This window comes from Psychroserpens sp., assembly GCF_034670085.1.
Classification (GTDB): Bacteria; Bacteroidota; Bacteroidia; order Flavobacteriales; family Flavobacteriaceae; genus Psychroserpens.
In genome coordinates, this window is sequence record NZ_JAXMOD010000007.1 from 115343 (window position 1) to 230685 (window position 115343).

At 32.4% G+C, this 115343-nt stretch carries 115 protein-coding genes, 5 tRNA genes and 1 other RNA gene (2 of these 121 running past the window's edge); 76 read left to right on the forward strand and 45 right to left on the reverse strand.

The genetic code is table 11. The annotated features are described in order from the left end of the window. The 10 genes from VOI25_RS12390 to rimO form a co-directional block, all read left to right on the forward strand. A protein-coding gene (locus VOI25_RS12390; protein WP_323789399.1) for an exonuclease domain-containing protein crosses the window boundary here: on the forward strand, positions 1 to 81 show its 3' end. It extends 696 nt beyond the left edge of the window; only the last 81 of its 777 coding nucleotides appear in the window; its start codon lies beyond the left edge, outside the window; the stop codon is at positions 79 to 81. Positions 82 to 119: 38 nt separating this feature from the next. Beyond that, on the forward strand, positions 120 to 731 hold the full coding sequence (locus VOI25_RS12395) for a fumarylacetoacetate hydrolase family protein (protein WP_323789400.1): 612 nt from the start codon (positions 120 to 122) through the stop codon (positions 729 to 731). After that, on the forward strand, positions 732 to 1073 hold the full coding sequence (locus VOI25_RS12400) for an Hpt domain-containing protein (RefSeq protein WP_323789401.1): 342 nt from the start codon (positions 732 to 734) through the stop codon (positions 1071 to 1073). Then, positions 1073 to 2320 (forward strand): competence/damage-inducible protein A, encoded by a 1248-nt coding sequence (locus VOI25_RS12405; RefSeq protein WP_323789402.1) that lies wholly within the window; start codon positions 1073 to 1075, stop codon positions 2318 to 2320. The genes VOI25_RS12400 and VOI25_RS12405 overlap by 1 nt, the downstream gene beginning before the upstream one ends. 80 nt (positions 2321 to 2400) lie before the next feature. Further along, positions 2401 to 2637 carry a 50S ribosomal protein L28 gene (rpmB, locus tag VOI25_RS12410; RefSeq protein WP_323789403.1) on the forward strand — a complete coding sequence of 79 codons (237 nt, stop codon included), beginning with the start codon at positions 2401 to 2403 and terminating at the stop codon, positions 2635 to 2637. Between the two features lie 27 nt (positions 2638 to 2664). Beyond that, entirely contained in the window at positions 2665 to 2847 is a 183-nt protein-coding gene (rpmG, locus tag VOI25_RS12415; RefSeq protein WP_007648529.1) for a 50S ribosomal protein L33, read from the forward strand. 7 nt (positions 2848 to 2854) lie between these two features. Further along, complete coding sequence (locus tag VOI25_RS12420) at positions 2855 to 3007, forward strand: DUF4295 domain-containing protein (RefSeq protein WP_008271041.1); 153 nt, start codon at positions 2855 to 2857, stop codon at positions 3005 to 3007. 144 nt (positions 3008 to 3151) lie between these two features. Next, positions 3152 to 4126 (forward strand): signal recognition particle-docking protein FtsY, encoded by a 975-nt coding sequence (ftsY, locus tag VOI25_RS12425; protein ID WP_323789404.1) that lies wholly within the window; start codon positions 3152 to 3154, stop codon positions 4124 to 4126. Between the two features lie 68 nt (positions 4127 to 4194). Continuing rightward, the gene (locus VOI25_RS12430) at positions 4195 to 5835 is read left to right on the forward strand and encodes an amidase family protein (protein ID WP_323789405.1); all 1641 of its coding nucleotides are present in this window, start codon (positions 4195 to 4197) and stop codon (positions 5833 to 5835) included. 40 nt (positions 5836 to 5875) lie between these two features. Then, positions 5876 to 7180, forward strand: a complete 1305-nt coding sequence (rimO, locus tag VOI25_RS12435; RefSeq protein ID WP_323789406.1) for a 30S ribosomal protein S12 methylthiotransferase RimO — start codon at positions 5876 to 5878, stop codon at positions 7178 to 7180. 16 nt (positions 7181 to 7196) lie between these two features. Here the strand turns inward: rimO and VOI25_RS12440 are convergent, their stop codons facing one another. Together VOI25_RS12440 and VOI25_RS12445 are read right to left on the reverse strand one after the other, a co-directional pair. Beyond that, a complete protein-coding gene (locus VOI25_RS12440; protein WP_323789407.1) occupies positions 7197 to 8006 on the reverse strand; it encodes a hypothetical protein in 810 nt (269 codons plus the stop codon). 148 nt (positions 8007 to 8154) lie between these two features. Further along, positions 8155 to 10935 (reverse strand): putative LPS assembly protein LptD, encoded by a 2781-nt coding sequence (locus tag VOI25_RS12445; RefSeq protein ID WP_323789408.1) that lies wholly within the window; start codon positions 10933 to 10935, stop codon positions 8155 to 8157. Between the two features lie 127 nt (positions 10936 to 11062). Here VOI25_RS12445 and VOI25_RS12450 point away from each other — a divergent pair, with 127 nt between their 5' ends. The 13 genes from VOI25_RS12450 to VOI25_RS12510 all read left to right on the forward strand — a co-directional run bounded on the left by VOI25_RS12450 (position 11063) and on the right by VOI25_RS12510 (position 23663). Next, positions 11063 to 12181, forward strand: a complete 1119-nt coding sequence (locus tag VOI25_RS12450; RefSeq protein WP_323789409.1) for an N-acetylmuramoyl-L-alanine amidase — start codon at positions 11063 to 11065, stop codon at positions 12179 to 12181. Between the two features lie 54 nt (positions 12182 to 12235). Continuing rightward, positions 12236 to 13189, forward strand: coding sequence for an MlaD family protein (locus VOI25_RS12455; protein ID WP_323789410.1), 954 nt, complete (start codon positions 12236 to 12238; stop codon positions 13187 to 13189). A gap of 6 nt (positions 13190 to 13195) precedes the next feature. After that, on the forward strand, positions 13196 to 14509 hold the full coding sequence (locus tag VOI25_RS12460) for a (Fe-S)-binding protein (protein ID WP_323789411.1): 1314 nt from the start codon (positions 13196 to 13198) through the stop codon (positions 14507 to 14509). 4 nt (positions 14510 to 14513) lie between these two features. Next, a complete protein-coding gene (locus VOI25_RS12465) occupies positions 14514 to 15305 on the forward strand; it encodes a (Fe-S)-binding protein (protein ID WP_323789412.1) in 792 nt (263 codons plus the stop codon). 3 nt (positions 15306 to 15308) lie between these two features. After that, positions 15309 to 15509 carry a hypothetical protein gene (locus VOI25_RS12470; protein WP_323789413.1) on the forward strand — a complete coding sequence of 67 codons (201 nt, stop codon included), beginning with the start codon at positions 15309 to 15311 and terminating at the stop codon, positions 15507 to 15509. Next, positions 15510 to 15704, forward strand: a complete 195-nt coding sequence (locus VOI25_RS12475) for a hypothetical protein (protein ID WP_323789414.1) — start codon at positions 15510 to 15512, stop codon at positions 15702 to 15704. A gap of 9 nt (positions 15705 to 15713) precedes the next feature. After that, on the forward strand, positions 15714 to 16199 hold the full coding sequence (locus VOI25_RS12480; protein WP_323789415.1) for an ABC transporter ATPase: 486 nt from the start codon (positions 15714 to 15716) through the stop codon (positions 16197 to 16199). An 18-nt stretch (positions 16200 to 16217) separates the two neighbouring features. Continuing rightward, positions 16218 to 17441: a phosphoserine phosphatase SerB gene (serB, locus tag VOI25_RS12485; protein WP_323789416.1), complete on the forward strand. Its 1224-nt coding sequence runs from the start codon at positions 16218 to 16220 to the stop codon at positions 17439 to 17441. 129 nt (positions 17442 to 17570) lie between these two features. Then, entirely contained in the window at positions 17571 to 20489 is a 2919-nt protein-coding gene (locus VOI25_RS12490; RefSeq protein WP_323789417.1) for a glycoside hydrolase family 3 N-terminal domain-containing protein, read from the forward strand. Between the two features lie 138 nt (positions 20490 to 20627). Continuing rightward, positions 20628 to 21764 (forward strand): N-acetyl-alpha-D-glucosaminyl L-malate synthase BshA, encoded by a 1137-nt coding sequence (bshA, locus tag VOI25_RS12495; RefSeq protein WP_323789418.1) that lies wholly within the window; start codon positions 20628 to 20630, stop codon positions 21762 to 21764. A 107-nt stretch (positions 21765 to 21871) separates the two neighbouring features. Beyond that, positions 21872 to 23155, forward strand: coding sequence for a DEAD/DEAH box helicase (locus VOI25_RS12500; RefSeq protein WP_323789419.1), 1284 nt, complete (start codon positions 21872 to 21874; stop codon positions 23153 to 23155). 59 nt (positions 23156 to 23214) lie between these two features. Then, entirely contained in the window at positions 23215 to 23430 is a 216-nt protein-coding gene (locus VOI25_RS12505) for a DUF6500 family protein (RefSeq protein WP_323789420.1), read from the forward strand. Continuing rightward, entirely contained in the window at positions 23430 to 23663 is a 234-nt protein-coding gene (locus VOI25_RS12510; protein WP_323789421.1) for a VF530 family protein, read from the forward strand. Before VOI25_RS12505 ends, VOI25_RS12510 begins: the two co-directional genes overlap by 1 nt. Here the strand turns inward: VOI25_RS12510 and VOI25_RS12515 are convergent. The 16 genes from VOI25_RS12515 to VOI25_RS12590 all read right to left on the reverse strand — a co-directional run bounded on the left by VOI25_RS12515 (position 23653) and on the right by VOI25_RS12590 (position 35405). Further along, on the reverse strand, positions 23653 to 23829 hold the full coding sequence (locus tag VOI25_RS12515) for a hypothetical protein (protein ID WP_323789422.1): 177 nt from the start codon (positions 23827 to 23829) through the stop codon (positions 23653 to 23655). The genes VOI25_RS12510 and VOI25_RS12515 overlap by 11 nt on opposite strands. A gap of 82 nt (positions 23830 to 23911) precedes the next feature. Next, on the reverse strand, positions 23912 to 24277 hold the full coding sequence (locus VOI25_RS12520) for a hypothetical protein (RefSeq protein ID WP_323789423.1): 366 nt from the start codon (positions 24275 to 24277) through the stop codon (positions 23912 to 23914). A 31-nt stretch (positions 24278 to 24308) separates the two neighbouring features. Then, the gene (locus VOI25_RS12525) at positions 24309 to 25223 is read right to left on the reverse strand and encodes a YitT family protein (protein ID WP_323789424.1); all 915 of its coding nucleotides are present in this window, start codon (positions 25221 to 25223) and stop codon (positions 24309 to 24311) included. Between the two features lie 35 nt (positions 25224 to 25258). Further along, complete coding sequence (locus VOI25_RS12530; protein WP_323789425.1) at positions 25259 to 26116, reverse strand: class I SAM-dependent methyltransferase; 858 nt, start codon at positions 26114 to 26116, stop codon at positions 25259 to 25261. 7 nt (positions 26117 to 26123) lie between these two features. Continuing rightward, positions 26124 to 26579: a tRNA (cytidine(34)-2'-O)-methyltransferase gene (locus VOI25_RS12535; RefSeq protein WP_323789426.1), complete on the reverse strand. Its 456-nt coding sequence runs from the start codon at positions 26577 to 26579 to the stop codon at positions 26124 to 26126. Further along, entirely contained in the window at positions 26569 to 26793 is a 225-nt protein-coding gene (locus VOI25_RS12540; RefSeq protein WP_323789427.1) for a hypothetical protein, read from the reverse strand. The genes VOI25_RS12535 and VOI25_RS12540 overlap by 11 nt, the downstream gene beginning before the upstream one ends. Then, positions 26790 to 27557 (reverse strand): tryptophan synthase subunit alpha, encoded by a 768-nt coding sequence (gene trpA, locus VOI25_RS12545; protein WP_323789428.1) that lies wholly within the window; start codon positions 27555 to 27557, stop codon positions 26790 to 26792. Before trpA ends, VOI25_RS12540 begins: the two co-directional genes overlap by 4 nt. Before the next feature lie 95 nt (positions 27558 to 27652). Next, the gene (locus tag VOI25_RS12550; protein ID WP_323789429.1) at positions 27653 to 27931 is read right to left on the reverse strand and encodes a GIY-YIG nuclease family protein; all 279 of its coding nucleotides are present in this window, start codon (positions 27929 to 27931) and stop codon (positions 27653 to 27655) included. Positions 27932 to 28073: 142 nt separating this feature from the next. Continuing rightward, positions 28074 to 29255, reverse strand: a complete 1182-nt coding sequence (gene trpB / locus VOI25_RS12555) for a tryptophan synthase subunit beta (protein WP_323789430.1) — start codon at positions 29253 to 29255, stop codon at positions 28074 to 28076. A gap of 114 nt (positions 29256 to 29369) precedes the next feature. Further along, entirely contained in the window at positions 29370 to 29996 is a 627-nt protein-coding gene (locus VOI25_RS12560) for a phosphoribosylanthranilate isomerase (protein ID WP_323789431.1), read from the reverse strand. After that, positions 29993 to 30778 (reverse strand): indole-3-glycerol phosphate synthase TrpC, encoded by a 786-nt coding sequence (gene trpC / locus VOI25_RS12565; RefSeq protein ID WP_323789432.1) that lies wholly within the window; start codon positions 30776 to 30778, stop codon positions 29993 to 29995. The genes VOI25_RS12560 and trpC overlap by 4 nt, the downstream gene beginning before the upstream one ends. After that, positions 30778 to 31770 carry an anthranilate phosphoribosyltransferase gene (trpD, locus tag VOI25_RS12570; protein WP_323789433.1) on the reverse strand — a complete coding sequence of 331 codons (993 nt, stop codon included), beginning with the start codon at positions 31768 to 31770 and terminating at the stop codon, positions 30778 to 30780. The genes trpC and trpD overlap by 1 nt, the downstream gene beginning before the upstream one ends. A gap of 77 nt (positions 31771 to 31847) precedes the next feature. Next, complete coding sequence (locus VOI25_RS12575; RefSeq protein ID WP_323789519.1) at positions 31848 to 32414, reverse strand: aminodeoxychorismate/anthranilate synthase component II; 567 nt, start codon at positions 32412 to 32414, stop codon at positions 31848 to 31850. A 218-nt stretch (positions 32415 to 32632) separates the two neighbouring features. Further along, positions 32633 to 34033, reverse strand: a complete 1401-nt coding sequence (locus VOI25_RS12580) for an anthranilate synthase component I family protein (protein ID WP_323789434.1) — start codon at positions 34031 to 34033, stop codon at positions 32633 to 32635. Between the two features lie 335 nt (positions 34034 to 34368). After that, positions 34369 to 34944 (reverse strand): YceI family protein, encoded by a 576-nt coding sequence (locus tag VOI25_RS12585; protein WP_323789435.1) that lies wholly within the window; start codon positions 34942 to 34944, stop codon positions 34369 to 34371. Then, positions 34941 to 35405, reverse strand: coding sequence for a MarR family transcriptional regulator (locus tag VOI25_RS12590; protein WP_323789436.1), 465 nt, complete (start codon positions 35403 to 35405; stop codon positions 34941 to 34943). Before VOI25_RS12590 ends, VOI25_RS12585 begins: the two co-directional genes overlap by 4 nt. Positions 35406 to 35507: 102 nt before the next feature. Between VOI25_RS12590 and VOI25_RS12595 the strand changes: the two genes are divergently transcribed. The 5 genes from VOI25_RS12595 to VOI25_RS12615 all read left to right on the forward strand — a co-directional run bounded on the left by VOI25_RS12595 (position 35508) and on the right by VOI25_RS12615 (position 40050). Next, positions 35508 to 36026 (forward strand): TlpA disulfide reductase family protein, encoded by a 519-nt coding sequence (locus VOI25_RS12595; RefSeq protein ID WP_323789437.1) that lies wholly within the window; start codon positions 35508 to 35510, stop codon positions 36024 to 36026. A 9-nt stretch (positions 36027 to 36035) separates the two neighbouring features. Further along, the gene (locus tag VOI25_RS12600) at positions 36036 to 36650 is read left to right on the forward strand and encodes a thioredoxin family protein (protein WP_323789438.1); all 615 of its coding nucleotides are present in this window, start codon (positions 36036 to 36038) and stop codon (positions 36648 to 36650) included. A gap of 122 nt (positions 36651 to 36772) precedes the next feature. Further along, a complete protein-coding gene (locus tag VOI25_RS12605; protein WP_323789439.1) occupies positions 36773 to 37087 on the forward strand; it encodes a rhodanese-like domain-containing protein in 315 nt (104 codons plus the stop codon). Positions 37088 to 37097: 10 nt separating this feature from the next. Beyond that, positions 37098 to 37496, forward strand: coding sequence for a rhodanese-like domain-containing protein (locus tag VOI25_RS12610; RefSeq protein ID WP_323789440.1), 399 nt, complete (start codon positions 37098 to 37100; stop codon positions 37494 to 37496). Between the two features lie 145 nt (positions 37497 to 37641). Next, a complete protein-coding gene (locus VOI25_RS12615) occupies positions 37642 to 40050 on the forward strand; it encodes a protein-disulfide reductase DsbD family protein (protein ID WP_323789441.1) in 2409 nt (802 codons plus the stop codon). On the opposite strand, the gene VOI25_RS12620 is transcribed toward VOI25_RS12615, so the two are convergent. Continuing rightward, positions 40051 to 40779 carry a nitroreductase family protein gene (locus VOI25_RS12620; protein ID WP_323789442.1) on the reverse strand — a complete coding sequence of 243 codons (729 nt, stop codon included), beginning with the start codon at positions 40777 to 40779 and terminating at the stop codon, positions 40051 to 40053. Between the two features lie 142 nt (positions 40780 to 40921). On the opposite strand from VOI25_RS12620, the gene VOI25_RS12625 reads away from it, so the two are divergent. Beyond that, positions 40922 to 43228, forward strand: coding sequence for a transglycosylase domain-containing protein (locus tag VOI25_RS12625; protein ID WP_323789443.1), 2307 nt, complete (start codon positions 40922 to 40924; stop codon positions 43226 to 43228). A gap of 5 nt (positions 43229 to 43233) precedes the next feature. Here the strand turns inward: VOI25_RS12625 and VOI25_RS12630 are convergent, their stop codons facing one another. Then, a complete protein-coding gene (locus VOI25_RS12630; protein WP_323789444.1) occupies positions 43234 to 44394 on the reverse strand; it encodes a glycosyltransferase family 9 protein in 1161 nt (386 codons plus the stop codon). A 344-nt stretch (positions 44395 to 44738) separates the two neighbouring features. On the opposite strand from VOI25_RS12630, the gene VOI25_RS12635 reads away from it, so the two are divergent. Next, positions 44739 to 45506, forward strand: a complete 768-nt coding sequence (locus tag VOI25_RS12635) for a hypothetical protein (RefSeq protein ID WP_323789445.1) — start codon at positions 44739 to 44741, stop codon at positions 45504 to 45506. A 183-nt stretch (positions 45507 to 45689) separates the two neighbouring features. Next, entirely contained in the window at positions 45690 to 46088 is a 399-nt protein-coding gene (locus VOI25_RS12640; RefSeq protein ID WP_323789446.1) for a cyclic nucleotide-binding/CBS domain-containing protein, read from the forward strand. A gap of 240 nt (positions 46089 to 46328) precedes the next feature. On the opposite strand, the gene VOI25_RS12645 is transcribed toward VOI25_RS12640, so the two are convergent. Beyond that, positions 46329 to 51602, reverse strand: coding sequence for a PKD domain-containing protein (locus VOI25_RS12645; protein WP_323789447.1), 5274 nt, complete (start codon positions 51600 to 51602; stop codon positions 46329 to 46331). Between the two features lie 370 nt (positions 51603 to 51972). Between VOI25_RS12645 and VOI25_RS12650 the strand changes: the two genes are divergently transcribed. Then, a complete protein-coding gene (locus tag VOI25_RS12650) occupies positions 51973 to 52575 on the forward strand; it encodes a hypothetical protein (protein ID WP_323789448.1) in 603 nt (200 codons plus the stop codon). An 83-nt stretch (positions 52576 to 52658) separates the two neighbouring features. On the opposite strand, the gene VOI25_RS12655 is transcribed toward VOI25_RS12650, so the two are convergent. After that, positions 52659 to 54362, reverse strand: coding sequence for an ABC1 kinase family protein (locus tag VOI25_RS12655; RefSeq protein WP_323789449.1), 1704 nt, complete (start codon positions 54360 to 54362; stop codon positions 52659 to 52661). Between the two features lie 3 nt (positions 54363 to 54365). Beyond that, a complete protein-coding gene (locus VOI25_RS12660) occupies positions 54366 to 54734 on the reverse strand; it encodes a hypothetical protein (protein WP_323789450.1) in 369 nt (122 codons plus the stop codon). A 139-nt stretch (positions 54735 to 54873) separates the two neighbouring features. Here VOI25_RS12660 and VOI25_RS12665 point away from each other — a divergent pair, with 139 nt between their 5' ends. Beyond that, positions 54874 to 55278: an HPP family protein gene (locus VOI25_RS12665; protein WP_323789451.1), complete on the forward strand. Its 405-nt coding sequence runs from the start codon at positions 54874 to 54876 to the stop codon at positions 55276 to 55278. 284 nt (positions 55279 to 55562) lie between these two features. Here the strand turns inward: VOI25_RS12665 and ssrA are convergent. Beyond that, positions 55563 to 55958: a transfer-messenger RNA gene (ssrA, locus tag VOI25_RS12670) on the reverse strand. A 218-nt stretch (positions 55959 to 56176) separates the two neighbouring features. Between ssrA and VOI25_RS12675 the strand changes: the two genes are divergently transcribed. Both VOI25_RS12675 and VOI25_RS12680 read left to right on the forward strand, forming a co-directional pair. Next, on the forward strand, positions 56177 to 57385 hold the full coding sequence (locus VOI25_RS12675; protein ID WP_323789452.1) for an NAD(P)-dependent oxidoreductase: 1209 nt from the start codon (positions 56177 to 56179) through the stop codon (positions 57383 to 57385). Next, positions 57372 to 58166, forward strand: a complete 795-nt coding sequence (locus VOI25_RS12680; RefSeq protein ID WP_323789453.1) for an SDR family oxidoreductase — start codon at positions 57372 to 57374, stop codon at positions 58164 to 58166. The genes VOI25_RS12675 and VOI25_RS12680 overlap by 14 nt, the downstream gene beginning before the upstream one ends. Positions 58167 to 58177: 11 nt before the next feature. Here VOI25_RS12680 and VOI25_RS12685 read toward each other — a convergent pair whose 3' ends face one another. The 6 genes from VOI25_RS12685 to VOI25_RS12710 form a co-directional block, all read right to left on the reverse strand. Further along, positions 58178 to 58831: a DUF1361 domain-containing protein gene (locus VOI25_RS12685; RefSeq protein WP_323789454.1), complete on the reverse strand. Its 654-nt coding sequence runs from the start codon at positions 58829 to 58831 to the stop codon at positions 58178 to 58180. Continuing rightward, positions 58819 to 59202, reverse strand: coding sequence for a DUF2809 domain-containing protein (locus tag VOI25_RS12690; RefSeq protein WP_323789455.1), 384 nt, complete (start codon positions 59200 to 59202; stop codon positions 58819 to 58821). The genes VOI25_RS12685 and VOI25_RS12690 overlap by 13 nt, the downstream gene beginning before the upstream one ends. Beyond that, entirely contained in the window at positions 59199 to 59507 is a 309-nt protein-coding gene (locus VOI25_RS12695) for a hypothetical protein (RefSeq protein ID WP_323789456.1), read from the reverse strand. Before VOI25_RS12695 ends, VOI25_RS12690 begins: the two co-directional genes overlap by 4 nt. A gap of 73 nt (positions 59508 to 59580) precedes the next feature. Then, positions 59581 to 60972, reverse strand: a complete 1392-nt coding sequence (gene creD / locus VOI25_RS12700; protein WP_323789457.1) for a cell envelope integrity protein CreD — start codon at positions 60970 to 60972, stop codon at positions 59581 to 59583. Positions 60973 to 61027: 55 nt separating this feature from the next. Further along, a complete protein-coding gene (locus VOI25_RS12705) occupies positions 61028 to 61321 on the reverse strand; it encodes a transcriptional regulator (RefSeq protein ID WP_323789458.1) in 294 nt (97 codons plus the stop codon). Between the two features lie 50 nt (positions 61322 to 61371). Next, complete coding sequence (locus VOI25_RS12710) at positions 61372 to 61980, reverse strand: hypothetical protein (RefSeq protein ID WP_323789459.1); 609 nt, start codon at positions 61978 to 61980, stop codon at positions 61372 to 61374. A gap of 96 nt (positions 61981 to 62076) precedes the next feature. Here VOI25_RS12710 and VOI25_RS12715 point away from each other — a divergent pair, with 96 nt between their 5' ends. Continuing rightward, entirely contained in the window at positions 62077 to 62436 is a 360-nt protein-coding gene (locus tag VOI25_RS12715) for a DUF1801 domain-containing protein (protein WP_323789460.1), read from the forward strand. Between the two features lie 6 nt (positions 62437 to 62442). Here the strand turns inward: VOI25_RS12715 and VOI25_RS12720 are convergent, their stop codons facing one another. The 4 genes from VOI25_RS12720 to VOI25_RS12735 all read right to left on the reverse strand — a co-directional run bounded on the left by VOI25_RS12720 (position 62443) and on the right by VOI25_RS12735 (position 64793). After that, a complete protein-coding gene (locus VOI25_RS12720; RefSeq protein WP_323789461.1) occupies positions 62443 to 62988 on the reverse strand; it encodes an NUMOD4 domain-containing protein in 546 nt (181 codons plus the stop codon). A gap of 61 nt (positions 62989 to 63049) precedes the next feature. After that, entirely contained in the window at positions 63050 to 63523 is a 474-nt protein-coding gene (locus VOI25_RS12725; RefSeq protein ID WP_323789462.1) for a GNAT family N-acetyltransferase, read from the reverse strand. A gap of 2 nt (positions 63524 to 63525) precedes the next feature. Next, on the reverse strand, positions 63526 to 64344 hold the full coding sequence (gene kdsA / locus VOI25_RS12730) for a 3-deoxy-8-phosphooctulonate synthase (RefSeq protein WP_323789463.1): 819 nt from the start codon (positions 64342 to 64344) through the stop codon (positions 63526 to 63528). Positions 64345 to 64433: 89 nt separating this feature from the next. Further along, entirely contained in the window at positions 64434 to 64793 is a 360-nt protein-coding gene (locus VOI25_RS12735; protein ID WP_323789464.1) for a hypothetical protein, read from the reverse strand. 306 nt (positions 64794 to 65099) lie between these two features. Between VOI25_RS12735 and typA the strand changes: the two genes are divergently transcribed. Together typA and VOI25_RS12745 are read left to right on the forward strand one after the other, a co-directional pair. Beyond that, positions 65100 to 66899: a translational GTPase TypA gene (typA, locus tag VOI25_RS12740; protein WP_323789465.1), complete on the forward strand. Its 1800-nt coding sequence runs from the start codon at positions 65100 to 65102 to the stop codon at positions 66897 to 66899. An 83-nt stretch (positions 66900 to 66982) separates the two neighbouring features. Next, entirely contained in the window at positions 66983 to 67537 is a 555-nt protein-coding gene (locus tag VOI25_RS12745; protein ID WP_323789466.1) for a class I SAM-dependent methyltransferase, read from the forward strand. 10 nt (positions 67538 to 67547) lie between these two features. On the opposite strand, the gene VOI25_RS12750 is transcribed toward VOI25_RS12745, so the two are convergent. Beyond that, positions 67548 to 68711, reverse strand: a complete 1164-nt coding sequence (locus tag VOI25_RS12750; protein WP_323789467.1) for a glycosyltransferase family 2 protein — start codon at positions 68709 to 68711, stop codon at positions 67548 to 67550. Beyond that, positions 68695 to 70002, reverse strand: coding sequence for a hypothetical protein (locus tag VOI25_RS12755; RefSeq protein WP_323789468.1), 1308 nt, complete (start codon positions 70000 to 70002; stop codon positions 68695 to 68697). Before VOI25_RS12755 ends, VOI25_RS12750 begins: the two co-directional genes overlap by 17 nt. Before the next feature lie 121 nt (positions 70003 to 70123). On the opposite strand from VOI25_RS12755, the gene VOI25_RS12760 reads away from it, so the two are divergent. From VOI25_RS12760 to VOI25_RS12770, 3 genes are read left to right on the forward strand one after another with little or no spacing between them, the layout of a single operon-like run. Continuing rightward, positions 70124 to 71104 (forward strand): GNAT family N-acetyltransferase, encoded by a 981-nt coding sequence (locus tag VOI25_RS12760; RefSeq protein WP_323789469.1) that lies wholly within the window; start codon positions 70124 to 70126, stop codon positions 71102 to 71104. Then, on the forward strand, positions 71101 to 72204 hold the full coding sequence (locus VOI25_RS12765) for a DegT/DnrJ/EryC1/StrS family aminotransferase (protein WP_323789470.1): 1104 nt from the start codon (positions 71101 to 71103) through the stop codon (positions 72202 to 72204). The genes VOI25_RS12760 and VOI25_RS12765 overlap by 4 nt, the downstream gene beginning before the upstream one ends. After that, entirely contained in the window at positions 72205 to 73506 is a 1302-nt protein-coding gene (locus tag VOI25_RS12770) for an O-antigen translocase (RefSeq protein WP_323789471.1), read from the forward strand. Here the strand turns inward: VOI25_RS12770 and VOI25_RS12775 are convergent. The 3 genes from VOI25_RS12775 to VOI25_RS12785 are packed head-to-tail and all read right to left on the reverse strand — an operon-like array spanning position 73503 to position 76837. Next, complete coding sequence (locus VOI25_RS12775; RefSeq protein ID WP_323789472.1) at positions 73503 to 74753, reverse strand: O-antigen translocase; 1251 nt, start codon at positions 74751 to 74753, stop codon at positions 73503 to 73505. The two genes, VOI25_RS12770 and VOI25_RS12775, sit on opposite strands and share 4 nt — an antisense overlap. A 2-nt stretch (positions 74754 to 74755) precedes the next feature. Continuing rightward, complete coding sequence (locus VOI25_RS12780; RefSeq protein ID WP_323789473.1) at positions 74756 to 75691, reverse strand: sulfotransferase; 936 nt, start codon at positions 75689 to 75691, stop codon at positions 74756 to 74758. Then, entirely contained in the window at positions 75692 to 76837 is a 1146-nt protein-coding gene (locus VOI25_RS12785) for a glycosyltransferase (RefSeq protein WP_323789474.1), read from the reverse strand. It abuts the gene before it with no gap. Positions 76838 to 76894: 57 nt separating this feature from the next. Between VOI25_RS12785 and VOI25_RS12790 the strand changes: the two genes are divergently transcribed. Beyond that, positions 76895 to 77728: a glycosyltransferase family A protein gene (locus VOI25_RS12790; protein WP_323789475.1), complete on the forward strand. Its 834-nt coding sequence runs from the start codon at positions 76895 to 76897 to the stop codon at positions 77726 to 77728. Continuing rightward, entirely contained in the window at positions 77718 to 78113 is a 396-nt protein-coding gene (locus VOI25_RS12795; protein WP_323789476.1) for an FdtA/QdtA family cupin domain-containing protein, read from the forward strand. The genes VOI25_RS12790 and VOI25_RS12795 overlap by 11 nt, the downstream gene beginning before the upstream one ends. Here VOI25_RS12795 and VOI25_RS12800 read toward each other — a convergent pair. Together VOI25_RS12800 and VOI25_RS12805 are read right to left on the reverse strand one after the other, a co-directional pair. Further along, entirely contained in the window at positions 78096 to 79037 is a 942-nt protein-coding gene (locus VOI25_RS12800; RefSeq protein WP_323789477.1) for a glycosyltransferase family A protein, read from the reverse strand. The genes VOI25_RS12795 and VOI25_RS12800 overlap by 18 nt on opposite strands. After that, complete coding sequence (locus tag VOI25_RS12805; protein ID WP_323789478.1) at positions 79037 to 80008, reverse strand: glycosyltransferase family 2 protein; 972 nt, start codon at positions 80006 to 80008, stop codon at positions 79037 to 79039. Before VOI25_RS12805 ends, VOI25_RS12800 begins: the two co-directional genes overlap by 1 nt. Here VOI25_RS12805 and VOI25_RS12810 point away from each other — a divergent pair. Beyond that, positions 79983 to 80810, forward strand: coding sequence for a 2OG-Fe(II) oxygenase (locus VOI25_RS12810; protein ID WP_323789479.1), 828 nt, complete (start codon positions 79983 to 79985; stop codon positions 80808 to 80810). The two genes, VOI25_RS12805 and VOI25_RS12810, sit on opposite strands and share 26 nt — an antisense overlap. Here VOI25_RS12810 and VOI25_RS12815 read toward each other — a convergent pair. Then, the gene (locus tag VOI25_RS12815; RefSeq protein ID WP_323789480.1) at positions 80807 to 81700 is read right to left on the reverse strand and encodes a hypothetical protein; all 894 of its coding nucleotides are present in this window, start codon (positions 81698 to 81700) and stop codon (positions 80807 to 80809) included. The two genes, VOI25_RS12810 and VOI25_RS12815, sit on opposite strands and share 4 nt — an antisense overlap. Positions 81701 to 81806: 106 nt before the next feature. Here VOI25_RS12815 and VOI25_RS12820 point away from each other — a divergent pair, with 106 nt between their 5' ends. Further along, positions 81807 to 83429: a hypothetical protein gene (locus VOI25_RS12820; RefSeq protein ID WP_323789481.1), complete on the forward strand. Its 1623-nt coding sequence runs from the start codon at positions 81807 to 81809 to the stop codon at positions 83427 to 83429. On the opposite strand, the gene VOI25_RS12825 is transcribed toward VOI25_RS12820, so the two are convergent. Beyond that, positions 83426 to 84109, reverse strand: a complete 684-nt coding sequence (locus tag VOI25_RS12825; protein WP_323789482.1) for a cell division ATP-binding protein FtsE — start codon at positions 84107 to 84109, stop codon at positions 83426 to 83428. The two genes, VOI25_RS12820 and VOI25_RS12825, sit on opposite strands and share 4 nt — an antisense overlap. A 218-nt stretch (positions 84110 to 84327) precedes the next feature. On the opposite strand from VOI25_RS12825, the gene VOI25_RS12830 reads away from it, so the two are divergent. The 3 genes from VOI25_RS12830 (at position 84328) to VOI25_RS12840 (ending at position 90997) form a co-directional block, all read left to right on the forward strand. Beyond that, positions 84328 to 87351: a tetratricopeptide repeat protein gene (locus VOI25_RS12830; RefSeq protein WP_323789483.1), complete on the forward strand. Its 3024-nt coding sequence runs from the start codon at positions 84328 to 84330 to the stop codon at positions 87349 to 87351. Positions 87352 to 87358: 7 nt separating this feature from the next. Further along, on the forward strand, positions 87359 to 89113 hold the full coding sequence (locus VOI25_RS12835; protein WP_323789484.1) for a TonB-dependent receptor domain-containing protein: 1755 nt from the start codon (positions 87359 to 87361) through the stop codon (positions 89111 to 89113). A gap of 264 nt (positions 89114 to 89377) precedes the next feature. Further along, positions 89378 to 90997 carry an amidohydrolase gene (locus VOI25_RS12840; RefSeq protein ID WP_323789485.1) on the forward strand — a complete coding sequence of 540 codons (1620 nt, stop codon included), beginning with the start codon at positions 89378 to 89380 and terminating at the stop codon, positions 90995 to 90997. On the opposite strand, the gene VOI25_RS12845 is transcribed toward VOI25_RS12840, so the two are convergent. Next, entirely contained in the window at positions 90978 to 91685 is a 708-nt protein-coding gene (locus VOI25_RS12845; RefSeq protein ID WP_323789486.1) for a class I SAM-dependent methyltransferase, read from the reverse strand. The genes VOI25_RS12840 and VOI25_RS12845 overlap by 20 nt on opposite strands. A 98-nt stretch (positions 91686 to 91783) precedes the next feature. On the opposite strand from VOI25_RS12845, the gene VOI25_RS12850 reads away from it, so the two are divergent. The 5 genes from VOI25_RS12850 (at position 91784) to VOI25_RS12870 (ending at position 95524) form a co-directional block, all read left to right on the forward strand. Continuing rightward, entirely contained in the window at positions 91784 to 92278 is a 495-nt protein-coding gene (locus VOI25_RS12850; RefSeq protein ID WP_323789487.1) for a YkgJ family cysteine cluster protein, read from the forward strand. A 10-nt stretch (positions 92279 to 92288) separates the two neighbouring features. Next, positions 92289 to 93176 carry a hypothetical protein gene (locus tag VOI25_RS12855; protein ID WP_323789488.1) on the forward strand — a complete coding sequence of 296 codons (888 nt, stop codon included), beginning with the start codon at positions 92289 to 92291 and terminating at the stop codon, positions 93174 to 93176. 4 nt (positions 93177 to 93180) lie between these two features. Next, positions 93181 to 94020 (forward strand): sterol desaturase family protein, encoded by an 840-nt coding sequence (locus VOI25_RS12860; protein WP_323789489.1) that lies wholly within the window; start codon positions 93181 to 93183, stop codon positions 94018 to 94020. A 277-nt stretch (positions 94021 to 94297) separates the two neighbouring features. Next, the gene (locus VOI25_RS12865; RefSeq protein WP_323789490.1) at positions 94298 to 94975 is read left to right on the forward strand and encodes a hypothetical protein; all 678 of its coding nucleotides are present in this window, start codon (positions 94298 to 94300) and stop codon (positions 94973 to 94975) included. A 156-nt stretch (positions 94976 to 95131) separates the two neighbouring features. Further along, entirely contained in the window at positions 95132 to 95524 is a 393-nt protein-coding gene (locus VOI25_RS12870) for a hypothetical protein (RefSeq protein ID WP_323789491.1), read from the forward strand. 1 nt (position 95525) lies between these two features. On the opposite strand, the gene VOI25_RS12875 is transcribed toward VOI25_RS12870, so the two are convergent. After that, entirely contained in the window at positions 95526 to 96785 is a 1260-nt protein-coding gene (locus VOI25_RS12875; protein WP_323789492.1) for a DUF1343 domain-containing protein, read from the reverse strand. A 9-nt stretch (positions 96786 to 96794) separates the two neighbouring features. Between VOI25_RS12875 and VOI25_RS12880 the strand changes: the two genes are divergently transcribed. The 23 genes from VOI25_RS12880 to nusG form a co-directional block, all read left to right on the forward strand. After that, positions 96795 to 98033 (forward strand): ABC transporter permease, encoded by a 1239-nt coding sequence (locus VOI25_RS12880; protein WP_323789493.1) that lies wholly within the window; start codon positions 96795 to 96797, stop codon positions 98031 to 98033. A gap of 66 nt (positions 98034 to 98099) precedes the next feature. Next, positions 98100 to 99080 (forward strand): cysteine synthase family protein, encoded by a 981-nt coding sequence (locus VOI25_RS12885; protein WP_323789494.1) that lies wholly within the window; start codon positions 98100 to 98102, stop codon positions 99078 to 99080. 125 nt (positions 99081 to 99205) lie between these two features. Further along, positions 99206 to 100015: a helix-turn-helix domain-containing protein gene (locus VOI25_RS12890; RefSeq protein WP_323789495.1), complete on the forward strand. Its 810-nt coding sequence runs from the start codon at positions 99206 to 99208 to the stop codon at positions 100013 to 100015. A 68-nt stretch (positions 100016 to 100083) separates the two neighbouring features. Continuing rightward, positions 100084 to 101391, forward strand: a complete 1308-nt coding sequence (locus VOI25_RS12895; RefSeq protein ID WP_323789496.1) for a YCF48-related protein — start codon at positions 100084 to 100086, stop codon at positions 101389 to 101391. Positions 101392 to 101458: 67 nt separating this feature from the next. Beyond that, positions 101459 to 102730: a DUF2851 family protein gene (locus VOI25_RS12900; RefSeq protein WP_323789497.1), complete on the forward strand. Its 1272-nt coding sequence runs from the start codon at positions 101459 to 101461 to the stop codon at positions 102728 to 102730. Positions 102731 to 102780: 50 nt separating this feature from the next. Further along, positions 102781 to 103008 carry a PspC domain-containing protein gene (locus VOI25_RS12905; protein WP_323789498.1) on the forward strand — a complete coding sequence of 76 codons (228 nt, stop codon included), beginning with the start codon at positions 102781 to 102783 and terminating at the stop codon, positions 103006 to 103008. A gap of 3 nt (positions 103009 to 103011) precedes the next feature. Continuing rightward, positions 103012 to 104031: a potassium channel protein gene (locus VOI25_RS12910; RefSeq protein WP_323789499.1), complete on the forward strand. Its 1020-nt coding sequence runs from the start codon at positions 103012 to 103014 to the stop codon at positions 104029 to 104031. A 96-nt stretch (positions 104032 to 104127) separates the two neighbouring features. Further along, positions 104128 to 105732, forward strand: a complete 1605-nt coding sequence (locus tag VOI25_RS12915; protein WP_323789500.1) for an alanine/glycine:cation symporter family protein — start codon at positions 104128 to 104130, stop codon at positions 105730 to 105732. A gap of 6 nt (positions 105733 to 105738) precedes the next feature. Further along, on the forward strand, positions 105739 to 106614 hold the full coding sequence (locus tag VOI25_RS12920) for a helix-hairpin-helix domain-containing protein (protein ID WP_323789501.1): 876 nt from the start codon (positions 105739 to 105741) through the stop codon (positions 106612 to 106614). 22 nt (positions 106615 to 106636) lie between these two features. Continuing rightward, entirely contained in the window at positions 106637 to 107803 is a 1167-nt protein-coding gene (locus VOI25_RS12925; RefSeq protein WP_323789502.1) for an acyl-CoA dehydrogenase family protein, read from the forward strand. A gap of 432 nt (positions 107804 to 108235) precedes the next feature. After that, positions 108236 to 109672, forward strand: a complete 1437-nt coding sequence (locus VOI25_RS12930; RefSeq protein ID WP_323789503.1) for a hypothetical protein — start codon at positions 108236 to 108238, stop codon at positions 109670 to 109672. A gap of 21 nt (positions 109673 to 109693) precedes the next feature. Further along, entirely contained in the window at positions 109694 to 111121 is a 1428-nt protein-coding gene (locus tag VOI25_RS12935) for a carboxypeptidase-like regulatory domain-containing protein (protein ID WP_323789504.1), read from the forward strand. A gap of 111 nt (positions 111122 to 111232) precedes the next feature. Further along, positions 111233 to 111427 carry a 30S ribosomal protein S21 gene (rpsU, locus tag VOI25_RS12940; protein ID WP_249995795.1) on the forward strand — a complete coding sequence of 65 codons (195 nt, stop codon included), beginning with the start codon at positions 111233 to 111235 and terminating at the stop codon, positions 111425 to 111427. Positions 111428 to 111534: 107 nt separating this feature from the next. Beyond that, a complete protein-coding gene (locus tag VOI25_RS12945; RefSeq protein ID WP_323789505.1) occupies positions 111535 to 112425 on the forward strand; it encodes a tyrosine-type recombinase/integrase in 891 nt (296 codons plus the stop codon). Between the two features lie 27 nt (positions 112426 to 112452). Further along, positions 112453 to 112755: a ribosome hibernation-promoting factor, HPF/YfiA family gene (gene hpf, locus VOI25_RS12950; protein WP_323789506.1), complete on the forward strand. Its 303-nt coding sequence runs from the start codon at positions 112453 to 112455 to the stop codon at positions 112753 to 112755. Positions 112756 to 112856: 101 nt separating this feature from the next. Then, a tRNA-Thr gene (locus VOI25_RS12955) sits at positions 112857 to 112930 on the forward strand. Positions 112931 to 112985: 55 nt separating this feature from the next. Next, positions 112986 to 113067: transfer RNA gene (locus VOI25_RS12960), tRNA-Tyr, on the forward strand. Between the two features lie 43 nt (positions 113068 to 113110). Beyond that, a tRNA-Gly gene (locus VOI25_RS12965) sits at positions 113111 to 113183 on the forward strand. An 89-nt stretch (positions 113184 to 113272) separates the two neighbouring features. Further along, positions 113273 to 113344: transfer RNA gene (locus tag VOI25_RS12970), tRNA-Thr, on the forward strand. A gap of 61 nt (positions 113345 to 113405) precedes the next feature. Further along, a complete protein-coding gene (gene tuf / locus VOI25_RS12975) occupies positions 113406 to 114593 on the forward strand; it encodes an elongation factor Tu (protein ID WP_323789507.1) in 1188 nt (395 codons plus the stop codon). Positions 114594 to 114656: 63 nt separating this feature from the next. Beyond that, positions 114657 to 114729 (forward strand) — tRNA-Trp (locus VOI25_RS12980). A gap of 15 nt (positions 114730 to 114744) precedes the next feature. After that, a complete protein-coding gene (gene secE / locus VOI25_RS12985) occupies positions 114745 to 114936 on the forward strand; it encodes a preprotein translocase subunit SecE (protein ID WP_033959310.1) in 192 nt (63 codons plus the stop codon). 22 nt (positions 114937 to 114958) lie between these two features. Beyond that, positions 114959 to 115343, forward strand: partial view of a transcription termination/antitermination protein NusG gene (nusG, locus tag VOI25_RS12990; RefSeq protein WP_323789508.1) — the 5' portion only. Its footprint extends 173 nt past the window's final position; the window shows 385 of its 558 coding nt (coding positions 1–385); its start codon is at positions 114959 to 114961; its stop codon lies off the right edge, out of view.

The following is a 115343-nucleotide window of genomic DNA, read 5'->3' on the forward strand; positions in this document are numbered from 1 at the left end:
TTAAATGCCGATTTTCCGTTGTATACTAAAAAGGTATTAACAGCAATTAAATTGAGGTCTTTCAATAATAAACTCTTATAAGTCTTTCTCAACTGGTCTAAAATTCTAAAAGTTTAATTATGAAATTGATTTGCATCGGACGTAATTATACAGCTCATATTAAGGAGTTGGAAAATGAGAAGCCTACAGACCCAGTCGTGTTTCTGAAACCGGATACGTCTATCTTACTGAAGAAACAACCGTTTTTTATTCCTGATTTTTCAGAAGATGTGCATCATGAAGTGGAAATATTGGTAAAGATTAACAAGGTTGGAAAACATATTTCAAAAAAGTTCGCACATAAATATTATGATTTTATAGGCTTAGGTATCGATTTTACCGCTCGCGATTTGCAAGCAAAGTTAAAGGCTAAAGGTTTGCCATGGGAAAAAGCTAAAGCCTTCGATGGCGCTGCAGTAATAGGAGAGTGGTTGCCAAAAAAGGATTTTGATGATGTCAATAATATTAACTTCAGTTTGCAAAAAAATCAATCGATTGTGCAAGAGGGAAATACAAGTTTCATGCTTTATAAAATTGATGACATCATCGAATATGTCTCAAAATATTTTACTTTAAAGATTGGAGATATTATATTTACGGGAACTCCTGCAGGAGTTGGCAAAGTTATTGCTAACGATAAACTAACCGGATTTATAGAAGACAAGCAATTGTTTTCAATAACAGTAAAATAAATGGAATTAAATTATAAATTATACAGAGTACGTGAATTGGCAGACAATGACGAAGATTTTGTTGCAGCATTAGCAGCAGCATTTTTAGAGGAAGTCCCAGTGGATGCAGAACGACTAAAAATAGCAGTTGCAGAAAACGATTATTACAACACGTATCAAGCAGCTCACAAAATGAAACCAACAGTAGACCTTTTTGAATTAGGGATTCTGCAAGATCTTATTGTAGTTCAAGATTGGGGGAAATTTGAAAAAGCAGGTGAAGATTGTACTAAAGAATTAGAGTTAGTTCTGGCAGCAGTAGAAAAGGCTACAGCCGAACTTAAAGAAGACTTCAACTTATAATGCAAGCAGAAATAATTACAATTGGTGATGAGATTCTCATTGGTCAGATTGTGGATTCTAATTCCGCATTTATTGCAAAACAATTAAATCAAATTGGTGTTTCTGTATATCAGATTACGTCTGTTCAAGATGATAGAGAACATATTTTAAAATCTCTTGCAGAAGCCGAGTCTAATGCAGATATTGTAATTTTAACTGGTGGTTTGGGCCCAACAAAAGATGATATTACCAAAAAAACAATTGCAGATTATTTTGACGACACCTTAATTGAAGACCATTCGGTGATTAAAAATATTGAACACCTTTGGGAAGTGTTCGTAAAGAAACCTGTAACTCAGGTCAATTTAGATCAAGCATTAGTGCCTTCTAAAGCAATCGTTTTAATGAATAAATATGGAAGTGCACCAGGAATGTGGCTTGAAAAAAATGATACCGTATTTATTTCTCTTCCAGGCGTTCCCTACGAAATGAAGGCTTTAATGTCAGATGAAGTTATTCCAAAATTAATAACACGTTTTAAATTCCCTTACATTCAGCATAAAACATTTTTGACCTATGGTTTAGGTGAGAGTTCATTAGCCTCTCGCATCGAAATTTTTGAAAATAAATTACCAGATTTTATCAAATTGGCTTACTTGCCAAGTTTAGGTCGTGTTAGGTTGCGCTTATCTGCGAAAGGCACTGATAAATTGGTTATTGAAGCCGAAATGCAAAGACAAACTAATTTGTTATTACCTCAAATAGAAGATATTTTTGTTGGCTTTGAAGAAGATTTATCTATTGAAGCAGTGATTGGCAAGTTACTTACAGAAATTGGCAAAACAGTTGCAACTGCCGAAAGTTGCACAGGTGGTTTAATAGCCGAACGTTTTACTGCAAATGCTGGAGCTTCAAAATACTTTAAAGGCAGTATAGTGAGCTATACTAAAGACGTAAAAGTTAATGTATTGAAGGTGCCTGAAGATGTTATTGAGAAATATTCTGTTGTAAGTGCAGAAGTTTCCGAAGCTATGGCTAAAAATATATTACAACTCATGCAAACAGATTTTGCAATTGCAACAACTGGTAATGCTGGACCAACAAAAGATGATACAGTTGAAGGTTTAGGAAATGTATACATAGCTATAGCAACGAAAGACAAGGTGTATTCGCAGCAATTTAGCTTTGGAAATCACCGCGTTAAAGTCATAAATAAAGCGGCAAACAAAGCCTTTGAAATGTTACAAAAAGAAATTTTAAAAAAGTAGCACTATTAGTTTGTTGATATTGTAAAGATTTACTAAATTTGCAGCCTGTTTTAAAAGAACATAATTTAAAGTTAGAAGAAATGTCAAGAGTTTGTGAACTTACAGGGAAAAAGGCGATGGTTGGAAACAACGTTTCGCATGCAATGAATAAAACGAAGCGTAGATTTAACGTTAACTTAATTAAGAAGCGTTTCTTTCTTCCTGAAGAAGATAAGTGGGTTACTTTAAAAGTATCTACTTCAGCATTAAAAACTATCAATAAACTTGGTATTACTGCTGTAATGAAAGAAGCTAAATCTAAAGGATTTTTAAAATAATAGCGTAACAGCTTAAAGTCACCTAAAATGGCAAAAAAAGGAAATAGAATACAGGTAATATTAGAATGTACAGAGCACAAAGAGTCTGGGCAACCAGGAACATCTCGTTACATCACAACAAAAAACAAAAAGAATACGCCAGATAGAATGGAGATTAAGAAATTTAATCCAATTTTAAAGCGTATGACAGTTCATAAAGAGATAAAATAAATAAGTCATGGCAAAGAAATCAGTAGCATCATTACAAACAGGATCTAAAAGACTTACAAAAGCGATCAAAATGGTAAAGTCACCAAAAACAGGCGCTTATATGTTTGTGGAGTCAGTAATGGCACCAGAGTTTGTCAATGATTTTTTAAACAAAAAATAATTTAGACATTATTGTCTATTTACAAACTGCTTTCATATTTGAAAGCAGTTTTTTTATGTCTATATTTGGGCGGTTTCCTGTCATTATAGCAGTACATTGATTTCGGCTCGACATTTGACTAGTATTTACAAATAAGAATTACGAATGAGTTTTTTTAAAAAAATATTTTCTTCAGAAAAGAAAGAAACCCTAGATAAAGGTCTAGAAAAATCGAAAACATCGTTTTTTTCAAAACTAAATAAAGCAGTTGCTGGAAAATCTAAAGTTGATGATGATGTTCTTGATAACCTGGAAGAAATCTTAGTAAGTAGTGACGTAGGCGTTAATACTACACTTAAAGTTATTGAACGTATTGAAGATCGTGTTGCAAAAGATAAGTATTTAGGGACTTCAGAATTGAATCAAATTTTGCGTGATGAAATTGCTGGTCTTTTATCTGAAACCAATTCAGGTGAAGATACCGAATATGTGATTCCAGAATTACCAAATCAGGCAGATGGTTCTAAAACTCCTTATGTGTTAATGGTTGTTGGAGTTAATGGTGTTGGAAAAACGACTACTATTGGAAAGTTAGCCTACCAATTTAAAAAGCAAGGTTTAAAAGTTGTTCTTGGCGCTGCAGATACATTTAGAGCAGCTGCTATTGATCAACTTCAAGTTTGGGCAGATCGTGTAGATGTTCCTATGATTCGACAAGAAATGGGATCTGATCCTGCAAGTGTCGCTTTTGATGCTTTGCAATCTGGTGTTAATCAAAATGCAGATGTTATTATCATTGATACTGCTGGTCGTTTACATAATAAAGTGAATTTAATGAATGAGTTGACAAAGGTTAAACGTGTCATGCAAAAAGTTGTTGGCGATGCACCTCATGATGTACTTTTAGTGCTTGATGGTTCTACTGGTCAAAATGCTTTTGAACAAGCAAAACAATTTACTGCTGCTACTGAAGTGACTTCGCTTGCCGTTACTAAACTGGATGGAACTGCCAAAGGTGGAGTTGTCATAGGTATAAGTGATCAGTTTCAAATTCCTGTCAAATATATTGGAGTTGGTGAAGGTATTGAAGATTTACAAGTTTTTAATAAATATGAATTTGTAGATTCTTTTTTTAAGTAAGCTCTAATCAATATAAATTTAGATATTTTTAAAGTTCATTTTTCCTTATTTTTATAAAAAATGAAACCATGAGATATTTATTATTCCTTTGCTTTGCTCTTGTTGTATTGTCTTGTAAGAAAGATGATAAGAAAATAGATTTAGAAGTTGAGCCTGCAACAGATATTAGTGCCATTTCTACCAAAGATTTTAGAGATTTTAAAGTTCTAGATTCACAGGTCATTACTACAGAAGAAATTTGGCAAACTTTAGACAAACAGTTAGCAGATTTTTCTGAAGAAAAGTATATTGCTCTCAAATCACTAATTATAGATCAAGACATTCCCACGCTTCAAAAGCATATTTTAGATGGGAAGTTAAGCTATGAAACTGTTGTTAAGTTCTATTTATTCCGTATTAAAACCTTCGATAGAGAAAATGATTTATCCCTAAATTCTGTAATTTCTTTGAACCCAAAAGCCATTGAAGAAGCTATTAAAAAAGATCGTGAGCTTTTAAATAAAAAAATTAAGCATCCTATTTTTGGGATGCCAATTTTATTAAAAGACAATGTCAATGCGGCTGATATGCCAACAACAGCTGGTTCTCTTGCTTTGCAAAAAAACCTAACCTCAGACGCATTTATCACTAGTTCTCTTAAAGAATCTGGAGCTATAATTTTAGGAAAAGCCAATCTAAGTGAATGGGCTTATTTTTTCTGTGGTGAATGTCCTAGTGGTTATAGTGCCATTGGTGGACAAACATTAAATCCTTATGGTCGTAGAATTATAGATACTGGTGGATCTAGCTCAGGAAGTGGAGTTGCGGTTTCGGCAAATTTTTGTGCTGCTGCTGTTGGTAGTGAAACTGCTGGATCAATTTTATCTCCAGCCAGTCAAAACTCTGCTGTTGGTTTAAAACCTACCGTTGGCATACTTAGTAGAACTGGTATTGTCCCAATTTCATCAACCTTAGATACACCTGGTCCCATTACCAAAAATGTGATGGATAATGCTATTGTGTTGGATGCCATGAAAGGTTTTGATAAAGCAGATTTTAAATCTATCATGTATAATTTAGATGCTAAACAATACTTTAATAACCTTTCAGGTGATCACTTAAAAGGAAAACGTTTTGGTGCATTTAAAGAATTGATGGAAGATTCACTTTATGTAAATGCTATAGATGTTTTAAAAAAGAAAGGTGCTGTAATTATTGAAATTAACGAAGAAAAAATTGAATTGCCTAACTTTTTAAGATTACTTAATTTGGATATGAAAGTTGATTTAGCAGCATATTTTAAAACATCTGCTGGTAAAGACCTTACTTATAATTCGATTGAAGATGTGATGGACTTTAATAAAATTAATTCAGAAAAAGCAATGCCTTATGGTCAGAAATTGTTTGAAGGTGTTTCTAAAGATACGAGCACAAAAGAAGAATTTGAATCCATTAAAAAGGTATTAAAAGCCAATGGTAAACAATTTTTTGATATACCAATGGAAAATCAAAATTTGGATGGCATTCTGTCAATTAACAATTACCATGCTGCAGAAGCTGCTGTGGCTGAATATCCAGCACTAACCGTTCCAATGGGTTATACTCGAGAAGGTGTTCCGGAAGGTTTAACTTTTATTTCAAAATCATTATCAGAATATTCATTATTGCAATGGGCTTATGCTTATGAACAAGCTTCTAAGATGAGAGTTGCACCTAAAAAATATAATTAGACAGATTTTTAGATGTATCTTTGCAAACTGAAATTTGTTTATGAGAACTAAATCGCTTAAGAAAAATAGAATCAACGTTGTAACACTTGGCTGTAGTAAAAATGTTTATGACAGTGAAGTGTTGATGGGACAATTAAAGGCTAGTGGGAAAGATGTTGTTCATGAAGAGGAAGGCAATGTTGTTGTCATCAATACATGTGGTTTTATTAATAATGCAAAAGAGGAAAGTGTAAATACCATTTTGGAATTTATGCAGAAAAAGGAAGCTGGCGAAGTTGATAAGGTTTTTGTTACAGGATGTCTGAGTGAACGATATAAGCCAGATTTACAGAAAGAAATTCCGAATGTAGATCAGTATTTTGGAACCACCGAATTACCACAATTATTAAAAGCCTTAGGAGCTGATTATAAACACGAATTAATTGGTGAACGATTAACCACGACTCCAAAAAATTATGCCTATTTAAAAATTGCCGAAGGTTGTGACAGACCTTGTAGTTTTTGCGCCATTCCTTTAATGCGAGGAAAACATAAAAGCACACCAATTGAAGAGATTGTTATTGAAGCTGAAAAGTTAGCTGCAAATGGTGTTAAGGAACTCATTTTGATTGCTCAGGATTTAACCTATTATGGTTTAGATCTTTATAAGAAGCGTAATCTTGCGGAATTACTAGAACATTTGGTTAAAGTGGATGGGATTGAATGGATTCGTTTGCATTATGCTTTTCCTACAGGTTTTCCAATGGATGTTTTAGATGTCATGAATCGTGAACCTAAGGTTTGTAACTATTTAGATATTCCTTTGCAACACATTAGCGATTCAATTCTTAAAAGTATGCGTCGTGGTACCACTAAGGAAAAAACGACAAAGTTACTTAAAGAATTTAGAGCTAAAGTTCCTGAAATGACCATCAGAACTACTTTAATTGTTGGTTATCCTGGTGAAACTGAAGAAGATTTTGAAACCCTTAGAGATTGGGTTAAAGAGATGCGATTTGAACGTTTAGGATGTTTTACGTACTCTCATGAAGAAAATACACATGCTTATAATCTGGAAGATGATGTTCCAGAAGAGGTTAAAATTGAAAGAGCAAACCAGATTATGGAAATTCAATCTCAAATTTCATGGGAATTGAATCAACAAAAAATCGGACAAGAATTCAAAGTCGTTATCGATAGAAAGGAAGGGAACTACTTTATTGGTCGTACAGAATATGATTCTCCAGATGTTGATAATGAAGTTCTAATAGATGCTACAAATATCTATTTAAAAACGGGTGAGTTTACGACAGTTAAAGTCATCGAAGCAGAAGACTTCGATTTATATGCTGAAGTAGTGAGTTAACCGATTTGATTAGTGATTAACATCCATCTCTTGGTCCAAAAGTAAACACGAATTCATAATCCATCTTTTCTCCGTTAGAATTCTCAGCTGGTGTCCATTCTCCTGGAATATTTTTAACGAGATCCATGAGTTTTTCATCAATTGAAGAATAACCCGTTGTCATCGCGTCATGTTTAACATTTGAAACCTTGCCTTCTTTTGTAACCATAAATGATATTTTAATGGCTCCAAGATCGTTACCATTTATAGCATTCATGCTTTCAAGACTATTATCCTTAAGGTAGTTGATTAATACATCATTACCATCTTTATAAGCCGCTTGTTTGTCTGGAACAACGGTTATATGTGGACCAAAAAATCGATCTTCTAATTGACCAGTGTCTTTATTTTTTCCTTTGAATTCTGTTCTAATTGTAAAATGACTAAAGTATCCGGTTGATTTTAAAATTTTCAGTTGTTCAACTGTGAGTTGATCATTAGTGCCTAAGGCGCGAATATTAGAGAGTTGATTGTCTTGTATCATAACAAGTTTTACAGAATGGATATGCTCTATTTGTTGTTTCTCTCCATCATTAAGAAAATCATAAATTGTTGTAGCTTTATCTACGACTGATTTTTTTATTGCTGCAAATCGAGTGTCTACACCATAATATAAGTCTGGAATATCTTTCTTGTTTTCAGTTTTAACATTTTGGTCCAAAGCAAGGTTTTTATTTTCGGATAATTTAGACGCTTCAATTTTACTGCTATTCCAATTTGTGAAACATAAAAATAACAAGCTTACTATAGCTAACGACGTACTAAAAATTATAATATTCTTTTTCATAACAAATGTGCTTTGAGATTAATGTCTTTCAAATGTATGTTAGAAAGTGAGTTTTGTTATCAGAATAAATGTAAAAAAAGTGCAAATTTTGTGTCAAATGCTTCAAGTAATTAAAAAAATAGAGGCTTTTCAATTGTTTAGAAGTGACCTAAAGTTGTTGATCTCGCTGTCTTCGTTTGTCATATTTAAGATCTTTAAGTAGACTAGATTTAATGCCTACAAAAAAGTTCCATGAATTATAAGTGCCGAATGGTACCCAACTAAAATTAAGTCGCCAAGAGAGTAAGTCACGTTCAAACCTAAATTGCGTCAAGGTAAATCCTTGGTTTTTCACATCGTAACCAGAAGAAGCTCCAACTGACCATCGAGGTGATAATTCAACATCACCTGAAAACATGAGAGAATGGGATGATATTTCATTCTGTCTGGTACTATTTGAGTAATTAACGGCATAGGCTAAACGCAAACTCCAAGGTATTTTATAGTTGTAATGTTCGGAAGGTTCTTCGTCTTTATCTTTGCTTTTGTCGTCATCAGTTAATCTTTGATCTGCAAAGTCTTGAGGTTTACCAAACAAATCATCAGCACGACCACCACTTCTAATAGATTCTTGAATGGCTGGATCATCTTGGTCAGCACCTGAGCCTTCAAATGTTTTACTAGAAAGTGTATAGCTCATATTTATATTAGCTGTTGTTAACCTAAATAAACTACCACCATTATTAATGTTATAGGTATTAACTCTTCGGTTATTATTATCAAGTGCGTAAGGATCTAATGTCGCACCAAAGTTAATACTCATCTTATCATTTAATATAGTTGTTCCTCCAGTGACTCGCATTGGACTCCATTTTAAGGAATCTGCAGCAAAATTATAGGATGTTGAAAAATTAAGGTTGTTAAGCAGGATTACCTTTTTTGATTCAGTTGCTGTGCTATCATTATCTCTTACTTTTGCTTCAAAGTTATTACCTACAGAAATTCCTAAAGAACTTGAAAAGTTTTGATTTGGAGCTCCAAAAATTGAACCCTGAAAACGCGTGTATTCTTCACGTCTTATATCATCTGTTGTTGTTCCATTTGCATCAACAACTTCAAACGAATCGTAGTACTGATCAAAAGCTGGATTGATATTGTAACTAATAGATGGTCGAATAACATGCCTAATGGCTTGAATTTTTGGGTCTTTACCTTCTTTTTTGAAATCGAATAATCCATATACTGTGGTTCCAATACTAGTGCTAAAATTGTAAGTATAAAAGCGGTCAAAACCAGTAAGATCTTCAGTAATTATAGTTTCAGTCTCTTGATCGTAAAATTTATTTATGGTATTGTAAGTCCAATTCTCTTCAAAATTGGCACTAGCACTCATGCTAAAATATTTAAAGACTTTGAAATTGGTTGTAATAGGTATTGAATGTTTGGCTCCAATTCTGGCTTCATCAAACATTTCTTTCTTGAAAAATAATGTATCCGTAGTTTCAATCCTGTTTTCAGCCCTTACATTATATTGAAAGTTGATATTCTGAATAATTCCTTTTTTAGCACCAACCTTAGGTTCAAATGGAAACACACGGCTTACGCTTCCTTGAAACGTTGGTAAGGTCATATTAATAACTTCAGTACTGGTGTTTTGCGAGTGTGTAGCAGTAATACTCATGTTAGCTTGTGGTTCGCCTTGAAAGGTTTTTGAATACGAAACAGAAGAAGCTAAGGTGTTGTTTTGGGCATTTGAGAGGTTCAATTGGTTTATAGATTGTCTAAAATATGTGCTACTACCTAAATTCACAGATGCCGAAAACCTAGAACTCGGATTAGCTTTTGCATCCTGACTATGAGACCATCTTATATTGTAAATAGTAGATTTTGAAAAATCGGGAAAGCCTCTTTCACTATTAATAAGATTCTCATACCTAATACTTAAATTTCCATTGAATCTATAACGAGTAGCGTAATTGGTTTCAAATCGTAAACCATAACTTCCATTGGTGTAATAATCTCCTAGAACGGCCAAATCTATATAATCACTAATAGCAAAATAATAACCTCCATTCTGTAAAAAATAACCTCTGTCATTACCGTTATCTTCACCAAAAGAAGGAAAAATGACACCTGATGTGTGTTTGTCACTCATAGGAAAATAGGCAAAAGGTAATCCAATAGGCGTTGGAACATCATAAATAAACATATTTGTCAAACCTGTAACGACTTTCTTCCCAGGAACAATTTTTGCTTTTCTCATTAAGAAATAATATTCAGGATCATCTAGATTTTCAGACGTTGTAAACTTTGCATCTTTAACAAAGTAAACTGAATCATTTTCTTTTTTAGTAATATCTGAAATAATTGTGCCACCACTTTGTTCAGTTCTCGAATTAAAAATAAGTGCCTTTTTAGAGACCGTATTAAAAATAATAGAATCAGGTTCAACTACATTGGTACCTTGAGTAAACACGGGTGATTGCGTATATACACCAGCAGTGTCTTTTAGTCGTCCTGCGTATACTAGGTCTTTATTGTGGTCTATAACAATTACACCTGCAGTAATAGTCATGTCACCATATATTATTTCTGCTTCATTATAAAGTGTTGTTTGTTGTAGTCTTTGGTTTAAGGATACGTAATCTTTGGCTTTATAATTAACAATATCTGTAAGAAACTCTTTTTTCTCTGCAACCGAATCATTACGAGTACTGTCAATTTCTTTAAAAGGCATAGGTAATCCTAAAAGTGAATCTGTTTTTACCACTGTAGAATCAGTGATTGGTTTTGGCTTAATCGGATCTTTAGGTTTTGGCAACTCCTGTGCAAAGCAAAACATGTTGATAAACACGGTAAAACTTAAGGTAAAAAGTATATGAAAGCTTTTTGTATGCAATGCTTTTAAATGTATTTTTGCTAAAGTATGGCTCGGTTTTTGAATTGCCAAAATTACATATATTTTTTATGAATAGTTTATAATTTAATCAATTTATAAAAAGTGGTGAAACTCAGTTATAACAAGTATATACTGATAATTTTAAAATAAACCGAAAGTATTAACCGTTAGTAAAAGTATGAAAACGAACTTACAATATATTATCGTATGTATTGCCCTAATATTTACATGTTTTTTAACATCTGCAAATAACTATAATAAGACTAACGATAAGTTTGTCGTGGTACTTGATGCAGGACATGGAGGACATGATTCTGGGAATTTAGGCAATGGATATAGAGAAAGTGATATCGCACTTAAAATAGTTTTGGCAGTTGGTAAACAACTCGAGCAAAATGAAGGAATTAAAGTCATCTATACAAGAAAAAATGACACTTTTGTGACCTTGAGAGGTCGTGCTAAAATTGCAAATGACGCTGGAGCCGATTTATTCGTGTCTGTGCATTGCAATGCACATAACTCTGCAGCTCATGGTACTGAAACATTTGTACTAGGTTTGCACGCAAATCAGAGAAATTTTGAAATTGCAAAGAAAGAAAACGAAGTAATCTTTTTGGAGGCTGATTTTGAAAAACATTATGAAGGTTTCGATCCTAATTCACCAGAGTCCATGATTGGAATCACCTTGATGCAAGAAGAATATTTAGAACAAAGTATTCGTCTGGCTCGTCTAGTTGAAGATAGTTTTAAAGATAAAAGAAAACGCAATAGTCGTGGTGTAAAACAAGCTGGGTTTTGGGTATTGCATAACACATATATGCCTAGCATTTTAATAGAAACAGGGTTTTTGACCTATAAAAAAGAAGGTGCTTATTTAAATTCTAAAAACGGACAATCTAAAATGTCTAGTTCTATTATTGAAGCCATTTTAGCATACAAAAAAAACCTAGACCAAAATATTGGAGAGAATATCTACGAAGACAAATCTCCTATAGATTCTGACGAAACTGACGAAACAACACTTGTTTATGACAATGTTATTTTTAAAGTTCAAATAGCAGCAAGTTCAAGAGATTTGGCGCCAAAATCGTATAATTTTAAAGGGCTTACTGATATTTCTAAAGAGAAGGTAGGCGGACTTTATAAATATTATTACGGAAATACTTCAGATTACAACGAAATTAGACGTTTAGAAATCATTTCCAAGCAAAAAGGATATACGAGTAGTTTTGTTGTTGCCTTTAAAGATGGAGAGCAAATTAATCTATCAGAAGCACTAAAAACAAGCCCGAAATAGAAACATTCTTTATATATTTATTGCTAAGTTTGTTATAACCAAATATTAGACGCATTGAAAATCTCAAGAGAAGTAAAAACAGCAGTATTAGTCATATCTGGCATTCTACTATTCATTTTCTTATTCAATTATCTTAAAGGAGAAAACATATTAGACTCTTCGAGAACGTATTATACACTTTACGATAATGTGGAAGGTTTGGCGCCTTCAACTCCAGTAACTATCAATGGAATGAATGTTGGTAAGGTGAAAAGTATTGAATTCAAAGGTGATGGTTCTGGTAAATTATTAGTGACATTATTGGTAGATAATGATTTTCAATTTTCAAAAAACAGCACAGCTCAGTTGTATGATCTCGGATTAATTGGAGGTAAAGCTGTAGCCATTATACCTGCTTTTGATAATGCTGATAATGCTAAATCTGAGAGCTATCTTAAAACAACTGTTAAAGCAGGTCTTACAGAATTGGTTAATCAACGCCTAACTCCTTTGCAAGAAAAGATAGAAAGTGTAATGGAAAATACAGATTCATTACTCATAAGTTTGAATGAAGTTCTCGATAGCAAAACAAAAAATAATTTAAAGGAAGGAATTGCAGAATTGAATGCGACTATAAAGTCTTTTAAAAACACATCGATGTCTCTAAATAGACTAGTAGATACAAATCAAGAAAAGTTAACAGAGACGATTTCAAATTTTGAAAAAACATCTGAAAATTTTGCAAAATTATCAGATTCGGTAGCTGATGCTAATTTGGCTCAAACCATGAAAGACCTTCAATCTACGATTAAAAACTTTGATGCTATACTGCTAAGTATTAATAATGGCGAAGGTAGTATTGGGAAATTATTAAAGGAAGAAGGTTTGTATGATAATTTAGAGGCTGCCTCTAAAGAAATGGAAGAATTAATTAGAGATATTAAATTACATCCTGCTCGATATAGACGTATCTTATCGAAAAAGGAGATACCATATGAACCACCAACAGAAGACGATCAAAAGAATTAGACTGCAATGGAATATTTACCTAACATAATATTTGCCATTATTCTTACCATTGGCATTGGTTATTTTGCTAGAAATATAAAGAAACTCTTCAGAAACATTAAACTAGGTCGAGATCTTGATGTTTCTGATGATAAACCACAACGATGGAAAAATATGAGCATGATTGCTCTAGGACAAAGTAAAATGGTAAAACGCCCAATTGCTGGTTTTTTGCACATTATTGTCTATGTTGGTTTCGTAATTATCAATATTGAAGTCCTTGAAATTATCATTGACGGCTTATTCGGTTCACATCGCATTGGATTGAAAGTACTTCCAACTTCCGTTTATGGGTTTTTAATTGGAGCTTTTGAAATATTGGCAGTTCTCGTTTTTGTATCGGTAATTTTGTTTTGGTTACGACGAAATGTGATTAGAATAAAACGTTTTCTAAGTTCAGAAATGAAAGGTTGGCCAAAGAATGACGGAAATAATATTCTGTATTTTGAAATGGTTTTGATGACCTTATTTTTAGTTATGAATGCAACAGATATACAGTTTCAAACTTTAGATTCTGGAAATATTATCAGTCAATTCATAACACCATGGTTTGATGGTTTATCTGAAAGTACCATTCACCTTATAGAAAGAGCTGCTTGGTGGATGCATATCATTGGGATCTTAATATTCTTGAATTACCTCTATTTTTCAAAGCATTTGCATATTCTACTGGCGTTTCCAAATACATACTATGGAAAACTTACTCCCAAAGGTCAGTTTGAAAATCTTGAAGCTGTAACTAACGAAGTTAAAATGATGATGGATCCTAATGTTGATCCATTTGCTGCTCCTCCCGAAGCTGCTGAAGCAGCGATGCCAGCTAAATTTGGAGCAAGTGATGTGCAAGATTTAAGTTGGGTAAATTTATTAAATGCGTATACATGTACCGAATGTGGTCGGTGTACGAGTGAATGTCCAGCTAATCAAACTGGTAAAAAATTATCACCTCGAAAAATAATGATGGATACACGTGATCGTCTAGAAGAGGTTGGGAAAAATATAGATGCTAATAAAGGCGAGTTTAAGGATGATGGGAAGCAATTATTAGGTGATTATATCACTAACGAAGAACTTTGGGCTTGTACGAGCTGCAATGCTTGTGTTGAAGCTTGTCCTGTTAGTATAGATCCATTACATATTATAATGCAAATGCGTCAATATTTGGTTATGGAACAAAGTGCTGCTCCAACAGAACTCAATACGATGATGACTAACATAGAAAACAATGGAGCGCCTTGGCCTTATAACCAAATGGATAGATTAAATTGGAAAAACGAATAATGATATGAGCGAACAACTTAATGTGCCAACGATGGCAGAATTTATGGCTCAAGGCAAACAACCTGAAGTGTTATTTTGGGTTGGATGTGCAGGAAGCTTTGATGATAGGGCAAAAAAAATTACCAAAGCATTCGTTAGATTGCTCAATAGAGCTAATGTTGAATTTGCCGTTTTAGGGACTGAAGAAAGTTGTTCTGGTGATCCAGCAAAACGTGCAGGTAATGAGTTTTTGTTTCAAATGCAAGCGGTCACTAATATTGAAGTACTTAATGCTTACGAAGTTAAAACTATTGTAACTGCTTGTCCGCATTGCTTTAATACCATCAAAAATGAATATCCTGGACTTGGTGGAAATTACAAAGTAATGCATCATACCCAGTTTTTAAAAGATTTGCTTAATGATGGTCGATTAACCATTGAAGGCGGACAATTTAAAGGTAAACGAATTACATTTCATGACCCTTGTTATTTAGGTCGTGCTAACAATGTTTATGAAGCACCTCGTGATTTGATTAGAAAGCTAGATGCCGAATTGGTAGAAATGAAATCATGTAAATCTAGAGGTTTGTGCTGTGGAGCTGGAGGAGCTCAAATGTTTAAGGATGCTGAACCAGGTAGCAAAGAGATTAATATTGAAAGAACCGAACAAGCCTTAGAAACAAAACCAGAAATTATTGCTGCTGGTTGCCCGTTTTGTAATACGATGATGACCGATGGTGTTAAGAATAAAGAAAAAGAAGGTGATATTGCTGTAATGGATATTGCAGAATTAATCGCAAATGCTCAAGATTTATAAGTAATGGACAGAGAGAAATTACTCATGAAACCTATAGTTATAACAGGAGTTATAAATGGCTTATTGTTTGCTTTGTTTATGGCAGGATTTGGTTACTTTAATGGCGATTCTTTTTCCATATTAAAATTTCTTTTTCATTTTATGTTTTTTGGTTTTTTCATGGCAATATCCTTTAGATATAAATACACTAAAAAGAAAGATTAAATGGCAGAAGTGAGTAAAAAACGAATTATTAAAGCAGGTTTAATTGGTGGAACAATATTTAGTGTAGTTGTGCTTCTTGTTGACAAGCTTATGGGTAGAGATTTTTCTTGGTTGAGATTGGGTTTCTATTTTGTTTTTGGCGTTCTCATGTATGGATTTCTGACGTACAGGAATTTTAAAAAACATAAAAAATAATTATAGATCATGTTAGTTGATTTCAATACCTTACCTGAAGAATCAAGAGTTTGGATTTACCAAGCTAATCGATCGTTTACAGATGAAGAAATTGTAGATATAGAAGATAAATTAAAAATTTTCATTGAAAACTGGACAGCTCATGGAAGTGATTTGCAGTCTGGATTTACTATACAATACAAACGTTTTATCGTTATTGCTCTTAATCAAAACCTCAATATTGCAACGGGTTGCAGTATAGATGCTTCTGTTCATTTTTTTCAACAATTAGAAAAAGATTATAATGTAGATCTTATGGATAAAATGAATGTATCCTATAAACAAGGTGAATACGTTGCATACAAAACACTTTTAGACTTCAAAAAAATGGCTAAAGACAAAGCCGTTTCAAAAAATACGATTGTATTTAATAATATGGTGACTAATATTGCAGAATTCAATGAAAATTGGGAAGTGCCTGCAAGTGAAAGTTGGCATAGTAGATTCTTAAAATAAATCAAGCTACGATTTAATATGACCAAAGATATTTTTTTAATGAACATTTCTGGCCAAGATAAGCCAGGATTGACGTCAAGTTTAATGGGTGTTTTGTCCCAATATGGTGCCAAAATTTTAGATATAGGTCAAGCAAATATTCATGACACATTATCTTTAGGATTTATGTTTGAAATTGAGTCTGGACTCAACTCATCTTCAGTATTAAAAGATTTATTGTTTAAAGCCTATGAACTGGGTGTGACAGCTAAATTCTCACCAATTTCCCTTGATAATTATGAAAAATGGGTGAATCTGCAGGGCAAAGATCGTTATATAGTAACCATTTTGGGTGAAAAATTATCTGCTGAACAAATTTCTCAAGTCACAAAAGTAATCTCTGATAAGAACTTAAATATCGATGCTATTAAGCGACTAACAGGACGTATGTCACTTGTTAATGAAGAAAAATATCCACGCGCTTCAATTCAATTATCTATAAGAGGAAAAATTGATTGCAAAGCAGATTTTACAGAAAAATTCATGCAAATCTCTAGAGATTTAGATGTCGATATTGCATTTCAAGAAGATAATATTTTCAGGAGAAACCGACGTCTCGTATGTTTCGATATGGATTCTACACTGATTCAAGCAGAAGTTATTGATAAATTAGCTGAGCTTGCTGGTGTTGGACCTGAAGTAAAAGCAATTACTGAGTCTGCAATGCAAGGAGACATAGATTTTAATGAGAGTTTTATCAAACGAATGAAGCTTTTAAAAGGCCTTAAAGAAGACGTACTTCATGATGTCGCTGTTAATTTGCCAATTACTAAAGGTGCAAAACGATTGATTGATACCTTAAAAAGTTATGGATTTAAAACGGCTATTCTATCTGGTGGATTTACCTATTTTGGAAATTACCTTAAAGAAGAATTGGGTATGGATTATGTCTATGCAAATGAACTTGAAATTAAGGATGGTGTCTTAACAGGTGGTTATATTGGTGAAATTGTCGATGGAACTAAAAAGGCTGGATACCTTAAAGAAATTGCTAAAATGGAAGGTATAGATATCAGTCAAACTATTGCTGTAGGTGATGGTGCAAACGATTTGCCTATGCTTAATTTAGCTGGATTAGGCATTGCGTTTCATGCTAAGCCAACAGTAAAAGATAATGCCCAAAGTTCGATATCTAGTATTGGATTAGATGGTGTACTTTATCTGTTAGGTTATCACGATAGACATATCGATTTAGTTGAATAGTATTCATACTTAATTTGTTTACAACCTTCTTTATAAATCTATCTTAAAGTCTTTATACTTCCTCTTAAAAATACTATTTTGGCATAGTTTTTAGTTATGTTTATTAGACTCCAAATGTAGATTAGATTTATGCGTTATATATTGTCCCTTATCACCATTATTATATGTTCAAATACTGTAATTTCTCAAGACAGCAGTCATCCCTTATTCGCTAAAGATATTCAAGCCCAAAAAAAATGGGTGGATAGTTTGTATAATGCCATGTCTTTAGAGGAAAAAGTTGGCCAATTATTTATGGTTAGAGCGTTTTCAAATCAGACAAAGGCTCATGAAAATGAAATTGCAAAACTGATAAACGAGAATCATATTGGAGGCTTAATTTTTTCTACAGGTGGTCCAGTTAGGCAAGCGAAACTCAATAACTTATACCAGGCCATTTCAAAAACGCCATTGCTTATTGGTATGGATGCAGAATGGGGTTTGAGCATGCGTTTAGATTCTACTTATGCGTTTCCTTGGAATATGACACTTGGAGCAATTCGAGACAATAAATTGATTGAGCGTACAGGCTATCAAATTGGTGAACATTGTAAACGAATTGGTGTACACTTTAATTTTGCGCCAGTTGTCGATATCAATACAAATCCGAAAAACCCAATTATAGGGAATCGTTCCTTTGGGGAAGATCGCGATAATGTCACCGAAAAAGCTCTGGCATTTATGAAAGGTATGCAAGATGCTGGCGTGTTAGCAAATGCGAAACATTTTCCAGGTCATGGAGATACAGAAAGTGATTCTCATAAAACATTACCTACCATTAGCTTTGATGAAAAGCGAATTGATTCCGTAGAGTTATATCCTTATCGTAAACTCATTGAAAAAGGCTTGTCTAGTGTCATGGTAGCCCATTTAAATGTGCCAAGTTTAGAACCACGAAGTGGATTTCCATCATCGCTTTCAAAACATATTGTTTCAGATATATTGAAGGATTCTTTGGCGTTCAAAGGACTTATTTTTACAGATGCACTAGAAATGAAAGGCGTTTCAAATTACAGCGTTCCTGGAGAGATTGATTTGGCTGCGTTTCAAGCAGGTAATGATGTGCTACTCATTTCAGAAGATGTTCCGAAGGCAATAGATAAAATTATTGAAGCTTATAATGCAAAAGATATTTCAGAAGAACGCTTAGCACATTCAGTTAAAAAAATATTGATGGCTAAATATAAAGTTGGACTACAAGCTTACAGCCCAATAGGTACAGCAACCTTGTTTGATGATCTTAATCGTCTTAAAGATGATTTGTTATATGAAGAGTTATTAGAAAATGCAATTACAGTCGTTCGAAACAAATCCGAAGTATTACCATTAAGGAATCTTCAAACTAAAAAAATCGCCTACGTTCAATTTGGTGATGATGATGGTTCAACGTTTTACAATGAATTGAAAAAATATAGCAAGGTGCATCAAGTCAAGGCTGAAAAACTTGACGAATTGATTACCAAACTTCAAAATTATAATACAGTTATTATTGGTTTGCATCGTTCTAATAAACATGCTTGGGAGAAGTTTGAATTTACCGATAAGGAATTGGTTTGGCTCTATGAAATAGCAAGGACCAATACAGTAATCTTAGACGTGTTTACAAGACCATATGCACTAATAGATTTAAAAACAGTTGAAAATATTGACGGTATTGTAATGAGTTATCAAAATAGTACTATTGCACAAGAAAAATCTGCTCAAGCTATCTTTGGTGCTATTCCTGTTAAAGGTACGTTGCCAGTTTCAACAGGCGACTATTTTAAGGTTAATGATGGGATGACTTATAATGCATTAAATTCACTTAGTTATGGTTTGCCAGAACGTGTTGGTATGAGTTCAGAAATTTTAAAACGAGTTGATTCCATAGCACAATATGCAGTAGATAACAAAATGACACCTGGAATTCAGTTACTTATTGCTAGAAAAGGAAAAGTTATTTATAATAAGAATTTTGGCCATCATACCTATAGCAAAAAACAGGCTGTAAAGTTTGAAGATGTGTATGACGTTGCTTCGCTTACAAAAATATTAGCAACCTTACCATTAATGATGGAATTGGAAGAAAAAGGAGCTGTGTCATTAGACACAAAATTGTCTAAAATGTTACCAGAGTATGCGTCTTCTAATAAAAAGAATGTCACGATTAAGCAAATGTTATCACACTATGCTAGATTAAAGCCTTGGATTCCATTTTATATGGCGACATTAGATTCGGTTACAAAAAAACCAGATTCAAAATACTACAGAAGGAAAGCAACTTCAAAGTTTAATATTAAAGTTGCTGAAGATTTATATCTTAGAAAAGATTATCCAGATTCTATTCAGAAAATTATTAAAGACAGTGATTTATTATCCAGGTTGCGCTACCGTTATAGCGATATGCCTTATTATATTTTAAAAAAATATATTGAAAAGTATTATAAAAAACCTTTAGATGAATTGGTTCAAGATCATTTCTATCAATCTATAGGTGCAAATTATACAACTTATAACCCATCAGTTAAGTTTAGTAATTTGAATATTATACCAACCGAAATCGATGATTATTATCGTTATCAGAAAATTCACGGATATGTTCATGATATGGGTGCAGCAATGCAAAATGGAGTCGGAGGTCATGCAGGTGTGTTTAGCAATGCTAATGATGTCGGAAAAATTATGCAAATGTATTTGCAAAAAGGCTATTATGGCGGAAAAAGATATTTGAATACAGAAACGTTAGATAAGTTTAACACGTGTTACTATTGCGAGGATGATAATAGACGAGGTATTGGTTTTGATAAGCCGCAATTAGGTGATGAAGGACCAACCTGTGGTTGTTTGTCGATGACTAGTTTTGGACATTCAGGATTTACAGGAACTTATGCTTGGGCAGATCCAGAAGAAGAAATCATTTATATATTTTTAGCCAACAGAACGTACCCAAAAGCAGGTAAAAATCTCTTGCTCAGAGAGAACATAAGAACAAATATTCAAGAAGCTATTTATGAAGCTATTATAGATTAATAGTAAGATAAACCCTTTCAAAATGTTAAAAGGTTTCTCTTTAAGGTGTATAAATCTTTATCTTTACGTTCAGTCTAAATAAATAGTTGAGTTGTAGGTTTTGAACATTAATTGCGACTACTTACTAAAATCATTTCAATGAGAATAGGAATTGTATGTTACCCAACATTTGGAGGTAGTGGAGTTGTAGCCACAGAACTAGGATTAGAATTATCAAAACGTGGACATGAAATTCATTTCATTACCTATAGCCAGCCAGTTCGATTAGAATTATTAAGTAATAATGTACATTACCATGAGGTAACCGTTCCAGAATATGCTTTGTTTTTATATCAGCCTTATGAGTTGGCTTTATCTAGTAAATTAGTTGATATGGTAAAGCTTCATGATATAGAAATTTTACATGTACATTATGCTATTCCACATGCTTATGCAGCCTATATGGCTAAAAAAATGTTGCAAGAAGAAGGGATTTACATTCCAATTGTAACTACACTTCACGGAACAGATATCACTTTAGTTGGAAGCCACCCTTTTTATAAAACAGCAGTAACCTTTAGTATAAATAAATCAGATGCTGTGACTTCGGTGTCTCAAAGTTTAAAAGATGATACTTTACGTTTATTCGAGATTAAAAATGAAATTGAAGTTGTGCCAAACTTTATAGATTTAAGTAAACATGAAAATCATTTTACCGATTGCCAACGTGGAATGATGGCTACTGATGAAGAAAAAATTATTACGCATATCAGTAATTTCAGAGAAGTAAAGCAAATTCCAGATGTAATTAAAGTTTTTAATGAAATACAAAAGGAAATGCCAGCAAAATTGATGATGGTTGGTGAAGGTCCAGAACGAGAACCAGCCGAACAATTATGTGCCAAATTAGGTATTAGTGATAAAGTAGTTTTCTTCGGTAATAGTAACGAGATAGACAAAATCCTTTGCTTTAGTGATTTGTTTTTATTACCATCCATTACAGAAAGTTTTGGTTTAGCAGCATTAGAAGCAATGGCTTCTGGAGTGCCTGTGATTTCTAGTAATACAGGAGGAATTCCAGAAGTTAATACCGAAGGTTTTTCAGGATATTTAAGTCCAGTTAATGACATTGAAGGCATGTCAAAAAATGCCATTCATATATTAAGTGATAGTAAGCGTTTAGCACAATTTAAAACTAATGCTAAAGAAGCTTCGAAACGCTTTGATATTCATGCCATTGTACCGCAATACGAAAAAATATATGAAGATACTTTACAGAAGTGTCTGGTTTTGTAAATGCGTAATATGTTGCTAAATTCTAGGTATCGAATAAAATAACCTTACATTTGCCGTTAACGAAAGAGGTAACCTAAATAAAAGTGTTTATCTCACAATTTTTATTTATGTCATTTCAATCTTTAGGCTTATCTGATGCCTTGTTAAAAGCAATTAGCAAAAAAGGATACGAAACTCCCAGTCCAATTCAAGAAAAAGCGATTCCTCCAGTTTTAGAAGGTCGTGATGTATTAGCATCAGCACAGACAGGAACTGGAAAAACTGCAGGTTTTACATTACCATTATTACATTATTTATCTGAAAATCCTAAAGCTAAATTTAGACCAATTCGCGCTCTAATATTAACACCAACACGTGAGCTTGCTGCGCAGGTTTATGAAAGTGTTAAGGACTATAGTGAATATTTGGATATTAGAAGTGCAGTGATTTTTGGAGGTGTGAATCAAAAACCACAAGCTGCTACAATTCGTCGTGGTGTTGATGTATTGGTTGCTACTCCTGGTCGTTTATTAGATTTACATAATCAAAACTTATTATCTCTAAAACGAGTTGAGGTTTTTGTACTTGATGAAGCCGATCGTATGCTCGATATGGGTTTTTTGAGAGATATAGAACGTGTCATGAAACTAATGCCTGAAAAACGTCAGAACTTAATGTTTTCGGCAACGTTTTCTAAGGATATTCGAAAGCTGGCGAATGGAATATTAAACAATCCAGTACAAGTTGAAGCAACTCCTGAAAACACAACAGTTGAAGCTATTTCTCAAAAAGTATATCGAGTTGCTAAAGGATTAAAAACAGGTTTAATTATTAAACTTATTATTGATGGCAACTGGAAACAAGTTCTTGTGTTTACGAGAACCAAACATGGCGCCAACAAGCTGTGTAAAAAAATGATTAGTTCTGGAATTACTGCGGCAGCTATTCATGGAAATAAAAGTCAAGGGGCAAGAACTAAGGCCTTAGCCGGATTTAAAAGTGGAAGCGTTAAGGTGCTAGTCGCCACAGATATTGCTGCTCGTGGATTAGATATTCCGTTATTACCTCACGTTGTAAATTTTGAATTGCCTAATATTTCTGAAGACTATGTGCATCGAATTGGCAGAACAGGTAGAGCAGGAGCAGATGGTCAAGCGATATCCTTGGTTAGTGCCGATGAAACAACATTTATGCGTGACATAGAGAAATTAATCGGACAAAAAATTGAAGTAGAAATTCTTGATGGATTTGAACCAGATCCTAATGCGTCGACTGAACCAATTAGACCTGGTCAAAATAGACAACCTCGAAATTCTCGTAAGTCTGGTTCTAAAAATTCTGGTGGTAATAGACATAATTCCAATAGAAATAAAAGTAACAATTCTAGACGACGAAACGATAGACGAAACTAATCTAGTTGTCATTGCGAGTTGCTTTTTTAGCAACGTGGCAATCTCTAGCCCATATATATATGACAGAATTATTAAAGCACAAAATTATAGAAGTCTGCAATAAAAAGATTGCACAAAAGGGAGATACTGTTGGTATTTCATTTTATGCTTTTTTCAAAAACAAAAATGATAATCCAGAATTGTTAATGGAAGCTGCTACTTGGTGGATTCAAACTCATAAATTAAATCATTTTGAAAAAGCAGTCAAGATTAAAAAACTGGTTGAAAATTTATAATGGAAACTCAAAAAAACAATCCATTACATGGTGTAAAATTAGAGCAGATTGTTACCGATTTACACGCTCATTATGGTTGGGAATATATGGGTCACGAAATTAATATCAGATGCTTTAATGAGAATCCATCAGTAAAATCAAGTTTAAAATTTTTAAGACGTACGCCTTGGGCAAGAACTAAGGTAGAACACATGTATTTAAAAATGCTTGACAATAAAGCATCTAAAAAATAGCTTTAAGCTCGTCATCATCTTCTTCATTTTCTTTTAGTTCAACGTATTCAATTAAGTCTTTGGGTAAATTGTCTTTTCGGGTGAGTTTCATTGGAAATGGAACGATGCACGCCAAAAAAATCATAAAAACTAAAGCCATAAGCCTTAGTGCTTTTTTAATTTTCATAATATAATAGAATGAGCATCAACAGACATGTGATGCAATTAGTATATAGCTAATAGGATAGCCATGAAGGGCTATTTTGAAATTATACTATGAAATCTTCGTAAAGTGATTTATTATTGGTAAAAACACAAAACTTCGACTGAAGTTGTTCCGTTATAACTGAGCGTGTTTTGATTGAGTAGGTTTTAAAATGGATGTACTCTTTTAAATTTTGTGCAGTTTGAAATGTGTAGAATGAAAATTTCGGACAATTAAAAAAAGTGGCAAATACAATGTTATTTGCTTTTTCAAACCTTATAGAAAAGCACTTGCTTGGTGTTTCTTTAATAAGCAATTCAGTTTTAATCACTTCAGGTAGTGCAGAGTTTACACCATTTGAAAATGAAACCAAACTAAATATAAAACTTAGAGCTAAGAAAAAGGTTCCAATATTCTTTAATTTCACCATAATCAAAAATAGTAAATTTTTAGATGAAAACTTAGACGTTTTGTTCGGCAAGAAAACCAGCTAGTTTTTTTCCTTTTTTTCTATCTAAATAGCGTCTTAAAACACCACCTTTTACATTATTAACATCAAATTCAACGATAAAAGCGCGTTCATCTATATCAGCGACAAGACGATACATTTTTTTTATATCAATTCGATTGATAATGCTATGAATAATATCAAAATCTTGTTTTTTACCTGTGCTTCCAAAACCTTTACGTCCTTTGTATAAGGTCATTCCAGCGCCAAGTTCGGTAATAATAGCAGCTTCAATTTTAGAATATTCTTGAGATACTATGGTCACACCAATAAAGTCTTCAAAACCTTCAATAACTAAATCGGTAACTTTTGCGGTTACGATATAGGTTAAAATTGAATACATCGCAACTTCAGTTGAAATCATAAAGGCAGTAATACTAAACAGAATAACATTAAAAAATAAAATGACTTTTCCGATACTGATGCCAAATCTATCATTGATAAAGACACCTAAGATTTCTGAACCATCTAATACTGATCCGTTTCGAATGGCAATGCCAATACCAGAACCTAAAAAGAGTCCACCAAAAATTGAAATAAGAAGCTTGTCTTCGGTAATGATTGCAAAATTTTCAAAATGAATAAAAAATGCCAGTCCTAAAATACTTATGATGGATTTGACAACAATTCGTTTTGAGACCGTGTAATAGCCAAGAATTAAAAAAGGAATACTAAATAGAATTAATAAGTAAGATAAATTGATATCTACTTGGGTTTTAACGAGGAGCGCCATTCCAGTAACACCACCATCTAAAAACCCGTTAGGTAATAAAAACGCTTTTAGACCTATACTAGCTAATATAATTCCTAAGAATATTTGAAAATATTCAGAAATCAATTGATAATATTTAGTGCGTTTAGTGAGCATAGATCTTAGGATTTATTTGAATGTTCTTAGCATAATTAAGCATTTTTAAAAACAACAATGTCTTGATAGCTAGCATTTTTAGAATAATTACTTTTATCTTTCCAAAACCCATCGATTATCTCTACAAGGTCAAGGTTTTCTTTGTTTAACATGGTTTTTAAAGTGTTTTTATGAATAGCGATATTGCCAGATTTTACATCTTCATTCATTAAACGGTAGCCATTTTTTTTAATAGGAAATTTAAATTTATTTTCAGTGCTTATGTGATTTTCATTGGAGTCATCGTATAGAAAAAAAGTTGAAAAAGCCAGACCATCAGTTTTAAGTACTCTACAAATTTCTTTAAAATAATTTTGAATTTCACCAATTTGCATGTGCGTAAATACCGAAAATGAAAAGATTTTAGTAAAAGCATCTTTTTCATATGGAAAAACAAATTCTTCTGCCCTTAAATTTGAGGTGTTATACAAATCATTAAATAATGGAACATACTTGAATTCAAAGTTTGAGAAATCTTTTCCTATTTTAGAATTGCACCAATCAACACCAAGTTTAACCACATCAAAGCCTTTATAAACACCATCAGATTCAAGGTATTCTGTAAGTGCAATTGCTGTTCTTCCAATTCCACTTCCTATATCTAAAATTTCATCATTTGGCTTTAAGTCAATATGATTTTTTAATAACATGAGTTGCCTTTGCCCTTGATCAATATAAGCTTCAGCATTTGCAGGTGAACCTGTATAAATTGATCCTCTTGGCGGCACATATTTATGACGTTTGCCTTGAATCTTATCTAATAAATCTATTGGGAAATAATACAAACGTCTAATGAAAAAACGATGCTTTGGAGATAAACTATACCAAAATTTCCTTAGAGATTCTTTATTCATAAATGTGTTAGTTATTTAATTGTCTTAGACCTTCATAAATGACAATACTGACTGAATTTGCTAAATTTAGACTTCTTATATGTTCACTATATAAAGGAATTTTATACAGTTGATTTTTATAGGTTTCCAATAAAGGTTTTGGTAATCCAACCGATTCTTTTCCGAAGATAAGAAACAAATTATCTTTAAAAGGAATGTCCCAATGTGTTTTATGTCCATGACTGGAAAAGAACGCAAAATTTTTGTCATGATGAATTTTAAAAAAATCGTCAATTGATTCATAAATAGTAACGTCAAGATGTTGCCAATAATCTAGACCTGCACGTTTTAATCTGCTATCACTCAATTCGAAACCAAAAGGTTTAACTAAATGCAATGTTGATCCTGAAGCTAAAGCCACTCGACCAATATTACCAGTGTTATTTGGAATTTCAGGTTCGAATAAAACGATGTTAAGTGACATTTTTTTTGAAAGATTTTATAATTATGATCCGAATAAGAAGTAGCCAAGGCAAACCATGAAAAATTACATCAAACCAGTCTTCAAGTTGCATGCCTACTGCTCCTCCAACTATCCAATTTAATTTACCCCAAATATGAGGCTCAGGATAAAAAGGAGCTAAGCCAAGCGTGAGGCATAGTAATATTATAACTCTATAATTATTCAGTAGTTTCATTTTTGTACTATTCGTTTAACAAAACTATCAATTTTATCAAGACCATCGTTAGTTAAATGCTTTATAAATGCACTACCAATGATTGCACCCTTTGCATGTTGTGTAGCTTGAGCGAATGTTTCATGACTAGAAATTCCAAAACCGACAATTTGCGGGTTTTTAAGATTCATATCTGCTATGCGTTTGAAATAGGTTGTTTGCTTGTCTCCAAAACCAGAATTACTTCCTGTTACACTTGCAGAACTAACCATGTAGATAAAACCGTTAGATATGGAATCAATAAATTTTATGCGTTTAACAGAAGTTTGGGGTGTAATTAAAAACACATTTATTAATCCATATTTTTCAAAGGTGGTTTTGTAGTGTTCGTTATAAACATCGACTGGTAAATCTGGAATTATGAGTCCGTCGATACCAATATCCCGACATTTTTCACAAAATGCCTCAACGCCATATTGTAGGATTGGATTAAAATAACCCATTATAATCAACGGAATAGACACCGTGTTTCGAATGTTTTTTAATTGATCAAAAAGAATTTCGGTGGTCATGCCATTCTTTAGAGCTTGTGTAGAACTAGCTTGAATTGTTGGTCCATCAGCTAATGGATCACTAAAAGGCAATCCGATTTCTATCATATCTACACCACTTTTCTCGAGATTTTGTATGATGGACGCTGTGTCGTTTAAACTAGGGTATCCAGCTGAAAAGTATATGGAAAGTAACTTTTTGTCATCTTTTAGTTTTTTGTTGATTCTGTTCATGTTTTTTATTTTCCTCACTTGTGAGATGCTGAAACGAGTTCAGCATGACGTTTATTATTTATTTTTCGTCAATCTGAACTTGATTCAGATTCTCATCAGAGAATTAATGTTTCAAGGTTTGGATTTATAACTTTTATTAGATTGAGTTTCCAGTCTTTCTTCCAATTTTTAATTTGTTTTTCTCGAGCTATAGCTTGATTAATATCACTAAATTCTTCAAAATAAATTAAATCTTTTAGATTGTATTTTTTGGTGAATTCTGAACCTAATTCATTTTGATGTTCAATTACTCTTTTGTTTAAGCTTGCAGTTACACCGACATAAAATGTTGTTCTGTATGTATTGGTCATGATATAGATGTAACTTAGTTTCATTTTCTTGTGAGATGCTGAAACGAGTTCAGCATGACGTTATTAGTTCAGTTTTGCGTTAAGGATTGAAGCGGCATCCTTTTTTACAATTAAAAGTAAAAAAGATACAGCGTTAAAGCCTGACCCTTGTGGTAACGCCATAATTCTACAATTTAAAGTAATCAATATAATTTTGTAAATCTTTATCACCTCGACCAGAAAGGTTAACAACTACGATATCATTTGCTTTGAATTTTTTCTGATCAAAAATGGCTAAGGAATGTGAGGTTTCAATAGCAGGAATTATACCTTCCAATTGACTTAATTCTAAGCCAGCTTTCATTGCCTCATCATCTGTGATTGAAATAAACTCAGCACGACCAGATGTGTATAAATGTGCATGCATTGGACCAACACCAGGATAATCTAAACCTGCCGAAATGGAGTATGGCTCAGTTATTTGTCCGTCCTTAGTTTGCATCAATAAGGTTTTACTACCATGAATAATACCTTCACGACCCAAAATAGAGGTAGCAGCACTTTCACCAGAATGAATGCCTTTTCCAGCAGCTTCTACTGCAATAAGTTTGACATCTGTATCCTCTAGGTAATGATAAAATGCACCAGCAGCATTGCTTCCTCCTCCAACGCAAGCCACCACATAATCGGGTTTGGTTGTGCCTTCTTTGTCTTTGAGTTGCCATTGAATTTCTTCAGAAACAACAGCCTGAAAACGAGCTACCATATCTGGATATGGATGAGGTCCAACCACACTACCAATTATGTAATGTGTATCAACCGGATTATTAATCCAGTCACGAATGGCTTCATTAGTAGCATCTTTCAAAGTGCGACTTCCAGATAAAGCTGGTCTGACTTCAGCACCTAACATTTTCATACGAGCAACATTTGGTGCTTGTCGTGCAATATCAATTTCTCCCATATAAACAATACATTCTAATCCCATCAGTGCACAAACTGTTGCGGTTGCCACACCATGTTGTCCTGCTCCTGTTTCAGCAATAATTCTAGTTTTTCCTAAACGCTGTGCCATTAAAATTTGACCAATGGTATTGTTTACTTTATGGGCACCTGTATGATTTAAATCTTCACGTTTGAGGTAGATTTTGGTATTGTATTTTTTACTGAGTCGTTTAGCAAAATAGAGTGGAGAAGGGCGTCCAACATAATCCTTTAACAAGTGATCAAACTCCTTTTTAAAAGAAGACTCTGACATTATCTTAAGATAGTTTTGGCGCAATTCTTCTACATTTGGATATAGCATTTCTGGAATATATGCACCTCCAAATTCGCCATAATAACCTTTGTCGTTAATGTTGTATGTCATAATTTCTGTCCTCCTGAACTCGATAATTCACATGTTTTGATTTTCTATTATTGCGTTCATGAATCTTCGATTTCAGGATCTCATTATTTAATTAAACGTATTTTGGATTCCGCATCATGTGCGGAATGACAATTCTTTTTTAAATGCTTTTAATTTTTCTGTATTTTTTATACCTAAGTTAGTTTCGAATTTGCTGTTCAAATCTAATGCGTGGCAAAAATAAGCTTCAGGTCTTTTTAGAAATGATAGCAAATTATCTAATTCACTAGGTCCAATACCACCACTTAATAAAAACGGTTTAATTGATGCGTAGTTTTTTAATACACTCCAATCAAAAGTGAAGCCATTTCCTCCTGGTTGCTTCCCTTTTGTATCGAATAAATAGAAATCACAAACGTCTTCGTAAGGATCTAAAGTATTAAAATCAAAGGTGTCTTTTATAGAAAACACTTTGATTACTGTACAATTTAAATCTTGTAGTTGTTTGCATAGTTCTGGAGATTCGTTACCATGTAATTGTACCCCTTGTAAATTATGTTTGTGCACAATTCCTTTTATGTAATCAAAAGTGGCATCGACGAATACACCAATTTTTTTAATGTTCTCAGGTAATTCTGGAATAGTACCATTAAAATAGCGTGATGAATTTTTATAGAAAATGAAACCCATAAAATCTGGATTTAATTTAGCAACATTTAAAATGTTGTCTTTGTTTTTCATTCCGCAAACTTTCAGTTTCATAATTGTAAGTCTTTAATAAATTGAGTAGCACTTTCTCCTGGGTTATCAGTTTTCATAAAATTCTCACCAATTAAAAAGCCTTTGTAACCATAAGGTTGTAGTATTTGAATAGCTTCAACACTGCTAATGCCACTTTCAGATACCTTAACAAAATCGTTTGGAATCAATTCACTTAATTGTTTGCTTGTGTCTAAACTGACTTCAAAGGTTTTTAGATTTCTATTGTTAACACCTAACATATCTATACTAGGCATTATCGATTTGTGGAGTTCTTCTTCATTATGAACTTCAAGTAATACGTCTAAACGCAATTGCTTTGCTAATTCTGAAAACTGTTTAATTTCATTTTTCGTTAAAATAGCCGCTATTAATAAAATGACGTCAGCTCCATAAGCCTTCGCTTCTAGGATTTGATATTCATCAATTATAAATTCTTTCCGAAGCAAAGGTAAATTGCAACTGGAACGCGCAGTTAATAAGTCGTCTAAACTTCCACCAAAATATTTGCCATCCGTTAGAACAGACATACCACACACACCAGCATTTTCGTAACCTCTTGCTACATCATATACATTTAAATTATGGTTAATAACTTGTTTTGATGGTGAACGTCGTTTATGTTCTGCTATAATTCCTGTGCTACTATCTTGTAATTTTTTAGCTAATGAAATTGTTTCACGTTTAAATAAAATGGATTGTTCTAATTGTGTAATAGGAATGAGCTGTTTCCGAAGATTAACTTCGACACGTTTATCGGTTACTATTTTGGTTAAAATATCCATTATTTACTCAGTTCTATTAATGTCTCTAAACTTTTCTTTGCATTTCCGTTTTCAAGACTTTCTTTAGCTAATTGAAATCCGTCTTGATGTGAAATTTTGTTTACTGTAGCAATCGCTAATCCTGCATTTGCACAGACCACATTATTTTGTGCTTCAGTCCCTTTATTATTAATGATATTTTTGAAAATTTTTGCTGCTTCATCAACAGTTGAACCTCCAAATATTTCAGATTGTTCTATTTGAGGAAGGTTTAAATCTGAAGGATTTAACATCGTTTCAGACCTATTGGAAATTATTTTTGTATTTCCCGTTAGTGAAATTTCATCATAACCATCTAGAGCATGAACAATGCTATAATTTTTATCAGTATTCTGGTAGAGATAACCATAAATTCGTTGTAATTCTAAATTAAAAACACCAACCATTTGATTTTTCGGAAATGAAGGATTTACCATTGGTCCAAGCATATTGAAAAAAGTTTTAACGCCTAATTCTTTTCTAATAGGAGCAACGTTTTTCATTGCTGGATGAAACAAAGGTGCGTGCATGACACAAATACCAGCTTTATCAATTGTTTGTTGTAATCGATCGACATCATTGGTGAATTTTACACCTAATGCTTCCATAACATTTGAAGATCCAGAGGCAGAAGAAACGCCATAATTCCCATGTTTAGAAACTTTTACTCCAGCGCCTGCTGTAATAAAAGACGCTAAGGTAGAAATATTGAATGTGTCTTTTCCGTCACCACCTGTTCCGCATAAATCTATGGCATTAAAATCTGATAAATCTACTGGAATACATAGTTCTAATAACGCATCTCGAAAACCTTGTAATTCTTCAAGAGTTATGCTTCTCATCATAAAAATAGTTAAGAACGATGCAATCTGACTTTGGTTAAATTTTCCATCTGAAATATCAACCAACACGCGTTTGGCTTCTTCACTTGAGATGCTTTCGTGGTTTATTAATCTGTTGAGTATTTGTTTCATATTTCTGTCATCCTGAACTTGATTCAGGATCTCATAATTTATATTTAATTTTTCCCTCTATTCACTAATGCTAACAGCTAACTTTTAATCCAATTTTCTAATATTTGTTTTCCGTTGGGTGTCAGCACAGATTCAGGATGATATTGCACACCTTTAACATCATAAAACTTATGTCTTAACGACATGACTTGTCCGTTACTATCATATGAAGTTGCTTCTAAAACCTCAGGTAGATTTGCATCCACAACCCATGAATGATAACGACCAACTTCAATTGTTTTATTCAGGTTTTTAAATAAGGCTTCATCATCTACAGTAATATTAACTGGAGTTGCCACACCATGATAAACGTCTTCAAGATTAATTAACGAACCTCCAAAAACTTCACCAATGGCTTGTTGACCGAGACAAACTCCTAAAATACTTTTAGTTGGAGCGTAAGTTTTAATGATTGCTTTTAATAGGCCAGCTTCATCAGGAATACCTGGACCAGGAGATAATAGAATTTTTTGAAATCCATCAACGTCTTCAAGGGTTAGTTTATCATTACGTTTTACAGTTACCTCACAATTTAAATCCTCTAAATAGTGGACTAAATTATAAGTGAAGCTGTCGTAGTTATCTATTACTAGTACTTTCATAATTTATGCCTGCGAAAGCAGGTATCTTTTTAATTATTTTTATATGTTATTCATTTTGTCTTGAAGCAAAACGAATCAAAAATTCAAATTTTGTTTTTTCTTTACTCTTTACTCAAAGTCTTCTACTATTTTCTGCTTTGCGTTAAGGATTGAGGCATTTGTTGGAGCTCCTCAAAGAGAGCGACTGCCGAAAGCCTGACCCTTGTGGTAACGCCATAATTTTAAATATCCTCAGCCATTTGAATCGCTTTTGTTAAAGCACCTAATTTATTATATACTTCTTGTAATTCACTTTCTGGATTGGATTTAGAAACTAAACCTGCTCCAGCTTGCCAATGCAGTTTATGATTTTTGCTCATAAAGGTTCGTATCATTATCGCATGATTATAATTGCCATCAAAATCCATAAAACCGATAGCACCTCCATAAAAGGCTCTGCTCGTTTTTTCATATGTTTCAATTAATTGCATGGCTCTGTGTTTTGGAGCACCACTTAATGTTCCTGCAGGAAACGTGTCTGCAACAACTTGCATTGTAGGTGTATTGTCATGAATTTTTCCTGTGACTTTACTTACTAAATGAATCACATGTGAGAAAAATTGTGCTTCTCGGTAGGTTTCTACTTTAACTTGACTTCCATGTCGACTTAAGTCGTTTCTTGCTAGGTCTACCAACATAACGTGTTCTGCATTTTCCTTAACGTCTTGAGCAAGTTTCTTCGCTAGAACTTGATCTTCTTCATCATTACCAGTTCTTTTGAATGTGCCTGCTATTGGGTGAATTTCAGCTTGTCCTTTATTAACAACAAGTTGGGCTTCAGGTGAGCTTCCGAAGATTTTAAAATTGCCATAATCAAAATAGAATAAATAGGGTGACGGATTAATACTGCGTAAAGCGCGATAAACGTTAAACTCATCGCCTTTAAAACCTTGTGAGAACTTTTTAGATAATACCAATTGAAATACATCACCACGTGCACAATGTTGTTTTGCTAATTGAACATGATCTTTATATTCTGCATCTGTAAGATTTGAAGAGATTTCAGAATCTGTTTTAAAATTATAGGATGCAAAGTTTTTTGAACTGATTAGTTGAAGAATTTCATCTATATTATTTTCAGTTTCAAAACAATGAGCGAAAATATAAGCTTCATTTTTAAAATGATTAATAGCAATTATATTTTGATATACTGCATAATATATATCTGGAATCTCTAATGAATTTGGTTTTTTACTAATTTCAACATCTTCGAAGTATTTCACGGCATCATAAGCTGTATAACCAAATATACCATTATTTATAAATTTGAAATCCTTATCAGAATTCACCTTAAACCGTTTAGTGAATTTATGAATCTCTTCAGTTACAGACACCTTATTGGTGTAATTCTTTTTTGTACTTCCATCAGGATAATGCTGCTCGATACAATCTTCGTTGACCTTTATAGAGGCAATTGGGTTAAAACAGATATAAGAAAAACTATTATCGTTTGCATGATAATCACTACTTTCTAAAAGAATACTATTAGGGAATTTATCTCTAATTTTAAGGTAAATACTAACAGGCGTAATGGTGTCAGCTAATATTTTTTTGTAATGTGTATATAAACTAAATGTTTTCATTTATGCTGAATTTATTTCAGTATTTAAGTATCTTTTTAAGATATTTTTTTTGCTTTATGAGGTTTAGAACCAAGTTTAGAATACAAAAAAGGCTTGTCGTGATTGACAAGCCTTTTGATATTTTATTTTAAATATACTATAGGATTAGTTCACGAAGATTGCGTTTCGAGAATTCCACCACCAAGTAATATTTAAATTTGTGTTCATATTTTTTATTCTGATTCAAATATAGAAATGAATTGTTACAATTCAAATTTATTTAATTAAAATAAAAAAAGATTCCCAAATTAATGGGAATCTTCATTTCTAAATGTGCTATTAATCAATCTGTAGGGTTAAAACTTAAGATTTACATTTAGGTCAAAATCATTATAAATTGCTTTGTCTTTTAAATTATCAAAGAAACTAGAAGAACCATATTTGATATCATATTTTGTTCTATCAATTTGAAAGCTTGCAGTTGCCGTATTTCCTTTTACCATCATTTGAAATGTTGAAGTTTTGGTAATGCCTTTAATAGTTAAATCTCCAAATACTCTGTAAGTACCATTTTTACCATCAACTTTATTAATTTTAAAAGTTGCTTTTTTATGGTTGTAAACACCAAAGAAATCATCAGACTTTAAATGCTCTTCCAATTTTTCTTTACCATCACCTACTTTTAAATCTGTAACGGCTATCGATGTCATGTCTATGGTGAAATTGCCACCAATAAGATCATTATTTTCATCGAACATTAAAGTACCTTCAGATAAATTGACAGTTCCTTCGTGAGATCCAGTGACTTTCTCACCTTTCCATGTAATAGAGCTTTCTTTTACATTTACGCTCTTTTCTGATTCAGTTGTGAATGACGCAATTGTCATTGCCAGAATCACGATTAATCCGGTTTTTAAAATGTTGTTTTTCATTGTTTTTTTTGTTTGAGTTTTAATAATAATTCGTTTAAATTTTTTAATTCTATTTGGGATAAATTTGAAGTAATACTTTGTTCGGTTTTATCAACTACGGTATCTAATTTTTTTAAAAGGTTTAATCCATCTGAAGTGATAAAAATTTCAATTTTACGTCTGTTTTCCTCACATTGATGCCTGTTTACAAAACCTTTTAAAATTAGTTTGTCTACTAAACGTGTTGTATTACTCATTTTGTTGACCATGCGCTCTTGAATATCTTGAAGGTTAATAGGATTTCCTTTTTGACCTCTTAATATTCGTAATACATTAAATTGTTCCAAAGAAAGATCGTGTGGCTTCAAAACATTAAGCAAATCATTTTTTACCCAAATGTTTGACAAAAATATATTGATAACTGTTTGTCTTGATAACGGTAATTGAGATGTTGTTTGTAATCTGCTTTTCAATTCTTTCATATACAACAATTGTATATACAAATGTATAATATATTGTGAGCAGTTTGTCTAATTTTTTGTTAAAGTTTTAAAATGCCTCAATAGGATTAATAACTTTATAGGATGAAGAATTTATGGATCCCAGTTTTGATATTGTTTTTTTCATGTAAAGATGTTCCCAAGAAGGAACAAATAGCAGAAATGAGTCAGTCAATAGAAACAGAAGTCTCTCTGGAAGTTTATGATTTTGAAGGACTTCAAAAGTTCCTTAAAACAACCGATGATAAAACCTATGTGGTTAATTTTTGGGCAACTTGGTGTGCACCATGTATTAAGGAATTGCCTTATTTTGAAAAATTAAATAAAGACTATTCAGACGATGTAGAAGTCATTTTAGTGAGTCTTGATTTTCCAAGTAAGTATGACACTAAACTGAAACCATATATTAAAACTAAAAACTTGCAATCTAAAGTTATTGCATTAAATGATGTAGATTCTAATACTTGGATTCCAAAGGTAGATGAAAGTTGGACAGGAGCTATTCCTGCCACTGTAATTTTCAATAAAAATAAACGTAAATTTTACGAGAAGTCATTTAATTATGATGAATTAGAAACCGAAGTCAAACAATTTCTTAAATAAATTAAAACCATGAAAAACACACTTAAAACATTTCTTGCCCTTATAACTATAGTTACTTTGTCTTCTTTCGCATATCTAGGAGGAGGTCATGGTTATCATGTAGGTGATGTCGCAACAGATTTTGAACTTGAAAACATTGATGGTAAAACAGTATCATTATCAGATTTTGAGTCTGCTAAAGGATTTATTGTTGTATTTACTTGTAATACCTGTCCTTACGCGGTTGCTTATGAAGATAGAGTAGAAGCATTGAATAAAAAGTACGCTGAAAAAGGGTATCCAGTTGTGGCGATTATGCCTAATAATACTGAAGTTAAACCAGGTGACAGTATGGAAGCTATGAAAGCTCGAGCTAAAGCTAAAGGTTTTACGTTTCCTTACCTAATGGACCAAGGTCAAAAAATTTATCCACAGTATGGAGCAACAAAAACGCCTCATATTTATATCCTTCAAAAAACTAAAAAAGGTAATGTTGTAAAGTATATTGGCGCAATTGATGATAATTACCAAGATGCGAGTGCAGTTACTAAAAAATATGTTGAAGATGCGGTTGATGCTTTACTATCTGGTAAAGAAATTGAAGAAAAACAAACTAGAGCAATAGGTTGTTCAATTAAGGTTTAATCAATACACAATTAAAAATTTTAACAATCCGAAGTGTAACGCTTCGGATTTTTTTTCGTCTTTATCATAAGGAAACGTTAAATTAGCATGATTTTTGATATGTACTATTTTAGAAAATTATTATGGCAGATTTAACACAACACGAGTGGATTTCAAAACTAAAGGCTGACAATAATGCGATTGTTTTGGACGTTAGAACACCTGAAGAGGTTGCGCAAGGTATTATACCAAACGCTTTACACATTGATATTTTTAAGGGTCAAGGTTTCCTTGATGAGGTTCAACAACTGGATAGAACCAAAACGTATTTTGTGTATTGTAAAGCTGGAGGACGAAGTGGACAAGCATGTGCTGTAATGAATCAACTCGGATTTAACCAAACATACAATCTATTAGGAGGCTTCAGTGAATGGCAAGGTGAAGTTTCTTCTTTATAAATCAATCAAAATGAAAAAAATCAGCATCGTTTTTAGTCTAATTTTTGCACTTTCCCTTACGAATTGTGCAAACGAATCGCAATCAGAAATTAAAGTGATCTCTCCCGAAGAAATGCAAACGCTTCTTGAATTAGATGACGTTCAAATTGTAGATGTTCGCACTCCTGAAGAGTATAAAGATGGGTTTATTGGAAATTCTCAAAATATCGATTTTAATTCTCCAACTTTTGATGAAGACATTACTAAATTAGACAAGTCTAAACCCGTTATATTGTATTGCAAATCTGGAGGTCGTAGTGCGAAATGTACTGAAAAACTAAAAGACGCTGGCTTCGTTAAAATATATGATTTATATGGCGGAATAACCCAATGGAAATTTAAAGGACTTGAAATAAAAACCTTTGAATAGGATTAGTTCAAACCAATTATAAACCGAACATTTTGTTCGGTTTTTTTTATATCTATAAGAGATATTTGTTAATCAAGCCTTAATACTATCTATTAATCCCTATGTTTTTTTTAAATTAGCTCCTTTCATAACCTAACTATTTCTAATGAGAAACTTAATAATTACACTTTGTAGTTTAGTTATATTTTCAATCACTGCTAAGGCTCAAGTGTATGAGCCTGTAAAATGGAAAACTTCAGTGGAGAAAATTTCTGATACTGAATTCGATTTAATTTCTACGGCTACCATTGAGAAAAACTGGCATTTGTATGCTCAAAGTGTTCCTGAAGATGGTCCAATTCCAACGACATTTTCATATAAAACAACCTCAGATTTTGAAACTGTAGGTGATACGTCGGAAGACGAAGGTCATACTGTTGATGATCCTGTTTTTCAAATGAAAATTAAGTTTTTTGAAGATAAGGCAGAATTTAGACAACGCATAAAAGTACTTAACCAAGAGTTATCTATTGTTAATGGTGAAGTTGAATTTATGGTTTGTGATGATAGCAAATGCTTACCTCCAGAATTTATAGATTTAAATTTCAATTTAGCAGCAGCTATACAATCTGATTCTAATTCTGAAAAAGCTAACCTTTTTCAAATGGGAACTTCAGATGACACATCTCAAATTTTAGAACCCGTTAAATGGAAAACATCTGTTGAGAGAATTTCTGATTTAGAATATATATTAGTTTCTAAGGCTACCATAGATAAAGGCTGGAAGTTATACTCCCAATCTGTTCCAGAAGATGGACCAATTCCAACCGAATTTATATATCAATTACCTGAAGGTGTCCAATTAGTTGGAAAGACTTCAGAAGAAAAAGGAAAAGAAGTAGAAGATAAAGTCTTTAAAATGAAGATTAAATTCTTCAAGACATCTACAGAATTTAGACAACATGTAAAATTAGCTAATACTGATATAACTTCAATAACTGGAGAAGTTGGCTTTATGGCTTGTGATGATGAAAAATGCTTAACACCTAGTTATGTAGACTTGAATTATGATTTAACTAACAGCGTTGAAGCTAAACAGACAGCTATATCATCATCTTCTGAGAATAAAGGAGAATCAAGAGGCCTTTGGTCAATTTTCTTGGTGGCGTTTTTATCTGGATTTGTCGCCTTACTTACGCCTTGTGTGTTTCCTATGATACCAATGACTGTCAGTTTCTTTATCAAACAAAGTCAATCAAAAGCGAAAGGGATTAGAAATGCCATTATTTATGGTTTATCAATTATTATCATTTATGTATTATTAGGAACTCTAATAACAGCCATATTTGGAGCAGATGCTTTAAATGCACTAGCAACTAACGTTTGGTTTAATATCATCTTCTTCTTATTACTAGTAGTTTTTGCGATATCATTCTTAGGTGCTTTTGAAATTGTACTACCAAATTCATGGGCTAATAAAGCCGATCGTCAAGCGGATAGAGGAGGATTAGTTGGAATCTTTTTTATGGCTCTGGCATTAGCCATAGTTTCTTTTTCATGTACTGGACCAATTGTAGGAACCATTTTAGTTGAAGCTGCTTCTAAAGGAGGCGTTGCACCTGTAATTGGGATGTTAGGTTTTTCTACCGCTATTGCTTTACCCTTTGCATTGTTTGCTGCATTTCCAGGTTGGTTAAATTCATTGCCAAAATCTGGAGGTTGGTTAAATACAGTTAAAGTTGTTCTAGGATTTTTAGAATTAGCTCTCGCTTTTAAGTTTTTGTCACAAGCCGATTTGGTATTACAATTACATTTCTTAGAGCGTGAAGTTTTTATAGCCATTTGGATTGCCATTTTTGGGGCTTTATCACTTTATCTCCTAGGGAAAATTCAATTGCCTCATGATTCGCCATTAAAACATATTTCAGTAGGTCGTTTGTTATTAGGTCTGTTAACCTTATCATTTACAGTATATATGATTCCTGGACTTTGGGGAGCGCCTTTAAATTTAATTAGTGCATTTCCTCCTCCTTTAGATTATAGTGAATCACCTTATGGAGTAGGAAATTCAAAAGGCGGAAATTCTGTAGGTTCTTCTGATCATTCAGATTTACCTGATGGAGCACATTTATTGGCACCACATGATATCCTTGCTTTTAACGATTACGATAAAGGTTTAGCCTATGCTAAGGAAGTTGGAAAACCTGTGATGATAGATTTTACAGGTTGGGCTTGTGTTAATTGTCGTAAGATGGAACAGAATGTTTGGGTAAAAGACAAGGTATTGAATAAATTGAAAAATGATATTGTTCTTATTTCATTATATGTGGATGACAAACGAAAGTTATCTGAAGATGATGTTACAGATTCCAAATTGAAACCTGGTAAAAAGCTTAGATATATTGGTCAGAAGTGGAGTGAATTACAAACTATAAGATACAAGACGAATACGCAACCTTTTTATGTGTTAATGGATCATAATGAAGACAACCTGATTGATCCTGTAGGATACATGCCAGATGCTGACGAGTATCATGAATGGTTATCTGAAGGCATTGGTAATTTTGAAAACTAATTATTTTTCAAAATAAACCTCTTCAAAAGGTACTCGAAATCGCGGACCATAAATGCCTTTGACATCTCGTATGCCACAACCTATAATCATATTAATTTCGGCACCTCGTGGTAAGTCTAAAATTTGTTTTACTCTTAAGGTATCACTGCCTTCCATTGGACAAGTATCATAGCCAATTCCAGCCATGCTTATCATGAAATTTTGTGCCGCTAATCCAGCGCTTTTATGAGCTACGATTCGCATATCACTTAATCTAGTTTGTCTGTAAATTGGTCGGAATAATCCAACAACTTGAAAAATCCAATATTTGATAAAACCAAGAATCCCAAAAAAGTCAGAATAGATCGTCGGAATCAGTTTTTTATAATAATCTTCAGCTTGTTTTTTTCGTTTTACTAATCGAGGTTCTAAATCTGGTTTGTCAAACACTGTGTTTAGAAAATCGATATTAGCTTGAGCACGTTGTTTCCATAAATCCTTTCTTGTTACTACAACTACCAATTGCTGAGCAGTTTTAGCAGCATTTTGATTAAAGCAAGCTTTTGCTAGATTCTCTAGTGTATCTTTCGACCTTACATGATAAAATTCCCATAGTTGTAAGTTACTACTAGTAGGCGCTAAAGATGCATTACGCAAACATTGTTTTACTTTTTCATTATCAATGGGTTCATCTTTGTAAACTCGTGTTGATCTTCTGTAAGCTATAGCTTCTGATACAGTTTTTTCCATAGATGAAAATTACATAATTAATTATTATGATGTAAAGTTTTGTGTGATTGATATTTCAAAGGAAATAAAATACATTTATATGTCACTTAAAACATCGATTCTGTTTTTTCGTTCGTATATACATAGTATCTAATGTTTATATATGAGTATAAAATTCAAAAAGTCTTGGTTGAAATGGTTCCTTAAATTGTCTTTAAGTGGTATAGTGTTAATGCTACTATTTTGGTTTTCAGTGTATTTCGGATTTTGGGGTAAATTACCTTCCAAAGAAGATATTTCGAACATTAAACAAGCAGAAGCCAGTGTGTTGTTAGATGCAAATCAAGAATTATTAGGGAAATACTTCATTTTTGATAGACAAATTATTGAGTTTAAAGATCTTCCAAAAGATTTAGTTGATGCCTTAGTTGCGACTGAAGATGTGAGGTTTTATGAGCATGATGGTATTGACTATAAAAGTCTTTTTCGTGTGTTTTTTAAATCCATCTTGATGCAGAACAATTCCTCAGGTGGAGGAAGTACGATTAGTCAGCAATTGGCAAAAAATATCTACGGAAGGGAGCATCATGGATGGTTTACAATGCCAGTAATAAAAACTAAAGAGATGATTCTTGCAAGACGTTTTGAAGCGTTGTATACAAAGCAAGATATCATAGCGATGTATTTAAACACGGTTCCATTTAGTGAAAACGTCTTCGGTATTGAAAGTGCATCACAGCGTTTTTTTAGCACATCTGCCAAAGACCTTGATTTATCACAATCTGCTACTTTAATAGGAACCTTAAAAGCACCACATCGTTATAATCCGAGATTATTTCCAGAGCGAAGTCAGTTAAGACGTGATGTTGTTTTGCAGCAATTGGAAAAATACGAATACATTTCTAAGGATATTAGGACAAAAACAAGTGAACAACCTTTAGTAGTTGCCTATAGAAAATTTAATCATGCTGAAGGTACTGCAGCTTATTTTAGAGAGAAAGTGAGGCATGATGTTAAGACACTTCTTGACAGTCTGTCTACTGCAAATAATGAAACGTATAATTTGTATAAAGACGGCTTGAAGATCCATACGACCTTAGATATTGCTATGCAACGCTATGCTGAAAGCGCTATGCAACAACATCTAGCGTCGTTGCAATCTCAATTAGAAGCATCTTATGGAAAGAAAGCACCTTGGATGTCTAATACATCTTTGATTGAAAAACGCATTAAAGAATTGCCACTTTATAAGCGAATGAAAAAGCAAAAGTGGAGTGAAAAAGCCATAATGGATTCTTTAAACGTGAAGAGTAAAAAGAGTTTGTTTACTTGGGAAGGTGACATAATAAAGGACGTTTCAGTTGTAGATAGTTTAAAGCATACAATGAAGTTTTTGAGCACAGGATTCGTAGCTGTAAACCCTAAAGATGGAGCAGTGAAAGCTTACGTTGGAGGCATAAATTTTGAACGATTTAAATATGATCATATATCGGCTTCAAAGCGACAAGTTGGTTCTACATTCAAGCCAATTGTGTATACAACTGCATTAGAAAAAGGAATGGATGCTTGCACCTATTATCCGATTAAAGAAATTACATATACCAATCAAAAAGGTTGGACACCAACCAATGGAGGAAAAGAAGAAGCTGATCGCCATCTTAATTATTCATTTGAAAAAGCCTTAAGTGAGTCTGTAAATACTATTGCTGTAAAAGTGCTTGAAGATGTGGGTATTGATGCTGTTATTGAACAAGCAGAACGCATGGGAATACAATCTAAGTTGCCAAAAGTACCATCATTAGCTTTAGGAACGGCAGAATTGTCTATGTTAGAATTAATTGGAGCCTATACAAGTTTTGCTAATGAAGGGCATGTTTCAAAACCATTTTACATAACTAAAATTGAAGATAAATCTGGTAACATTATTTACGAATGTTCCAATCGATATATTGGCACTGAAGCTTTTTCTGAAAACACAAGGCAGGCTATGATTGAGATGATGAAAGCTACTATAAATACAGGATCTGCAAAACGTATGCGAAGTACTTATGGTTTAGATAATGATTTAGCAGGAAAAACAGGAACGACCCAAAACAATAAGGATGGTTGGTTTGTAGGTTTGAGTCCAAATTTAGTTATGGCATCATGGGTTGGAAATGATGATCATCGTATTGGTTTTAGTAATACCTCAATTGGACAAGGAGCCAATTCGGCTTTACCAATTGTGGCTTTATTTTTAAAACAGATGAATGCAGATTTAAAATTTAATGCCATTACTAAAGCTAGGTTTGAATCACCTTCAGATGATGTAATTGCAGCTTTAGATTGTGAACAAGAAAAGCGTGACGGTTTTCTAAAACGACTTTTTACTAAAGACAAAAAAGAGCGTGAGTTTGAAACTGATACGAAAGATATTAAGGAAAAGAAGAAAGGCATTTTTTCATTCTTAAAGAAAAAAGACAAATCTTAAAGTAGTTAATTTTGGACAGCAAGTTCTGCTGCTTTGATAATCTCCATTATACTAGATTTATCTGTATCAATAGCCATATTAGTGTTGCCATAAGGCTTGTATTTTTCGATTTTTGAATTAGAAAATAAACCTATAACCGGAGTTTTAGTTGCAGCAGCTAAGTGCATTATACCACAATCACCACCAATAAACAAACTTGTGTTTTCTATCACCGAAGCAATTTCACGGAGATCTTTACTGTAAAAAGCAGGTGCTTTAAAATCTATTTGTGATACGTTTTCTATTGGTAGAATTTCAACAATATTGTACTCTGAAAATTTTGACTTTAACTGCTTGTAAAAATCGTCCCACCATTCTTTTGAATAGCATTTTGCGCCTGTCGCAAACGTATAAATGCAAATCGTTTTTGTTGTGTTTTTAGTTAATTCAAGTAAAGTAGATTTTCCCTTATCAATTTCATCTGAACCTAATTTCATATCTAACATAGGAATAGGTCTATCGCGTTTTGGTAAACCTGTTTTTGAGAGGTAGTTTCTTAAATTATAAACGGGATTTTTTGCGATATGATAGCTGTCAGGCACTTTTGAAACAAAATCTTCTTCAAGTTCATCAAAGACCTTGTATTTGGCATTAGAGAAACTTGTGAGTAATTTTCCAGAGGAAGATCCTTTTACAGCATTTATCACCAAGTCATACGTTTTAAATTTTACACTCAACCAGACTTTGACATAAGTTATTAATTGTTTGAACGGTTTTCTTGGTAAGACAATATAACCATCAATGTTTTTATAGTTCTCAAGTATAAAAGGAGCCAAATTTCCCTTTGTTAAGATATCAATTTTACAATCTGGAAATGTTTCAGTGACATCTTGCAAAAGTGGCGTGATAAGCAATAAGTTCCCTAATCTATGATTAGGTCTTATAATTAAGACTTTTTTAATTTCTGAATTTGAATTAAGAGTAACAGCTTTCTTAGCATTAGATTTTCCAATGTTTTTGGTAAGCTGTTGCATTATCTTTCTTCTGTAATCATTCACACGTCCTGAGAAAGAGACGCGATGTTCAGAATCCTTGTTGTCTGTTGATGATGCCATAATCTGAAATTTATACTTCAATTCAATTTGAGATTTGCCTAATACGTCGTAAGTGATTTGGTCAAAAATCATACAATAGTATTAATTTTTTTAATGAGAATAATCAATTGACTGAGTTTTTCTCAAAGATCACTGGATATCTTGGTTTTGTTTAGGTTTATGATTCAATACAGCCTTCTATTAGTTTAAAATAGCTTCGATAAGTATTTATAAGGCTCTGTACATTTATTTGCTTGTTTCGTCCTAAGTCAGTTGCTTCTGGTAGTGTCGTAGTTTACATTTATAAAGTCTTCAAATCTGATCTCTATCTTAAATATGGGTTAGTAACTCTATTTATTATATGCTATTTCAATTTTAAATTAATAACGTGCACAGTAGAATACTGCGCAAAAACTAACCAACAAAAACAATAAATTATGTTGAAAAAATCAATTGCATCTCTAATGATGCTAGCCATGGTATTTACGTTTTCAAATCCTGTAAATGCTCAAGACGAATCTGAAGATTATAATATGTGGGAAAATATGATGTTCACTGCAGATTATACACAATTAAAAACGTTTAGTGCAAATATGCGCAAGCACAATGAAACGTATCATAAGGAAGGTCCTTATAAAGCGACAGTTTACAATATTAGTTCAGGTCCAAATGCAGGTAAAATGATTTGGCAAATGGGATCAATGATGCTCAGGCATAATGATTCTCGCCCAGGAGCTAATGGGCATGATGCTGACTGGCGTGACAATGTGATGCCGTATATTAAAGAGATACATACAATAGAGTATTGGTCGCAAGATGATAAAAAGTCAAATACAAGTATGTTAGGACCAGATAATTTATATCCTTTAATGTACATTCGATATTTTGAAATCTCTGACGATCACGATTATACAATGAATCAGGTTTTCGAACAAGTAAGTAAAACTGTTAAGTCTTTAGATGGAGAAAATCCTTGGGGTTTATATTATAATATGTTTTTACAAGGAGATTTAGGACGACATGTAGCTACAGTTGGATTTATGAAAAACTGGGCGGAAATGGATGAAGATAGAAATTTTAAAGCCGCTTATGAAAAGTTATATGGCGAGAATTCTTGGGAAACATTTCTAGATACACTAGATGATACATTTTCTAATCGTTGGGATGAAATTTGGGAGTATAATAAGCACCTAAGTGGAGATTAGTCTTATATAAATCTTTTAAAAAAAACCACTCAAAATGAGTGGTTTTTTTGTTTCTGTTGATTTGCCTAGTATGATTTTTATCATATCTAAAACGGATTTATAATCTTAATTTTATAGGAGAGCAAATAGACAGCGTTGATTTTAACTGTTTATTTAAAGATTTCAAACTAAAAACACTAGTCTATGCGAATACAAGTAAAAGATTTTATGTCTACTCCAGTAACTACAGCAATTGGAGAAGATAGCGTTCATGACATTAGAACACTGATGAAAGAAAAAGGAATTCATGCTATTCCAATTATTTCATATACCAATGATAAATTGAAGGTAGAGATAACGATAAGAGGAATTGTAACTGCTACAGATTTAAACAAAGTAGTTCATGAAAACACAACTATTGATGATGTGATGACCTCTTCAAATGTTTATGTTGTTCATGTCGATTCAAGTGCTCAAGCAGCTGCCAAAATGATGTTAAGGTATAACGTTCATCATTTAGTTGTAATGGAAGAAGGCGACATAAAAGGTATGATTAGTTCTTTAGATTTTGTAAAATTAGTTGCAGAGCATTCGTTAGGATAGATACTTTTTTAATAACACATGAATCGGTTTTTTTTAGTAATAAATAATTGTGGATTCTATGGCTTAAAAGTTAAACCATTTTGATGAGGGTTTAGTTATTATAACTTTCGGAAAAAACCTCAATTTACCGCGATATTGCGATAGTTTGTGGCTTGTATAATTTTGAACCATTACTTATGCATAATATGCATAAGTAATGAATTTCAAAATAGGTCCTAGACTAAATTTATTTAGACGTTTTTATTCTATAATCAAGCGTTTTAAATATATTTTTCCTTCTACTGTTCTTAGTTCAATAAAATATAACCCAGAATCAAACTCTTTGACGCTCACTTGACTTGTAGTTGTGTTGTGATATATAATTTGACCCCTTAAAGTTCTAATAGTTAATGACTCCATTTGCTCAATAGAATTTTTAAGTTTTATAGTGACCTCATTTTTAGCAGGATTTGGATAAACCAGTAACTGGTTTTCTCTAACTTCAGTTTTGTTTAATATTGAATTTGATGTCGACATACGAGCATTTTCACATGAAATAATTGGTATTAATTGTGGAAAGACATATCCATTTTTAACACCTAAAGGAGCAGCAATTGAACTTACAGGATGAATAGTTGAATTCCAATGGTCTAAATTGTCAATAACACCCCATTCATAAGAATGATAAGTGTATGGAGCCGAGAATTCATTCCATCCGAAGGATGTGATAACATAATCGTTATTTAGTCCTTCATGTTCTTGTTTATTAAAAAGTAAATAAATTTTATCATTTGAGGCTCTTTGAATATTTGCCGTATACACTGATGAATTTAGTAAAGGGAATTCATACTCTCCAGTATTTAATAAACCTCTTATCTCATGGGTTTGTGTATTGTACATAGACAGTCCACTTGCTACAAAAAGTGAGTCACATGATGTGCATAGGTTAGGTATAGCGCTAATAAAATACAGCATACGACTGTCGGCTGAAAATTCTGCTAGACTAATAGAAATTGCTGTGTTTTTATAAGCGATTTCGTCAGCTGTAGATAATCCTGATAGCATATAATTTGGGTTACTAATTATGCCAGTAGAATTATCAAAATTATATAAGTAATACCTATTATATAGCAGTGACCAATCTGGTGAAACTTTGAGAGATCCCCAAATATTATCTACTGTTGATGTAATTACAGGGTTGTCAACATGAATACCCGAATCATCAACTTTAAAAGCATATAAATCTCCTTCCATAGAACTCAATAACCAAAAGGATTCATTATCTCCTGACAAAGCAGAAGTTAAACCTGTACTAATCGCATTTGATATAATATTATTCTTTGAAATAACAGCACCTAAACCTCCATTGGCAGTCATATCTATTTCAGCATATCGCAATCCAAAATTAAAATCTTGATCATAATAAATGCCATTAATACAATCATTATAATTTGAATTTATATGTGAACTTGAAAACAAATAGTAAATATTGTCAGTTCCTGGCTTTGGCAGAATAAGAGTGTTTTGGCTAAATCCTGTACCTCCACAAATGGATGCATTGGCATAAAATTCTTCTAAAACAGTGTCTGTGCTTGAATCTCCGAAAAGTTCATTCCCTCCAGACATAATATTATTAAAACTATCATAAACAGTTATACCATCTGAATAGAACAATAAATTTCCTGTATTTCTATCACTTATAGAGGCAGATGCATATTTTATGTAGTGACTTATTTGAGTATTTGTAAATCCATTAGTTGTCGAATCATCAAAGTTCCATTTGTTTTGACCAAAAACCCAAGTATCATTGATTTTTTGATTGCTAGTATTGCAAAAGCAGTCAACAGTTAACGGTATACTTTTGTTAAGGCATACTTCTTCAGAAACTAAATTAATAATTGTTATCGTTATAATATAAGTTCCATTTTCTGCATAGTTAAATATTGTGTCACCTTCGTTAATTGTATGGTCCACTCCTTCATGAGTTAGAATAATTTTATAACAATCTGTAATTCCTTGAGGTAAATTAATGATAAACTCTCCACAATTTTCTGTAGGTAGAATTGTTTCAAACAAATCACTATACACATCTGAACAATCTGGACAATTATCAAAGCAGTCAACACTTAATTTTATGTCTTTTTTTGAACATTTATTTCCAGTTGCCAAATCTACAATACTTAGAGAAATTGTATACGATCCGTTTTCGATATAATCAAATAAAGTGATGCCCTCATCTAATGATATTTCAACATCTTCATGAGTTAAAACAATTTTATAACAATCGTTTATCCCTTCAGGTACCTTAATTTGAAACTCTCCACAATTTTCTGTTGGTAGAACTGATTCAACCAGATCACTAAACACATCTTTGCATTTAGGACAATCGTTAAAACACGCTATATCTATTTTTTGAGATTGCTTTGCACAAGTAACTTCAGGAGTTGAAATAATATCAACGACTGCGATTCCTATTTCATAAGAACCATTAGCAGTGAAATTAATAAATGTGCCACCTTCAGCTAATTGACCTTGAAGGACACCATCAATATAATAGTCTAATCTATAACAGTCACTGTTTCCAGAAGGAACAAAAACTTGATAAATACCGCATCCTCTTTCTTGTTGAATAAAAACTTCATTTAAAACCAAATTGCAATCAAAACAATCTTCATTGTCACAAAATTCTGTTACGGTTAGTGTTTCTGTTGAAGTACATCCTGATATTGTATTGGTAATGGTAGCTGTAACTGTGCCAGGTAACGTTGTCCAATTAACATCAACATTAGATTGATTTGATAAACCTCCAATACTACCTCCATCTACAGTCCATAAAACGGTATTATCATCGTCAATTGAAATTGAATAGTTAGACAAAGAGCTTTCTGAAAGGCATGCCGTAGTCGAACCACTTATGGTTACAGGTTCATTTCCAACCTCAACAGTAGTGTTGATTGTTGTGCCACCAATAGTCAAGCTCACATTAAAAGTCCCATCACTTGAAAAAACATGTGTTGGTATAGGTTCACTAGACGTATTTGCTGCTCCAGAAGCCGAGTCTCCAAAGTTCCAATTATAATTAGTTGAACACACAGCAGCTTCAAACACGTAACTATAACAATCTGTGATTGTGAATGCTATAGCATCTGTAAGTACATTTTCTGTAGCTGCATCAACCATATTTGGTAAGCTATTGATTGAAATAAAATTATCATCTAAAAATGGCCCATTGTTGTCAAAGAAACATGCATTTGGAAACATAGTAGAAGCCATATTATCTGGTCGATGAATTACTGATAGTTGATGATCATATCTAGAAATATATATTTTGTTATCAGGTCCTAATTGAACCTCATATTCACCAAGTAATGATGTAATTTCTAGCTCTCCAACTACTGTTTCTGAGCTTTTGGGATCAGCTATAGTAATATCATATTGATAAATATCTGGCCAGTCTGTTGCAGAACCATGTCTTTGGACTGTATATAATAATTCTGAACTAGGACTAAAGCACAAACCATGAGTTCCTGGGCGATCTATAATTATTAAATTGCTTAACATTCCATTATTAAAATCAAAGTCAAACAAGTGTATTTCACCACCAACACTTTGAGTTAGTGCTACCCTTCTTCCATTAGGAGCAGCTTCAATAGTTGTATGATTGATATTAACATTTGGCATTTCTATTTCTGAATGAAACGAAACACCAGTATCATCAACAAGAAATACCATTAAAAAATTTGTATTATCAGTTTTTACCCCTTTTGTAATAATCCAGTAATTATTATCACAACCGGCTATAGCTGTAACTCCTTCGCCAGCATTAACGGTGCCTCCTGAAGTAATATAATCTGTAGGCGCCATAATGATATTATTTGTGCTAACAACATTCGCTTGGGTTCCAGTAATAGATATTGAAGCATACGTAAATTCGCCTCCATCAAATTCCAAATTAAAATTGTAATATTCGTTTGAATGTCCTGGGTTTGGTATAATAATAGAACCTCTAGTAGCTTTTTTATCGCCTCCAATATTTGTAGCAATACTCATGTGATTTTGGTCCCATATACTTTCCCCATCCGTGTAAAAAAGTAAGTTTCCATTTTGATCACTTTGCACAGCACATGCACCTTGTTGACCAGATGGTGACATTGTATTGTTTATATCGGCTGCTGCGTCATAAACTGGTACTCCAGAAGTAAAATCTAACCCTCGTTGTCTAGGAAAGTACCAGTGACCTTGAGTATTATTCATATCGTTTACAATGGTATTACAATCTTCAATAAAGAGGGTTTCAAAAGCTGATGTTGCTGAAGTGCCATCACTTACCGTTAGGATAACATTGGCAGGAGTGTAGGCAGTTGAATAAGTATGGGTTACAACTGACCCTGTAGCTGTTGTGCCATCGCCAAAATCCCAGTCATAGGTAGCTCCATCAATATTGAAAGCAGTAAATGTTACAGTATCACCAACACAAGGCATGTAATTATCCATAAGAAAACCTGCTAACAATATGCCACTACAAGCAACACCAGTATGTATGTAGTTTTCAACTGACACTAATTCTGAACGATATAGATTAATGCTAGCTAGTATTCTTTCTGTCTGACCCAAAGTGAAATTTATTCTACAATCTTCAGAAGTATAATCCATATAATTATCTATTGCATCTGGTAAATTGGGATCATCCTCATCACAGGTATCCCAACCAATGCTTGGACAACCTGAATTAGGAGAACTTACAGGAGGTGTATCACAAACTCTATCACCTTCTGTATCACAATCTAAACTACTCATTCCACTACATCCATTATTAAAAGTGTGATACAGTCCTAAATAATGACCTACTTCATGTACTAACGTTTTTCCGTGTTGAGTTTCTGGTAATAATCCTGAACATCCACAAGTAGCAATATCTCCAAAAGAGTTATGAGCCATTACGATACCATCAACAGCACCTGGAGCCATTCCTGGGAGCACTGAATATCCATAAGCACCTCCATTATTAATATCATTTACCACCCATATTCTGAGATATTTCCTATTAGAAAGTGTAGACGTTGCAGTTAAAGCAAAATGATCGGTCTCAGCATTATTGTGAGTTAATACAGAATCCTCAATACGAATAATTCCCGGAATAGTATCTCCTTCAAGAGGCGTGTCTCCATCTGTGGTGGCTAAACAAAATTGAATGTCATAGGCTGAAAAATAGTTGTTTAAAGCATCTATTTGGCTAATAACCTGATTATCAGAAATATTTTCAGGACCATTATCATGAACTATATAAACTACAACGGGAATAAGGATGTTTGCACCTGTGGCTTCTCTTGATAAACTTATGGAATTCTGATTTATATAGGATTTGATGGCTTGATCTAGAGTGTCAATTTTATCTTGAACTTTTGGATCATCCTTAATAAGATTATCAATAATTTCATCAGTATAACAAGGTGTTTTTGTATCACCTTGACTGAATGCAATTAGGAAAGAAAAAATAGTTATTACTAAACTGAGGGAAGTTTTAAATTTAATCATGGATTTAATTTGTTGTTGGTTGGTATCTTTAAATATACAAATAATTCAGGGACAAGAGATTCTGCTAACTAAGCAAAGAAATTAACTTGTTTTTTGTTGTAAAAGATGAGAGTTTATAAATTGTAAAATCCTTGTAATGGTAGTGATTACAAGGATTATTTGTGGGGTCAATGGGACTAAAGTCGAGCTATTTTGATGAGGGTTTACAGATTTTATTTGATTCTAAAATTAAATGCATTGTTAAAAAAAAGATTAGCAGTCGATTTTCCTAAATTACCACTATCATTTAAAATAATTGAAAACTGATAATGATCATTGTCTACTTTAGGTTAAGTATAGATATTTAAGATTAATATTAATCTAAATTATTATGAAAAAAAAGGAAGATATTCAATTTATGGATAAAGTAATTGGAGCACTAAGGAAAACTGCTACTGAGCTAGAAGAATTTAGAGTGCAAACTGCTTTAGGAAAAGCAGAAGCTAAAGATAAATACGAAGAGATTAAAAAGAAATTTAATCTATTTATTCATCATAGTGCATTTAAAGTACAAGGCTTTAAAGAAAAAATTGAAGAACTAAACACGAAATTTGATGAACTACAAGTGCAATTGGCGCTAGGAAAAGCAGAAACTAAAGATGCCTTTAAAAAACAAAAAAAACAATTGCTTTTAACCTTGCACGATATTGAAGTAAAAATTAAAACCAATGAAACATTAAGTCGGTTGTATGCGTTAACTTTAATTGAAATAGAACAATTTAAAATTCAGTTAGAAATTTTAGAACAAAAATTCAATAAAGATAAAACAGAAACAAAAGATACATATGAAAATAGAAAAAAAGACTTTAATTCATTTATTGATAAGCTTAAAGGAAAATATGGCAAGAAAAAAGAAGAAACAAAATTAGAACATTTTCAAACTGAAATTTCAGAAGCTTTTGATCATTTTAAAAAAGCGTTTTCTAAACCTTAGAACATCTATTTTGATTTAAAAAAAAAGGCAGTCTTTTATTTTTAGATAGCCTTTTTTTGGTTCATATACCTCAGATATTAAAATCAATAATCATGATCTCCTTTATTGATGTTTTTTAACATACCAAAACCTAAAATTATTGCGAGACTAAAACTTGTTATTCCTAATATAGAAATGTTATTCCAGAGTGGTTTGATATCAAAAATTATAAATAACGATGCTCCAATGATTAAAGCTACCATAATAACGGCAGTAATTAATTGTTTGGTAATTCTTTGTAAAGTGTGTACCATTGGATCAATACCTTTATGTGTTAAATCTACTTTAACTCTACCCGAATTAATTTTTCGAATAGCATTTTTTAAATCCGATGGAAATTCTTCTATATAATCTGTAAGTTCTATAATAGAATTTGCAACTTTCTTACCCATTTTTATTGGGTTGTATTTTTTTGTTGCACTTGTTTTTAGATAGGGTTTTACAATTTCGAATTGTTCCAATTTTGGGTCTAGTTTATTTATAACACCTTCAATAGTAACTAAAGATCTTGCAAATAGGAAAAAATAAACAGGGACCTTAAGATTATGTGCAATAATAATATCTTTGAGTTCTAGCAAAATTGTACTCATTTCATTGTCATGAATGTTTCTTACATAATACTTTTCTACAAATTCATTAATATCAAATTCCATATCTCTCATGTTTGAGATTGGTGCATTATTTGATAGTTCTTGTAAGGTTTTAATTATTTTTTTTCCATCCTTGTTTGCAATCGATATAAATAACTCTCCAAAAATTGAAACATCTCTTGGAAGCATACTGCCCATCATGCCAAAGTCTAAATAACAAATATGATTGTTAGGTAGCACCAGTAAGTTTCCAGGGTGAGGGTCTGCATGAAAAAAACCATATTCAAAAATTTGTTTGAAAAAGCTTATTGCAAGTCGTCTTGCAATAACTTTGGTGTCTATGTTTTTAGCTTTTAATTGATTTATTTGATTAATTTTTATGCCTTCAATAAACTCCATAGCCAGTACTTTTGAAGTTGTAAAAGCAGGATATACTTTAGGAGCCTGAGCAAATTGATCTAAACTCTTGTCATTTTCTAGATTGTTATAAAAGCGTTGGATGTTAATAGATTCATTTATAAAATCAATTTCTTTTAGTATTGAATCTTCAAAATTTTGAACTAGTCCAACCGGATCAAAACTTTTTAGAGATGGGATTCTATGTTCTAAAATCTTAGCAATTTTATACATAGCCTTTATATCTTCTGCAACAACTTCATAGATTTCAGAGCGCTGAATTTTTAGTGCTACTCGTTTACCAGAGTGCAAAATGACATTATGTACTTGTGCAATAGAAGCCGATGCAAAAGGTGTTGGCTCAAACCAAGCGAATAGGTTTTCTACAGTATCTTTTAGTTCTGTTTCTACAACCTGTTTAGCGAGGCCTTCAGACATAGGTGGAACATTGTCGTGAAGTTTCTCTAATTCAAACGTGAGTTCTAATGGAATTAAATCTGGTCTATTGCTTAAAATCTGTCCAAATTTCACAAAGGTTGGTCCCAATTCTTCACATACCAGTCTCATTTTTACCCATTTACTGTAGGTCGTTTTTTTTGTGTATGCCCTTTTTGGAATTAATTTTTGAATAAAGGTATATTGCTTATTATCTTCTATATAATTTACAAAATCTTCAAAACCATATTTTATTAAAACTTTGAGTATTTGGTTATATCTAGAGATTGATTTAAAATTTCTTCCAATGCCTGTTAGAATACCCATTTTTTATGCTTTCATTTTATTTTGTTTGGCCTCTAATAATGCCACATTTGCGTCTAGCTTATCAATTTTTTCATTTAGGGCTTTAATTTCGTCTAAATGTGCCACATTTATTTTTTTATAGAGCTTGACGACTAATTCTTCAATTTTATCGTGTAACTCTTCTTTTAATTCATTGGTTTTTAAGATTATTTTATCAGCTAAGTCCAGTTCATTTCCATTTTCATCTATTTGAGAATCAGAAGCAATTTTATTAATCTCATCTTTTCCTTTTTCAGTAAATGCACTTATTTTATCTAAAAAATTTGTGTCTCTTGCCAAAACATATACACTTGAAGTTAGAGTAAGTAGCTCTAAAATGGTTTTAGTTTTCATAATTATCCATTTAATTTAAAATAGAATTAAATGTATTAATTAACATCCTATTAGGACATGATATTAATCATTTGCTAAAATTATTTATTACTTTAATTTTAGGTGTATTCTTAAAAAACAATTCAAAAAACCTAAACCTATGAAAACGGATTCTGTAACAAAAGTTATGACTAAAGACGTTGTTTGTATTACACCAAATCAACACCTTTTGGATGTGAAACACATTTATGAAAAAGACAAGTTTCATCATCATATTCCTGTAGTAGAGAATGATAAGTTAGTTGGTATGGTAAGTTTACTTGATTTTATGTATCATATTTCTGGAGCAGGAATTAGCGATGATCATGAAGTTTATAAAAAGTTACGAGTTAAAGATATTTTAACGTCTAATCCATTTTATTTGACAACTGAAGCAAGTATAGCAGAAGTTGCTAAGGTATTTACTAAAGGCAAATTTCATGCAGTGCCAATATTAGAAAATGATAGCGTTGTTGGTATTGTTTCTACGGTAGATGTTATTAACTACTTTTTGCAAGAAAGCTAAGGTTTAAATACATTTGGACAAAAGAATATAATGAGGAGTGGTGGTAACAATAGAACTGGAACTTTTCGATTATTAAAAGACATAAAAGTACACTATAAGAAGTCATCATTAAAATGGAAACAAAAGCTACATGGTTCGATATTTACCGAAAATCTTTTTTTTGAAGTTGATGAATGTCGAACTGCCAGAATTAATGATGTCTTATGTTTTATTATGCAGATAGACAATAAGTTAAGGTATAAAAAAAAGAGGGCAATTTTCAATGAAATTGAAATTGTCCTCTCTAGTGGAGTCGGAGAGAATCGAACTCTCGTCCAAACAAGCTATTAAAGAGCTTTCTACACGTTTATTCTTTCATTAGATTTTCGATTGTAAACTGGCAAAAGACAGCCCATTTACAACTTAGCTTCTTAATCTCGAAAAGGCATCAAAGCACTACCTAATCTAAGTTAATATTTACGATGCCTCTAATAAGAACGCCATTAACCAAGGCTTTCTAGAGACATTTAGCATTCCTACCTAGTAGGACGAGGCTTAATCTTACTGTAATTCAGATTATGCAGCTAAAGCGTAGTTATTCTCGCCGTTTAAAAAGTTGACCTAGCCTTTTACGTGTTTCAATGTCATTACACGACGTGCTTACCATTTAATGAGTCTCGCTGTCAAAACCAGTCGACCCCTTTTATAGTAATTGTTTTGGCGTTACCTTTCAGGTCAGGCTCTCACTACTCGCTCTCTGCGAGGAGCTCAAACAAACCGTTCCATCCTTAACGCAACATGCAAAGTTATCAAAAAGTTTGTATAACCCTACTTTTACTATTATTTTCGTACAAATTTTATACCAATATAATTAACTGTCAACTTTTGTCAGTTACCTATATTATAATTCAACCATCGCATGAAATTCGCCATCATCAAAGAACGTAAGAGTCCGCCTGACAGACGTGTCGTATTCTCACCAGAAAAACTAGCTGAAGCTAGAGCCCAATTTCCTCAAGCAGAATTTGTCGTAGAGTCTTCAGATATTCGTGTGTTTTCAGATGATGCGTATCGAAAACAGGGATTTAAAGTGACTGATGATGTGTCAGATTGTGATGTCATGATTGGTGTTAAAGAAGTACCTCTCGAGCATTTAATTCCGAATAAAAAATACTTCTATTTTTCGCATACCATAAAAAAACAACCATACAATAGAAAACTATTGGTCGATATGCTCCATAAAAATATCGAAATGTATGACCATGAAACAATCGTTAAGCAAAGTGGTGCAAGACTTATTGGTTTCGGACGCTATGCAGGTTTGGTTGGTGCTTATAACGGATTTAGAGCTTTAGGATTGCGCGATGGATTGTTTAATCTTCCTAAAGTTGAAACTTTAGCAGATTTAGATGAAGTCAAAGCAGAATTAGATAAAATTAAACTTCCAAATATTAAAATTTTACTTACCGGAACTGGAAAAGTAGCTATGGGAGCAAAAGAAATTCTTGACCATTTAAAAATTAAAGAAGTAAGTGATGCGCTTTATTTAACCTCGGAGTTCTCAGAACCTGTTTACGTGATGGCAGATGTCATGGAATACGCCAAAAGAATCGACGGTAAAGTAGGTGATAAGTGGGAGTTTTATAAAGATCCTTCTGCTTATGAAAGTAACTTTATGCCATATGCTAAAGAATCAGACTATTTTATAGCAGGACATTTCTACGGAAATAATGCACCTTATTTATTTACAAGAGCAGATGCCAAGCATCCAGATTTTCGAATCAATTTAGTCGCAGATATTTCTTGTGATATTGATGGTCCAGTGGCGAGTACAATTCGTCCTTCAACAATAGCAGACCCATTTTATGGTTATGATCCACATTCTGAAACTGAAGTTGCTTATGATGCCGATGAAGCTATAACAATGATGGCTGTAGATAATTTACCTTGTGAGTTGCCAAAAGACGCGAGTGAAGGTTTTGGAGACATGTTTTTAGAGCATGTGATTCCTGCCTTTTTTAATGGTGATGAACGCGGAATTTTAAAACGTGCCAAAATAACTACAGACAATGGTAAGCTAACTGAGCGTTTTAAGTATCTCCAAGATTACGTTAATGGAAATGAATAGCCCTAAAACTGCTTTAGTAACTGGAGCAGCTTCTGGACTCGGATTTGAGTTAGCATTATTGCTGGCTAAGGATGGGTACCAGCTTATTTTAATTGATATAGACTCTGAAAAATTAGAGCATTCAAAGCATACAATCTTACAAACAAGTGAAACCAAAATCACTTTAATGGTTAAAGATTTAAGTTTGCTCAACATTGCTGAAGACATTTATAAAAACATTGATGGTATTGCAATAGATGTTATTATTAATAATGCTGGATTCGGATTGTTTGGTACATTTTACGATACAGACTGGGAACGCGGATCAAAAATGTTGCATTTGCACATTTTAACAACGACACATTTAATAAAGCTGATTTTACCAGATATGGTTAAACGTGGTGCTGGTAAAATTTTGAACGTATCGTCATTAGCAGCGTTTCAACCTGGTCCATTAATGGCTTTATATTATGCATCTAAGGCTTATCTTTTATCCTTTTCACAAGCCATTTCAAATGAATTAAAAGGCACTGGTGTTACTGTCACTGTATTGTGCCCTGGACCAACAAAAACATCATTTCAAGGTGTGGTCTCAGAAGGATGTAATGACAATAAAATTGGCTTTAATATGGCATGCCCAAAAGCTGTAGCTTCTTATGGTTATAAAGCAATGCATAACGGCCGAGTGGTTGCAATTCCTGGACTGTTCAATAAATTTTTATCCATTTTGCCAAGAATGTTAACTAGAAATAGAACTACGAAAATAGTTAGGAAAATACAAGATAAAAACAGAGATTCCTAGTTGTCAATTTTTTAAGGTTTTATTGATATTGATTTTATCATATAATAGAACATTGCTAAAAAGGTGCCAAAAGTTATTGTGAAAATCCATGCTTCAATATTCGGCTGACAGATAATCTTTGTAATGTCAGAAAAAAGTGCAATCGGATTATTGATTAATTCCCAAGAGTTATACCTTAAAAATCGTCCGAGATAAATTCCGAAAGCTGTTAATCCAAAAATCGATAGCATAATAGAAAATATGTATTTCGGATTTAAATACAACTTTAGAAGTTTTTCCATGTCAGAAAGTGAGAGCATAAATAATATCAATCCGTTAAATGCAAATGAGACAATGACTAAAACATCTAGCCATAGCAAATGCTGTTCAGAATTGTTTAAATGCAATAAATCTGTAACGATATAAGGTGCATTTGGAAGAAAGAGCAACCAGATTCCAAAAGAGAGAATAAATTTGATTTTATGAGGTTTTGGATTACTTATTAAGCTGGTTGTGATACCAAAAGGAATAACAGCAAGGCATAAATTCCAAACTAAAAAAAGCAAGTAAAAGGATTGTTGTAATTTCATTCTAACCATTAATAGAACAATGCTTAAAACCATTGAAACAGTGAGAATTGATAGTATTTTAAATCGGTTGAGAATAAGTGTTTTTAAGGTTTCCATGGTGTTGTTTTTAAATCTATAGCTAAAATGGTTAGCGTTCCAAATGTGTAGGCAATGAGATCTGAGGTATGAAATGTGCTTCCAAGGATGATGGTTGCCACCTTATGATGTCTAAGTTGTAAATGATCTAAAAGATTATATAATTGTGAAAATTCAACTACAAAGGCAAAAGCTAATACACCAATTGCGATATAGACTGGATTGGCTTCAATAAAAGACCTAATACCACAAAATATTAAAATAACTACTAAAAAATCTCCAAAGGTATGTCGTATAAAGCCTTCGCTTAAAAATGCTGCAATACAGATTTCAACAAGTAAAATAAGGAGTGTCAGAACTAAATAGGTTTTATGTAATTTGAATGTCATCATATGAGGTTTTGATTAGGAAACAGGATTACCATATAAAAATATAGTATGGCTATTGGGATATTTAATGCCATTAGTCCACAAGTTTTCAAAGCTTCTCCTTTATTGTTTTTAGTAAACAAGCCATTAATAATAACTACTATAAACACAATAAAATTTATAATTAATGCTATTATTACATAGGTCAATGCGAATCCCAAATTAATTAGATCTTCTCCAAAGAATAGATAAAATGATAATAGACAAGTGCCAAGTACAAAGCTCAGTAAAGCAACAATTTGTCCTATTTGATTTATATTAGGTTTCATCTTTTATACGTTTTTAAATGAAACCTCGTTCATTTCTATGCAGAAAGCGGAACGAGGTCACACCACCAACTAATTAACCATTATTCCAGTCTATTTTTCTAGACACAAACATAACAATGGCTAAAATCACGAATAAGCCTATACTACCAACTAATAAGGCATAGTTTTCTAGTTGAATAATCACATAAATAAAGGTGTACAATGCTGTTAAGGAGGCACAAATAAACATTGAGAATTTGAAGTTTCTTAGAATAGATTTTGAATACAATGTAATGAGTGCCACAACAGAAATACCAGCTACTAAATAGGCTTTTAAAAAGTTACTGTGTTCTGAGATAGAAACTAGCAAGGTGTAAAACATGGTTAGCGCTAAACCAATCATTAGATATTGAAATGGATGAATATCAATTTTACTCATTGTTTGTATTAAAAAGAAGATTAAAAATGTAAGTCCGATGACCAAAAAGCCATACTTGGCTGAACGCTCACTTTTTTGATATTCGTCAACCATAACCATGAATTTTGTTCCGAAAGCAAAGGCATTAAGATTTGGAACTTTGTTAAGATGCTGTTGCGAAAACGCTCTATTAATATGAAGTACTTTCCAATCGGCTTTAAACCCTTCTTTAGTGATTTCTTTGGTTTCATCATTTGGCAAATAATTCCCTACAAAACTTGGGTCAGGCCAATTAGAAGTCATCGACATGGTGGTTGTTTTTCCAATTGGAATTAAATCGATTTGTTGTGTACCATTAAAAGACATGCTGATACTAAAGTTATCATTTTCAGTATCTGAAAGGTCTTCAGCTTTAATGAAATTAGATTCCAGAACATCTAGATAACGGTTATGGTTGTCGTCTTTAGAATTAAAATTGGTCTGGAAATTATAGGCTTCAGAATTTAGATGTAAAACCATTTCACTTTTGATACCTTTTAAATTGGTGGTCTGGATCAAAACGGAAGCTTTATCCCAAACAATATCTTCAGTTTTTATGCCTTTGTCATTCAAATCTGTTGGAATAAAATGTCCTGAGAAATCCATGGTTGTAGTGAATACGGCAGATTCAAAATTTCCACGTTTTAATGTTTTGGAATCGACGTTTACATCAGAATTTAAACGCTCAGGGAAAATATAGGCATAATTCATATGGGTTTTGGTTTCTTTGAAATAGGTTTTGGTGGTTTCGTTGTAGGTTTTAGTTTCAGAATAGGTTTTGTAAGGCAGCTTTAAAATCGGTCCGTAAACCAGAACATTATGTCCCCATTTATCATTTATTTCAGAAACAACGTCAGCTTGACGAAAAGAGCGTTCAGCAATAAGACTATTGATGTAGGACAGTGGTATTAGTAAAATGATGATTAAAAAACCAACGATTAGCATTCGTGCCGTTATTGAAGTTTTTAACCAATTTGATAATTTGTTGGTCTGTTGTTTGTTTTGCTGAGGTGTGTTTGAATTTTCCATTATTATAAATTTTAAAGTACTTTGTATTTCAAAGTAAACGTTTAAAAAAAAAGATTTATTGTGTATTAATTAATTTTTCTAATGCTTCAATATGTTTTTTAAATTCCGCTTTGCCTAATTTGGTGGTAGAGTAGCGGGTGTTCGGTTTTCGTCCTATAAACTGTTTTTCAACAACAATGTATTCAGCTTTTTCAAGAGCCTTCGTATGACTTGCTAAATTGCCGTCTGTGGCTCCTAACAGTTCTTTAAGTGTATTAAAATCGGCATATTCATTTACCATCAACACAGACATGATTCCTAATCGGATTCTGTGATCAAAGACTTTATTTATGTTGTTAATGATGCTCAAATCTTAAGTGTAAAGTTAAAACGTTAAAAGTATAAAGTTTCTTCAAATTCCTACTTCATATCATATTTAAAATGCATCCAAGTTCCATAAATAATATGCATAAATCCGAAGCCAAGTACCCAAAACCAAAATCCGTAACTAGGCATGAATGCACATATTAAACCTAAGATGATTTCAGTATATCCTAAATATCTTATGTCTCCTAAGCTGTATTTTGAGGCATTAATCAAAGCTAAACCGTAAAAAATTAACATTAAGGCAGCTGTATGTCCATAGCGTTCTTGATTCAAAATGATAAGGATATAAATTCCGCCAGTAATTAAAGGCACAAGAAAATTAAACAACAAACGTTTTGATGAACTGTCCCATATTTTTTCATTATTCTTCTTGGCTTTTTTAGTTGTTAAATAAATTCCTGTCATCACACTAAGAAACGCAACGCCTAATAAGATTGCGACACATATTCTAAAAATAGCACCATCTAATATTAGGTAACCTCTAACCGAGTTTGAAACTAGGTAATACGCAATTGATGCTCCGATAAGCGCATAAATTCCAGCCAGAATTCCAGATAAGCCGCTAAGTGAAATAAAACGAGAGGATTTGGTCATCATCGTTTTTATTTCATTGATATCTTCTAAATAGTTTTTTGATTCCATACAAAAGTACTTTGAATTACAAAGTAAATAAAATTTATTCAATTGTCAAATATAAATTTTTGTTAATTTTGAAAAGAATCAAATCGGTTATTAATAGTGAAACCAGCTGAAGCGTATATCTTAAAACAATCAGAACCCTTCAAGTCTATTTTAATACACTTGCAGATTCTTATTGAGCATACCTTTCCTGAAGCTGAATTAAAGTACAAATGGCGAATTCCGTGTTATTATGTGAATTCAAGACCCATATGCTATTTGAATCAAAGTAAAGATTATGTAGATGTTGGTTTTTGGCATTCTGCTCATCTTACAAAATACACTGAACATATGGTGTCTGAGAATCGAAAAGTAGTGAAGTCGATGCGTTATAAAATCTTAGAAGATATTAATGACGATTTATTTATTCTCATTTTGAAAGAAGTAGAGAAGCACAAGAATAAATCGTTTTTGAAATAAACTGTTTTATTCTGTTACCGAACTCCAGTTTTCACCAATTTTTATGCGGTACAGTTGCGTTTCGGAGATCCCAAACTGTTTTGCAATCATTTTTAATCGCGTTCTTCGATTGGGGTCGTTTAATTTTCGTTTAATGAGTTTAACTTTTGTTTCAGTTAATTTGGTGTTTGAAGGTTTTTTTCTAACAATATTCTTAAATTTTGGATTACTGAATTGGTGCGTTTCCTTTTCTTTTTTAGTAGCCCATTTTAAGTTGCTAACTTGATTATCAGTTTTGTCATAATTCAAATGAATGACAAAAATGCCATCATTTTTTTCTAGGAAATGTTCTGCAACTAATTTATGAATGTAACGACTTGTCATTTTTCCATTCTTCTTTTGCCTAACAGGAAGGTTTTGATACCCATTAATGAAGTATTTTTTTACTAGAAATTCTTCATCATGTTTGCAGTTTAAAATTCTACCATGATTAGAGATTTTAAACTTTTCATTGTCGTCAATATGTTCATCAAATTTAATTTCTTTCCATTTTTCATTCCAATGATTTCTCATTTTTGTTATTTTTTTTAGGGATTATTATACATAGGGATTGTTTCAAATTTTCTAGGGTATTTTATAATTCTTTAAACACAATATAGATATCAAAAACTTGTCCTTTAAATGATTTTTTCTGTTTTTTTTCAACGTCATAAAAGTGAGAGTCAAAAAAATCTAGAGCAGTAGTGCTAATATCAGATTTAATAATGTCATTTCCATTGATAGACACTTGAGATTCCATGATGCGCAACAATTTTGAAGCAATGGTTTGACGCTGAAAATCTTTATGGACAAATATATTTTCTAGATAAAAACCTTGTCTAAGATACGAAAAACCCACGATTTGGTTATTATATTCAGCCACTAAAAAATAGTGTTTTTTAATCCGATTTTGCCACTTTTTAGTGTCGTCGGCTCCCGAAGACCATGCTTCAATCTGTTCTTCAGAATAATCTTTAGAGTTTACAGCTCGTATGGTATCTCTATAAATGGAAGTGATTTCTGGTAAATCATCTTGTGTTGCTTCTCTAAAATCGAGGTCTTTTAACATACTTATAAGCTATTAATAGTTTTTCTAATAGCGACTAAGTTGGTCAATAATTTTTCAAGATTATCAAGATGCAACATGTTTGCACCATCACTTTTAGCATTTGCAGGATCAAAATGTGTTTCAATGAATAAACCATCAACATTGTTAACGATTCCAGCTCTAGCAATTGTTTCAATCATCTCTGGTCGTCCTCCTGTAACACCAATACTTTGGTTGGGTTGCTGTAATGAGTGTGTGACGTCTAAAACCGTTGGAGCATATTGTCTCATTGTAGGAATACCTCTAAAATCGACAATCATGTCTTGATAACCAAACATGGTACCACGATCTGTAATCCAAACCTTATCGTTTCCTGAGTCTTTTACTTTCTGAACAGCGTGTTTCATGGCTTCCGGACTCATGAATTGCCCTTTCTTTAAGTTAACTACTTTACCAGTTTCGGCTGCAGCAACAACTAAGTCGGTTTGACGCACTAAAAATGCAGGAATCTGCAAAACATCTACATATTCTGCTGCCAATGCGGCATCAGAAACTTCATGAATGTCAGTAACCGTTGGAATGTCAAAGGTTTCAGATACTTTTTTGAGAATCTTCAAGGCTTTTTCATTTCCAATACCAGTAAAACTATCAATACGACTACGATTAGCTTTTTTAAAACTACCTTTAAATATATACGGAATGTTTAACTCATTTGTAATGCTAACAACCTTTTCGGCGATGCGCATTGCCATATCTTCACCTTCGATAGCGCAAGGACCACAAAGTAAAAAGAAGTTATTCGAATTGGTATGTTTTAGTTTCGGAACGTCCTGAAGAGTCATTGAATTTAAGTTTCAAATTAAAGCGCAAAGTTACGAAAATATTATGCGCTTCCTATCTAATTAAATTCTGAGATTTTAAGACCTTGATTTTAAAATGAGCGCTTCATACTATTGCGAATCATCCATAAAGCCATTACAAAATTTGCTACAACAAAAAGGCCACCATAAATAATGAATTGCTTCGTTGTCGCAGATAAAGTTACAATATTAAATAAGTCTGATAGATAAGCTAAAATCAGATAAGACGAGATACAAACAAAGGTAATTCCTAAAGAAAAATTTAGTTTTTTGCTTGGTTTTATGAGTTGCCACAAAAATGGAATACCAAATAAAAGAATTGGATATGCGGTTGCTCCAGAATTTTTGTTCACGTCTGTAAACCAATATAAAATTACTGCAATAAAATACAAGTAAGGTATAAACTTCGAATACTTATGAATTAGTTTCATCTGCTAAATGTTTTTGTTGTCAGATGTAAATTGCCCGAAATTTGGCTGGTTTGGAAGTGGCTATTTACTATTAATCAATTAGAGAACGTAATTTACGAACTGAAATTATATCTTCTAATTATTATAACATATAATTAACTAATTTATAGCGTTTAAAGTTTTAGAGTTGATTAAAGTGAATTGAATCTGATCTTTAGAATATCATTAATATTCAAGCATTAATTAGCCATTATTAAATTATTGAAGGGAATCACTTTTTAAACAGTAATTTAACGTACCTTTGCACGCTTAAAATAAGGCATCATTATGGCTAATATCAAAAACATTGCAATTATTGCTCACGTCGATCACGGAAAAACAACCTTGGTTGATAAAATCATGTATCACTGTCAGTTGTTTCGTGAAAATGAAAACACAGGAGACTTAATTCTTGATAACAACGATTTAGAGCGTGAAAGAGGAATTACAATTACGTCAAAAAACGTTTCTGTAATCTATAAAGACACAAAAATAAACATCATTGATACACCTGGTCACGCCGATTTTGGTGGAGAAGTAGAGCGTGTTTTAAACATGGCAGATGGTGTGTTGCTTTTAGTAGATGCTTTTGAAGGTCCAATGCCACAAACACGTTTTGTATTACAAAAAGCGATTGATTTAGGTTTAAAACCTTGTGTGGTTATTAATAAAGTGGATAAAGAAAATTGTACGCCTGAAGAAGTACATGAAAAGGTATTTGACCTTATGTTTGAACTGGGAGCAGAAGAATGGCAGTTGGATTTTCCAACGGTGTATGGTTCTGCTAAGAATAACTGGATGAGTGATGATTGGCAAAATGAAACAGAAAACATTGAGCCTCTATTAGATATGGTTATTGAACATATTCCAGCTCCAAAAATTGAAGAAGGAACAACGCAGATGTTAATTACCTCACTTGATTTCTCTTCTTTTACTGGTCGTATCGCGATTGGACGTTTAACTCGAGGTGAGTTAAAAGTTGGTCAAAATATCTCTTTAGTGAAACGAGATAAAAGCATTGTGAAATCTAAAATTAAAGAACTTCACGTTTTTGAAGGTCTTGGACGATTAAAAGTTGATAGCGTACAGACTGGTGATATTTGTGCGATTGTTGGATTAGAAGGATTTGAAATTGGTGATACCGTTGCCGATTGGGAAACTCCTGAAGGTTTAAAAACAATTAATATTGATGAGCCAACCATGAGTATGTTGTTTACAATTAACGATTCGCCTTTCTTCGGGAAAGACGGAAAATTTGTAACATCACGTCATATTAAAGATAGATTGACTAAAGAATTAGAAAAAAACTTAGCACTTAGAGTGGAAGAAACAGATAGTGCAGATAAGTTTATGGTTTTTGGTCGTGGTGTTTTACACTTATCGGTTTTAATTGAAACGATGCGTCGTGAAGGTTACGAATTACAAATTGGTCAGCCGCAAGTAATCATCAAGGAAATTGATGGTGTAAAATGTGAACCAGTTGAAGAAATGACAATTGATTTACCGGAAACAGTTTCTGGTAAAGCGATTGAAATGGTTACAATGCGTAAAGGTGAAATGTTAAGCATGGAAGCCAAAGGTGAACGTATGGTTTGTCAATTTATGGTGCCTTCAAGAGGTATTATTGGTTTACGTAACCAATTATTAACGGCTACTGCTGGTGAAGCAATTATGGCTCACCGTTTTAAAGAATACCAACCTTTAAAAGGTGGAATTCCTGAACGTCAAAATGGATCGCTTGTATCAATGGAAAAAGGGCAAGCAATTCCTTATTCAATCGATAAATTACAAGATAGAGGTAAGTTTTTCGTAGATCCAGGAGAAGATATTTATGAAGGTCAAGTGATTGGAGAAAATTCTCGTGGTGATGATATGGCTGTCAACGTAACTAAAACTAAAAAGTTAAGTAACGTACGTAGTTCTGGTGCTGATGATAAAGCGAAGATTGTACCTGCAATTAAATTCTCTTTAGAAGAAGCTTTAGAATACATCCAAAAAGATGAGTACGTAGAAGTTACGCCTAATTTCTTAAGATTGCGTAAAATCTATTTAACTGAAGTAGAGCGTAAGCGTAATAAGAGTATATAAGCTAAAATAAAAGTTAAAAAAAGGAATCCATATTGGATTCCTTTTTTTATTATAAATTAGCTGAAATCGATAGGATAAAACCAATGAAGTATCTCGATAGACTTTTAAGAGATTGGAGAATAAAAGTAGCAAATCAATATGTTAGACCTCAAGATAAGCTGCTGGATATTGGTTGTTTTGACGGTCACCTATTTAGTACATTACAACCAAAAAATATTCAACCTAGTATAGGTTTAGACCCATTATTGGAAACCACCAAAAAAAAGGGAGACCATCTTTTAATCTCTGGAAGTTTTCCAAAAGATATTCCAAAGGATTCCACTTTTGATTGCATCATTATGCTTGCTGTTTTAGAACATATTCCTAGAGCACAGCAACAATTGTTCAACGCAAAATTTTATGAGTTTTTGAAGCCTTCAGGACGCATAATTATTACTGTGCCTTCACCATTTGTAGATCAGATTTTATGGGTTTTGAAAAAATTAAACCTCGTCGACGGTATGTCCTTAGACGAACATTATGGGTTTAAAACAAAAGAAGTATTTTCATTGTTTGACAAAGACAAGTATAGCTTATTGAAACATAAAAGGTTTCAACTCGGACTTAATAATCTATTCGTTTTTGAAAAAGCAAAATAGTTGTATCGTGTTATTCTGTTTGACTTTTTAAACTTAGAATACTAAAAAAGAGACTAAATAAAATAATTTGAATTCCGAGTAGAATTGTAAATACAGCTGGAATTACTATTCTTAGAGTGTTGGATGGGTTTGATAAGGATCCAAAGCCTACAGACTCCCAAAAAAACAATCCTTTTATACTCAAGATCACGCCAATTAAAAGTAATAGTGAACCTGTAATTAAGCCTTTTTCTAAATTTAAATATTTAAATAAATTATTATATCTGCTGCTTTTAGGTAGTAAGCCATTTTCAACTGCATATATCTTGGTCAAGGCATAAAAAACCAAAAATTGAAACCCAATTAATGCTAAACTTGACGTATACAAAAGGGTATGTATATCAAAGGTTACGTCCTCTATAATAATTGGTTTTCCGATAAGAAACAAAGACGTTGTAATACCAACCACAAGCATAATTAGACTTGGATAAAGAAATAACCACTTAGGGCTGTATAGTAGTAAAAACCTTAAATGCCTCCAGCCATCACGCCAAGTGTTTAAATGAGGTGCTCTGCTTCTTCCATCTTTCGATAACTTAGTTGGTACTTCTGTAATTGATAAATTATTCAGTTTTGCCTTAACTATCATTTCAGAAGCGAACTCCATTCCAGTAGTTCTTAAATCTAATTTTGAATACGCTTTACGTGAAAATCCTCTCAACCCACAATGGAAATCTCTTATTTTGATTTTAAAAAACAATCGTCCAATAAAAGATAGAACGGGATTTCCTAAGTATTTATGTAAAAAAGGCATGGCATTCTTTTCAATACCACCTTTAAATCGGTTACCCATGACTAAATCATAACCGTTTCTTAATTCGCTTAGAAAAGGCATCAAATTACTAAAATCATAGCTATCATCGCCATCAGCCATAATAATATAGGTACCTTTTGAGGCATCGATTCCGGATCTTAAGGCGCTTCCATACCCTTTCAATTTTACATGTATTATTTTAGCGTTATGAGATTTTGCAATGTCTATGGATCCATCTGTACTTCCATTATCGGCAATTATTATTTCACCATTAATCCCATTTGAATTTAAAAATAGTTGCGCTTTAGTTATACAAATAGCTAAAGTTTCAGCCTCGTTTAAACATGGCATTACAATAGAAAGTTCAATCTTTGATTCCATGTCTTATAATTTTGAATGCTAGGAGTAAGGTTAATAGGATAAAGGTATAGTTATAAAATGTATATCTCATTATTGAATGACTAGCGATGGCAATTAAAACAGCATTTGACAAACTTAAAGCTGAACATATAAATAAAAGAGCATACCATTTGTGAAATGAACCAAGTAACTTTATAAGGCTAAATGTAAATGCAGCAACCATAAACAACAGCAAAAATACAGAGTAAAAACTGTAAGAGATATTTGCGATAAATAATTTAAGCCATGTTTTAAAATTATGCTGAATTAATGTTAAGGCAATTGCCTTACTAGCTTTTTCAGCATTATAGTATGATTTTGCTATAGCTAGTTTAGGATTATTTGGTTGAACAGGGTTCTTTTCTATGAAATATTTTTGAGCTGTTAAAAATGTGGTGTGATTACAAATTTGTGGAATATGATTGTGGAAAAATCCGTAGTAGTCTTCATAAGTAGAATTTGGTTGTGAAGACATGAGTAAATTTTTTCTATCTAACTCGTAATGACTTTGTACAAAAATGCTCCTGAAATCGTCGTTGATGATTTGTTTTGCATCCTCTTTATTTGAAACGTAATAAGCTGCAGAAGACATATTAACAAAGCCAAAAGGTGTAGTCATAAAAATGCCATCCTTCAATTTATGATAACTCATTTCGCCTAAAACAACTAGAATAGGCATGAAGATGAGTACTAGTAGGTGCGTAAATCTGGTCCCTTTAAATAGTTGATTTTTGTATTTGGCAATGAAAACTAAAGCAAATATTAATTCTGAAAAGATAAACTGACCTCTAGTAAATACAAGTGCTAAAAAACACAAAACAATGTATTTGAGAACCTTAGAATTGTCATTACATAAAAATTCTAAATTTAAAGCTATAAAAATGAGGTATAATGGATAGCTAATACCTTCTGGACAAATATTATTTGCTACTGAAAGTGGCTCAAATAAAGGGAAAATTAAAGCCATTAAAAGCACACATTTTAAAATGACATTGAGTTGCAATAATGTGTTTATTTTTTTGAATATAAAATGAATACTTCCCAAACAAAAAACAGTTTGGAAGAAGACTACAGCGGTATCAAAATAATCACCAAAAATAAAAAAGAACGATTTTGCAAAAATAACATATCCTAAGTGCCTGTATGGCATTGCCATTAAATAACTATAAGTATCTGGTGAATAAATTGCGTTTTGAAAAATTAAGAAAAAGAAAATAATCAGATAGGTAACTAATAATATAATATTTTCTTTAAATATTTGTTTTGATTTCAAAAGCTTATTTTTGAGTAACCCAAATATAAATAATTGAATCTAAAACGAACTTTAACATGTAATAATATTGTAATTTGTACGCTATAAGAATTACTATTATTTTTAATCTATACTTTAGGCTTTGTGCAATTTTTCAGTAAAAGCATATCATTCAGACTTTAAGAATCAATGGGACGAATTTGTAGCAACAGCTAAGAATGCTACATTTTTATTTCAAAGAGATTTTATGGACTATCATAAGGATAGATTCAATGATAACTCGTTAATGATTTATAAAGACAGCGATCTTTTTGCCTTGCTTCCTGCTATTAGCGTTGGCAATATTTTATACTCACACCAAGGATTAAGTTATGGTGGTTTACTTCTAAAAAAAGACTGTAAGTTTAAAAATGTATTAGATGCATTTAAATTGCTTTTAAAATATCTCTATGAAAACAATATTGAAACCTTAGAGCTAAAACTATTACCTAAGATGTACCATAAGTTGCCTAGCGATGAAATTGATTATTTGCTTTTTAAAGTAGATGCTCAATGCATTAGAAGGGATATTTCGGCTGTAATAGATTTTAGAGAACCCTTGAAGATTAGTTCTTCAAATAGAAAACGCAATCTAAAAAAGGCAATGTCTAATGATATTAAAGTTAAAGAAGTTGAAGATTTTGAGGCGTTTTTCCATAAAATTCTTATTCCTAATTTAAAAGAACGTCATGAGGCATTACCTACACATAATTTAAATGATATTCGTAAGTTAAAGACCGCATTCCCTAAAAGGATTAGACAGTTTAACGCTTATCATCATGAAGGAATTATTGCAGGTGTCACTATTTTTGAATCAGAATTTGTAGCTCATGCTCAGTATATTTCAACATTAGATTCAAAAAAAGAACTCGCAGGTTTAGACGCTATTTTTGATCAATTGATACATACTATTTTTATAAATAAGCGTTTTTTTAGTTTTGGTATTTCTAACGAACATCAAGGACAACACCTTAATCAAGGGTTGTTAAAATGGAAAGAAAGCTTCGGAGCAAGAGCTATAGTTCATGATTTTTATAAAGTAAATACTAAGAACTATAATCGATTAAATGACGTTTGGTTATGATCCCATTTTTAGATTTACATAAAATTAATGCCAGATTTGAAGATGACTATACGTCAAAGTTTAAATCGTTTTTAAATTCAGGTCATTATATTTTAGGTAATGAAGTTAAAGCCTTCGAATCCAATTTTTCTCAGTTTTGCAAAACTAAATATTGTATTGGAGTTGCTAATGGTTTAGATGCACTAACCTTAATCTTTAAGGCCTATTTAAACCTTGGTAAATTGCAACCAAATGATGAAATTCTTGTGCCTGCAAACACGTATATAGCAAGTATTTTATCAGTTATCAATAGTGGCTTAAAGCCAGTGTTTGTTGAGCCTGATCAAGCTTCTTTTAATATATCTCCTTCAGAAATTGAAAAGCATATTAATCCTAAAATAAAAGGAATTCTTGCCGTTCATCTTTATGGTCAGTTAGCAGATATGAAGGCCATCAATTCTATTGCAAAAAAGCATAAATTACTAGTTGTTGAAGATGCTGCACAAGCCCATGGAGCTCAACTGATGTCTAATGGAAAAAAAGCTGGAAATTTATCGGATGCTGCTGGATTTAGTTTTTATCCTTCTAAAAATCTTGGAGCGCTTGGAGATGCAGGTGCTGTAACTACAAATGATCCTGAATTAGCCGATAAAATTAGGTTGTTACGTAATTATGGAAGTTCAAAAAAATATATAAACGAAACCCAAGGTGTTAATAGTCGCTTGGATGAATTACAAGCTGTTTTTTTGAATATAAAACTGAAGTATCTTGATTCAGATAATACAAAACGACGAGAAATTGCAAAGCGATATCTTAATGAAATTCAGAATGATAAAATTCTACGTCCTGACTATAACAACACTAATAACCATGTATTTCATGTATTTGTGGTTCGTGTAAAAGATCGATTCGATTTTATATCCTATTTAGAACAGAAACAAATCGGTTATCTCATTCATTATCCTATACCTCCTCATAAGCAAAAAGCTTTGTCGGCTTATAAAATGTTATCTTTGCCTGTAACCGAATCTATTCATGAGACTGTGGTAAGTATTCCAATAAGTCCGGTTATGACAAAAGAAGAGGTTCAAACTGTTATTAATGCCCTAAATCATTATTAATTGAAAAAACTTATCAAGTACATTAATACCAATGTGCTGTTTAAGGTTGCATATCTTAATTCGGCTACCGTTGCCACTAAAATAGTTGCTGGAATTTTAACTTCTAAAGCGATAGCTATTTTTATTGGAGTAGAAGGGATGGCACTTATTGGTAATTTAAGAAATTTTATAAGTGCAATTCAATCGTTTGCTATTTTAGGATTTTACAATGGTTTTGTAAAAACAATAGCGAAATGTAAAGAGGATGCTTTAGAACTAAGTAAAACCATTTCTACAACCTATTACTTGGGTTTCTTTTCAACCATTTTAATGTCTTTTTTATGTTATTATAATTCAGAATTTATTAATGATTTCCTGTTCTCTGCCAATTATAATTATGCCTATGTAATTCGGGTTTTAGCTTTAGCCTTGCCGTTTTATGCATTGAATATGTTCTGTTTCGGAATAATGAACGGATTTTCAAATTTTAAAATGTTATTGATAATTAACATTTTAGGTCAGATTCTCGGACTAGCAATTACATTATATCTTATTTATATTGAAAACATTGATGGTGCCTTAATTGCTGCAGTAATTGCACCTTCATTATTGTTTTTAATAACCTTAGTTGGTATTGTCAACCGAAGAAATTTAATGACTCAAATTAAAATATCTCATGTGAGTTTGAGTGTGTTAAAAACGTTTGCTCCTTTTGCAATAATGGCGTTAGTAACAGCAATAGCAATCCCTTTTACATCCATATTGATACGTAATTTTATAATTGAAGAACTTGGTATTAAGCAGGCAGGATATTGGGAAGCTATGAATCGTATTTCAGATTATTACCTCATGTTTGTGACGTCTATAATGACGCTGTATATCATTCCTAGATTTAGTGAGATTGATAATAAAAAAGAATTTAGAAAGGAAGTATTTGGCTTCTATAAATCGGTCATGCCAATATTTGGTTTAGGATTAGTGGTTATTTATTTTTTAAGACCTTTTGTTGTTAGCCTTGTGTTTTCTGAAGAGTTTCAACCTGTTGAACATTTGTTTTTATGGCAATTGTTAGGCGATTTTGTGAAAGTGTTAGCCATTGTGATTGCCTATCAATTCTTAGCCAAAAAGATGTTTGCGCAATTTATAGTTATTGAAATTTTCTTGGTCATTATGCTTTACTTAACTAGTTTATATTTTATAGATATTTTTGGTGTTGAAGGCGCAGTGATTGGACACTTTGTAAGCTATTTAATGCATTTTCTAGTTGTACTGCTCGTCTTCAGTAATTCGCTTTTTGGAGTATTACCTGAAGAAGAATCCTAAGCTTTTAACCAAAGTAGTTTTCTGAAGTATACATTCATTGCAATGAAGTGCAATACATAGGTTAGGAAATAAGCGATTGATACACCTACAAATCCATAAGTTTTAATAAGAATAATAGCTAATGTGCAAAAAATGATAGCCCAAGCTATCTGAAAGATTATAAATACTTTTGTATTAGCTTTTGCGATTAATATATTACCAAGGACCCAAGAATTAATTTTTATCGCATCACCTAAAAGATGAAATAATAGAATTGTATTTATTAAAATGAATTCTTTACTAAACAGTAACGGAATAATAAAATCTTTTAAAAAATACACACTTAGCGTAATAATAAGTATTGTTGGAATACTTAACGTCCAAACCTTAAAGACCTCCTTTTTTAACGTATCTCCTGAAATTTCAGAGAAAGTTGGTAACAAATAAAACTTAAATGTTGTAGTTAGAAACATAATATAAATAGCAGAAACTCTCCACATACCTTCCCAAGATCCAGCAAATTCAGAACCTAATTGATCATTTAAAAAAAATCTTATAAATAGAGTTGCTCCAATCATACAAACAGGTGCAGCAATAGCCATATAAGAAAACTTAGTTAGGTTCTTGAAATGTGTGCGATTTATTTTAAAGGAAATGTCCTTAGTAGTTATTAGCTTAAGCTTTTTTATAAAAAGTATTGAAATCAAAAATCCTAGAATTTGACTTAATGCAAGAGCATAAAAGGCTCCTACGATTTCAAATTTTAAAACAAGAATTACGACTAATGCAGATGCAATAATTGTTGAAATTATATTTATGGTAATATAGGTTTTGATTTGTTTTAAGCCATTAAATACGGCCATAAAAAAACCGTGAATAGAAACAGAAATAAATGAAAAAGCTAATAGAGCAATGGCGTTAGAAAATTTAAGGTCATGAAATAAATAATGTGATAATTGGTCTTTAAAAATAAAAGTCAATAGGCAAACCAAAAGTGAGAAATACAAATGTATCTTTAGACCTGTAGCTAAAAATGATGTCATTTTTGTCTTATCATCCTTATAGGTCGCAACGTATTTTATAATACCATTACTAGTTCCTAAACTTCCAGCTATTTTACCAATATTTATAAAATCTTTTAATTGTCCAAGTAAGAACATTCCACTAGTGCCAAGGTAAACTGCAATTATTTTATTGGTAATAAGTCTGCAGATAAGTGAAACTCCTGTACTTATGCCCGAAAAGAATGTCGTTTTAAGTAAACTCATAATTAGTTAAAGTCTTTCCAAGGTTTAAAATCGTTGCCAGTTATTTTTTTTAAACGTTCAACATCTGATTCATATAATTTTTGTGCCCATTTTCGATCTGATAAAGATAGATCAGGATATGTTTTTGATGTTTTTGTAGCTTTAACAATGAAGTTTGAAGTATGCTTTTTAATAAATGTTTTTAAGCCTCTAGGAACCAATTTATATAAGGGTTTCATCGATTTCATACTGCCTTGTGTAAATCGTAAAATAGATGTATATAGTTTTGGATATTTTAGTATTACTGTTGGATTCGATTTTATGTCACTTAAATGTTCAATAGGTGGTAATTCTAAAAACGATATGCAGTTATTAGTTATTTTCAACGGATCTTCTTTTAAATCTTCAAACAAGATAATCTTAATTTGATTGGCATTAAAATTACTGTAAAATTTCTCTAACCATTTGCCATATAATCCATATTGAAAGTAGCTCTTGAACTTTCCTTCTGGTAACTTTTTTGACATATCTGGTTCAATATCCTTATCATTTTCAATAGCTGCTCTAAAATCTAATGTTTCGCTTCCTAAACCTTTTAAATACCAATAATGTGAATATAGCCTATCAATAGGGTTTCTTAGTATAAAAATGAATTTCACATCACTGGTAACATGAGCCTTTACGCTTTCAATAAATTTAGGAAAAAGCATATAGGATGTACTTGAATCTCCTTTATATAGTGCTTTAGGTTTATGCTTAAAAAGGGTTTCGTATTTGGCATTGTAATTCTCTATCCTGTCTTCAAAATTGTCATTTACCAAATAGTATGGTTCCTTTAAGTTCGACATGCAGATGTCAGGATGTTGATTTAATAAGTCATGTAAAGTGCTAGTCCCAGATTTGGCAGCTCCAGGAATAAACAAATTAGGAAAATTAGATGTATTTGTGTGTTCTAACATTTAATTGTCTTTAATGTCCCATTTTTCAACATACTCTTTAGAAATCTTTAAATAGTGGTGTTCTTTTTCAATAAACGCTCTCGCATTTTTTGATATTGTATAAATTTGTTCAGGATTGAGAATTAACCACTCTAATTTTTTTGCAATCTTCTCTGCATTTGGTAATGTGTTTATGGCTACAGTATCCTCTTTTAAATTGTAATAGTCAAGCCATTCTTGTTCTGCACCAGTAAATACCACCTTGCCTTTTGCCATGGCTTCCAAGGCATTATAGCCTTGATCGTAAGCGTAAATCTGATCCAATAAAATATGGCAATCATCATATAGCTTTATGTAGTCGTTATAAGGAATATCATAGGTAGTAATAATCTCAACTTTATCTGCATATTTCTTTTCAATGCTTTTTAAAGCTTCAATAAAAAAATGATTCCCTTTTTTATGCATTGCAGAGGTGTTAACACCATGGAAAATTTTTATTTTATCATCTATGTTTATTGGGATATACGCTATTTTATCTGTGTTGATCGGATTTGGAATCAAACCTAAATAGTTCTTGTGTCCTAATAAAGGTAAATGATAATCTATATCTGAAGCAATAACACCTTCGCAGTTTTTATAAATGAAATTATGAAGCTCAGTAAAGTCTTTATTTAAATATTGTAATTGAAATTTATAAGATTTGTATAGAGATTTGTCTTTCAAATACGGACTCATTATACTGTATCTAAATTTTTCTTCCATCATATAAGACATGCATTGATGGTCTATGCCGCAGGAAAGCAGAAATAGCTTTTTATGATGCTTAATAAGGTGATTAATGAATTTTTGTTCATACTTCGCTTTAATCACTAATGGTGACTCATTAATTAGCTGTACAACATCAAATTCTTTTAATTTTTTAAGTTTAAAAATCGCTTTTAGGTACACTTCTAATGAACCCAAATCAATTGTTGTAAGCTTGAAAAAAGCAATCCTGAATTTTTTTAAAAATCTATTGTGAAACGAATGATCGATATTTATGTCAACGGGATAATTTTTAAATCCATCACCATTACCTACTAGTAACACGTCATGTCCTAGGCTAATGAGACCTTCTTTTAAAGAATTATGCAGCCTACTGTATTCTCCGACCAATAAAATTCGCATAAAAATGTTACTTTTAACAAAAATAAGAATTCCTATCACATAGCCACTTAATCTGTAATGTCATTCCGTATTGAAATATTAATATCAACAATGTTCAAGGACGATTTAAGTTTCTTAGAACCTATGTTTGTTGATAATAATAGTGATGATTTCGATTTAATTGTTGTGAATCAAACGACAGAAGATAAACTGTTAGTATCTGATAAAGCAAATATTAAAGTCATTAATTCATTTGAAAGAGGTTCGCCATCAAGTAGAAATCTGGCGATTCAAAATGCAACTCAAGATATTTGCCTTATGGCTGATGATGATATTGTCTTTAAGCCTAATTTAAAAGAAACGATTTTAAACGCCTATAAAAACCATCCAAATGCTGCGATGATTTCTTTTGAAGCTGTTGATGAATCCGGAAAATTATATACCAATTATCATCAAGAAGGCAGTCATAATAAAAAATCACTTAAAAAGATTTATACTTGGGTCATTACGTTTAATAGGAAAGTTTTTCATGATAATGCCATTTATTTTAATCATTATTTTGGAGTGGGTTCAGTTTTTAAAGGCGAGACCGAATATGTGTTTTTGCGTAATGCCTATGACAAAAATTTACCAATGATACATATAGCTCAAACTATAGTTATGCATCCTAACGAAAGTTCTGGACGACTAATGGGAAGTGATAATGCGGTTTTTGCAAGGTCAGCTCTTCGATATCGATTTTATGGTAATTTGAGTTATCTTTGGGTGTTTAAGTATGTGTTCTTTTTATTAAGGTATAAATACATTGCTGTTAAAGACGTATTTGCTAAAATTAGAACAGGTTTTGAAGGCATCAAAACATATAAAATGCTTAAAAATGAAGGGAAAATAAATCAACTACATGAATATTAAACTGATAGACATACCAAAAATAAATGATGTTAGAGGTAACCTTGCTGTAATTGAAGGTAATTGTATTCCTTTTGAAATAAAACGGGTGTATTATCTATTTGATGTGCCGAGCAATGCTTATCGTGGAGGTCATTCGCATAAAGAACAATTAGAATTGTTAGTAGCTTTGAGTGGTAGTTTTGATGTGATTTTAAATGACGGAAACTCTAAACAGAGTATCATGCTTAATAAACCAGATAAAGGCTTGTTAATTCCTACAGGAGTTTGGAGAGAATTGGAAAATTTTTCGTCTGGATCTGTATGTCTAGTGATTGCTTCAGGTGAGTTTGATGAATCAGATTATATTAGAGATTACGACTTGTTTTTGTCATCTAAACAATCTTAAATCTAGATGTAAGCGTCTAAGAAAATTTCTAGATTTCAACAATTGTTTAATTATGGTAGTAGGTAAATTAAATAGACGTTTTTGCAGCGTTGTTAGATTGTCAGTATCAATATCCTTGTAAATGTTTTTTGCTGAAACCGAATTGCCTTCCAACTTATATTGAATAGCTACAGAGTACCGATTAAGGTCTAAATATTTTTTTAAGCTTTCATTTTCTTTTTCTTCCTTTTGAAACCAATTAAAATCTATATGATGTCTTGCAGAAAGCTTCAAATCTGTTATTTTATGCTCTGAACTTAAATTATGAATCGCACTAACTGTATTGCTAAACGCAACAGGAAATTCTAAAGCAATTCTTATCCATAAATCAGTGTCTTCTCCTGAGTTATATGCTGTATTGAAGTGACCAATGTTATCAAACGTAGTTTTTGGAATCATGACTGCTGAAGTCCAAGCAATGCTGCTCATTTGACTTGAGTAAAAATAGTCATCTACAATTCCTTTCCACGCTATTTTTTCTGAGATTCCTTTAAACTTTGAAGGAATTACAACCTGTTCACTTTTCTTATCATAACCTGTGCAATACATGCCACAACCTGGATATTGTTCATATAAATCTTTAAGATCTTGTAAGTGGTGTTCTAACCATAAATCATCAGCATCTAAAAACACAATTAAATCAGATTTAGCTTTAGAAATCCCGTAATTTCTAGCATAAGACACGCCTTTGTTTTTAATACTATAAATGTTTAAACGTTCATCTTTAAGAGTTTCTACCTTTTCAAGACTATGATCTGTTGAACCATCATTAATAACAATGACCTCATAATCTGCAAAACTCTGAGACCAAACACTATTGAGTGTGTCGGTAATATGCCTTTCCTTATTATATAAAGGAATAATTATAGAGAAATATGGTTTCATTAACTGTTTAAATCTTTATAGCACATATAACTAATGCGATACAGTTGTAATAATTTCATCGAAGGATTACTACTCAATAAATTTGCCTGTAATGGTTTTTTAAATAGTTTATATACCTTCGAAAAGATGGTGTGTAATTTATAACGTTTTAATCTTATGAAAACGTGTAGTAAATCATTTTCATGACTTTCAATTTTGTTGGTTTGATGTAAAGATAATAAGGTTTCAGCTGCTTTTTCTTTTTTGTTTAAATAGGTTTCACTGCTTTCTATACCTAAATGGTACACTTCATTATCTATATGATAGACCTTAATTTTCTTCATCTTTAATAAGGCTGCAAAAAAGTTGTCAAAGCCATAACCCTTTTGCTCAATTTGAGAGTTTATGTCTTTAAATACAGGCTTTTTAATCATGAAGTTCGCAGAAATAATAACCTTGAAAGGTTTTTGGTTTCGGACTTTGGCTCTAATTTGCTCGTGAGTTTTCCCGTACGTCCAGCGTAGCATATATTTTGAATCTGGCGTGTTTTCATGATAAGCAAATCCACCATACATGGCTTCAAATTCAGAATCCATATATTTCAAATAATTTTTGATGTAGTTGTCCGTTTTCGGCATAACATCTGCATCCAGAAACAAAAGCCATTCATAATTTGCCTGATCAGATAAATATTGTCTAGCCTTGGTTCGACCAAGATTTTCTTTACTTTTTATATAACTCGTAAATTCTAAATTTGAAATTCCTTCATTTGCATTAACTACTTCAGAAGTAGAGGCATCATCTAAACAGATAATCTCAAATGGCACATTACACAATTGTAATTGTGTATGAACTTGTGTGACAAGTGCAACAACATTATAATTATAAACTGGAATCAATACAGAGATCATGACTGCTAAAATAAGAATTAAAAGCGTTAAATTGCAGTACTCAAAAAAGACAGGCATGGATAGTTCTAAATCACAAGACATTTCAGAACTCATTTACAACAAGATAAAAGAAAAACAAGACGAATTAAAAGCGACTTATAACGCTTCTAAAAATCAAATTGGGTTTTTTTATATAGATGATTTGCTTCCTAAAGATTTAGCTAAACAATGTTTTGACGTATTTCCAAGTACATCAGAAATGCGATGTTTGAAGAGTATTCGCGAATACAAGTATGTTTCTGCTCAAATGGATAAGCATCACGAGTTATTAGAAGCTGTACTTTATGCGTTTCAAGATTCGAAAATCGTGAATTTAATTGGTGAAATTTGTGGTGTAGATTCACTTTATGCTGATGAGTCTTTGTATGCTGGAGGAATTTCACAAATGGCTCACCATAATTTTTTAAATCCACATTTAGATAATTCGCATGATGCTGAACGTGAGCGTTGGCGAGTGTTGAATTTACTGTATTACGTCACACCAGAATGGTCTTCTGAAAATGGAGGCCACCTTGAACTTTGGCCCAATGGACCAAAAAAAGAACCTGTTGTTATCGAGAGTAAATTTAATAGACTGGCAGTGATGGCAACTCATGATACGTCTTGGCATTCTGTTAATCAAGTGATGGTTGATAGAAGTAGATGTTGTATTTCTAATTACTATTTTAGTGATGAGCCATTAAAAGAAACGGATAAGTTTCATGTGACAAAATTTAGAGGTCGTCCTGAAGATACCTTCACCAATATTATTTTAGACATTGATGCCAACCTCAGAATGTTGGTTCGAAAAGTGTTTAAGAAAGGGATTCGTAAAAACCCTCACTTTTATAAAAAGAAGGATTAATTGAATTGTTTTTTATTGCCTTCAAATTTTAAATACGGATTATCTAAAACATAGGTGTTTCTATCACGCTTCAAATCTGATCGATAAGGATGATCTAAGACATGAAAATAATACATTTGTTTCACCCAATTGGCCTTTTTGAAAATACGTTGGTTTTCAAAAAACTTGTGATAGCTTAACTGTCGTTTAGATTGCTCTTTATTAAATTCTGAAACAGCTAGTAATTCTCCACATTTTTCGTTGTGATGTGGCATAAAGATATCATCCAGATACACGTAGGTAAGTGGTAAAAAACAATTGGCTTCCGCTTTAAATAATTCAAGAACATCTTTAGTTGAACTGTAATAATCAACATCAATAGATACAAAACCAATAGGTGCATTTTGAGGAATGTCCTTTATAAACTCGGTTACATTCGCCTTAATTGAGCCATAGATGATTGTTGCTTTTCCTTTGATTTTTTCTTCGAGTAAAGCTTTGTTCATCGGAAAATCTCCCGTGTTATAATACTCGGGATGATCCCTATAATCAATAGGTTCTGGCATGCCTTCACCTGTATCAAAACCATAAATATGAATAGTAACACCAGTCTCTTTTGTTACTTTTTCAGCAATAGCAATTAAATTCATTAATCCAGCTCCATTTGCTACGCCAAATTCGACAATAGTGACGTCTTTAAAACCTCTTAATTTTGCTTGATCAGCAGCATTTATAAGTCCGTAAGCATGTTGTGGACGAATCACTAAATCATAAGCTACTTTTTTTCTAAAAGAGCCAAAAACAAAAACAAATAACGCAATTACATTGAGATGGAAAGGTTCAGTAAGACGTTGCTTAAAGACTTTATTCCAGCTGTTTTTTTGAGATAATCGCTTTAATAAAAAACTCATAATTTGCTTTAAATTTGTTCAAAGCTAAAACAATATTTTAGATTAAAAATAAACTCTATCGTTTATGTATTCATAAATTTGGTACAGATATTGTCAATATATGTTTATGAAACACCTTTTAACATTCATTTTTAGTATAGGTATTAGTCTAATTGGTTATTCCCAACAAGAATTTCATGTCTTTCCAAAAGATCATAATGAAACTCCTGGGATGCAAAACGGAACAGGTTCTATTTCAAACCCTTGGGATTTGCAAACGGCGTTAAATCAAAAATCTGATATCATTAAATCTGATGATGTAATTTGGTTACATGAAGGTATTTATAATGGCAGATTTGTGAGCACACTAGAAAGTTTAGAGGCGAATAAATTCATTACAGTTTCAGCATTTAAAAATGATAAAGTTGTTTTAAATGGAAATGTAGATTCTCCAAACGAAAACGTACTTGAGGTAAAAGGAAAACAAGTGATTTATAAGAATTTTGAAATCACATGTTTGGGTGATTTTTCAAGACATGAAAAAGAAGAAAATTTTGAGGCTATTTCTGGACTTCAGCATACCAATGGTGAAGATTGTCAGTTTATTAATCTTAAAATTTATAATAATCCTGGTCTTGGAGTTGGTTCATGGAAGGCTACAGGTGGAAGTTTATTTGATGGTTGCTTGATTTATAATAATGGATATATTTCGAAAAAAGGAAGAGGGTTAGGTGAAGGTTTATATACGCAAAACATAAGTGACAAAATTCGAGTCATTCAGAATTGCATCATATTTAATAATTATTATAAAGGCATCGAAGTTTGGTCAGCCAATAAAAAAGCAAAAAATAACTATGTAAAAAATTATGAAATTAAAAACAACGTTATTTTTAATAATGGTTCTCCAGGATCACTATTTAAAGACAATCTCATCATAGGTTCTGGTGATAAAAACGGCATCAATATTGCTAAAAACATAAAGGTTCAGAGCAATATTTTTTATCATAATGCGGATATTAAAAATTCGGAAATAAATGGAGATGCAGCATCGTTAACTCTTGGTTTTAATAAAAATGCTCCAGTTGAAAATATTACAGTAACTAACAATGTTATAATCGGTAGAAATAATGCACTTCGTATTCTTCATGCGAAATCACTAACATTTGAAGGCAACAGAGTCTATTCGGGTTATGTAGCTTTAGAATCTTCGGTCTTAGAACATATTAATAATTGGAATTTTAAAAATAATGTCTACTACACAAAGAAAAGTTCAAGTTTCAGAATAACTGGAGATAAAGATTACACGTTAGAAAGATGGCAATCTAGTTTTGGTTTAGATCAAGATAGCTCATGGAAAAACATCAAACAATTCGATATGAGGTCGATTATAAGCGTTGCTAAATATCAACATCGAACAGATACTTATAAAGTGGTATTATTTCAAGAAGATGGCAATGATGTTCTTGTAGATTTTTCGAAACCCGATGTGAAAGCAGGTTTAAACTATCGTATTTATGATGCTGAAAACCCTAATGTAATTTTGAAAACTGGAATACTGCCAGAAGATTTAAAGATTATGTTTCCAATGCAATTAACAGAATTTGAAAAGCCGTTACACAATGTGTCAGCACAAAAAACAGTTTCTAATTTTGGCGTGTTTATAATTGAATTTGAAGTACAAGAATCCAATCAAGTTTCAGAAGAAAAAGACAATATCTTCAAGCGATTCTTTAAATGGTTAGGATTCTAATTTTTACGCTGAACGACTTCAAACACCTTATTTTCATCGCATTTTAGTGTCTTGCTTGGATATTTTAAGAGTAAAGCATAATCATGAGTTGCCATTAAAATGGTGTTTCCGTTTTTATTGATGTCTCTTAAAACTTCCATCACTTCAATACTAGTTTGAGGATCCAGATTTCCAGTAGGTTCATCTGCTAAAATAAGTTCAGGTTCGTTTAATAATGCCCTTGCAATTGCTATGCGTTGTTGTTCTCCTCCAGATAATTCATGAGGAAATTTAAACCCTTTGGTTTTCATGTCAACTTTATCAAGAACAGCTTCAATACGCTCGGCTATTTTGGTTTTGTCTTTCCAGCCAGTAGCTCTAAGTACAAATTCTAAATTGTTGTTAATTGTGCGATCAGGTAGTAGTTTGAAATCCTGAAATACGATTCCTAATTTCCGTCTTAAAAATGGGATTTCATTTTCTTTAAGGGTTCTTAAATCATAGTCTACAATATGCCCTTCACCTTCAGTAAGTTGTAAGTCACCATAAAGTGTTTTCATAAAACTACTTTTTCCACTTCCCGTTTTTCCAATAAGATATACAAAATCACCTCTGTTCATTTCAATATTAACATCAGACAATACCATATTATCACCTTGATAGATAGAAGCGTTTTTGAGTTGTAAAATAGTTTCAGACATAAAGAAATTTTAAGACAAGAATTCTAAAATGTAAATGTATCATAAAAAAAAATCAAATTCCAATTTTCAAAAATCAAATTCCTGAAATAGCTAACGTTTGATGTAACATAATCTTGTCTTGATAATCCTTTTAATAAGTCTGTGCATAATTATAGCACGATTATTGCGTTATAGATTGCAGATAAATTATTTTTGACATCAATTAAAAATCGAACCTAATGACTTTCAGAAAACTAAGTATCTTGCTTACTTTTTTGTTGTGTAGTTTTTATTTACGCGCACAACAATCTGCAACTTATACAAGTGATTTAGTAGAGTATCAAAAAGCATTGACGCTTTATAACAATAAACAGTATCAAGCTGCTCAATCGTTATTTGAAGCCATAAAAAATGATGCACCTAATGAGACTTTAGAATCCGATTGTGCTTACTACATTGCAAATTGTGCAGTACGCTTGAATCAACAAAATGCCGATGATTTAATACAAGATTTTGTAGATACCTATCCAACAAGTACGAAACGAAATACGGCGTTTTTAGATGTAGCCGATTATTATTTCGCTAATAGAAAATATGCGTATGCAAGAAAGTGGTACGATAAGGTTGATGAGAATAGCATTGCACGTACTGAAAGGGATAAATTTAATTTTAATTATGGTTATTCACTGTATTCTACTGGAAATAGAACTGGAGCTAATACCTATTTAAATCGTGTAGTTAATTCTAAGGCATACGGATCACAGGCTAAATATTACATTGGATTTATGGCTTATGAAGGCGACGATTATGATACAGCCAATACATACTTTGATCAGGTAAGTGATGAAGAAAAATACAAAGAGAAATTATCCTATTATCAAGCAGACTTAAACTTCAAACTCGGAAAATTCGAAAAAGCTATAGAGCTCGCCAAAGCGCAAATAGATGCTAGTAGTCCGCAAGAGAAATCACAGTTGTCAAAAATTATAGGTGAAAGTTATTTTAACTTAGAGCAGTATCCTGAAGCTATTCCATATTTGCAAGACTATAAAGGTACTCGTGGACGATGGAATAACACCGATTATTACCAATTAGGATATGCGTATTACAAGCAGAATGAGTTTGAAAATGCCATTTCGGAATTCAATAAAATTATTGGAGGTAACAATGCAGTCGCTCAAAATGCCTATTACCATTTAGGAGAAAGCTATATCAATCTTGATAAGAAGCAAGAAGCTTTAAATGCCTTTAGAAATGCATCTCAAATGGATTTTGATTTACAGATTCAAGAAGATGCTTGGTTAAATTATGCGAAAATCAGTTACGAAATTGGAAATCCGTATCAGTCTGTTCCTCAAGTTCTAGCAGGTTATTTAGACCAATATCCAAAAACGAGTTATAAAGAAGAAATAGAAGGCTTATTAATCGATTCCTATATTACATCAAGAAATTACAAAGAAGCTATTAAGCTGTTAAAGAGTAAAAAAGGTTTTGAAAACCGCGTAGCTTATCAAAAAGTTGCTTTTTATAGAGGGATTGAAGTTTATAATGAAGGGGATTATTTGGAAGCAAAACATCTATTCGAGTTATCTATTAAAGAAGCGAAAGATCCAGTTTTTACATCAAGAGCTACATTTTGGAAAGCAGAAACCGATTACCACTTAAGTAATTTTGATGATGCTTTGATAGGATTTAAACAATTCAACCAACAAAGTGAGGCATCACAAGTTGTTGAAATTAATAATATAGATTATAATATTGCTTACACCTATTTTAAACTTAAAAACTACGATCAAGCAACAACAAGTTTTCAGAAATTTATAGATCATCATAAAGAGGATAATTTGCGCTTAAACGATGCGTATTTAAGACTTGGTGATGGTCATTTCGTTTCGAGTAATTATACCAACGCCATTTCTGCTTACGAAAAAGCTATAAGAATTAATGAAATAGAATCAGATTATGCGTCGTTTCAAAAGACGATGAGTTATGGTTACATTGGCCAGGCTTCAAAAAAAATTAATGATTTAGATGCGTTTATAAAAGCGTTTCCAAATTCATCATTGCGTGATGATGCCATGTATGAATTGGCTAATTCCTATGTAAAATCAAACGAAGTTGACAAGGCAATGACGATGTATGGTCGTCTTAATTCAGAATATCCAAATAGCGTTTTTATTTCAAAAGCCTTATTGCGTCAAGGATTAGCTTACTACAATGCTAATGATAATGAGCGAGCACTAACCAAGTTTAAAAAAGTGGCTCAAGATTTTCCTTCTACCGATGAAGCGAATCAAGCAGTGTCAACAGCACGTTTAATTTATATCGATTTGGGACGCGTTAATGAATATGCAGCTTGGGTAAGAACTTTAGATTATGTAGATGTTACTGATGCAGAACTTGATAATACAGCGTATTTAGCGGCAGAAAAACAGTATTTAGATAATAATACAGATGGTGCAATTCGTCAGTTTAATAAATATTTGAATGAATTTCCAAATGGAATTCACGCCTTAAAGTCTCATTTTTATATCGCAGAATTGTATTCTAAAAAGCAATTACCTGAAACCGCGTTGCCGCATTATGAGTATGTTGTTAATCAGCAAAAAGGAGAATTTACTGAGCAGGCTATTGTGAAATTATCTGAAATCTATCTCAATAATTCCAATTGGAATAAAGCCATTCCTTTACTAAAACGCTTAGAAACCGAAGCCGATTACCCTCAAAATATAACGTATGCACAATCAAATTTGATGAATGCTTATTATCAAATACAGAATTACAATGAAGCCGTAATTTATGCTGAAAAAACACTTCAGAATTCTAAATTAGATAATAAAGTTAAAAGTGATGCGCAAATAATCATAGCACGTTCAGCAATGAAAACTGGAGATGAAGACAAGGCTAAAACGGCATATGCTAAAGTTGAAAAAATAGCAAATGGTGTTTTGGCGGCCGAAGCGTTATACTTCAATGCGTATTTTAAACATAAGGAAGGCAAACATGAAGCTTCGAACACTGTGGTTCAAAAATTAGCTAAAGATTATAGCAGCTACAAATACTATAGCGCTAAAGGCTTAGTGCTTATGGCTAAAAACTTTTATGCTTTAGGTGATGCGTTTCAAGCAACCTACATTTTGGAAAGTGTCATTTCTAACTTTGCCGAATTTGATGATGTAGTTTCAGAAGCTCAAACCGAATTAAATACAATTAAAGCTGAAGAAGCCAAAACTAACGCCTCAGTTGAAACCGAACAAAACTAAAAATGTCATGCTGAGCATAGTCGAAGCACAACAAAAAGACAATATGAAAAGTAATTTTAAACATATCATTTTAGCCATTCTAAGCTTAAACGTCGTAGTATCTTTCGCGCAAGAACGTGAATCAGATTCTATAGATGCTGGAACTGTAAATGTGGTAAAACCATATACACCTAAAATTTCTGATGCTTTTAAAATCAAAGAAACACCAAGTTTAAATGATTCAACTACAGCTAATAAAAAGGAAATCAAGTATAATATTTTTTCTATTCCTGTAGCTTCAACATTTACACCAGCTAAAGGAAAAGCGGCAAGTGTAGATAAGGAAAAAGCGGTGAAATTGTACGATAATTATGCATCCTTAGGTGTTGGAACATACACTACAATTCTTGGAGAAGTATATCTCAATCACGCATTGAGTAATACAGAACGTGTTGGAGGTTATTTTAGTCACCATTCTTCAGCTGGAGATATCGAAGATGTTAACTTCGATAATAATTTTGCTGAAACTGGATTAAATGCGCATTACAGCCAGAAGCTCAGTGACTACGCTTGGAAAGTTGAAGGTGGATTTCAATTACAGAGTTATAATTGGTATGGACTTCCAGATCAAAGTATAGATAAATTTGATGTTGATCATTCATTTTATACTGCAAATTTTGGTGGTAGTATCAATTTTGAAGAAGGCATCATTAATAAAGGGAGTGTATTGTACAGACGTTTTGGAGACGATCAAGATTCAGGTGAAAACCGCTTTGTGTTAAAGTCAGAATTTGATGTGCCTGTAAGCGACGAAATGATAAACACTGAGGTAACCTTCGATTATATTGGAGGATCATTTGATAGAAGTTATCTCTTAAATGAAGAATTGAACTTTGGTAATTTTAATATTGGTGTCGCACCAAGTTATCAAATGAAACAAGACGATTTAACCGTGAATTTAGGAGTTAATTTAGTCTACCTTCGAGATACAGAAGCTAGTGATGGTAAATTCTTTATCTATCCAAATATTACAGCAAGCTATCGATTGGTGGATGAGATAATGATTGCCTATGGTGGAATTCAAGGTGGAATGATCCAGAATTCATACTACGATTTTGCTCAAGAGAACCCTTTTGTGTCTCCAACTTTAGTTGTGTCACCTACAGACCAAGCTTATAATGCATCTATCGGACTTAAAGGAAAGTTGTCAAATAGTTTGAGCTATGCTATTAGTGGTCATTATTTGGCGGATAATAATAGAGCGTTGTTTAAAACAAATTCTGTTTTAGGAACAGCTGAAGAAAATTACCAATTTGGAAATTCATTAGGCATTGTTTACGATGATGTTAGTACATTTTCAATTGCAGGAGAACTAAATGTTGATGTTAACCGAAACTTTAAGTTGGCTTTAAAAGCTGAGTACTTTGGCTACGATACAGATAACGAAGCTGAAGCTTGGAATTTACCAGACATTGAAGCCTCTGTATTTTTAGATTACCAAATTGATGAACATTGGTTTGCTGGAGCAAATCTATTTTTTGTAGGTGAACGTAAAGATGTATTCGCAATCGAACAGAGTTTCTTCCCAGTGGATTCACCACAAACCATTACTTTAGATAGTTTCTTTGATGTGAATGCACACGTAGGCTATAAAATTAACGATCAGTTGTCTGCTTTTGCTAAAGCGAATAATATTGTAAATAAAGATTATCAACGATGGTTAAATTATCCTGTTCAAGGCATCCAATTTCTTGCAGGAATTACCTATCAGTTTGATTTTTAATATATAGATGTGTCATTCCGCCCTTGCTTGTGCTGAACTTGTTTCAGTAACTTGGATATTATCGATTTTTAAAACTTAAAATAAAAGCATTCATTCTCATTGAATTGAATGCTTTTCGTATTTTTAATCTTTATAAAAATTGTAAGTTGTCATTTCGACAGAGTGATATACGAATGACGAGAAATCTATAAATAATGAGATTCCTCCTCATTCTTCGTTCGGAATGACATAATGAGATTTAAACGAGTAATAGTATTATATGCAATGAATAAACTAACCATCCTTCTACTTTTAATTATTTGTTTTTCATGTTCAGAAGACAAACAAAACGTCGATTCTATAGTCATTAACGCGAATATCTATACCGTAGATAATGATTTTGGTAAAGCAGAAGCTTTTGCTATTAACGACGGCAAGTTTATAGAAATAGGAACTTCCAGCTCGATTCAGTCGAAGTACGCTTCAGAAAAAGTAGTAGACGCACAAGGCAAGACAATTGTCCCAGGATTTATAGATGCGCATTGCCACTTTTTAGGCTTAGGTTTAGACCAACAAGATGCCGATTTGGTTGGAACGAAAAGTTTTGAAGACGTCGTAAAACGTGTATTAGATTTTCAAAATGAAAAACAACTGGACTATATTGTAGGAAGAGGTTGGGATCAAAATGATTGGGAAGCCAAAGCGTTTCCAAATAAAAAATTGTTAGATAAATTATTTCCTAAAACACCCATTGCATTAACTCGTATAGATGGTCACGCTACATTATGTAATCAAGCCGCTTTAGATCTTGGAGGTATCACTATTAATAGTAAAGTTGATGGAGGAGAAGTAGTGATTGAAAATGGAGAACTCACAGGCGTTTTAGTTGATAATGCCCAAAGTTTTTTATGGAATCATTGGCCAGAAGGGTATACAAGAGAAGATTTAGTAAACGCTTTATTAGTGGCTCAAGACATTTGTTTTGATTTAGGCTTAACAACCGTTGATGACGCTGGATTAGATCAGTATTCAATTGAAATTATTGATAGTCTGCACAAGACAGGAGATTTAAAAATGCGAGTGTACGCTATGGTGTCTTTTAACGAAAAGAATGTCGATTATTACCTTAACAAAGGCATTATTAAAACCGAAAGATTAAACGTACGTTCATTTAAGTTTTATGCAGATGGTGCTCTTGGATCTAGAGGTGCATTGCTAAGGGAACCATACAGTGATAAGGCTAGTCATTTTGGATTGTTGGTTACAGATTTAGAAACTTTCAATACAAATGCAGAGCGCATTGCTGATTCAGAGTATCAAATGAATACTCATGCCATTGGAGATTCTGCTAATCGTGCTGTATTGCAAACTTATAATAAGGTTTTAGCTGGAAAAGAAAATAGACGATGGCGAGTGGAACATGCTCAAGTCGTATCTCAAGAAGATTTTGAATTATATAAAAATGTCATGCCTTCTATTCAGCCAACACATGCAACAAGTGATATGTATTGGGCTGAAGATCGTCTAGGAAGCGAACGTATTAAAGGTGCTTATGCATTTAAAGATTTGCTCAATGCTTACGGAAAAGTCGCCTTAGGAACCGATTTTCCCGTAGAACGAGTAAGTCCGTTGTTAACCTTTTATGCTGCAGTGGCAAGACAAGATTTAGAACAATATCCTGAAGGTGGTTTTCAAAAAGAAAACGGATTATCTAGAGAAGAAACCTTAAAGGGCATGACCATTTGGGCAGCCTATTCTAATTTTGAAGAAGATGAAAAGGGTAGTATTGAAGCTGGTAAATTTGCAGACTTTATCATTTTAGACAAAGATATTATGACGGTTGATCAGATTGAAATTCCTAATATTAAAGTTGAACAGACGTTTGTTAATGGTGAGAAACAGTAATCTTAGCCAAATAATCAAAATGCTCGCCATCCATGATTTTTTCGCATGTCAATCCAATAGCTTCGCAAGCTAATTGCAAACGTTCAAAATCGAGATATAACCATTTCATTGGAAATTCATCTTCACCTTTATAACTTAGGAAATAATCCAATTCGCCATAATAGCTTGCGTTTGTGTCAATCCAGAGTCCACCATCTTCATCTTCATACATGTATTGAATATCTGAAGAATCAATTAAAATTTGTCCATTAGAATTTAATAATGATTTCAAATGTTTTAAGTACATTGAAATCTGAGATAACTCTTGAAAGATGCCTGTTCCATTCATAAGTAACAGAATGCTGTCAAAGGTTTCGGTTTCATCTAAAAGCGCTTTCAACTCAACATGTTTTAAACCACGTTGTTTTGCAACTTCAACGGCACCTTCAGAAATATCAATAGCTTTTATTGGTAAGCCTTTCTCTTGTAGATATAAACTATGACTTCCAGAACCACAACCAACATCTAAGATAGATCCTTTGGCTAATTGTAAAGCCTTTTGTTCAAGCTTAGGCATTTCAGAAAAAGATCGAAACAAATAGGGAATAGGAAGCACATCATTTCCAGAGATATTAGTTGAAGTGATGAGGTCTTCGGTATAATTATTGTAGTGATAATCACGTAGAGCTTTTCCAAATAGATCTTTCACGGTTTTGAATTTGGTGTCATGTTGAGCGCAGTCGAAACATCTAATAGATTTAGATTCTTCGCGTTGTTCAGAATGACAAATTACATTAAATTTACAGTATGCAAGACGTAATAAACAATCTTCCTAAGCTCGCCAAAGATAAACATAAGGAAAACAAAACCTTCTTTACAAAGCTTAAAAAAAAGCCGCCTAAGCAATTAGATTATATCATGCAAGATCTTCATGATGTAGAATTTCAGCGCACCGATTGTTTAGAATGTGCTAATTGCTGTAAAACGACTGGACCATTATTTACACCTAAGGATATTGAACGCATTGCAAAACACTTTAAAATGAAGCAACAGCAATTTATTGACACCTATTTAAGGTTGGATGAAGAGAATGATTATGTGTTGCAATCGGTTCCTTGTACTTTTTTAGGAACTGATAATTATTGCTCAATTTATGAAGTGAGACCAAAAGCATGTCGTGAATTTCCACATACGGATAGAAAAAAGTTTCAGCAAATCTCAAACTTAACATTAAAAAATGTATCAATTTGTCCTGCTGCTTATAATATTGTTGAGGCCATGAAGCAACGAATTAAAATGTAACATACAGCCTATGAAAAAGACAATTCTCATTGGTCTACTTTTTTTTGGATCACTTTCGGTTTGCCAATCGCAAGAATGGATGACCTCTTTAGATGTAGCTAAAAGCCTTGCTTTTGTTCAAGATAAATTACTTTTCGTAATCTGGGAAGATGTTTCGTACCAAGAGTTTCATGTGATAGTAAAAAAAGAGAATGGAACTCCGGAAGTAGTTAACTTGTTTGAAAATGAAATTCTGAATGAAATAATATGGGAACATTTTGTGCCAGTTATTATTAGTGAACATAATTATCAAGCACTTTTCAACGAGATAAAAGGAAAACGAAGTCAGCTGTATATAGATAAATTTAATGATGACACCATAAAAATCATGGATATAAATGGTCAGATCATTAACACTACACTTGAGTATTATGACTATTTAGATATAGCAGAATTTATTGCCAAATATGCCTTAAACACATCATTTTTAAAGGAAGAGTTAGCCTTTTACAGAGAGCAACAAGATTTTAATTCGGCGTATCACTTAGCATCACAATATGCTGATTTTTCTGTTCATGTTAACGATGATGTGAAACCAGAAATAGTAAAACTATCCAATTATTATTTGAGTGAAGCTGAAGGTTTTATCGCAAATGATAATTCTGTTATACTAAAACAAAAAATTGAACTTCAAAAAATTAAACAAGCTTTGGTTTTAGGAAAGGCTAAAAAAGTATTGAGACAACTAAAACGAATTGATAGTGCTAAGGTTGATGCTTCAAACGAAGCTCTTTTTGCATTTTTGAATTTCACAGCTTATATTCTTTTAAAAGATGAAACTAATGCTAGTATATGGAGAAGTAAAGTTTCTTTAGTAAATTTGAAGAAAGCCAACTTAATCGTCAAGAATAATTCCTAAACGCTTGGAAACACTCATTAATTATTTTGAAACCATTCCGTCACTTCATAGAAGTTTGATTTTAGTTGGTGGACTCACATTTTTCTGGTTGTTAGAAGGTTCATTGCCTTTAGTCAATTTTAAATACAAGAAATGGAAACATGCCTTACCAAATATCTTTTTTACGATAACAACTATTGTCATTAATTTTGGCCTAGCATTTATGTTGATTGGGACTTCCGATTGGGTAAAGGACAATCAGTTTGGAATTATTAACTGGATACCTAATCTGCCACTTTGGGCTTATGTTTTGCTTGGTGTTTTACTTTTAGATTTTATTGGAGCCTATCTTGCTCATTTTGTTGAACACAAAGTAAAGCCACTTTGGATGGTTCATCTGGTGCATCATACAGATCACAATGTAGATACGACTACTGCTAATAGACATCATCCTCTTGAGAGTGTCATTAGATTTGTGTTTACGCTAGCCGGAGTATTTATTATTGGAACACCAATAGCTATTGTTTTTTTATATCAGTCATTATCGTTAGTGGCTACGCAATTTAGTCACGCTAATATTAAGTTGCCAAATAAAGTTGATAAGGCTTTAAGTTATATTATAGTGTCTCCAAACATGCATAAAGTACATCATCATTACAGGTTACCTTATACAGATAGTAATTATGGTAATATCTTTTCAATTTGGGATAGACTCTTCGGTACTTTTATGGCACTTGATCCTAAATTAATTGTTTATGGCGTTGATACATTTCCTGACGAAGAAGCCAATGGAAAAATTGGAGCACTCTTAAAACAACCGTTTCATAAATACCGTAAACCGACTACGATAAAGTCTTCAGAGTAGCATAAAAACAAACTCTTGTTTTCGATTAAGTGCTCATTTTAAACGTTTTACGATCTAAATTTTTGTTTTGAAAACTCTATAAATCATGTAGTTCATCCCTTTTTTTCTTCTTTTTGTTTCATTCATCGAATCTTTATTGGAATTCAACCAACTTCTTGCTCATGAAGTTTTTCACCACATACATTTGAGTATAATTATATGCAATCTCTCATTGGAGAAAAGTACCTCTAAGAAAGATTGATTTTAGTTTTTTGTTAACCTTTAAATGACCCCAATCATGAACAAGATTACTACAATTGGCATGCCAATTCACGGCCTTATTGGTCTCGTTTTATTCGCATTGTTTTTTAATAGTAGCCTGTCTGCACAAGAGACCTATACTACGATTAGAAAAAATGTAAATCCATTAGCGTTTAATTTAAACCACGATTTATCCAGTACTCAGGATTCATTGCTTCTAGAAAACAAATTTATTTTTAAGAGAGTTCGTTTTATAAGCGATCAGGCCGAAAAAGTATTTGATTTTAAACCAGCAGTTAAGAGTGCTAAAATTCCTTTAGACGAATTGCCTTTAGGAAAATATACAGTTATGTTTTATCAAGCTGATAAAATTATTGTATTTCAAATCGATAGATTATTACCATTCGGTTCATTGCATGGTTTAGAAGTTGAAGCTATTGCTGTAAATGAACCTGAAATTATAGCCGAAGAATTAGATGTGGCATCTATTGATGCTGAGGTTTTATCAAACACTAGTGATGGTGTTGACTTAGATTTTGACGCAACAAATTTGAGTATTGCTACAAATGGTACTGATTTAGATTACGAAAGTGAAGACATGTACTTTAAGAAATCGTATAATCTTTCGGATGCTAATAGAGATCAAGTTCAAACTAGAGCAGATTACAGGCGGAATAATTTAAGACCTAATGGTAAGCCTTACAATGACGACTAATTTGTAGTCTCATTTGTAAGAAAATATCCATACTTCGGTTTTATTTGCCGTTCATAGGTTTTTTTGTGTGTAAACACTTAAAGAGTTTTAGTTTAGTTGTCTGGGATTATAATTAAGCTATTAGTTCATTATCGTTGACGTTAACAGCGTGTGCACATGAAATCAGTTTTCGTTATAGTCTTTCTTGTTTTAATAACATCTCCTTTTAGTAATCTTCAGGCTCAAAATGATTTTGCCATTCTTGAAAAAAATGTCAATGTAAGAGCGAAAGGTTTAATTCAAAAATTAAATAAAACAAAAGATACACTCTTGCTTGAAAGCAAAACTTTAATTAATAAAGTGTATGCTGTCAATATGAAATACAAACGAGAGGTAGATCTTTCTGTTAGGGATAAAACTGTAAAAATTCCATTAAAAAAATTAAGTAAGGGCAAACATGTCTTTGTTGCAGTACAATCTCCTGTACGCATTGTATTTGTTGTTAAAATCTTAAGAGATAATTCTGTTTTATTAGCTCTGGAAGATGATAAATTGGTTTCTAAAGAATAACTTATTTATAAAGTAAATACTTAGATCTAATTGTTTTAAATTCTGAAATCCCATCTGTCCACGAATGTCTAATCTCCTTTTCAGATAAACCAGCTTCTATTTGTTGTTGCAACTGTTTGGTTCCTGCCAACTTGATAAAAAAGTCGTTAAAGAATTTTTGTTCGCCTACCGATTTATTAAACGCTCCGATTAAGAATTGCAAATTAAGCAAGTTAAGTGTTTTATGATCTCTAAGATCTTCACCATAGCACAAGTCGCCTTTGTGTTTTGGATATTTTGCGCCTTCATTGGGTTGCGGTACAAATTTAAAAGTGTAATCTTCTTTATCTAAAAACGGACTTCCATAGACTTGAAACTGCCCAGAAGTCCCACGACCAGCACTGACATTGGTGCCTTCAAAAAAGCATAAACTTGGATATAAATTTATTGCGACATCATTTGGTAAATTTGGTGAAGGCTTTATTGGTAAACTATAGGATGTTTCATGCGTATAATTTTGAACAGGAATCACCGTGAGTTCACATTTAATTCCGTGATCAAGCCAATGTTCGCCATTAATCATTTGTGCATATTCTCCAATGGTCATTCCATGAACCACAGGAATTGGATGCATTCCGACAAAACTTTTGTGTTCCATTTCCAAAATTGGTCCATCAATATAATGTCCATTAGGATTAGGTCTGTCTAAAACAATCAACGGAATATTAGCTTCAGCACAAGCTTCCATTACATAATGTAAAGAAGAAATATAAGTGTAAAATCGAGCACCAACATCTTGGATGTCAAATACCACAAGATTTAAACCTGCTAATTGCTCTTGAGACGGCTTTTTGTTCTTTCCATAAAGAGAAACAAGAGGTAAACCGGTTTTGGTGTCTATCCCATCTTTTACAATTTCACCAGCATCAGCAGTGCCACGAAAACCATGTTCAGGTGCAAATACTTGTTTAACATCAATACCTAAAGCAATTAAAGAATCTACTACATGGGTATATGATTTATGGTCAGATTTAAAAATTACACTAGTCTGATTCGCTACAATACCAATGCGCTTTCCGTTCAGTAATGGCAAATATGTTTCGGTTTGATTTGCACCAACAATAATTGATTCAATACTAGTTTGATTGTCAGCCTGAACTTGATTCAGGATCTTTTTATTTTGAGCTGAATCGTCCTTTGTTTTATTTCCACAGGAAATCAGAACTAAAACAAGTATAATAATAATTGGGAAAACCCTATTTTTGAACATCTTAAAACGCATATTTAAATTTTGAATTACGAGTTTTTTATAGCTAAACGCATTATTGGTAGTAAAGCGTATAAAAGTAGTGTTTCGGCTCCAATAATAAAAATTGGAATCACTGCAATTGCGGTTGGTATAATTGTTATGCTTATTGCTATTGCGACTGGTTTAGGGCTTCAAAAAAAAGTGCGAGAAAAGGTAATTGCATTTAATGGGCATCTCACCATTAATAATTACGATAACAATATTTCAAACGAATCTGTAATACCAGTTTCAACCAAACAAGATTTTTATCCAAACTTCAATACCATTGAAGGTGTGAAGCACATACAAGCCGTCGCAACTAAATTTGGAGTGATTAGAACCGAAACCGATTTTGAAGGCACTGTTCTAAAAGGCGTTGGCAAAGATTACGATTGGTCTTATCTCAAAGATTTTTTAGTTGAAGGTAGTTTGCCAAACACATCCAAAGATTTAAAAAATGAAGTGCTTATTTCTAGTTATTTGGCTAATCGACTTGCGTTTCAAGTAGGAGATTCGTTTCAGATGGTTTTTGGAAAAGATAATATAGATGAGATTCCTTTTATTAGACAATTTACTATTGTTGGTATTTTTAATTCTGGGTTTCAAGAAATTGATAAAACATTTATGCTTGGTGATCTTCGGCATGTGCAACGTTTAAATAAATGGGACGCTAATCAGATTGGTAATTTTGAAGTGTTTATTGAGGATTATAGTAAGTTGAGTGAGATGGATGCAAAAATAAGAGCAGCTACACCTTCAAACCTAAATACGCAAACCATTGAAGAAAAATATTATACGACGTTTGAATGGATTAAAATTTTCGACAATAACACCTATGGCATAATCGCTATTATGATAATCGTTGCAGGAATTAACATGATAACAGCACTTTTGGTTTTAATTCTAGAACGTACACAAATGATAGGAATTTTAAAAGCCTTAGGTAGTTCTAATTGGAGTATTAGGAAAATATTTTTATACAATGCAACCTATTTAATTTGCTTGGGTTTATTTTGGGGAAATGTTATCGGATTGACATTATTGTATATTCAGAAACAGTTTAGTCTGCTTAAATTCCCAGATCCAGAGCAATATTATGTATCTATTATTCCGGTACATATTGGTATAGATTATATTATTCTTTTGAATATTGGGACGTTCATTGCTTGTTTTTTAATGCTAATGATTCCGTCAATAATCATCACAAAAATTTCTCCAGTTAAGGCCATTCGATTTGAATAATTCTTAATAAAAAAACAATTTTGTTTACAGTTTAAATATCTATTTTTGCAACGCAAAACAATAACTATGGATTACGCAGAAAATATTTTAGGAACAATAGGAAATACACCTTTAGTTAAGCTGAATAAGCTAACAGCTGAATTACCATGTTTGGTATTGTCAAAATACGAAACCTTTAATCCAGGAAACTCGGTAAAAGATCGCATGGCTTTACAGATGATTGAAGATGCCGAAGCTGATGGTCGTTTAAAACCAGGAGGAACAATTATAGAAGGAACTTCGGGTAATACTGGTATGGGTTTAGCACTTGCTGCAATCGTAAAAGGTTACAAATGTATTTTTGTAATGGCAGATAAACAAAGTAAAGAGAAAGTAGATATTATGCGTGCTGTTGGAGCAGAAGTCATTGTTTGTCCTACAGCTGTCGAGCCTGATGATCCGCGTAGTTATTATTCTGTATCAAAGCGATTAGGAGAAGAAACACCTAATTCTTGGTATGTAAATCAATATGATAATCCGAGTAACACGAAAGCACACTATGAAAGTACAGGTCCTGAAATTTGGAAACAAACCGATGGTAAAATCACACATTTTGTTGTTGGCGTAGGAACAGGTGGTACAATCTCTGGTGTTGGAAAATATTTAAAAGAACAAAATCCAAATATAAAAATTTGGGGAGTTGATACCTATGGAAGTGTTTTCAAAAAATATCATGAAACTGGTGTCTTTGATGAAAATGAAATTTACCCATATGTCACCGAAGGAATTGGTGAAGATATACTTCCGAAAAATGTAGATTTTTCAATTATCGACGGATTTACAAAGGTTACCGATAAAGATGCTTGTGTGTATACCCAAAGACTAGCAAAAGAAGAAGGTATGTTTTTAGGCAATTCTGCTGGATCTGCAATAAAAGGTGTATTGCAATTAAAAGAACATTTTAAAAAGGACGATGTTGTCGTTGTTTTATTTCATGATCATGGCAGCCGTTATGTCGGAAAAATGTTTAACGACGATTGGATGAAGAAAATGGGATATATTGATTAAGTAATGTCGATAAAATAATTTAAATATATAAGCTTGAATTCTATTCAGGCTTTTTTTGTTTTCAAGCGGTATTATTAGAAAAGAGTTAAGATTTTCTTACTTTAGTAAAATAGTCGAAACAACCCATGCAATTCAAAAAATATAAAGCATCTCCTGCATACCAACAACTAATTGCATATTTCTGGACGATTACGTCTACAGATAATGACATTGATAATTCTTCTTATAGGTTTGTTCCAGACGCTTATGTAGATTGGGTCTTTCATTTAGAATCACCTTGGCAATGTGATTTTCCAGACACAGACATTCAATCTAAAACAGGGAAATTTCATGTGTTTGGTCAAATTAAAAAGCACATTAATTTATACCTTCCAGAAAGTGATTTAAACGTTTTTGGTGTTAAATTCCATCCTTGGGTAGCCAATCAAATTTGGAAAGTTGATATGCATTATCTTACTAATGGCTGTTTGAATTTGACAGATCTTGATCTTCCTGAAATGACTATTTTACAAGAAAAAATTTGCTTGGCTAATTCAATTTCTGAAAGAATTAAGTTAATTGAAGCCTACCTTTTGCCTTATGTGAATTATAATGACGATCAAAGTTTAAAAACCATTTTTAAACGGCTAGATGTTGGTATTCATAGTATAAAAAAACTAGATGCAGGTGTTGGATTAAGACGGTTACAGCAACGGTTTAAAAATGAAATTGGAATATCACCTAAACTGTTCTTGCGTACATGCCGAATAAATGAAGTGATTGAAAAGATGAAAGAAAATACGAATCAATCTTTAACTCAGTTGGCTTTGGAGTTCGACTATTTTGATCAAACACATTTTATTAAAGATTTTAAGCATTTTACAGGACTCAGCCCAACAATGTTCTTAAAATCAATTCATCCAGATGGTGATATTTTAAATCTTCGTATTAATTGAATATTTCGCTTTTTTACTATTTCATAAAATTAGCAACTCCTATTTTGTGAACTTAAATTTTAAAGCTTATGAAACTACTAAACCTTCCAAAATACGTATGTATTCTATTTGTGTGTTTAATGTCTTTTGTATCATTAGCACAATCTTGGCAAACCTTAAATGTGAATACATTTGGTTGGCGTTTTGAGGATATGCTGTTTGTCGATACTGAAATTGGTTGGGTTGTAGATGGAGGAGGACAAATACTAAAGACTATTGATGGAGGATTGACTTGGAATCAGCAATATTATAATAGTAATCAATACTTTAGAAGTGTAGAGTTTTACGGTGAAAATATTGGTTTTGCTGGTACTCTTGCTAATGGAAATCCGAATGCTACACTTTTGAAAACTATTAATGGAGGCCAAACGTGGACAGATATAACGTCAACCTTACCTGTGAATATACCTGGTATTTGTGGCATGCACATGACTAATGAAAACACTATTTTCATTACTGGTACATTTTATAGTTCCGCATATATTATGAAATCTATAGATCAAGGTAGTACATGGACCTATACTAATATGGGTAATTTGTGCAATGCTTTGGTTGATATCTATTTTAAAGACGAAAATATCGGCTATGCAGCTGGACAAAGTGCTCAAGGCACTGGTTTAAGAGGAATTATAGTCAGAACTGCTGATGGTGGTCAAACATGGAATACGGTTACAATAGGAAATGATTCTAATGAGCGTATTTGGAAAATTCAAGAAATAAACGATTCAATAATGTATGCATCTGTTGAAGCTTTTACGTCAACACCAGAATATTATAAATCTATTGATGGTGGACTAACATGGCAACTCAACTCGGTAACATCTGCTGGAGTTGAAGGCACTATTCAAGGTATTGGATTTCTAAATGAAGACATAGGTTGGGTAGGCGGTTATAATACGTTTTTTTATGAGACTACTAATCAGGGAAGTAGTTGGGAATATAAACCTTCAGTTGGAACAAGTTTTAATCGTTTTCAACGTGTAAACGACACATTAATGTACACGTCTGGCACTAATGTTTATAAATATGTTGATTCTTCTCTATTAAGTATTGAAGAATTTGAAATTAATAAGCCTAAAGGACATTCGATATCAATAAAAGGTTCAAACATAATCAAAGATAATGCTGTTATTAAATTGAATTTAATTAATAACACGTATTGTGAAATTAGTATATACAACAGTTCCGGTCAGCGTGTTCAGGTAGTAACACAAGATCGTAAAAAGGTTGGTGAGCACGAAATTTCTTGGAATGCTTCAGCATTAGCTTCAGGGAATTACTTTGTTGTATTGTACACCTATCATGGCTATGAATCTATAAAAGTTGTAGTAGATTGATTATGAACTAAGTCAAGAAATTTGTATGTAGACTTGTTGGTTTCGTCAATTTTATTACTTTTATATAATGAGAGAAAATTTTCTACATTATATCTGGAAACATAAAAAATTTGATGTCCTCAATCTTAAAACAACACAACATGAATCCTTAGCTTTAGTTTCTGTTGGTCACCATAATCACAATTCTGGACCAGATTTTTTCAATGCACAATTAAAAATAGGACAGCAGCTTTGGGCAGGAAATGTAGAGATTCATATAAAGTCTAGTGATTGGTTTGCACATCACCATGAACAAGATAGCGTCTATGATAACGTGATTTTACATGTAGTTTATGAACATGATACAGATATCTTTAGAAAGGATAATTCAACTATTCCAACCCTAGAATTGAAACCGTACATTAATTCAGATGTTTTAGGTACTTATCAAAAACTTTTTTCAAATTCATCGAAATGGATTAATTGTGAAAATGACTTTGCTCAAACAGAAGATTTTGTAGTAAATTATTGGCTTGAGCGCTTGTATGTTGAACGTTTAGAACGAAAGTCAAAAATCATTCAGGACTTGCTTGTAGCCTCTAAAAATAATTGGGAAGCTGTACTATTTAAAATGCTAACCAAAAATTTCGGACTTAAAGTCAATGGTGATGCTTTTTTTAGTTTAGCACAATCAATAGAATTTTCAGTAGTAAAAAAATCTCAATCCAAAGTATTAGCCATAGAAGCATTATTATTTGGTCAAGCAGGATTATTAGAAAAAGATTTAGAGGATAAATATTATCAAGACCTCAAGGAAACCTTTAATTTTTTAAAACAAAAATTTCAGCTGTCTAATACTTATGTCTTGCCATTTCAGTTTTTTAGATTGCGTCCACCAAATTTTCCAACGATTCGTTTATCTCAATTAGCATCACTGTATCATGAACAACAAAGTTTGTTTTCAAAGCTTATAGTCAGTAATACTTTAGAGGATTTCTACAGACTTTTAAAAGTATCTACATCTGAGTATTGGAAAACCCATTACACATTTCAAAAGTCATCTAAATCTAGAGAAAAGACCTTAACAAAATCGTTTATAGACTTACTATTGATTAATACCATAATTCCTCTTAAATTTACCTATGCGAAACAAAAAGGCGAAGAAATTAATGACAAGCTTATAGAGATTATGAGAGCAATTGATTCTGAAAAGAATTCAATAATAAAAGGGTTTGATACACTTAAAAAGGTTTCAAATTCAGCTTTAGAATCTCAAGCCTTAGTGCAGTTAAAAACCGAATATTGTAATAAGCATCAATGTTTGAAATGTGCGATTGGAAATTCACTTTTAAACAAATAAACTTTTAATGTTTTAAACTAAAGACTAAATTGCAATATAAAATGAGCTTGATGAAATTTTTCTACCAAATGCTTTACTATTTTCAAAAACGAGGCTATTACGTGTGTCAACGTATTGCTGATCGTTTAGGAATTAGAGCAAAAGTAGTGCGTACCTCATTTATGTACCTCACTTTTGTTACTGTAGGATTTGGTTTTGCCTTGTATTTATTCTTTGCGTTTTGGATGAGAATCAAAGACATTATTTATACTAAACGATCTTCAGTATTTGATCTGTAATATATGAATCCACTTATAAAATTTTTTAGAACCAAGATTTACACAGCAGTTTTTTTGTTGACCTTGCTTTTAGCAATTGGTGTTATTGGATTTAAGATAATGTCTAATTATTCTTGGGTAGATTCTGTTTATATGACAGTAATTACAATTACTACTGTGGGCTTTGGTGAAGTTCAGCCATTAGACGATAATGCAAAAATTTTCACCATTTTTTTAATATTGGCAAGCGTCATTATTTTGGGTTATGCCATTACTGTAATTACAGAATACATATTGAGCAAAAATGATATAGAAGAAATAAAACATAAAGAGATGCTAAAGAAAATTGATAAGCTTAAAAATCATATTATTATTTGTGGTTTTGGTAGAAACGGTAAACAAGCAGCACGAAAACTAAATGCTCATAATAGACCTTTTGTAATTATAGAAAAGAATAAAGATGTTATAGAAAAATTTCAAGAAGAAGAGCTACCGTTTATTTTTGGTAATGCTAATGAAGATGAAACTTTAATCGAAGCTGGTATTGAAAGAGCAAGCACCTTAATTTCTGCCTTGCCAAACGATGCCGATAACTTGTTTGTCGTGCTATCAGCTAGACAAATTAATAAGAGTATGAGAATTATTAGTAGAGCATCTCAAGAAACCTCTTACCAAAAGTTAAAATTGGCAGGAGCAAATAATGTGATTTTACCAGATAGAATTGGAGGTGATCATATGGCATCTTTAGTAGTAGTGCCAGATTTAGTTGAGTTTATAGATAATTTAGGAATCGTTGGTGAACACAATATTAATATTGAGGAAGTGATGGTCGATCGACTTTATGATACAGATAAAGTAAAGACAATTAAAGATTTAGACTTAAGAAGAAAAACAGGTTGTACAGTAATTGGGTTTAAAGATGGAAAAGGTGATTACCTTGTCAACCCTGAAGCTGAAACTAAATTAATAGGAGGTTCTAAGATTATTGTTCTTGGGCGACCAGAGCAAATAGAAAAGCTAAACTCTTTATATGATATCAAGTAGATAAGACCCATTTTAACAATGGATGCTTTAAATAATCATTTTTTTTTAGCATCTTGTAAACCGTATTAAAACTAACTAATTTAAATAATTCTCAATATGAAGAAATGTCTTCTGTCACTTATTGCAATTTTACTGCCTATTATAACATTCGCTCAAGAAGCCCAAGAAATGGGTATTGATGAAAAAATCGATCAAGTTTTTGGAGACGCAACAGGATGGTTTGTAACCTTTATATTTTATCAAATTGATTTTGGTAGTGGAATAAAAGTGTTTTGGGTTTTATTCCCTTTAATTATAGGTGCTACATATTTTACTTTCTATTTTAGATTAATAAATATTAGAGGTTTTTTCACATCAATTAATATAGTGCGTGGAAAATATGATGATTTAGAAGAAAGAGAGAATCATAAAGTGGAAGCTGCTAAATCAACATTTACTGATGAAGATGACAATCCTGATACCATAAGAGTTGAAGGACATGAAGGAGAAGTGTCCCACTTTCAAGCCTTAACAGCTGCGTTATCTGCAACTGTAGGTTTGGGTAATATTGCTGGTGTTGCTATTGCTGTATCTATTGGTGGTGCAGGAGCAACCTTTTGGATGATTATAGCTGGTTTACTTGGGATGGCTTCAAAATTTGTAGAGTGTACGCTCGGTGTAAAATATAGAGACATAGCTGAAGATGGAACTGTTTATGGTGGCCCAATGTATTATTTAACCAAAGGACTCAAAGCAAAAGGTATGGGTGGATTGGGAAAAATTCTCGCCGTATTATTCGCCATTTTTGTAATTGGTGGTTCTTTTGGAGGTGGAAATATGTTTCAAGTTAATCAGGCGTTTCAATTAGTACAAAGCATTACTGGTGGAGAAGAATCATTCCTTTACGGAAACGGATGGTTGTTTGGATTGGTAATGGCCATATTTGTTGGTATAGTTATTATTGGCGGAATTAAAAAAATTGCTAAAGTAACTGATAAAATTGTACCATTTATGGTGGTCATATATGTTGCTGCATCCTTATTCGTGATTATTGCCAAATACGATATGGTTGGCAGTGCATTTGCGGCAATTTGGAATGGCGCTTTTAGCCCAGAAGGAATTGCAGGTGGTGTCATTGGAGTACTTGTACAAGGATTTAGACGTGCTGCATTTTCAAATGAAGCAGGTGTAGGTTCAGCTTCTATTGCGCATTCTGCTGTGAAAACAAAATATGCTGCCTCAGAAGGAATGGTAGCTCTGCTGGAACCTTTTATTGATACTGTTGTGGTTTGTACAATGACCGCTTTGGTATTAATTATTACAGGTTTCGTAGATCCTTTAAATCCTCCTGCAAACGATGCTCAAGCAATTTTGTTAACCTCTAGTGCTTTTGAATCTTCAATTTCATGGTTCCCTTATGTGCTAACTATTGCAGTAGTCTTGTTTGCCTTTAGTACCATGATTTCTTGGTCTTATTACGGTTTTCAAGGATGGGCTTACCTTTTCGGAAGAACTAAAAAAATGGAATACGCTTATAAATTATTATTTTGTGTATTCGTAGTTATTGGAGCAGCGGCAAGTTTAGGTTCTGTGATAGGATTTTCTGATGCCATGATTTTCGCTATGATGGTTCCTAATATGATTGGTCTGGTAATATTAGCGCCAAAAGTTAAGGAAGAATTAAATAAATATATGGCTGCTATAAAGGCTAGAAAAGAATAACAAATTATGTCAAAATATAAATCCCACTTCACGTTTACCAAACAACAACGAAGTGGGATTTTTGTATTATTGCTACTCATTCTTGCTTTGCAATGTGTTTACTTTTTTGTTGATTTTTCTTCGGAAGACATTAAAGTCAATCAAAATGAATTGGCACTGTTTCGGGCTGAAGTTGATTCACTTAAATTAATAAAGTTAATAGAAAGTAAACCGAAAATCTATCCATTCAATCCAAATTTTATAACCGACTATAAAGGCTATACACTAGGAATGAGTACAGATGAAATAGATAGACTATTAGCCTTTAGAAAACAAAATCAATGGGTGAATTCAGTAAGTGACTTTCAAAACGTAACTGAAGTTTCAGATTCATTATTAGATAAAATTTCTCCCTATTTTAAGTTTCCAGATTGGGTAACTAATCCAAAACCTAAAACACAATATTCGTATGCTAAGGATAGCAAACCAAAATCATTTGATCAAAAGCTAAATTTAAATACAGCCACAGCAGAACAACTAAAAAAAGTTAATGGTATTGGTGAAAAACTATCCGAACGAATTGTCGCTTATAGAACAAAACTAGGAGGAAGCTTTATTGATGATGTGCAACTTCAGGATGTATATGGTTTATCGCCAGAAGTAATCAATCGGACTTTAAACGAATTTACAGTTAAAAATGCAAAACCAATTGTAAAGTTAAACTTGAATTTAGCAACCCTTGAAGACCTAGTGACTATTCAGCATATCGATTATGAAATTGCTCATTATATTATTGAAGAACGTACACTTCGAGATGGCTTTAAATCTTTAAATGAGTTAACAAAAGTAAAAGACTTTCCTGTCAAAAAAATTGAGATAATTAAGCTATATTTGACACTCTAATTTAGATTAAAAAAATTGCACTATGAATAGTAGGTATTTCACTGAAGAACATGAGTTGTTTAGACAAAGTTTAAAGGATTTTTTACAAAAAGAAGTGGTTCCTCACATTGAAAAATGGGAAGAAACAGGACATATTGAACGCTTTATTTGGGAGAAATTTGGTGAAATGGGATTCTTCGGAATTGCATATCCTGAAGACTATGGAGGAATGAATCTAGATTTGTTTTACACCGTTATATTACTTGAAGAACTTCAGAAAATAAATTCTGGTGGATTTGCAGCAGCTATTTGGGCACACGCCTATTTAGCAATGACACACGTTAATAAAGAAGGCGATCATGCAATCAAAGAAAAATATTTAGCTCCTAGTATCACTGGAGAAAAAATAGGATGTCTATGTATTACAGAACCTTTTGGTGGAAGTGATGTAGCTGGAATGAGAACTACAGCTGTAAAAAAAGGTGACACCTATGTTATTAATGGTTCCAAAACGTTTATTACAAACGGTGTCTATAGCGACTATTTGGTTGTTGCTGCAAAAACAACGCCTGAGCTAGGAAATAAAGGGATTAGTATTTTTATTATGGATAGAGATACACCAGGAATTTCTGCTACCAAACTGGATAAATTGGGTTGGAGAGCTTCAGATACGGCTGAGATTGCTTTTGATAATGTTGAGATTCCTCTATCTAACCTAATGGGTGAAGAGAATAAAGGTTTTCCGTATATCATGCAACACTTTGCTCTGGAGCGTTTAATTATGGGAATAAATGCTCACGCAAGAGCTGAGTACGCTTTAGAATATACGTTGAATTATATGAGTGAACGTGAAGCCTTCGGAAGAACAATCAATAAATTTCAAGCACTTCGCCATAAAATAGCAGATCGATATACCGAAATGGAAATCTGTAAAGAGTTTAACTATTCTGTTGCTCGAAGATTAGACCAAGGTGAGTATGTAGTTAAGGAAGCAACGATGTCAAAACTTCAGTGTACAAAAATGGCAGATGAAGTCATGTATGATTGCCTACAATTTTTAGGTGGCTATGGCTACATGGAAGAATATCCTTTGGCTAGATTATTGCGTGATAGTAGACTTGGTCCAATTGGTGGAGGAACTTCTGAAATCTTAAGAGAGATTATCGCAAAAATGATAATTGACAAAAAGGATTATAAACCAGCGACGTAGATAATTTATTATCGTTTTTGCGAAAATTGCCCAACAATTTGCAAAAATGGTAATTGACAAAAAGGATTATAAACCAGCGACGTAGATAATTTATTATCGTTTTTGCGAAAATTGCCCAACAATTTACAAAAATGGTAATTGACAAAAAGGATTATAAACCAGCGACGTAGATAATTTATTATCGTTTTTGCGAAAATTGCCCAACAATTTGCAAAAATGGTAATTGACAAAAAGGATTATAAACCTGCGACATAGATAATTTAATATCGTTTTTGCGAAAATTGCTCAACAATTTGCAAAAATGGTAATTTACAAGAAAGACTAAAAACGATGGACTTAAAACTTGATAAAAAAAGATTATTTGAAGCTTTATAGATTTCCATCTAAACATCTTATCCAATAAAAATAAACACAAAAATTAAAATAAATTTTATGAAAAACACATCAGTATTAACCTTGTTAATCATCTTGTTTACGATGGTCTCTTGCAGCAGTGGAGATGATAATTCAACTAACACGCCTAATTTTGCTGTGGAAACTTCAGCATTAAGCTATAATTCTGCAACGATTTCTTGGAACCCAATAACGGGAACAGGAGATGTGGTCTATAATGTGTATTTAAACGAGACTTTAGTGGCTGAGTTTATTTCAGATTTAAGTTATGTATTCATTAACTTGTCGGAAAACACAAGTTATACGGGAATGGTTGAAGTAATAGATGATTCTGGACTTATTGAATCTTCGATTTTTGGATTTACAACTCCTGAAAACACAAATACAGGAATGGCGCCTTCAGATTTTGTGACATCTGTTAAACATTTAGGTCACATTTCAACAACAATACAATGGACAAGTGCAACTGTGCCTGATAACTCACCTATCACATATAGTGTTTTTGTTGGAAATCAAATGATTGCTTCTGATTTAACTGAATTAGAATTTTATATACCAAATTTACAATCAAACACATTGTACACTGGTTTTGTAAGAGCTTTTAATGGTAGTGAATTTACCGACTCCAATTATAGTTTTACAACGGTTGCTTCTAATGTTTTTGCAGGTCGAGTGTTTTTAAGAACGCAACAAGAAGTTGACGATTTTGCTGCTAACCATTATACCGAAATAACAGATTGGTTAATTATTGGAAGGGAAGATGTAACATCTGATATCGTCGATTTAGGTGGTTTACAAAGTTTGGTGACTGTAATTGGCACTTTAATTTTGTCCTACAATCCTGAATTAGAATCGACTCATGGATTGCAAAATATTTCCAATGATCTTAATGCGATTGCTATTGTTGATAATTTAGTATTAACTGATTTGAGTGGTTTTTCTGGCGTTAATAAACTGTTAAGCTATATCAACATAGTTAACAACCCTCAAATAACAACGTTAGATGCTTTTTCAAATATGACAAATGATATTAATGACGTTAATGTTGAACTAACTAATAATGATAGCTTGATAGATATAGATGGATTAAGTCAATTAGACCTTTTTTCAGTATATATAAGAGAACATGAACTTTTAGAAAATATAGATCTAATTAATAGTTCTGATAGTAATACACTTGCACAACTGACTATAATGAATAATGCTAGCTTATTTGATTTCTCACCTTTAAGTAATATTACTTTAATTAAAGGAAGTATCACTATAGGTTACAGCAACATAACTAATCTAGATGATCTTAGTAATCTAAACAGAACGTATAGTGATGTAAACATTTGGCAAAATAGTGAGCTTACAGACCTTTGTGGATTACAAAATATTGTTCAAGGGGATAATATAGATGGCGTCTATAACGTTCATGACAATGCTTTTAATCCAACATTCCAAGACATAGCTGATGGAAATTGTTCTCAATAAAAGAATGTTAAAACAACACTAATGAAACCTATATTTATTAAACAAACTGTATTTTTTTTCATATGTTTTTCTGCTTTGCTATCATTTTCTCAAACTGAGCTAAAGAATAAAGTTGTCGATTTTTCTACTTTAATGCCAATTGAAAGTGCTAGTATTTATATAAAAAATACTACCATTGGAACTGTAAGTAATCAAGATGGAAAGTTTGTATTACAAGTTTCCAAAGAATTGCAATTAGATACGCTTGTCATTTCTTCGATAGGTTATAAAAGTTTTAAAATACCTGTCAATGAATTTGATAACTCTGAAGAAATTTATCTTGAGGAAGATATAGCTGCATTAGACGAAATTATTCTAATCGCTGAAAACCGGCCAACAACAGGAAACGATATTGTAATAAGAGCTATTGAACGATTATCTGAAAACCTTCCAGATTCAGCTTATATTCAAAAAGGATTCTTAAGGCACAAAGAGCGTAATGCTAAAGAGTTTAAATGGCTTATTGAAAGTGCTATCACTGTGTATGATTCTGGTTATACAGTATCTTCAAAAGATCATTTAAAAATTAATGTAGATCAGGTTCGTAAAAGCTATGACCTTCGTGATGTGGATAGCATTTTTTCATATTATTCCTATTTAAAACATTACGAAAACAACAGAAAGTTAAAAGCTAAAAACTTAAGAAGAGATACCATAAAAACAGCTTCGTTAGTAAAGGCCATTAAATGGAATGACACTAGAGTTAACGGACTAGAAAACTTGTTTAAAGGAAAACTAAACTTGGTCAGAAATTCTAATGATGCTAAAACATTATTTGGAGATGATATGTTAGATAAACATCAGTTTCAATTGGATACTGTTTTAGTTGATAACGATCGTAAAATTTATAAGATTAAAATCAATAATGGTAAAACCTTTGTAGACCTTGAAACGGAAGGGATATTTAATGGAGGATATCATGCTAATGGTTGGATTTATATCTACTGGGATAACTATGCTATTAAAAAAATTGAATATGAACTCGTTGCAGCTTCCGATGCTCAAAAAAGTAGAAGTAAAACACTTTTTGGTACACAGGTAAATCACAAATTAGTAGTAACTTATATGGAATACAATGATAAAATGTATCCAAATTACATCTATTATGAAACTCCAAAACTCGTTAACGTTGGTTTAAAGACTACTGAAAAGTTGACAGAAGAAGAAAAAGCAAAGTATTATAACGAAGAGCGGTTTTATTATACTGTTCAGGAAATTTTGTTCTCAGATATTATTGAAGACGATCAAATTATTGCTAAAGCACTACAAGGAAATTGGGATCCAGATATATTTGCACCAAAGCCTTATGATAAAACCTTCTGGAAAAATTACAATATTATTTTAGAAAGTGAGGAAGATGAGCAACTTATTAAAGACTTAAGCAAGCGTGCATCTCTCTTTAAGCAGTAATTATTGAGAAAATAAATTCCAATTAAAAATCGAGCTTTTTGTTTTGATATCTTAAATTCCTTTTTATATTTGCAGCCTTAAAAATTTTAAAAGAGAGGAGGTTAAGACACTATGTTAAGAATACCAGTAAAAGAAGGAGAAAATATAGATAGAGCGTTAAAGCGTTATAAGCGTAAGTTTGTAAAAACAACGGTTAAAAACCAGTTGCAAGAACGTAAACAATTCACAAAACCTTCTGTTCAACGAAGAGAACAAATACAAAAAGCACAATATGTTCAAGGTCTAAGAGATCAAGAAACAGTTTAATTGTGTTGAAATGATATAAAATCCCATTAGAAATAATGGGATTTTTTTGTTTCTAACAAGATTGTAATTAAAACTTTGTATTTTAGATTTAATTCTAAAGTACTTTAATGTCACTACAATCCTTTTCAGATTATTTATTACTTGAAAAAAACTATTCGCAGTTAACCCTCAAGGCGTATCTAAAAGATATTCAAGATTTTTCTGAATTTAATGTATCCGAATATGATTCAAAGTCCATCACGAATGCTAACTATCAACAAATAAGAAGTTGGATAATATTATTAGTAGATAGTGGAATATCAAATAGAAGTATTAATAGAAAGGTGTCATCATTAAACACCTATTATAAATTTCTTTTAAAAATTGAAGAGATAGAAGTAAATCCCCTTACGAAACACAAGGCACTAAAAACAAGTAAAAAAATTCAGGTCCCCTTTTCTGAGCAAGAAATTAAAACTGTACTTCAAGAATTAAATTTTGATACAGATTTTGAAGGCTTACGAAACCGATCAATAATTGAACTATTTTACGCAACAGGTATAAGACGAATAGAGCTAGTACAGCTTAAACTAATTGATGTAGATATTGCTAACAAAACACTAAAAGTGCTAGGAAAAAGAAATAAGGAACGTTTTATTCCGTTAATACCATCAGTAGTTGATACTTTGAAATCCTATTTGATTGTTAGAAGTACACTTGATACTATACAAGATGATTCATTTTTGTTTTTAACTAAAAAAGGGGTTAAAATATATGAAACACTTGTTTACAGGATAATAAATGATTACTTTAGTAAGGCATCTTCCAAGGTTAAAAGGAGTCCGCATATTTTGAGGCACTCATTTGCAACTCATTTACTTAACCAAGGTGCAAACCTAAATGCTGTGAAAGAACTCCTTGGTCATTCTAGTCTAGCAGCTACACAAGTCTATACTCATAATAGTATAGCAGAGTTAAAAAATGTGTATTCAAAAGCACACCCGAGAAGTAAAAAATAATAATATCTAACCAATAAAAGATTGAATATGAAGGTAAACACACAATCCGTAAATTTTAATGCAGATAAAAAATTAATTGATTTTATTCAAAAGCGAATGGATAAACTAGATATGTTTTATGATAAAGTCATTCAATCTGATGTATATCTTAAAGTTGAAAATACAAGTGATAAAGAAAATAAAATTTTTGAAGCAAGGGTAAAAGTGCCTGGAGATAGTTTTATTGTAAAAAAGCAATGTAAAACATTTGAAGAAGGTACAGATATGGCAGTTTCGTCTTTAGAAAGACAATTAAAAAAGCGAAAAGAAAAATTAAGAGCACATATGTGATAAAATTTTTCAAAAAATGTTTTGAATAAATAAATAAATCTTTACATTTGCAGTCCGTTAGAAATAGCGGGCTTTTTTTATAGCCAAAAAGTTATATAAAAGCCGATGTAGCTCAGCTGGCTAGAGCAGCTGATTTGTAATCAGCAGGTCGTGGGTTCGAGTCCCTCCATCGGCTCTAAAAAAGTCTAAAAATTAACAATTGTTTTTTTTAGAAAACGTTCTTTAAAATTGGGGAGATACTCAAGCGGCCAACGAGGGCAGACTGTAAATCTGCTGACTACGTCTTCGCAGGTTCGAATCCTGCTCTCCCCACAAAATATTGAAACCTTCAACTAGTAAGATAGTTGTAAATTATGCGAGAGTAGCTCAGTTGGTAGAGCGTCAGCCTTCCAAGCTGAATGTCGCCGGTTCGAACCCGGTCTCTCGCTCTAAATTAAACTAAATGTATTTTTAGTTTAATTTCATCTTGAGTTAACGTTTTTGATTTGATATTTAGATCAATCAATACAACCTTAAAGCCGGTGTAGCTCAGGGGTAGAGCGTTTCCTTGGTAAGGAAGAGGTCACGAGTTCAAATCTCGTCATTGGCTCTTTTTAGTATTACAGAATTAAATTGAACACTAATATAAATAAGATTAAAATAAATTAAACATGGCAAAGGCAACTTTCGATCGTTCAAAACCACACCTTAATATAGGTACTATTGGACACGTAGATCACGGTAAAACAACTTTAACTGCTGCTATTACTAAAGTATTAGCTGATGCAGGTTTATCAAGCGCAATGTCGTTTGATCAAATTGATAATGCTCCTGAGGAGAAAGAAAGAGGTATTACAATTAATACTTCACACGTAGAATATGCAACAGCAAATCGTCACTACGCTCACGTTGACTGTCCAGGTCACGCCGATTACGTAAAGAACATGGTTACTGGTGCTGCTCAAATGGATGGTGCAATTTTGGTTGTAGCTGCTACAGATGGTCCAATGCCACAAACTCGTGAGCATATCCTTTTAGGACGTCAGGTAGGAATTCCTCGTATGGTTGTATTCATGAATAAAGTGGATATGGTTGATGATGAAGAGTTATTAGAGTTAGTTGAAATGGAAATCAGAGATTTATTATCATTCTACGAATATGATGGTGATAATGGTCCTGTAATTGCTGGTTCTGCTTTAGGTGCACTTAATGGTGAACAAAAATGGGTAGATTCAGTAATGGAATTAATGGAAGCTGTTGATGCTTGGATTGAAGAGCCAGTTCGTGATATGGATAAGCCTTTCTTAATGCCAATTGAAGATGTATTCTCTATTACTGGTCGTGGAACTGTTGCTACAGGTCGTATCGAAACAGGTGTTGCAAATACAGGTGATCCAGTTGAGATTATCGGTATGGGTGCTGAGAAATTAACTTCTACAATTACTGGTATTGAAATGTTCCGTCAAATTCTTGACAGAGGTGAAGCTGGTGATAACGCAGGTATCTTATTAAGAGGTATTGAAAAATCTCAAATTTCTAGAGGTATGGTTATTACTAAACCAGGTTCTGTAACACCACATGCTAAGTTTAAAGCTGAGGTTTATATCCTTAAGAAAGAAGAAGGTGGACGTCATACACCATTCCATAATAACTACCGTCCTCAGTTTTACGTACGTACAACTGATGTAACTGGAAACATTGCGCTTCCTGATGGAGTTGAAATGGTAATGCCTGGTGATAACCTTACTATTACTGTTGAATTAATTCAAACAATTGCAATGAACGTTGGTTTACGTTTCGCAATTCGTGAAGGTGGTAGAACTGTTGGTGCAGGTCAGGTTACTCAGATTTTAGACTAAAATATTTATTATATAAATATGAGTTAAGGTGTTCGTCAAAGGCGAACGCCTTGATTTATATTTACGGGTTTAGCTCAGTTGGTAGAGCACTGGTCTCCAAAACCAGGTGTCGGGAGTTCGAGTCTCTCAACCCGTGCAAATACAAAATCAAATGGCAGGAATTATAAATTATATTAAAGAATCTTTTGAGGAATTAAAGAATAACGTGACTTGGACACCTTGGTCTGAGGCGCAAAGCTTAACAATTTTAGTGGCTGTATTTTCAATAATTTTTTCATTAGCTATTTGGGGAGTTGATACTGTTTTCAGTAAAGTTATCAAGGCTTATTTTGAGTTGATATAACAAACTATAAAAGCAAAGAATGATGTCTGAGACAAGTGTAAATAAAAAGTGGTACGTAGTTAGAGCTGTAAGTGGTCAGGAAAACAAAATTAAGGCTTATATAGAAAATGAAATTTCTAGATTAGGTTTAGAAGATTTTGTAGATCAAGTTTTAGTACCTACTGAAAAAGTAATTCAAATCCGTAATGGAAAAAAAATAAACAAGGAAAAAGTATATTTCCCTGGTTATATAATGATTCAGGCAAATTTAAGTGGAGAGATTCCTCATATTATTAAATCTATAACTAACGTTATTGGTTTTTTGGGAGAAACTAAAGGAGGAGATCCTGTTCCATTAAGACAGTCAGAAGTTAATAGAATGTTAGGTAAAGTTGATGAATTAGCAGTTGATGCTGATGTAAATATAG

Coding starts and splice junctions, on each gene's coding strand:
- VOI25_RS12895 (WP_323789496.1), top strand. CDS start 100,084: ATGAAACTACTAAACCTTCCAAAATACGTATGTATTCTATTTGTGTGT.
- VOI25_RS12735 (WP_323789464.1), bottom strand. CDS start 64,793: ATGAAACTAATTCATAAGTATTCGAAGTTTATACCTTACTTGTATTTT.
- VOI25_RS12595 (WP_323789437.1), top strand. CDS start 35,508: ATGAAGAATTTATGGATCCCAGTTTTGATATTGTTTTTTTCATGTAAA.
- VOI25_RS12835 (WP_323789484.1), top strand. CDS start 87,359: ATGCTGAGCATAGTCGAAGCACAACAAAAAGACAATATGAAAAGTAAT.
- rpmG (WP_007648529.1), top strand. CDS start 2,665: ATGGCAAAAAAAGGAAATAGAATACAGGTAATATTAGAATGTACAGAG.
- typA (WP_323789465.1), top strand. CDS start 65,100: ATGGCTAATATCAAAAACATTGCAATTATTGCTCACGTCGATCACGGA.
- rimO (WP_323789406.1), top strand. CDS start 5,876: ATGAGAACTAAATCGCTTAAGAAAAATAGAATCAACGTTGTAACACTT.
- VOI25_RS12640 (WP_323789446.1), top strand. CDS start 45,690: ATGCGAATACAAGTAAAAGATTTTATGTCTACTCCAGTAACTACAGCA.
- VOI25_RS12680 (WP_323789453.1), top strand. CDS start 57,372: ATGGAAATGAATAGCCCTAAAACTGCTTTAGTAACTGGAGCAGCTTCT.
- secE (WP_033959310.1), top strand. CDS start 114,745: ATGGCAGGAATTATAAATTATATTAAAGAATCTTTTGAGGAATTAAAG.
- VOI25_RS12490 (WP_323789417.1), top strand. CDS start 17,571: ATGCGTTATATATTGTCCCTTATCACCATTATTATATGTTCAAATACT.
- VOI25_RS12450 (WP_323789409.1), top strand. CDS start 11,063: ATGAAAACGAACTTACAATATATTATCGTATGTATTGCCCTAATATTT.
- ftsY (WP_323789404.1), top strand. CDS start 3,152: ATGAGTTTTTTTAAAAAAATATTTTCTTCAGAAAAGAAAGAAACCCTA.
- VOI25_RS12510 (WP_323789421.1), top strand. CDS start 23,430: ATGGAAACTCAAAAAAACAATCCATTACATGGTGTAAAATTAGAGCAG.
- VOI25_RS12475 (WP_323789414.1), top strand. CDS start 15,510: ATGGCAGAAGTGAGTAAAAAACGAATTATTAAAGCAGGTTTAATTGGT.
- VOI25_RS12775 (WP_323789472.1), bottom strand. CDS start 74,753: ATGAGTTTACTTAAAACGACATTCTTTTCGGGCATAAGTACAGGAGTT.
- creD (WP_323789457.1), bottom strand. CDS start 60,972: ATGGAAAATTCAAACACACCTCAGCAAAACAAACAACAGACCAACAAA.
- trpC (WP_323789432.1), bottom strand. CDS start 30,778: ATGGATATTTTAACCAAAATAGTAACCGATAAACGTGTCGAAGTTAAT.
- VOI25_RS12655 (WP_323789449.1), bottom strand. CDS start 54,362: ATGGGTATTCTAACAGGCATTGGAAGAAATTTTAAATCAATCTCTAGA.
- VOI25_RS12865 (WP_323789490.1), top strand. CDS start 94,298: ATGAACAAGATTACTACAATTGGCATGCCAATTCACGGCCTTATTGGT.
- VOI25_RS12600 (WP_323789438.1), top strand. CDS start 36,036: ATGAAAAACACACTTAAAACATTTCTTGCCCTTATAACTATAGTTACT.
- VOI25_RS12870 (WP_323789491.1), top strand. CDS start 95,132: ATGAAATCAGTTTTCGTTATAGTCTTTCTTGTTTTAATAACATCTCCT.
- VOI25_RS12645 (WP_323789447.1), bottom strand. CDS start 51,602: ATGATTAAATTTAAAACTTCCCTCAGTTTAGTAATAACTATTTTTTCT.
- VOI25_RS12420 (WP_008271041.1), top strand. CDS start 2,855: ATGGCAAAGAAATCAGTAGCATCATTACAAACAGGATCTAAAAGACTT.
- VOI25_RS12580 (WP_323789434.1), bottom strand. CDS start 34,033: ATGAAAACATTTAGTTTATATACACATTACAAAAAAATATTAGCTGAC.
- VOI25_RS12685 (WP_323789454.1), bottom strand. CDS start 58,831: ATGGAAACCTTAAAAACACTTATTCTCAACCGATTTAAAATACTATCA.
- VOI25_RS12695 (WP_323789456.1), bottom strand. CDS start 59,507: ATGAAACCTAATATAAATCAAATAGGACAAATTGTTGCTTTACTGAGC.
- VOI25_RS12610 (WP_323789440.1), top strand. CDS start 37,098: ATGAAAAAAATCAGCATCGTTTTTAGTCTAATTTTTGCACTTTCCCTT.
- VOI25_RS12585 (WP_323789435.1), bottom strand. CDS start 34,944: ATGAAAAACAACATTTTAAAAACCGGATTAATCGTGATTCTGGCAATG.
- VOI25_RS12810 (WP_323789479.1), top strand. CDS start 79,983: ATGGATAGTTCTAAATCACAAGACATTTCAGAACTCATTTACAACAAG.
- trpD (WP_323789433.1), bottom strand. CDS start 31,770: ATGAAACAAATACTCAACAGATTAATAAACCACGAAAGCATCTCAAGT.
- VOI25_RS12535 (WP_323789426.1), bottom strand. CDS start 26,579: ATGTCACTTAACATCGTTTTATTCGAACCTGAAATTCCAAATAACACT.
- VOI25_RS12920 (WP_323789501.1), top strand. CDS start 105,739: ATGTCAAAATATAAATCCCACTTCACGTTTACCAAACAACAACGAAGT.
- rpmB (WP_323789403.1), top strand. CDS start 2,401: ATGTCAAGAGTTTGTGAACTTACAGGGAAAAAGGCGATGGTTGGAAAC.
- VOI25_RS12855 (WP_323789488.1), top strand. CDS start 92,289: ATGAAAAAGACAATTCTCATTGGTCTACTTTTTTTTGGATCACTTTCG.
- VOI25_RS12690 (WP_323789455.1), bottom strand. CDS start 59,202: ATGATGACATTCAAATTACATAAAACCTATTTAGTTCTGACACTCCTT.
- VOI25_RS12785 (WP_323789474.1), bottom strand. CDS start 76,837: ATGCGAATTTTATTGGTCGGAGAATACAGTAGGCTGCATAATTCTTTA.
- VOI25_RS12515 (WP_323789422.1), bottom strand. CDS start 23,829: ATGAAAATTAAAAAAGCACTAAGGCTTATGGCTTTAGTTTTTATGATT.
- VOI25_RS12650 (WP_323789448.1), top strand. CDS start 51,973: ATGAAAAAAAAGGAAGATATTCAATTTATGGATAAAGTAATTGGAGCA.
- VOI25_RS12935 (WP_323789504.1), top strand. CDS start 109,694: ATGAAACCTATATTTATTAAACAAACTGTATTTTTTTTCATATGTTTT.
- VOI25_RS12590 (WP_323789436.1), bottom strand. CDS start 35,405: ATGAAAGAATTGAAAAGCAGATTACAAACAACATCTCAATTACCGTTA.
- VOI25_RS12850 (WP_323789487.1), top strand. CDS start 91,784: ATGCAAGACGTAATAAACAATCTTCCTAAGCTCGCCAAAGATAAACAT.
- VOI25_RS12635 (WP_323789445.1), top strand. CDS start 44,739: ATGTTGAAAAAATCAATTGCATCTCTAATGATGCTAGCCATGGTATTT.
- trpB (WP_323789430.1), bottom strand. CDS start 29,255: ATGACATACAACATTAACGACAAAGGTTATTATGGCGAATTTGGAGGT.
- trpA (WP_323789428.1), bottom strand. CDS start 27,557: ATGAACAGAATCAACAAAAAACTAAAAGATGACAAAAAGTTACTTTCC.
- VOI25_RS12890 (WP_323789495.1), top strand. CDS start 99,206: ATGCAATTCAAAAAATATAAAGCATCTCCTGCATACCAACAACTAATT.
- VOI25_RS12745 (WP_323789466.1), top strand. CDS start 66,983: ATGAAGTATCTCGATAGACTTTTAAGAGATTGGAGAATAAAAGTAGCA.
- VOI25_RS12800 (WP_323789477.1), bottom strand. CDS start 79,037: ATGAAACCATATTTCTCTATAATTATTCCTTTATATAATAAGGAAAGG.
- VOI25_RS12720 (WP_323789461.1), bottom strand. CDS start 62,988: ATGAGAAATCATTGGAATGAAAAATGGAAAGAAATTAAATTTGATGAA.
- VOI25_RS12630 (WP_323789444.1), bottom strand. CDS start 44,394: ATGATTTTTGACCAAATCACTTACGACGTATTAGGCAAATCTCAAATT.
- VOI25_RS12765 (WP_323789470.1), top strand. CDS start 71,101: ATGATCCCATTTTTAGATTTACATAAAATTAATGCCAGATTTGAAGAT.
- VOI25_RS12470 (WP_323789413.1), top strand. CDS start 15,309: ATGGACAGAGAGAAATTACTCATGAAACCTATAGTTATAACAGGAGTT.
- VOI25_RS12505 (WP_323789420.1), top strand. CDS start 23,215: ATGACAGAATTATTAAAGCACAAAATTATAGAAGTCTGCAATAAAAAG.
- serB (WP_323789416.1), top strand. CDS start 16,218: ATGACCAAAGATATTTTTTTAATGAACATTTCTGGCCAAGATAAGCCA.
- VOI25_RS12605 (WP_323789439.1), top strand. CDS start 36,773: ATGGCAGATTTAACACAACACGAGTGGATTTCAAAACTAAAGGCTGAC.
- VOI25_RS12930 (WP_323789503.1), top strand. CDS start 108,236: ATGAAAAACACATCAGTATTAACCTTGTTAATCATCTTGTTTACGATG.
- VOI25_RS12675 (WP_323789452.1), top strand. CDS start 56,177: ATGAAATTCGCCATCATCAAAGAACGTAAGAGTCCGCCTGACAGACGT.
- VOI25_RS12620 (WP_323789442.1), bottom strand. CDS start 40,779: ATGGAAAAAACTGTATCAGAAGCTATAGCTTACAGAAGATCAACACGA.
- VOI25_RS12540 (WP_323789427.1), bottom strand. CDS start 26,793: ATGAAACTACTGAATAATTATAGAGTTATAATATTACTATGCCTCACG.
- VOI25_RS12815 (WP_323789480.1), bottom strand. CDS start 81,700: ATGAGTTTTTTATTAAAGCGATTATCTCAAAAAAACAGCTGGAATAAA.
- hpf (WP_323789506.1), top strand. CDS start 112,453: ATGAAGGTAAACACACAATCCGTAAATTTTAATGCAGATAAAAAATTA.
- kdsA (WP_323789463.1), bottom strand. CDS start 64,344: ATGACTCTTCAGGACGTTCCGAAACTAAAACATACCAATTCGAATAAC.
- tuf (WP_323789507.1), top strand. CDS start 113,406: ATGGCAAAGGCAACTTTCGATCGTTCAAAACCACACCTTAATATAGGT.
- VOI25_RS12790 (WP_323789475.1), top strand. CDS start 76,895: ATGTCATTCCGTATTGAAATATTAATATCAACAATGTTCAAGGACGAT.
- VOI25_RS12660 (WP_323789450.1), bottom strand. CDS start 54,734: ATGAAAACTAAAACCATTTTAGAGCTACTTACTCTAACTTCAAGTGTA.
- VOI25_RS12615 (WP_323789441.1), top strand. CDS start 37,642: ATGAGAAACTTAATAATTACACTTTGTAGTTTAGTTATATTTTCAATC.
- VOI25_RS12560 (WP_323789431.1), bottom strand. CDS start 29,996: ATGAAACTGAAAGTTTGCGGAATGAAAAACAAAGACAACATTTTAAAT.
- VOI25_RS12625 (WP_323789443.1), top strand. CDS start 40,922: ATGAGTATAAAATTCAAAAAGTCTTGGTTGAAATGGTTCCTTAAATTG.
- bshA (WP_323789418.1), top strand. CDS start 20,628: ATGAGAATAGGAATTGTATGTTACCCAACATTTGGAGGTAGTGGAGTT.
- VOI25_RS12400 (WP_323789401.1), top strand. CDS start 732: ATGGAATTAAATTATAAATTATACAGAGTACGTGAATTGGCAGACAAT.
- VOI25_RS12405 (WP_323789402.1), top strand. CDS start 1,073: ATGCAAGCAGAAATAATTACAATTGGTGATGAGATTCTCATTGGTCAG.
- VOI25_RS12825 (WP_323789482.1), bottom strand. CDS start 84,109: ATGTCTGAAACTATTTTACAACTCAAAAACGCTTCTATCTATCAAGGT.
- VOI25_RS12925 (WP_323789502.1), top strand. CDS start 106,637: ATGAATAGTAGGTATTTCACTGAAGAACATGAGTTGTTTAGACAAAGT.
- rpsU (WP_249995795.1), top strand. CDS start 111,233: ATGTTAAGAATACCAGTAAAAGAAGGAGAAAATATAGATAGAGCGTTA.
- VOI25_RS12395 (WP_323789400.1), top strand. CDS start 120: ATGAAATTGATTTGCATCGGACGTAATTATACAGCTCATATTAAGGAG.
- VOI25_RS12440 (WP_323789407.1), bottom strand. CDS start 8,006: ATGAAAAAGAATATTATAATTTTTAGTACGTCGTTAGCTATAGTAAGC.
- VOI25_RS12915 (WP_323789500.1), top strand. CDS start 104,128: ATGAAGAAATGTCTTCTGTCACTTATTGCAATTTTACTGCCTATTATA.
- VOI25_RS12900 (WP_323789497.1), top strand. CDS start 101,459: ATGAGAGAAAATTTTCTACATTATATCTGGAAACATAAAAAATTTGAT.
- VOI25_RS12500 (WP_323789419.1), top strand. CDS start 21,872: ATGTCATTTCAATCTTTAGGCTTATCTGATGCCTTGTTAAAAGCAATT.
- VOI25_RS12750 (WP_323789467.1), bottom strand. CDS start 68,711: ATGGAATCAAAGATTGAACTTTCTATTGTAATGCCATGTTTAAACGAG.
- VOI25_RS12885 (WP_323789494.1), top strand. CDS start 98,100: ATGGATTACGCAGAAAATATTTTAGGAACAATAGGAAATACACCTTTA.
- VOI25_RS12830 (WP_323789483.1), top strand. CDS start 84,328: ATGACTTTCAGAAAACTAAGTATCTTGCTTACTTTTTTGTTGTGTAGT.
- VOI25_RS12820 (WP_323789481.1), top strand. CDS start 81,807: ATGAAACACCTTTTAACATTCATTTTTAGTATAGGTATTAGTCTAATT.
- VOI25_RS12795 (WP_323789476.1), top strand. CDS start 77,718: ATGAATATTAAACTGATAGACATACCAAAAATAAATGATGTTAGAGGT.
- VOI25_RS12875 (WP_323789492.1), bottom strand. CDS start 96,785: ATGCGTTTTAAGATGTTCAAAAATAGGGTTTTCCCAATTATTATTATA.
- VOI25_RS12840 (WP_323789485.1), top strand. CDS start 89,378: ATGAATAAACTAACCATCCTTCTACTTTTAATTATTTGTTTTTCATGT.
- VOI25_RS12465 (WP_323789412.1), top strand. CDS start 14,514: ATGAGCGAACAACTTAATGTGCCAACGATGGCAGAATTTATGGCTCAA.
- VOI25_RS12780 (WP_323789473.1), bottom strand. CDS start 75,691: ATGTTAGAACACACAAATACATCTAATTTTCCTAATTTGTTTATTCCT.
- VOI25_RS12905 (WP_323789498.1), top strand. CDS start 102,781: ATGAAATTTTTCTACCAAATGCTTTACTATTTTCAAAAACGAGGCTAT.
- VOI25_RS12910 (WP_323789499.1), top strand. CDS start 103,012: ATGAATCCACTTATAAAATTTTTTAGAACCAAGATTTACACAGCAGTT.
- VOI25_RS12460 (WP_323789411.1), top strand. CDS start 13,196: ATGGAATATTTACCTAACATAATATTTGCCATTATTCTTACCATTGGC.
- VOI25_RS12725 (WP_323789462.1), bottom strand. CDS start 63,523: ATGTTAAAAGACCTCGATTTTAGAGAAGCAACACAAGATGATTTACCA.
- VOI25_RS12945 (WP_323789505.1), top strand. CDS start 111,535: ATGTCACTACAATCCTTTTCAGATTATTTATTACTTGAAAAAAACTAT.
- VOI25_RS12550 (WP_323789429.1), bottom strand. CDS start 27,931: ATGAAACTAAGTTACATCTATATCATGACCAATACATACAGAACAACA.
- VOI25_RS12805 (WP_323789478.1), bottom strand. CDS start 80,008: ATGTCTTGTGATTTAGAACTATCCATGCCTGTCTTTTTTGAGTACTGC.
- VOI25_RS12665 (WP_323789451.1), top strand. CDS start 54,874: ATGAAAACGGATTCTGTAACAAAAGTTATGACTAAAGACGTTGTTTGT.
- VOI25_RS12525 (WP_323789424.1), bottom strand. CDS start 25,223: ATGCTCACTAAACGCACTAAATATTATCAATTGATTTCTGAATATTTT.
- VOI25_RS12520 (WP_323789423.1), bottom strand. CDS start 24,277: ATGGTGAAATTAAAGAATATTGGAACCTTTTTCTTAGCTCTAAGTTTT.
- VOI25_RS12430 (WP_323789405.1), top strand. CDS start 4,195: ATGAGATATTTATTATTCCTTTGCTTTGCTCTTGTTGTATTGTCTTGT.
- VOI25_RS12530 (WP_323789425.1), bottom strand. CDS start 26,116: ATGAATAAAGAATCTCTAAGGAAATTTTGGTATAGTTTATCTCCAAAG.
- VOI25_RS12710 (WP_323789459.1), bottom strand. CDS start 61,980: ATGGAATCAAAAAACTATTTAGAAGATATCAATGAAATAAAAACGATG.
- VOI25_RS12480 (WP_323789415.1), top strand. CDS start 15,714: ATGTTAGTTGATTTCAATACCTTACCTGAAGAATCAAGAGTTTGGATT.